The organism is Rhodococcus (subgen. Prescottella) equi (genome assembly GCF_003013675.1).
Taxonomy (GTDB): Bacteria; Actinomycetota; Actinomycetes; order Mycobacteriales; family Mycobacteriaceae; genus Prescottella; species Prescottella equi.
Genome location: NZ_CP027793.1, coordinates 3,829,649 through 3,943,155 on the forward strand (window position 1 = coordinate 3,829,649; position 113,507 = coordinate 3,943,155).

Sequence of the window (113,507 nt, forward strand, 5' to 3'; positions counted from 1 at the left end):
GACCCTGCCTCTGCGCTCGTCCCAGGAGATGAGGGCATCGCCACCGACCTCCGCATCGACGACAAGATCCACCCACCATCCGGCGCGTTCGCGGTACCGCGCGATCGCATTCCACACCTCGCGAAGCGAACCGCCGACCGCGACGGTTTCGTCCACCGTCTGGCGTTCGGGCCCCACCGGATCGCCCCCGACGGGCGCGAACGCCTCGAGACTTCTCAGGTCGTCGAGCGAAACGAGCGCCGCGGCCGGCGCACCGTGCCGGGTGATCGTGATCCGCTCGCCGCGGTATCCCACCCGGCACACCAGCTCCCGCAGCTGCGCCCGCGCTTCCCCGAACGGAACCTCCGACGTCGTCATTGCACGGATGCTAGGCGCGCGGTCCGACAGTCCGGCCGGGCGGAAGCACCGCGGTTCGAGCGCAGAAGATCGATCACCGACAAAGCCATTTGGTACAGATCACAAGGTTTTGTACAAAACTCTTCAGGCACCGATCACAGTTCCCGAGCGATGCGCCGAGTGGGCGGCCCGCAGCCGGTCTACGCCCTCGGCCAGCACCGCGCCGTCGTAGGTCGCGAAACACAACCGGGCCGCATGCGGGTGGGCGCTCGCGACGCCGAACGCCCCGCCGGGCACGAACGCGACATCGTGCCCGACGGCGGTGTCGAGCAGGCGCGTGGTGTCCGTGCCGTCGGCGAACTCGATCCAGCAGAACATCCCCCCGTGCACCGTCGCGTGCGAGATACGTTCCCCGAAAGCGGCTTCGAGGGACGAGACGAGAGCGTGCGCGCGCCCCGCGTACGCGGCACGGACGGTGGCTAGATGCCCGTCGAGCCACGCGGCGTCGCCGAGCAGTTCCGTCGCGATCTGCTGTGTGAGCGACGAACCGCACAGGTCCGCGCCCTGCTTGAGCAGTTCGACGGCCTCGCACACCCGGCGATCGCCGTGCAGCCAGCCGATCCGCAGCGCCGGGGCGAGGGTCTTCGATCCGCTCGACAGCCGGATCACCCGATCGGAGTGCGCCGCGACCGGGGCGGGCGCGGGCGCATCGAACCACAGTTCGCCGTACGGGTCGTCCTCGATGATCCAAAATCCGTACTCGTCCGCGAGCGCCGCGAGGTGGACCCGCCGCTCCGCCGACAGCACGACGCCGCGAGGGTTGTGGAAGTTGCTCACCGTGTGGACGAGCTTGGGCCGCAACCCCTCCCGCAGAGCCTGCTCGAGTGCCGCGGTATCCATGCCGTCCGCGTCGAGCGCGACGGGCACCAGCGCGGCCTGTGCCGTGCGGAACACCTGCAGCGCACCGGTGTAGCCGGGTTCTTCGACGACGACGGTGTCACCCGGATCGAGGAGCACCTGCGCGAGCAGGCTGAGCGCCTGCTGCGAACCGTGCGTGACCACGACCTCGGCCGGGTCGATCGACCGCCCCACCTTGACGCCCTCCCGGGCCGCGACGGTCTCGCGCAGCGGCGCCCAGCCGGACGTCTCGCCGTACTGGACCGAGCGCGGATCGGCGAGGGCGCGGTGCGCGGCCTCGGCGATCCTCTCCCGCGGAACGAGTTCGGTGGCGGGCAGTCCGCCGGCCAGGCTGATCACCTCCGGACGCGCGGTGAGGGTCAGCAGATCCCGGATGGCGGAACTGCGCAGACCGGCCATCCGGGAGGACAGACGTGGGGACGAGTCGAAAGACGACGGATCGAGTGACATGGAGGCGGCTCCGTGGCGTGGGACGGCGCGCCGTCGTACGTGCGACGGCGCAGGACGAAGGCAGGTACACCCAGGTCGTCCCGGATCCACGGGGCGGAGAGCGATGCGAGGGGCCGATGGTTCTCGGCCCCTCGCATCATTTCACAGCGCAACCACTATTTGGAAACTGAATCCCGAATCGTGAGACTCGTCATCTCAGTCCAAGTCGTCGTGGCGCATCAGCTGCCGCGACGCCTCGGTGATCGAGCCGGACAGCGACGGGTACACCGAGAACGTCTGCGCCAGGTCGTTGACGGTGAGGTTGTTCTGGACCGCGATCGCGATCGGCAGGATCAGCTCCGACGCGGTGGCCGCGACGACGACACCGCCGATGACCACCCCGGTGGCCGGTCGGCAGAAGATCTTCACGAAACCGCGGCGCAGACCGGACATCTTGGCCCGCGGATTCGTGTTGAGCGGCAGCATGACGGTGCGCGCGGGCACCTCGCCGTTGTCGATCGCGGCCTGGCTGACGCCGACGTTCGCGATCTCGGGACGGGTGAAGACTGCGGAGGCCACCGTCTTGAGCTTGATCGGGCTCACGCCCTCGCCCAGCGCGTGGTACATCGCAATGCGACCCTGCATCGCGGCCACCGAGGCCAGCGGCAGCAGGCCCGTGCAGTCCCCGGCCGCGTAGATGCCGGAGACCGCGGTCCGCGAGACACGGTCGACGCGCAGGTAGCCACCCTGGCCGAGTTCGATGCCGACCTTCTCTAGGCCCAGCCCCTCGGTGTTGGGCGTCGAGCCCACCGCCATCAGCGCGTGACTGCCGTGCACGGTACGACCGTCCGACAGCTTGACGACGATCCCGCCGTCCTCGGTCCGTTCGACGGCGTCGGCGCGGGCGTGCTTGACCAGGGTCACGCCGCGCTCGGCGAGCACGTCCTCGAGGACCAGGGCGGCGTCGGCGTCCTCGTGCGGCATGACGCGGTCACGGCTCGACACGAGAGTGACCTTGACACCCATCTCGGTGTACGCGGACACGAACTCGGCGCCCGTGACACCGGAACCGACGACCACCAGGTGCGACGGCAGCTCCTCGAGGTCGTACAGGTGACGCCACGTGAGGATGCGCTCGCCGTCCGGCACCGCACCGGGCAGCACGCGGGGGCTCGCGCCGGTCGCGATGAGCACGACGTCTGCGTCGAGGATCTTCTCCTCGCCGGTGGTGAGGGTCGCGCGGACCTGGTGGGCCGCCATACCGATCTGCCGGTCGATCAGCTCGGCCTTACCGGAGAGCAGCTGCACGCCGACGCTCTGCAGGCGCGCGCGAATGTCGGAGGACTGCACCTGCGCGAGGTTTTTGACCCGGGAGTTGATCTCGGGCAGCGAGATCGTCGCGCTCGAGGGATCGAGGGAGATACCCAGGTCGGTTGCCCGCCGCATGTCGGTGCGGATACCGGTCGAGGCGATGAAGGTCTTCGACGGAACACAGTCGAACAGGACGCACGCGCCACCGATGCCGTCCGAATCGATCAAGGAGACCGCGGCGCCGTGCTGTGCTGCCACCAGCGCCGCCTCGTATCCGGCAGGTCCGCCGCCGATGATCACGATTCGGGTCATTCGTCCTCCAAGCTTGCCTCGACGGCCGGGATCTCCAGCCTGGCCCGGGTACAACGCTATTCCAGTGACCGGGAACACGCAGGCAACGGGCCCCTCCCGAGCGCCGAGCACGTCGGATCGTGCGCCGGACGGTTCTCCGGGTTCCCCAGTTCCGAGCCGACGGATTAGGCTTGCCGCCGTGCCGATCTATGCCGCCTACGGGTCCAACATGCACCCGGAACAAATGCTCGAGCGCTGCCCGCATTCGCCGATGGCGGGCACCGGGTGGCTCCGAGGCTGGCGATTGACCTTCAGTGGCGGCGACATCGGCTGGGAGGGCGCACTCGCGACGGTCGTCGAGGATCAGGACGATCCGGATGCTGCGGTCTTCGTCGTCCTCTACGACGTCCCCACCGAGGACGAGGAGCGCCTGGACCGCTGGGAGGGTTCCGAACTCGGCATCCATCGCAAGATCCGGTTGCGCGTCGACACCGCCGACGGGCCCGTTCTCGCCTGGCTGTACGTGCTCGACGCCTACGAGGGCGGCCTGCCCTCTGCCCGCTATCTCGGCGTGATGGCCGATGCCGCGGAGATCGCCGGCGCCCCGGCCGAGTACGTCCGGAGCCTGCGCACCCGCAACAGCCGTAACGTCGGCCCCGGCACGCCCTGACCGCCTGTCAGGACTGCAGCACCAGGTTCGTCAGGACCCGGACTCCGGTGACCAGCGCCCGCTCGTCGAGGTCGAACGTGGGCTGGTGGATGTCCAACTGAGGGCCGTGCCCGGACCACACGCCCAGCCGCGCCATCGCGCCCGGCGCCTCCTCCAGATACCAGGAGAAGTCCTCGCCGCCACCCGACTGCGGGGTGTCCGCGAGAGCGTCGGGACCGATCGCGCGCACCGCGTCCTCGAACATCCGCGCCGACACCTCGTCGTTCACCACCGGCGGCACCCCGCGCCGGTAGTTGAGCTCGTAGCGCACGCCGGTCGGCGCGAGCAGTCCGTGGACGATCTCCCTGACCGTCGGCTCGAGCAGCGCCCACGTGTCGTGGTCTCCGGTGCGGACGGTCCCGGTGAGGATGCCGCTTCGGGGGATCGCGTTGGGGGCCTGCCCGGCGCTGACCGCGCCCCACACCATCACCGTGCCGCTACGCGGATCGATGCGGCGGCTGAGCATCCCGGGCAGCCCGGTGATGACCGTGCCGATCGCGTAGACCAGGTCCGTCGTCAGGTGCGGCCGGGAGGTGTGACCGCCCGGCGAGTCGAGGACGAGTTCGATGGTGTCCGCCGCGGAAGTGATGGCACCGACCCGCACGCCCACCTTGCCCGCCTCGAGCCGCGGGTCGCAGTGCAGTGCGAAAATCCGCGAGACCCCCTGCATCCCGCCGGCGGCCACGACGTCGATGGCACCGCCCGGCATGACCTCCTCGGCCGGCTGGAAGATGAACCGCACGCCGATCGGCAACTGCGGCAACGAGTTCAATGCCAGTGCTGTCCCGAGCAGGATCGCGGTGTGGGCGTCGTGGCCGCACGCGTGCGCCACGCCGGGCACGGTCGACGAGTACGGCGCACCCGTCGCCTCCTGCAGCGGCAGCGCGTCCATGTCGCCGCGCAACCCGATCCGCATTCCGCCGGGGCCGATGTCGCAGATCACGCCCGTCCCTCCGGGCAGCAGCAGCGGTGACATCCCGGCCGACGACAACTGGCTCGCAACGAACGCGGTGGTCGCGAACTCGTGCCGCGCCAGTTCCGGATTGGCGTGGAAGTGCCGACGCCACCGCGACAGGTCCATCGTGTGTTCGGCGAGCCACTTCTCGACGTCCTCGTTCACCGACGTTCCACTCCTTCCAGCAGGCGCGCTCGCTGACCTTCGTCGAGCGCGGCTCGAATCGTCGTGCGCGCCAGAGCGATCGCACCGTCGACCACGGCCTGGTCGGCCGACTCGTTAACCGCTGCCGCCGCGAACGCCGGCTGATGCGTCACCGCGCCGCCGGAATCGAGTCCCACGACCGGGTGAATTCCGGGCAGCACGTGCGTCACGTTGCCCATGTCGGTACTGCCCAGCGGCCGAGACGATTCCAACTCGGCGGACAGCGGAGTCCGGCCGAGGTCGACGATCTCGTCGCGGTACACGTCGGACAGCCACGGGTCCGGCCGCAGTTCGCTGTACGGCGGCGAGACCGTGCGGATCCCGTGTGTGCACCCCGTCGCGAGCGCCCCGGCCGCGAAGCACGCCTCGGCGCGGGCGGTCAACTCCTCGAGCGAGTCCGCCGTCCGCGCCCGCAGGTAGTACAGCATCTCGGCGTGGGCGGGCACGATGTTCGGTGCCGCGCCGCCGTCGCTGACTATTCCGTGCAGTTGCTGCCCCGGCGACAGGTGCTGACGGAGCAGCGCGAGACCGACCTGCGCGACGGTGACGGCATCGGCTGCGTTGCGGCCGAATTCCGGTGCGGCCGACGCGTGCGCCTCCCTGCCCGCGAACGTGATCGCGAGGTCGGCGAGCGCGAGCGACGTCGCACCCACGATGTCGAAGGGTCCGGGATGCACCATCAACGCCGCCGCGACATCGTCGAAGACACCGCGCTCGAGCATCAGCACCTTGCCGCCGCCCGTCTCCTCGGCCGGTGTCCCGATGACCCGCACGGTGATTCCCAGCGCATCCGCGACCGGCGCCAGCGCGAGGGCGGCGCCGACCGCGGATGCCGCAATGACGTTGTGCCCGCACGCATGACCGATCTCCGGGAGCGCGTCGTACTCGGCGAGCAGCCCGATCACCAGATCGCCGCTGCCGACAGTCGCCTCGAACGCCGTGGGCAGATCGGCGATTCCGGTGCGCACGTCGAAGTCGTGACCGCGCAGGAAGTCGACCAGCTTGGCGGCGCTGCGGACCTCCTCGAACGCCAATTCCGGTTCGTCGTGGATGGAGTGCGACAGCGCGATCAGATCCGATCGCGCGGCCGACACCGTCTCCGATACTGCAGGGGATCCTGACCTCACAGCGTCCAGTCTCTCACTCCTGCGGGCCGGGCCCTCGTCAACCGAACTTGAAGTTGCTCTCGTCGGTCGCGGTGCCGAGGGCTTCGAGCGTTTCGCGGTGGATGCCGCGCTTGATCCCGGAGAGATTCGCCCCGCGCGTGGAGACGAGTGCCGACGCCCGCGCGACGGCAGCACCGAGCACCAGATCGCCCTCGACGGCGTCGTCGACGATGCCCGCCGCCAGCGCGTCGGCCCCGCCGTAGCGGCGTCCCGTCGTCATCGCCTCGACGGCCGTCTGCCGCGTCAACCGGGACGTGAGGAGCGACGACATCCCCACCGTGAACGGCATGTTCAGATTGACCTCGGGCAGGCAGTAGTAGCCGCGGTCGCTGCGCATGACGCGGAAATCCTGCGACACCGCGAGCATCGCGCCGGCACCGAAGGCGTGACCCTGCACGGCCGCGATCGTCGCCATCGGGAAGGTCAGCAGCCGGGAGAAGACCGTGTGCACCCGATCGAGATACCCGGGCAGCTTGTCGAGGTTGCCGAAGATCCAGTCGGTGTCGAGGCCGTTCGTGTAGAACTTTCCGGTCGCCGTGGTGACCAGCGCGGCGGGCCCCTCGTGCGCCTCGACCTCGTCCAGCAACGCGTGCGTCGCGTCGATCCAGTCGGGGTGGAACCGATTCTCGTTGTCCGTCTCACCCTCGTTGCCGAGGTACAGGACGAAGACGTCGCCTTGACGATTCAGGTATGGCATGGGCGCGATACTACCCGCGAGTAACATCGCGTGCCGCCACTACTGTGTCCCTTCATGGGCACACTCGAGCAGCAGGCCGCCGACGTCCTCGCCGAACGTACCGGGATCGCGAAGCACCGCGCCGCGGTCGTTCTCGGATCGGGATGGCGGGCCGCAGCCGACTCGCTGGGCGAGCCGGTCGCCACGGTCCCGATGGCGGACCTTCCGGGTTTCGCCACACCGTCCGCCTCGGGACACGCCGGCACGGTGCTTTCGATCCGTGTCGGTGACACGCCGGTTCTCGTACTTCTCGGTCGCGCGCACGCCTACGAAGGGCACGACCTCACGCGCGTCGTGCATCCGGTCCGCACCGCGATCGCCGCCGGCGCCGACACCGTAGTGCTCACCAACGCCGCGGGCGGGATCCGCGAGGGGATGAGCGTCGGGCAGCCCGTCCTCATCAGCGACCACCTCAACCTCACCGCAAGGTCACCGCTCGTCGGGGCCCAGTTCGTGAACCTCGTCGACTCCTACAGCCCCCGGTTGCGGACCCTCGCCCGCGAGATCGACCCGACCCTGGCCGAGGGCGTGTACGCGGGACTGCCCGGCCCGCACTACGAGACGCCCGCGGAGATCCGCATGCTCCGCATCCTGGGTGCCGACCTGGTGGGGATGTCGACCGTGCACGAGACCATCGCGGCCCGCGCGCTCGGCGCGGAGGTCCTCGGCATCTCCCTCGTGACCAACCTCGCCGCCGGCATCACCGGAGAACCTCTCGACCACGCCGAGGTCCTGGCCGCTGGGCAGGCGTCCGCCGGGCGCATGGGCGGACTGCTGCGCGACCTGCTGGCGCGGCTGTGACGCTCCGCTTCGGGACCGCCGGCCTACGCGGACCGGTCGGCGACGGACCGGACTGCATGAACGTCGGGGTCGTCGAGCGCACCACGGCGGGGCTCGCGGCCTGGCTACGCGGCCAGTGCCTCGGCGGCGGCATCGTGGTCGTCGGCCGGGACGCCCGGCACGGGTCGGAGGAGTTCGCGGCGGCCGCGGCCGAAGTGCTCGCGGCGGAGGACTTCGACGTGGTGCTGCTGCCGCGGCCACTGCCCACTCCCCTGGTGGCGTTCGCGGTACGCCGACTCGGCGCGGCAGCCGGCGTGCAGATCACCGCATCGCACAATCCGCCCGCCGACAACGGATACAAGGTGTACGTCCACGGCGGGGCACCGCTCGCGGCCCCGGCCGACCGCGAGATCGAGGACGCGATCGCGAACGTCGAACGGGTCGGCCGTGCCCCGGTCACGCCGGTGGACGACGCGCTGGTCACCGCCTATCTCGAGCGAGTCGCGTCACTGCCGTTCGGCGACAGGCGGGACATCCGGATCGCACTCACACCGCTGCACGGTGTCGGCGGCGAGATCGCGGTGGCCGCCCTGCACGCGGCGGGGTTCACCGACATCCACACCGTCGCAGGGCAATTCGCACCCGATCCAGACTTTCCCACCGTCACGTTCCCGAACCCCGAGGAACGCGGCGCCACGGACGAACTGCTCGCGCTCGCTGCGTCCGTCGACGCCGACGTCGCGATCGCACTCGACCCCGACGCCGACCGCTGCGCGGTCGGTGTGCCCGGTCCGGACGGCTGGCGGATGCTCACCGGCGACGAGACCGGCGCGCTGCTCGGCGATCGGATCCTCGCGCACGCCTCCGGGGACGCACTGGTCGCGACGACGATCGTCTCGTCGACGCTGCTCGGCCGGATCGCCGAGGCCCGCGGATTTCGTTCCGCCCGCACCCTCACCGGGTTCAAGTGGCTCGTGCGCGCCGGCGAGGGCCTGGTCTACGCGTACGAGGAGGCCGTCGGGCACTGCGTCGACCCGCAGGTCGTGCGCGACAAGGACGGCATCTCCGCGGCCGTGCTGATCGCGGACCTGGTCGCCGACCTCGCGGCGGACGGGCGCACTCTCGGCGGTGCCCTCGACGACCTTGCCGCGCGCTTCGGCGTCCACGTCACCGGCCAGGTCTCGCGCCGGTTCGACGACCTCGACGAGATCGGCCGGGCGATGGCCCGACTGCGCGAGTACCCGCCGGCGGAGCTCGCCGGAATCGGCGTCACGGCAAGGGACCTCGCCGCGGCGCGCGGTCCGCTCCGCACCGACGCGGTGACCCTGACCGGCCCGGGGCTCCACGTCACGGTCCGGCCGTCGGGCACCGAGCCGAAACTCAAGGCCTACTTCGAGGTCGTCGAACCCGTTACGTCCACCACGCACCTAGCCGCCGCCCGGGTCGCCGCACAGGCGCGGGCCGAGGCGGTGCGGGCGCACCTTGCGGCGGGAGATCGACCCGGCACATCCTGAAGCGCGAGTACCTCCCACCCGAAGGTGACAACGGAACGGAGAAGACGATGCTCCGACAGAACGGTTCCACGTCGAGGACGCGCACGGCGACCCTCGCGATCACGGGGGCCGCGCTCGTCGCTCTCGCCGGTTGCGGCGGGAACGACGACGGCTGGCAGGATCCCACCTCGACCACCGGCACGACCACCGGCACGACGACCGGCGCGGGCACCGGCACGCCCGACGCCGCCCCGGGCACACAAGCCCTCGCTCGGGCCGGAGCGACCGCCGTGGCGGCGGTACCCGAGGGTGTCCTCGTCTCGATCGAAGCCGAGCACGACCGGACGTGGGAGGCGCAGGTCGTCACTCCCGACGGGATCGAACACCACGTCGATGTGTCCGCCGACGGCGCGACGGTCCTCGGGACGCCCCGGATCGAGGAAGAGGACGAAGCCGACCGCGCGAAACACCGCGACCGCGTGCAGGGAGCGACTCTCGACTACAACGCGGCCACTGCCGTCCTGCTCACCGAAGTACCCGGCGGCGCGGTCACCGAACTCGACCTCGACTCCGCCAACGGCACCACGGTGTGGGAGGCCGACGTGATCGACGAGTCCGGCACCAAGCACGAGGTCACCGTCGACGCCGCGACCGGCACGGTCCTGGCGAACACGACCGGACGCTGAACTCGGCGAACCTCCCGCTCGGGCAGATCAATCTCTGGTACAACGTTCCGGTACCGATGGTTGGCGATTTGAGAGGTTTGGCCGATATGAGAGTTTTCCAGGGCGCTGCCGCAGGCCGGGTCCGAACGGCTGCCGTCGTCGGCGCAGCACTCGTCGCCTTGGTCGGTTGCGGCAACGACGACGGCGGCGCGGCAACCACCACGAGCGCCGCTGCCGCGACGAGCACCTCCGCGAAGGCCTCGACGACGTCGGCTTCGGGGGCTTCGGAGGCTTCCGAGGCTTCGGGGGCTTCGGGGGCTTCGGGGGCTTCGGGGAACACGGCGACATCCCCCACATCGGCATCGGGCGCGACTGGCGCCCCGACGCTCGCGCCCGGCTGGAACGCCAAGGTCTTCGAACATGCCGGCCGCACCGCGCTCGCGGCAGTTCCCGGTAGCTCGCTGGTGTCCATCGAGGAGAACAGCGACGGCAGCTGGGTCGTCGACCTGATCAACGCCGACGGCGTCGCGGTCGAGGTCGGCATCTCCCCCGACGGTGACCGCGTCATCGCCGGCCCCTCGGTGACCGGGGAACCCACTCCGGGCACCGACGTAGCCGAGCTCGACTACACGGCCGCCACGGGCGTCGTGCTGACCGAGGTCCCGGGCGGCCGGATCACCGACCTGCAACTCGTGGTGGAGAAGGGCGGCACGTACGTGTGGGAGGCCGACGTCGTCGACGCGTCCGGAGCGCGGCGCGCCGTGGACGTCGACGCGGTGAGCGGACGCGTCCTGCAGAGCGCCCCGCGCTAGCTAGCGGGGGCCGAACTGGCGGTCGCCCGCATCGCCGAGTCCCGGCACGATGAAGGCGTTCTCGTCGAGGCCCTCGTCGACGGTGGCCGTGACCAGGCGGACCGGGTGGCCGGAGTTCGCGAGGGCGTCGACGCCCTCCGGTGCGGCGACCACACACACCGCGGTGACGTCGGTGGCGCCACGCGCGACGAGCAGATCGATCGTGTGCACCATCGAACCGCCGGTCGCGAGCATCGGATCGAGCACGTACACCGGGATGCCGGAAAGGTCGGCCGGCAGCGACTCGAGGTACGGCACCGGCTGGTGCGTCTCCTCGTCCCGGGCCATCCCGACGAAACCGACCCGCGACTGCGGGATGGCCAGGCTGGCCTGGTCGACCATGCCCAGGCCCGCTCGCAGGACCGGGACCAGCAGGGGCGGCGCCGCCAGTCGGTAGCCCGTCGTCACCGCCACCGGCGTCTTGACGTCGAACTTCTCGACCGGGGCGTCGCGGATGGCTTCGTAGATCAACATCTGGGTCAGTTCGCGCAATGCGGACCGGAACGTGGGGCTGTCGCTGCGCTCGTCCCGCATCGTCGTCAGAAGAGCAGCTGCCAGCGGATGATCGACCACGCACGTTTCCATGAGTTCACAGGATAGTGGGGACCTCCGCCGCCGAATTCGATGGGAACCGAACCGCGCCTCACCGCGTCCAACTCTTCGACGGACATCTTCTCGACGGGGGGACTGCATGGGTGAGTTCTCGGCACGGACGGCAGGTATCGCGACGTTCGGCGCGACGGCCGCTGCTCTGGCCGCACAGACCGAGGCCGCGGGCGCAGCCGCGGGCGCGGCGGGTCCGGCACTGCTCGGACCGGTCTTCGGAGTCGTCGGGGGCGACTTCGTGGCCGCGTTCACGGCCGCTCAGGATGCTCACGTTGCCCAGGTGCGGCGACTGTCGTCGGCCTGGTCGGCCATGAGTGCAGCGGCCGCGAGCACCGCCGCGGCGTACGACGCGACCGATGCCGCGGGCGCAGGCGCCCTCATCGACACGGGCGCAGGCGCCCTCGTCGCGACGGACGCCGGGCTCTCATGATCGACGTCCTCGCGCGCCCTGTCGTCGACCTTCTCGCCGCGTTCGGTTCCGGTGACCTTCCGGCCGGCTCCCCCGCCGCATCGCTGCGGGCGGCCTCGGAAGCGATCGACGCCGCCCATGCGGTGGGGCGGACCGGGATCAGCGAACTCGGGGGCACCTGGACCGGTGTCGCCGCCGACGCGGCGGTCACGAAAGCGGAGGCCACACAGTCCGCATCCGTGCAGCTGTCGGATCGCGGCCGGGAGATCGCGACCGTCGTCGAGGCTGCGTCCGAGAGCGTCCGGGCAGGCAACGCCGAGCTCGCGGCGATCCTGCAGTCCTTCCTCTCACTCGCGTCCTCGGCGCTTCCCGCGCTGGCGACACCGGCCGGGCAGATGATGTTGATCGGTGCCGCGACAGAACACCTCGGTCGTGCGCTGACCGTCGTCGAGCGAGTGCGCGGAGAGTTGGCCGCGCACACCGCGAAGATCGTGGACCTCACCGCCCCCGACCCGGTGCCGAACGACGCCCGCACGGTCGCCGCGTCCGCGACCCTTCCCGCGGCACCCGTGGCACCGCAGGCCGATGTGGCCGGGCGGGTGCTGTCGGCGTTCGCGGGTCCCTCCTCGGGGCCCGTCGGATCCTTCGGCTCGTCGGCCGGCGACGTGGCACCCGTCGCCTACGGCTCCGGCTCGTACGGTTCCGGTTCGGCCGTGGCATCCACCGAGAGCGGCAGTGCCGGCGGCTCGACTTCGTACGATCCCCGCTTCGGCGGGAGCGGTGTCGAGATCGTGCTCCCCGACGGCACCACCGCCGTGGCCCCCAACGAGGAGGCCGCCGACGCGGTGCGCAATGCCCTCACCCAGCAGGGTGTGCCGTACCAATGGGGCGGCACGACGCCCGGACAGGGTCTGGACTGCAGCGGCCTCACCCAATGGGCTTACCGCGAGGCCGGAGTGGAATTGCCGCGGCTGGCCCAGGAACAGAGCGTCGGCGTTCCGGTCGCCCAGGAAAACGTCATGCCCGGCGACCTCGCGGTGTGGGACGGCCACGTCGCGATGGTGATCGGCAACGGCCAGATGGTCGAGGCCGGCGATCCGGTGTCGGTCAGCGCGATCCGAACCAGCAACAGCGGCATGGGCTTTCACGGGTTCTACCGGCCCACCGAATGAGCATCCCGTCCCACGATCGGAGTGACATGACTGAACCGTTTCCGCCCCCACCGGCGTCGCCGGCGTCCTCGGCGACCGCTGTCAACCGCGCGCGTACCGTTGCGGTCCGGGCCACCGAGACGGGGCTTCCGCTCGACATCCGCATCGACAGGGGCGAACTGCGCTACGGCGGCGAACGCCTGGCCGCCGAGATCCTGCGGCTGTGCCGCGAGGCGGGCCGGGAGGCCGGGGCCCGGCGACGCGAACAGTTGACCCGCGACGGCGTGCCCGCCGACGTGCTCGATCGGCTCGGGCTGCCCACCCGCGACCAGGTCGCGGCGAGTCAGCGCGCCGAGGACGAGAACCAGGCCGCACCGGCGAGTTGGATGCGACCGGCATGAGCGGGCGCGAGATGGATGCGGTCGTCGAACGGGCGAGCGCTCAGCTGGACCTTCTCGACGGCGCGTTGTCCGCACTCCAGGCCGTTCGGGCGGAAGCCGCGAGCGAAGACGGACGCGTGCGCGTGGAGGTCGACGGCAACGGCAGCCCGACCGGGTTGTGGCTCAGCGATTCCCTGCAGGACCTCGACGCGGCGGTCCTCGCGCGGACCATTGCGCACACCGCGCACCTCGCCGCCGCGGCTGCAACCGAGGAGCGCAATCGCATCACGTCGGAACTGTTCGACACGTTCGACGCGCGTTGACGGCGTCCAGCTATATCTTTGCCGCGCGGCTGGCTAGGCTTCCGGCCATGGCTGGAGACATCGTCCCGATCGAACTCGGTCTCACCCGAGGCGACCTCGTCACCCTGTGGGCCCCGAGCTGGCGCGAGGGCGACGACGAGTGGGAGGCATTCCTCGGCCACGAGGAAGATCTGTACGGGTTTCCCACGGTCGCGGAGCTCGCCGCGTTCATCCGGACAAACAGCGACAACGATCTCGTCGATCACCCGTCGTGGGCGACCGTCTCGCAGCTCGCGGCTCCCGAACTCGAGCCGGACGACGACCACGGCTACGACCTCGTCGGGGTCCCGGAACTCGCGGCCGGTGATCCCGAACCGCTGACCGTCGCCGAACTCCGCAGCACCCTCGACATGGTGCGCAACCTCGGTGAGGTCTGCGAGCTCGAGCCGGTCCTGAAGTTCTTCGCCAACCACTCCGAGCTGAACTACCTGCGTGGCGGCCAGGACGTGTTCGCCGGCCGCGAGGGCGAGGAGCTGTGGGACCGCATCGGCACCGCGATCGCCCGGGGCTGGGACGCGGTGATCGATGCGGTGGACTCGATCGTCTCGACCCCGGCGGTCGACGCGCAGGCCCTGGCGATCGCCGAGGCCGAGATCCTCGCGGCGGAGGAGAACGTGGTCGACGCCGACGACGACGCCGAGGCCGACGAGGACCTGGAGGAGTACGACGCCGATTCCGAGGACGAGGAGGAGACGTTCTGGACCGAGGTCGGTATCGACCCGATCCAGATCATCACGTCCGAGACCACCTACTACTCACTGCGCTGCTACCTCGACGAGCACGCGGTGTTCCTGGGCCGCGGCGGAAAGATCTCGGTGTTCGGGTCGGAGCGCGCGCTGGCCCGCTACCTGGCCGACAACCACGACCACGCGCTGGCCCAGGTGAGCACGTACGAGCAGGTGCAGACCGCCGCGGTCGACGGCTCCCTCGACATCGAGGTCACCGATCAGAACGTCTACGTCCTTCCCGGGCTGGCGGACGACTTGGCCGAGGGCCCGGACGCCGTCGACGCCGACCAGTTGGAGTTGGCCGTCGAGTTGTTCACCGACGCCGCCGACTTCGCGAAGGACGACGCCACCGATGCCGCGCTCGCCGCGTCGACCCCGCTCGGCTGGTACGTGTCGTACATTCTCGAGCCCGATCCCGGTCGCATGACCCCGAGCCCGCCGTTCCAGGCCGAGGCCGAGGCGTGGCGCGCCCTGGAGAACGAGTTCGAGACGCGTCTGCGCCCCGAATAGGCCGGGCGGGCAGGTCAGCCGATCAGCACCGCGTAACCCGGCTTGATCACCCCGTCGATCAGCGCCAGCCGTTGGTCGAAGGGGATGAACGCCGACTTCATCGCGTTGATGGTGAACCGTTCGAGATCGCTCCAGCCGTAGCCGAACGTGTCGACCAGCGCCAGCATCTCGCGGCTCATCGTGGTGTCGCTCATCAGCCGGTTGTCGGTGTTGACGGTGACCCGGAACCGCAGGCGCGCGAGCAGATCGAACGGATGCTCCTCGAGGTTGGCGACCGCACCGGTCTGCACGTTCGAGCTCGGGCACAGCTCGAGCGGGATCCGCTTGTCGCGCACGTAGTTCGCGAGCAGGCCCAGGGTGATCTCGCCGTCGGGTCCGACCACGATGTCGTCGGTGATGCGCACCCCGTGCCCCAACCGATCGGTTCCGCAGAACGCGATCGCCTCGTGGATCGACGGCAGCCCGAACGCCTCGCCGGCGTGGATCGTGAAATGCGCGTTGGACGCGCGCATGTACTCGAAGGCGTCGAGATGTCGGCTCGGCGGGTATCCGGCCTCGGCACCGGCGATGTCGAAGCCGACCACGCCGCGGTCGCGGAAACGGACCGCGAGTTCTGCGATCTCGCGCGAGCGCGCAGCATGCCGCATCGCAGTGAGCAGGCAGCCGACCCGGATCTCGCGCCCGTCGGCCCGGGCGTTCTCCTCGCCCTCCCGGAACCCTTCGAGGACGTGCTCGACGACGTCGTCGAGGCTCAGTCCGCCCTCGAGATGCTGTTCGGGCGCGAACCGCACCTCCGCGTAGACCACGCCGTCGTCGGCCAGGTCCTCCGCGCACTCGCGCGCGACCCGGCGCAGACCGACCGGGGTCTGCATCACCGCGACGGTGTGCGCGAAGGTCTCGAGGTAGAGCTCGAGCGAACCGCTGTCGGCGGCGTTCCGGAACCACGCGGCGAGTCCGTCCGGCGCCTCGGCGGGTAGCCCCGTGTAGCCGCATTCGTCGGCGAGTTCCGCGACGGTGCCCGGCCGGAGGCCGCCGTCGAGGTGATCGTGCAGCAGCACCTTGGGCGCGCTGCGGAGGTAGTCCAGATCCAACGGCGCTGTCATGGCTAGACGGTAGCCGCGGGACCTGTCGATCGGGTGGCATCGGAATGCCGAGTGTCGGAACGCGTGATGGCCGGCAGCCGGTGTTTCGAGTTGATGCCGACCACTCCCGTCACACGAGACGACGGCTGTAACCACGAGGAATGAGGTTACCGGCGAGTAGATTCAGGAAGGCGCACCACAGACCGTGTGAGACATTTTGCACATTGCATCCGCAGGACGCAGACCCATCGATTCAGGGCCAGATCCCGGGTAGCGCGTGGACCCACCACGCACGCGGCCGACCACGCAACACCGACCACTATTGTCGCGCAACAGTTTCCGCCGAAACAGGGCACTAAGTCCCCACCTGGGACCAACCACTGAATGCATGCAGACAATCGACACCCGGCATCGACCCCGCTATGGGAAGGCAAACCTAACAAGCAATTTCGTGGCCGTACGAACCACAGAGGGAATTAGTTCCCGGATTCGGTTGGGTTTAGAGTTCACAGAAGTCGGTTTAGGTTCTCGTCGAGCCCGAGCTGCTGGACACCCGAAAAGCTGTGCAGGCTCGACGCGCCCACCAAAGACGTTGGAGGCACAGCACTCGATGAGCAGCACGACTGAAGCCGCTCCGGCCAAGGAGCGCACCCGGTCGCTTTACCGGGGAGACCCCGGCATGTGGTCTTGGGTTCTACACCGGATCACTGGCGTAGCGACATTCTTCTTCCTTTTCGTCCATGTCCTGGACACCGCACTCGTGCGCGTCAACCCGGACACCTACGACCGAGTCATCGAGACCTACAAGAACCCCCTTGTCGGCCTCATGGAGCTCGCGCTCGTCGCCATGGTGCTGTACCACGCACTCAACGGCCTGCGCGTGATGCTCGTCGACTTCTGGTCGAAGGGACCCCAGTACCAGCGCGTCATGCTCTGGGTGATCATCGCGATCTGGTTCGTGGTCATGATCCCGGGTGCCGGACGCATCTTCTACAACATGTTTGCGGGGCACTGACATGACGACAGAAGCCAAGTCTCTCGGCAAGGCGTACGACCGCCCCGCCAGCCTGGACAACCCCCGCTCGCCGCGCAAGCCGGCGAAGAACAACTTCGAGCTCTACGCGTGGCTGTTCATGCGTTTCTCGGGCCTGGCGCTCATCATCCTGGTCCTGGGTCACCTGTTCATCATGCTGATGCTCGACGACGGCGTGCACCGCATCAACTTCGCGTTCGTCGCGGGTCGCTGGTCCAGCCCGTTCTGGCAGTTCTGGGACCTCACCATGCTCTGGCTCGCCCAGCTGCACGGCGGTAACGGCCTGCGCACGGTCATCGCGGACTACTCGCGTAAGGACTCCACCCGGTTCTGGCTCAACACGATCCTGGTCGTGTCGATGATCCTGATCATGGGCCTGGGCACCTACGTCATCTTCACCTTCGACCCCAACATCTCGGCGAGCTAGGGGAGCAGAGACTTCATGCAGGAACATCGTTATGACGTCGTCATCGTCGGCGCCGGTGGCGCTGGCATGCGCGCAGCCATCGAGGCCGGGCCCCGCGCTCGCACCGCGGTCCTGACCAAGCTGTACCCCACTCGCAGCCACACCGGTGCCGCCCAGGGTGGCATGTGCGCCGCCCTGGCGAACGTCGAGGAAGACAACTGGGAGTGGCACACCTTCGACACCGTCAAGGGTGGCGACTACCTCGCCGACCAGGACGCGGTCGAGATCATGGCCAAGGAAGCCATCGACGCGGTGCTGGACCTGGAGAAGATGGGTCTCCCGTTCAACCGCACGCCCGAGGGCAAGATCGACCAGCGTCGTTTCGGTGGTCACACCCGCGATCACGGTAAGGCCCCGGTTCGCCGCGCATGCTACGCCGCCGACCGCACCGGCCACATGATCCTGCAGACGCTCTACCAGAACTGCGTCAAGCACGACGTCGAGTTCTTCAACGAGTTCTACGCGCTCGACATCGCGCTGACCGAGACCCCCGAGGGTCCCGTCGCCACCGGCGTCATCGCCTACGAGCTCGCCACCGGCGAGATCCACGTCTTCCATGCGAAGTCGATCGTCTTCGCCACGGGTGGCTCGGGTCGCATGTACAAGACGACGTCCAACGCGCACACCCTCACCGGTGACGGCATGGGCATCATCTTCCGCAAGGGCCTGCCGCTCGAGGACATGGAGTTCCACCAGTTCCATCCGACGGGACTGGCCGGCCTGGGCATCCTCATCTCCGAGGCCGTCCGCGGCGAGGGCGGCATCCTCCGCAACGTCGACGGCGAGCGCTTCATGGAGCGCTACGCCCCCACCATCAAGGACCTCGCGCCGCGCGACATCGTCGCCCGCTCGATGGTGCTCGAGGTGCTCGAGGGTCGCGGTGCCGGTCCGAACAAGGACTACGTCTACATCGACGTCACGCACCTCGGCGAGGACGTGCTCGAGGAGAAGCTCCCCGACATCACCGAGTTCGCGCGCACCTACCTCGGCGTCGACCCGGTCACCGAGCTCGTGCCCGTCTACCCGACCTGCCACTACGTGATGGGCGGCATCCCCACCAAGATCAACGGTGAGGTGCTGCGCAACAACGAGGACCACGTTCCCGGCCTGTACGCCGCCGGCGAGTGCGCGTGTGTCTCGGTGCACGGTGCGAACCGTCTCGGCACCAACTCGCTGCTCGACATCAACGTCTTCGGTCGCCGCGCCGGCATCGCCGCCGCGGAGCACGCCGAGAAGTCCGACTTCGTCGAGCTGCCCGAGAACCCGGCCGCGAACGTCGAGAAGTGGCTCGAGGTCATCCTGTCCGACCACGGCCACGAGCGCGTCGCGGACATCCGCACCGAGCTGCAGCAGTCGATGGACAACAACGCGTCGGTGTTCCGTACCGAGGAGACCCTGACGCAGGCGCTCAAGGACATCCACGCCCTCAAGGAGCGCTACAACCACATCACGGTCCAGGACAAGGGCAAGCGCTACAACAGCGACCTGCTCGAGGCCGTCGAGCTCGGCTTCCTGCTCGAGATGGCCGAGGTGACGGTCGTCGGTGCCCTCAACCGCAAGGAATCGCGTGGCGGCCACGCCCGCGAGGACTACCCGGATCGCAACGATGCCGAGTACATGCAGCACACGATGGCGTACAAGGAAGGATCGGAGCTCATCTCCCCGATCCGTCTGGACTACAAGCCGGTTGTCCAGACCCGCTACGAGCCGATGGAGCGTAAGTACTGATGTCCGCACCTGTCATGGACAAGGACGCAACCGCGCTGCCGCCCGTCCCCGAGGGCGCGGTCATGGTCACCCTCAAGATCGCCCGGTTCAACCCGGAGGACGGCGAGGGCCAGCGCTGGGAGAGCTTCCAGGTCCCCACCCTGCCGACCGACCGTCTGCTGAACCTGCTGCTGTACGTGAAGGGCTACCTGGACGGCACGCTGACGTTCCGTCGCTCCTGCGCGCACGGCGTCTGCGGTTCGGACGCGATGCGCATCAACGGTGTCAACCGTCTGGCCTGCAAGGTCCTGATGCGCGACATGCTGCCCAAGGACGGCAAGCCGATCACGATCACCGTCGAGCCCATCAAGGGTCTGCCGGTCGAGAAGGATCTGCTGGTCGACATGGAGCCCTTCTTCGACGCGTTCCGCGCCGTGAAGCCGTTCCTCATCACGACCGGCAACGAGCCGACCCGCGAGCGCATCCAGTCGCAGGCGGACCGCGCCCGGTTCGACGACACCACCAAGTGCATCCTGTGCGCGTGCTGCACCACGTCGTGCCCGGTGTACTGGAGCGACGGCAGCTACTTCGGCCCGGCCGCGATCGTGAACGCACACCGCTTCATCTTCGACAGCCGTGACGAGGGCGCCGCCGAACGCCTCGACATCCTGAACGACAAGGACGGCGTGTGGCGCTGCCGCACGACCTTCAACTGCACCGACGCGTGCCCCCGCGGCATCCAGGTGACGAAGGCGATCCAGGAAGTCAAGCGCGCGCTGCTGTTCGCCCGCAAGTGACGCGTTCGTAGGAATCAGCACCACCGTTTTGCGCACTCGGCGCTGCTCCCGACCTGGTCGGGGCGGCGCCGAGTGCGCAGAATGCGTTTCAGGGCCTACCCTGGAATTTCGTTATGGCTGCTCACCCGAAGTCCGCGCGACGGCGAATCCTCCTGACCGCCACTGCCTCCGCACTCGTCCTCGGTGCCGGGGGCGCTCCCGCCGCGGCCGTGCCACTCGCCGGGCAGTCGCCCCTGGCTGCGGATCAGGCCGTCGCGCCCACCACCACTCCCCCGTTCAGCACACCGAACACCGATGCGTGCCCGCACCGACTGTCGCCGCCGCCCGCGATCGACCTGTCGGAGGTACCGCGCCCCGGTGAGACCGCACCGGCCCCCGTCCCGGTGCCGAACGAGCCGGTCGGCGGTGCGGCACTCGGCAACTGCGGTGTGGTCACCGCCCCCGGCACCCCGCCACTGCCCGCCGAGATCTCGGCGACGGGCTGGGTTCTGTCCGACCTCGACACCGGTCAGGTGCTCGCCGCGAAGGACCCACACGGGCGTTACCGGCCCGCCAGCACCATCAAGGTGCTGCTAGCGCTGGTGGCGCTCGACGAACTCGATCTCGACACCACGATCGTGGCGAACCCCGAGGCCGCGTCCATGGAGGGCAGTTCGGTCGGCCTGGGCGCCGGCGGCACGTACAGCAACCTGCAGCTGATGCAGGGGCTCGTGATGCGGTCGGGCAACGACGCCGCCCAGGCGCTCGCACAGCAGCTCGGCGGCGAGCAGGCCACCGTCGCCAAGATGAACGCCAAAGCGGCGTCCCTGGGCGCGTCGGACACCCGGACGGCGTCCGTCTCCGGTCTCGACGGACCGGGCATGTCGACGTCGCCGTACGACCTGGCGCTGTTCTTCCGCGCGGCGATGCAGAACCCGACGTTCGCCGGGCTGATCACGACGGACACCGTGATGTTCCCCGGTCATCCCGCCGACCCCACCAAGCCCGACGACAAGCCGGTCGATCCGTACCCGATCTTCAACGACAACCAGTTGCTCGCCAACTACCCGGGCGCCCTCGGCGGCAAGACCGGCTACACCGACGACGCCAGGCAGACGTTCGTCGGCGGCGCCGAGCGGGACGGCCGCCGCCTCGCCGTCACACTGATGGCCGCCGACGTGCTGCCGATCCGGCCGTGGGAGCAGGTCGGTCGGCTGCTCGACTACGGCTGGGCGCTCGACCCCGCCGTCTCCGTGGGCGTCCTGGTGGATCCGAAGGGCGCGGACGAGCCGGCCGTCCAGGTCGCCGGGCCCGAAACACACGGTCCGGGGGGCATGGATCTGGCGTCGGGTTCGGACCTGCCGAACAAGGAGGTCGCCGGACGCGTCGCGATCGGCATCGTCGGGTCGGGCATCGTCCTGGGTCTGCTGGGCTGGGCTCGGGCACTCACCCGCCGCCGCCGGCGCTGACGAGGCTCAGTCGCCCCGTCGCCGCCACAGGCCCGCCAACCCGATCGCCGCGAGTGCACCGGCGCCGGTGAGAGCGAGCGCTTCCTTCGCCGACGCCCCTTCCCGTACCTCGACGCGAGGCCGGATGACGGCGGAGTCAGGCGGCGGGACGTACGCATTCGCGAGATTCTCCCGGGCGGTGGCGGCCCACGCGGTGGCGAACAGGATGAGGCGCGCGCTGAGGTTCGCGAATACGAGGAGACCGATGATCGGCCCGAAGGCCGCACCCGCGGGCCCCTGGCTCACTGCCTCGAGATAGATGGCCCCGACCTGACGGAAGACCTCGAAGACGATCGCCGCTGCGAACGCAGCGCGTCCGGCGCTGCGCAGGGTCACCGCTTCGCGCGGCATCCGCGCGATCACCCAAGACAGCAGCGCCCAGGTGGCGAGCACGCTGATCGCCAGCGACGTGATCCGGAGCAGGACGCCCACGCCGGTCACGTGCTCCACGCCGAGCCACTCGACCACCTGACGAGCGACCGGGCCGTTGCTGAGCGCCGACAGTCCGAACGTCACGAGCATCGCCCCACCGAGGCCGAGGAGCGCCCCGAAGTCCTTGAGTTTCGTGATCACGAAGTTGCCGGCCTCGTGGGTGTGCTCCCACATCGCCGTCAGCGCGTCCCGCAGGTTGGTGATCCAGCCGATGCCGGCGTACGCGGCGCCGAGGAGACCGAACACCCCCACGCTGGTGCGCGCGGAGATCGCCGAATCGATCAGCCCGTTGACGGTCTCGCCCAGACCACCAGGCATGTTGTTGCTGACCTGGTCCTGGATCTCGTCGACCCACTCCGGGTTGCCCGCGAGCGCGAAACCGGCGACGGCGAACGCGACCATGAGGATCGGAACGATCGCGAGGATCGTGAAGTACGTGATCCCGGCGGCGTAGTAGTCGCCCTTCTGCTGCTGGTAGCGACCGCCCGCTCGGACCAGGTGATCGAGCCACGGCCGCGCCGCACGCTGCCTGTCGAGAAAGCTGGGCGCGGCATCGGCCATGTACGGATTACCTCCTGGTCGTCAGGAATCCCACCTTCTCATAGACCTGGCCGAGTGTCCGGGCAGCGACCTCGCGGGCCCGATCGGCCCCGGAGGCGAGGATGCGGTCCAGTTCGGCGCGGTCGGAGAGGTAGCCGTCGACCTTCGCGCGCAGCGGCGTGACGAACTCGCCGAGCACCTCGGCGGTGTCCGCCTTGAGGTCGCCGTACCCTTTGCCCTCGTAGCCGGCGACGAGGTCGTCGATGCTCTTGCCGGACAGTGCCGACTGGATGGTGAGCAGGTTGCTCACGCCGGGCTTGTTCTGCGGATCGAACCGAATCTCGCGCTCGTTGTCGGTGACGGCGGACTTGATCTTCTTGGCCGAGACCTTGGGGTCGTCGAGCAGGTTGACGAGGCCGGCCGGAGTGGGGCCGGACTTGCTCATCTTCGACGTCGGGTCCTGCAGGTCGTAGATCTTCGCGGTGCCCTTGATGATCTGCGGCTCGGGGATCACGAACGTCTTGCCGAAGCGGGTGTTGAACCGGCCGGCGAGGTCACGCGCGAGTTCGAGGTGCTGGCGCTGGTCCTCACCCACCGGCACGCGCTGCGGGCGGTAGAGCAGGATGTCGGCGGCCATCAGCACGGGGTAGGTGAACAGCCCGACGCTGGCATGATCGCTGCCCTGCCTGGCCGACTTGTCCTTGAACTGCGTCATGCGGCTGGCCTCGCCGAAACCGGTGATGCAGTTGAGGACCCAGGCCAGCTCGGCGTGCTCGGGAACCTGGCTCTGCACGAACAGCGTCGACCGCTCGGGATCGATGCCGAGCGCGAGCAGCTGAGCGACGGCCCGAAGGGTGCGCTGACGCAGTTCCTTCGGGTCCTGCGGCACGGTGATCGCGTGCAGGTCGGGGATGAAGTAGAAGGCGTCGAAGTCGTCCTGCAGAGGCACCCACTGCTGCAGCGCACCGAGGAAATTGCCGAGGTGGAACGAGTCGGCGGTGGGCTGGATACCGGACAGGACGCGGGGCTTCGCGGTCGGTGCGGTCGTGGGATTCTCTGCGGTGCTCGACATAATCCCCGATACTTTCACGCGCCGGGATCGGCGATGCGAGGGAGGTGCACGCCGACCGCGGCGAACCGATCGACGACGGCGTCGGCGCCTCCGGGCCGCACCTGCAACACGAGCGACGCGTCGGTTGCACCGACCGCCTGCGCGAACCACGGCAGTTCGGTCGGTTGTTCGTTCAGCAAGCTGTCGGCGTCGAGCACCAGCACCACCGCGTCGGCGCCGACGGTGTCGGCGAGTTCGCCGAGACACTCGTCGAACGCGTCCTTGTTGCGGCCGAAGTAGTACGGGAACTGCAGGGCCGCGGCGAACTCGTCGAACAGCGCCGCGACCGTCGGCATCCGCCTGCCCCGCACGTGCCGGACCGGCCGGAGCGCGCGCAGGTCCTCCTCGATGCCCGCGGTGCGGCGTGCATCGGCGACGAGCAGCGACAGTCCGCGCGGAAACGTCGGAGTGGGGGCCATCACCGCATCCTTGCGAAGGTCTCGTAGTGATCGTCGGTGTACCACGCGGACCCGTCGCTGCCGGTCACGATGCGCTCCGCGTCGCGGCCCCGGCCGTCCACCTTCCGGTTGACGTCCCATTCCTGGTAGCGGATCTTCCCGCCCCCGTCTGTCGCGGGCAGCCGGCCCTCGTGGTTACCGAAAGTCCGGCCGCCCTGGGTGCCCGGGGCATCGTCCGGTGGCCAGCGTCCGGCGTCGACGGCCGCGAGCGTGGCCCACGCGGCCTGGGGCACACCGCTCGCCTCCCGGACAGTCGAGGTGGTCGTGCTGGACGTCGTGGCCGGCGCCTTCGGAGCCGCGAGGGCAGTGCTCGTGGCCGACACGGGCACCGACGACGCGACCGGAGATTTGTCGTCGCCGCCGTTCTGGGTGCCGACGAACACCGCGGCCGCGAGTCCGACGAGGGCGACGAGCAGCGCGACGATCGGACTCCTGCGCTGCGGAGCCATCAGCGGAACTGCACGGTGACGGGCGCATGGTCGGACCAGCGCTCGGCGTAGGTCGCGGCCCGCTCGACGCGCGCTTCCTTCGCCCGCGCGGCCAGGCCGGGGGTGGTCAGGTGGTAGTCGATACGCCAACCGGCGTCGGTGTCGAACGCCTTGCCGCGGTACGACCACCACGAGTACGGGCCGTCGACGTCCGGGTGCAGTTCGCGCACGACGTCCACCCACGCGCCGCCGGCGAGCAGGGCGCCCACCCAGTCGCGCTCACCGGGCAGGAAGCCCGACTTCTTGACGTTGCCCTTCCAGTTCTTGATGTCCCGTTCGGTGTGGGCGATGTTCCAGTCGCCGCACACCAGGACGTCGCGTCCGGCCGCCACTGCCGCCTCGGCGCTCGCCGACAGGTGCGCCGCGAACGACGCCATGAAGCGTTCCTTCTGCTCCTGCTTGGGCGTCTCCGCCTCCCCGGTCGGCAGGTACAGGCTGCCGACGGTGAGCGCGTCGAAGTCGGCTTCGATGTAGCGTCCGGCATCCGCGAACTCGTCGTCCCCGAAACCGATGCGGACGGCGTCGGCAGGACGCCGCGACAGCACCGCCACACCGTTGCGGCCCTTCGCCGACGGTTCCGCAGACGCGACGTGCCAGCCCTGGTCGAGGGCCGGCGCCAGCGTCTCGTGCAGTTGTTTGTCGGAGGCGCGCGTCTCCTGCAGGCAGACGACGTCGGCCTGGGATCCGGCGAGCCAGTCGATCAGGCCCTTACGGGCGGCGGCGCGGACGCCGTTGACGTTGACGGTGGTGATGATGTGCGGCACGCGGAGAACCGTATCGGACGTCACCGACGCGCCGTCACCACCGCGACGGCCAGGACTGCCAGACCGGCGAGCGCGAGCGCCGACCCGACCAGAGCGGGAGCGGTGTAGCCGAGGCCCGCCGCGATGACGACCCCACCGATCCATGCGCCGAACGCGTTCGCGACGTTGAGCGCGGAGTGGTTGAGGGCGGCCGCGAGGGTCTGCGCATCGGCGGCCACGTCCATCAGCCGGGTCTGCAGGCCGGGCACGAGCGCCGAACCGGCGGAGGCGACGAGGAACAGCACGAGCATCGCGGTGAAGGGATTGTGCGCCGCGACCGCGAAGAGCGCCAGGAGCCCCACCAGGGCAGCGAGCATCGCGAAGAGTCCGGGGGTGAGCGCCCGGTCGGCGAGGCGGCCGCCGAGGGTGTTGCCGGCCACCATGCCGAGCCCGTAGACCATGAGCGCGACGGGCACCAGCGTCACCGGGAGTCCGGCGACGTCGGTCATGGTCCAGCCGACGTACGTGTACACCGCGAACATGCCGCCGAAGCCCACGGTGGCGACGACGAGGGTGAGCCACACCTGTCCGCGCCGGAGGGCGGACAGTTCGGTCCGCGGGTCGGTGGTGCGCACGTCGTGCAGGGGCGGTACCCGGAGCGCGATCGCCGCGACGGTGAGCGCGCCGATCAGGGCGACGACGGCGAACGCGCTGCGCCAGCCGAGCCCCTGCCCGATCCAGGTCGCCGCCGGCACCCCGGCGACGTTGGCAACCGCGAGGCCGCTCATGACCATCGCGACAGCCTTCGCACGGTGCCCCGGTCCGGCGAGGTACGCGGCGACCAGCGACGCGACGCCGAAGTAGGCGCCGTGCGGGAGTCCCGCGACGAAGCGCGCCACCAGCAGTCCGCCGTAGCTGGGCGCGACGATCGTGGCGGCGTTGCCGACGGTGAACGCGATCATCAGCGCGATCAGCAGGGTCTTGCGCGGAACCCTCGCAGTCAGTGCGGCGATGACCGGCGCGCCCACGACGACGCCGAGCGCGTACGCGGTGATGACGTGTCCGGCAGTGGACTCGGAGATTTTCAGGCCGCCGGCGATCTGCGGCAACAGGCCCATCGCGGCGAACTCGGTGGTGCCGATGCCGAATCCGCCCATCGCGAGGGCGAACATCGCGCGGCGGCGTCGGGCAGCCGGGACGGGGCTGCCGGACGGCGCGGGAACGGTGGCCGAGACGGTCAAGAGAGATACCTTCCGGGCACGGTGGAACAAGACGTCCGACGGTAGTGAGGAAATGGAAACGGGACGTTCCCACGAGGGGAACGTCCCGTTTCGGCGAGGGTTACGCGATTACGCGCGCGCCTTCTGCAGGTTCTCGTCGAGGGTCGCGAGGAACTCCTCGGTGGTCTGCCAGGCCTGGTCCGGGCCGACCAGTAGTGCGAGGTCCTTGGTCATCTGACCGTTCTCGACGGTCTTGATGACGACGTCCTCGAGCTGCTGTGCGAACTCGATCAGCTCCGGGGTGTTGTCCAGCTTGCCGCGGTGCTCGAGGCCCCGGGTCCACGCGAAGATCGACGCGATCGGGTTGGTCGACGTCGGCTTGCCCTGCTGGTGCTGACGGTAGTGGCGCGTGACGGTGCCGTGTGCGGCCTCCGCCTCGACGGTACGGCCGTCCGGGGTCATCAGCACGGAGGTCATCAGACCCAGCGAGCCGTAGCCCTGCGCAACGGTGTCGGACTGGACGTCACCGTCGTAGTTCTTGCAGGCCCAGACGTAGCCACCCTCCCACTTGAGGGACGAGGCGACCATGTCGTCGATGAGGCGGTGCTCGTAGTGCAGGCCGGCGGCGTCGAACTCGGCCTTGAACTCGTCCTCGTAGATCCGCTGGAACTCGTCCTTGAACATGCCGTCGTAGGCCTTGAGGATCGTGTTCTTGGTGGAGAGGTACACCGGGTAGTTCTGCTGCAGGCCGTAGGACAGCGAGGCCCGCGCGAAGTCCTGGATGGACTTCTTGTAGTTGTACATACCCATGACCACGCCGCCGTCCTCGGGCAGGCGGCACACCTCGTGCTGGATCGGCTCGGAGCCGTCGTCCGGGGTGTAGGTGATGGTGACGGTGCCGGCGCCGGGTGCCTTGAAGTCGGTGGCGCGGTACTGGTCACCGAAGGCGTGACGGCCGACGATCACCGGCTTGGTCCAACCGGGGACCAGACGCGGGACGTTCGAGATCAGGATGGGGGCGCGGAAGATCGTGCCGCCCAGGATGTTACGGATGGTGCCGTTCGGGGAACGCCACATCTTCTTCAGGCCGAATTCCTCGACCCGCGCCTCGTCCGGGGTGATCGTGGCGCACTTGACGCCGACGCCGTGCTTCTTGATCGCTTCGGCGGCGTCGATGGTGACCTGGTCGTCGGTGGCATCGCGATGCTCGATCCCCAGGTCGTAGTACTCGAGATCGACATCCAGGTAGGGATGGATCAGCTTGTCTTTGATGAACTGCCAGATGATGCGCGTCATCTCGTCGCCGTCGAGTTCGACGACCTTGCCTTCGACCTTGATCTTGGACATGGGGGCTTCGCGTCCTCCTAGGAAGTGTCCCTGGTTCCGTTCCCTGGGTACTGGGGGTGCACGGGCCACTTTGTGAGTGGACCCGCCAACGGTTCAATTATCAAACGTAGACGGTTCGGATCTCCCTCGGCAGGGACGACCCAAACATGACGAGCGTACTGCTATTGCTTCCGAGCGCAACCATGCCCCCTGGCTCACTACCCCTACCTACCGGTAACTTTGCCGGTTCTCCACACCTGGGGTCGAAAGATCAGCCCCCTCCTTCCCGTGTGCCCGTTTCTGCCGTTAAGATCACGGCCAGGTCATGAGTGTCAGCGTCAAGCCCCGGCTCGCTGGCCGGCAACCCTCCAACCGCGGTGGGGTGCCCCGGGTGATGACCTGGTCTTCCGACTCGAGCCGGAAGACAAGCGCGGGTCCGCTGGGACGGACCCACTGACCGGGCCATGCCCCACCGGAGGTTCTTCATGTGTAGTTGTCACGAGTAGCCGGTCCACAGGCGCGCAGTCGATGCTGCGCCAACCCCATCTGCAGACTTCACACCCTGGAGTAGAACGACTCATGACCGAAATCACGGACGCCGCTGTCGACCCGACCGCGAACTGGAGCTTCGAGACCAAGCAGGTCCACGCGGGACAGACGCCCGACGGCGCCACCAACGCCCGCGCGTTGCCGATCTACCAGACCACGTCGTACACGTTCGACAGCACCGACCATGCCGCAGCGCTGTTCGGCCTGGCCGAGCCCGGCAACATCTACACCCGCATCATGAACCCGACGCAGGACGCCGTCGAGCAGCGCATCGCCGCGCTCGAGGGTGGCGTCGCCGCTCTGCTGCTGGCCTCCGGGCAGGCCGCCGAGACGTTCGCGATCCTCAACCTCGCCGAGGCCGGCGACCACATCGTGTCGAGCCCGCGTCTGTACGGCGGCACGTACAACCTGTTCCACTACTCGCTGCGCAAGTTGGGCATCGAGGTCTCGTTCGTCGAGGATCCCGACGACATCGAGCAGTGGCGTGCCGCGATCCGCCCGAACACCAAGGCGTTCTACGGCGAGTCGATCTCGAACCCTCGCAACGACATCCTCGACATCCCGGGGATCTCGAAGGTGGCGCACGAGAACGGCATCCCGCTGATCGTCGACAACACCGTCGCGAGCCCGTACCTGATCCGTCCGCTCGAGCACGGCGCCGACATCGTCGTCCACTCGGCCACGAAGTACCTCGGCGGCCACGGCACCGCGGTCGCCGGTGTGATCGTCGACGGTGGAAAGTTCGACTGGACACAGGGCCGCCACACCAACTTCACGACTGCCGACCCGAGCTACCACGGTGTCGTCTTCGCAGATCTCGGCGCGCCGGCGTTCGCTCTCAAGGCCCGCGTGCAGCTGCTGCGCGACCTGGGTTCCGCGGTCTCGCCCTTCAACGCGTTCCTGATCTCGCAGGGCATCGAGACGCTCAGCCTGCGGATGGAGCGCCACGTCGCCAACGCCAAGGCCGTCGCCGAGTACCTCGAAGCCCGACCGGAGGTCACGTCGGTCTCGTACGCCGGGCTGCCGTCGTCGCCGTGGCACGAGCGGGCGAAGACGATCGCCCCGCGCGGCACCGGCGCGATCGTCGCGTTCGAGCTGGCCGGTGGGGTCGAGGCCGGCAAGAAGTTCGTCAACGCGCTCACCCTGCACAGCCACGTCGCCAACATCGGTGACGTGCGCTCGCTGGTGATCCACCCGGCGTCGACCACCCACTCGCAGCTCACCCCGGAGGAGCAGCTCGCGTCGGGTGTCACCCCCGGCCTGGTCCGGCTCGCCGTCGGCATCGAGGGCATCGACGACATCCTCGCCGACCTCGACGCCGGTTTCGCGGCGGCGGCATCTTGACCGTCAGCTCCGTTCGCAACGCCCGTCCGGCGGGGTTCCCCCCGCCGGACGGGCGCTTGTGCTTTGTCCACGTCGGCTCGATCGAACTCGAGAGCGGTGTGGTTCTTCCCGATGTCGAGCTCGCCGTCCAGCGGTGGGGCGAGCTCGCGACCGACCGGGACAATGTGGTCCTCGTCGAGCATGCCCTGACCGGCGACTCGCACGTGACGGGCCCCGCGGACGACGAGCACCCCTCCCCCGGCTGGTGGGACGGCATGATCGGCCCGGGCGCCCCGATCGACACGAACGAGTGGTGCGTGATCGCCACCAACGTGCTCGGCGGCTGCCGCGGTACGACGGGACCCGGTTCGATTGCCGCGGACGGCACGGTGTGGGGGTCGCGCTTCCCGGAGATCTCCATCCGCGATCAGGTGGCTGCCGAGGTCGCCCTCGCCGACGTGCTCGGCATCGAACGTTTCTCGTCCGTCATCGGCGGGTCGATGGGCGGCATGCGGACGCTCGAGTGGATCGTCGGGCATCCCGATCGGGTCGACTCGGCTCTGGTCCTCGCGGTCGGTGCTCGCGCCACCGCCGACCAGATCGGCACCCAGACCACCCAGATCGCCGCCGTGACGAGCGATCCCGACTGGCAGGGCGGCGACTACCACGGCACCGGGCGAATTCCCCGCACCGGTCTGGGACTCGCCCGCCGGATCGCGCACCTGACGTACCGCACCGAGGCCGAACTCGACTCCCGTTTCGCCAACGACGCCCAGGCCGACGAGAATCCCTGGGACGGTGGCCGGTACGCGGTCCAGAGCTATCTCGACCACCAGGCCGACAAGCTGGTTGCCCGCTTCGATCCCGCCACCTACGTGTTGCTGACCGAAGCGATGAACCGGCACGACATCGGTCGCGGACGCGGCGGTGTCGCGGCGGCGCTCGCGTCCACGAACGTGCCCGTGATCGTCGGCGGCGTCGACTCCGACCGGCTGTATCCGCTACGCCTGCAACAGGAACTCGCGGACGGGCTGCCGGGCAGCGACGGGCTGCGGGTCCTGGAATCGAAGGACGGCCACGACGGCTTCCTCACCGAAGCGGACGCCGTGGCGGAACTGTTGAAGGAGACGATGGAACTGGCGCGCGCCGCCCGCCGGGGCTGAGCGCGAACTCCCGCAGATCCGAGCGGCGCGTCAGTCGGTCCCGAGGGGGTCGATCGACGCCGCCAGCGCGATGATCGTGGCCCCGACGACCGCCATCGCCGCCACATCGAATCCCTTGCCGCGCACGGCGAGCAGCCCCACCCGGTCGGGCGACAGTGCCGCGCGCAGGAGAGCCGCGAGCACCGTGGCGCCCCCGAGAACGAGGGCGCCACGGCGCCAGCGGTCGGCAAGGACCAGCACGAAGGCCGCCGCCACCACGAGGACGACGGCGAGCAACGGCCAATTCCTGCGCGCGAACTGCGTCACGGACCGGTCCTAGTCGGACTGTCCGGCGAGCTGCTCGGCCCGCTCCACGACATTGGTGAGCAGGAAGGCACGCGTGAGCGGTCCGACACCACCGGGGTTCGGCGACACGAAGCCGGCGACCTCGCGGACGTCGTCGGCGACGTCACCGCGCAGTCCGTCGGCGGTGCGGCTGACGCCCACGTCGAGCACGGCGGCACCCGGCTTGACCATGTCCGCGGTGATCAGACCGGGCACGCCGGCGGCAGCGATCACGATGTCCGCCTGGCGCACCTGCGCGGCCAGGTCACGGGTTCCGGTGTGGCACAGCGTGACCGTCGCGTTCTCGGTGCGGCGGGTGAGCAGCAGGCCGATCGGGCGACCGACGGTGACGCCACGACCGACGACGGCGACGTGGGCACCGGCGATCGGAACCTCGTAGCGACGCAGCAGGTGCACGATTCCGCGCGGGGTGCACGGCAGCGGCGCCTCCTTGCCCAGGACCAGGCGCCCCAGGTTCACCGGGTGCAGGCCGTCGGCGTCCTTGTCGGGGTCGACGCGCTCGAGCGCGGCGTTCTCGTCGAGGTGCTTCGGTAGCGGGAGCTGCACGATGTAGCCGGTGCACTCGGGATTGGCGTTGAGCTCGTCGATCGTGGCCTCGAGCTCTTCCTGCGTGATGTCGGCCGGCAGGTCGCGACGGATCGAGGTGATGCCCACCTTCGCGCAGTCGTTGTGCTTGCCGCGCACGTAGGCGGCCGAACCGGGGTCGTCGCCGACGAGGATGGTGCCCAGTCCGGGCGTGATGCCCTTCTCCTTCAGGGCTGCCACCCTGGCCTCGAGGTCCTCGAAAATCTCGTCGCGGGTTGCTTTGCCATCCAGGATCGTTGCAGTCACGGCGACCATTGTTCCAGGCTAGGGTCGCTGCATGTCACCGGCTCCGGATCTTCGTGGTCCACGTGTCCTGTTGACCCCCGTCCAGCCGTCCCACCACGCACGGCTGCGCGAGATCCATCGGCTTCCCGAGGTGAGCCGATGGTGGAAGGAACCCGCCGACGACTGGCCGGCCGATGACCCCGACACCGTCGGATACGCGGTCGTCGTGGACGACCGTGTCGTGGGATTCGCGCAGTGGTACCAGGAGTCCGATCCGGAGTTCCGGCACGCCGGACTGGATCTGTTCCTCGACGGCGCCGTGCACGGGCAGGGCCTGGGAAGCGAAGTGGTGCGGAGGCTGTGCAGCCACCTCGTCGACGATCGCGGCTTCCACCGGATCGTCATCGACCCCGAGTCCGCGAATGCGGCGGCGATCGCGTGCTACCGCAAGGTGGGGTTCCGTGAGGTCGGCATCATGCGTGAGTACTGCCTGGGCGCAGACGGGGTGTGGCGCGACGGGCTCCTGATGGATCTGCTGGCACGCGAACTGGTGCGCTGACCGACAGCGCCGTCACGGTTCGACGGTCAGGCCGTGCGCGACCGCGTACGCGACCGCCTGCGTCAGTTCGACCCGGGTCTTGTCGAGTTTCGCGGCGGTCCACAGCCCGGGGTCGACGTGAGCGCCGCGCAGGTCGGCGCCCTCGAGCCGGATCGCCTCGACCCGCGCGCCCGACAGGTTCACCGACCGCAGCACGGCGCCGCGCAGATCTGCCTGCACCAGGTTGGCCTCGCGGAATCGACAGTCGGTGAAGTCCAACCCCCGCAGGTCCGCGCCGCCCATCGACGCCAGCGTGAAGTCGACCTCCTCGACCACCAGCGGCCGCATCTGACACTCGACGAAGATCGAACCGAGCATGCTGCAACTTCGGAAGCTGCTGTGCCACATGGTGGTCCGCGCAAACATGCACGACCGGAACGCGCTGCCGTGGTGGTGCGAATCGGTGAGGTCGGCACCGGTGAAGTCACACTCGGTGAAGACCACGAACTCGGTGTCGAGTTCCGAGAGATCCGCGTCGCGGAACGAGCACGCGGTGTAGTGCTGCCGGACCCACTTCTCCCCGGTCGCGCGGGCATCGGAGAAGTCCTCCCCCACGATCTCGACGATTTCACCGGTCATGAAATCCATGCTGCCCCCGCCCACCGACAATTTCGACCGGCGCGATCCGCTCGGCGGACGGCGACCCGTACCTGGCAAGCTGAACGCCGTGTTCCGAGTGATGTTCCACGAGCCCCGCATCCCACCCAACACGGGAAACGCGATCCGCATGGTCGCCGGGACGGGCTGCGAACTGCACCTCGTCGGCCCGCTCGGGTTCGACCTGTCCGAGCCCAAGCTGCGGCGCGCAGGCCTCGACTACCACGACCTCGCCTCGGTGACGGTGCACGAGAACCTCGAGGCGGCGTGGGACGCGCTCCGACCCGAGCGGGTCTTCGCCTTCACCGCGCACGCGTCGACGTCGTACGCGGACCTCGCCTACCAGCCGGGGGACGTGTTGCTGTTCGGCCCCGAGCCGACCGGGCTGGCGCAGGACGTGCTCGAGGACCCGCACGTCACCGCGCAGGTGCGGATCCCGATGGTGCCGGGCCGACGGTCGCTGAACCTGTCGAACGCGGCGGCGGTCGTCACGTACGAGGCCTGGCGCCAGCACGGTTTCGCGGGGGGCGTCTAGCCGACGCCGCTGCGGCGCACCATGCGCACCAGGTCACCGGCGGGACCGGACAGCTGACGGGGGCCGCGCCACACCGCACGCAGGCTGCGTTCGAGCACCAGGCCGTCGACGTCCACCACCTTCAACTCCCCCGCGGCCACCTGATCCGCCACTGCGAGGGTGCTCATCACCGCCGGCCCGACACCCGCGATGATGCTGGTGCGGATGGCCGCGGCACTGCCGAGCTCGAGCAGCGGCGGCGTGCTCGGCAGGTCCTGCAGGGCGACGTCGAGGGTGGTGCGGGTGCCCGAGCCGGGCTCGCGGACCACGAGCGGCGTCTGCGCCAGCTCGGCGACGGTGATCGGCTTGCGCCGGCGCGTCCACGGGTGCCCCGGATGCACGACGACGACCAGCTCGTCCCGCGCGACGGTGACACTGTGCAGGCTGCGCGGCAGTGTCGGTGATTCCACGAATCCGACGTCGCAGGCGCCCGACTCGAGCCGCTCGAACACCTGGGTGGAGTTGAGCACCTGGAGATGGATGGTGACGTCGGCGTCGAGCCCCCGGAAGCGACCCAGCCACCCGGGGAGCAGATGTTCGGCGACGGTCATACTGGCGCCGATCGTCAGCTCCGCGGAACGTTCGGCTCTCAGCCCGTCGGCGACGTCGAGAAGTCGGTGCGCCTCGTCGAGCAGGCGGCGTGCCCAGTGCACGACCACGGTGCCCTGCGGGGTGAGTGTGGATCCGGTGGTACGCCGATCCAGCAGCGGCATACCGAGTTGCCGCTCGAGCTGTTTGATCGCGCGGCTCCCGTTGGGCTGCGCCATTCCCGCGTTTCTGCTTGCCGCGCTGAGACTTCCGTGGTCGTCGACGCCCACGAGCAGTTCCAGGACATCGAGGTCGGGCCAGCGGCGACGCATTCGCAGATTGTATGCGCCGAACTATTGACATATCCGATCGATATGCCGCCATACCGTTTTGCCGTCTACCGAACGACCGTTCAGTGACGGAATCTGGAAGCCATGAGCAGTAGCGTCGAGCAGCAGACCACCGCCCCCGAGGCACCCGGCCGCGCCCGGGCCGCCGCGGCCTCGCTGATGCCGGGAGTGGCGGTCGCCGCCGTGGCCACCGCCGTCGCGATGGGCGTCGGGCGCCTGCTTCCGACCGTCAGCCCGCTGCTGATCGCGATCGTGCTCGGCGCCGTCGCCGCCAACACCGTGCAGCTTCCGGCGACGATCCGGCCCGGGCTCACGTTCTCCTCGAAGAAGCTCCTGCGGGTGGGGATCGCGCTACTCGGTCTGCAGCTGATGCTCAGCGACATCGTCGGGCTCGGGTGGGGCATGATCGCGGTCGTCGTCGCGATCGTCACGCTCGGCATCACCGGAACGATGATGATGGGCAGCGTGCTCGGTCTGTCCTGGACCCAGCGGCTCCTGATCGCCTGCGGGTTCTCGATCTGCGGTGCGGCCGCAACCGCCGCGGTCGACGGGGTCGTCGACGCCAAGGAGGAGGAAGTCCTCACCGCGGTGGCGCTCGTGGTGCTCTTCGGCACCCTGATGATCCCCACGATTCCGCTGCTCTCCCGCGCGCTGGGCATGGACGAGACCACGGCCGGCATGTGGGCGGGCGGGTCGATCCACGAGGTCGCACAGGTCATCGCGGCGGGCGGCGCCATCGGAGGCGGCGCCCTCGCCGTCGCAGCCGTCGTGAAGCTCGCCCGGGTGGTGATGCTCGCTCCGGTCATGGCCGTGATCGGTCTCCAGCAGCGCCGCCGGTCCGACGGCACGACGGCCGGGACCCGGCCGCCGCTGGTACCGCTGTTCGTGGTCGCGTTCCTCGCGTGCGCCGCGCTGCGCTCGACCGGAGTGCTTCCCGACGGCGTGCTCTCCGTCGCCAAGGTCGTGCAGACCGCCCTGTTGACCGCCGCGATGTTCGCACTCGGCACCGGCGTGCACATCGCCACCATCAGGAAGGTGGGACCGCGCCCCCTCGCGCTGGCCGCGATGTCGACGGTATGGGTGGCCGCGATCGCGTTGGTCGGCGTGCTGATCGTCAACTGACTGCACGCACAGGGACATCGCCCGCGGCACGAATGTCCGATCTGCCCCATCCGGGCCGGGCGACGCGATACAGTGCCCTCGAAAACCGGATGTATCAGGGGAATTGCACGTTACGCAGCGTTTCGGGTATGTCGGGTCCACCCCCTCGGAACCATCGAAGGACCACCACCCATGCGAAACGGAGCACTTCGCCGCGCGCGAAACGTGTTCGCCGCCTCGGCGCTGTCTCTCGCAGCGCTGCTGATCACGACCCTGAGCGATGCCGCCGTCGCCGGAGCACAACCGCTGTCCCACCTCACCGGAATCGATGGCGACAGCACCGACGCACGCGTGCGCACCGCACACGTCTACTCGGAGTCGATGGACCGCGTCGTCCCCGTCCGGGTACTGCTGCCGGCCGACACGTCACGTCCGCGCCCGACGCTGTACCTGCTCAACGGCGCGGGCGGCGGTGAGACCGGCGCGACCTGGCAGGCCAACACGGACGTCACGGAGTTCTTCGCGGACAAGCACGTCAACGTCGTGACCCCGATGGGCGGCACCGCCAGCTACTACACCGACTGGGAACGCGATGATCCGGTCCTCGGCCGTAACAAGTGGCAGACGTTCCTGACCCGTGAACTGCCGCCGATCATCGACGCCGAGTTCGGCGGGAACGGCACCAATTCGATCGCCGCCATCTCCATGACGGCGACGTCCGTCCTCAACCTGGCGATCGCAGCGCCCGGCCTGTACAGGGCCGTCGGGTCCTACAGTGGGTGCGCCGAGACGAGCACCCCGATGGGATCGGCCTTCGTGGACCTGGTGGTCCGGTCGGCGGGCGGGGGCGATCCGGTGAACATGTGGGGGCCGCCGGGGAGCCCGGCACGGCTGGCCAACGACCCTGTTCGCAACGCGGAGAAGCTCCGTGGGACCGAACTGTTCGTCTCGTCCGGCTCGGGTCTACCGGGGCCGCACGACCATCTGGGTGCACCCGGTGTCGACGGGGAGCCGGTCCTGTTCGCCCGTCAGGTCGTCGTGGGCGGTGCGATCGAGGCCGCGACCAACGCCTGCACCCGCAATCTCGCCGATCGCCTTCGCGCCCTGAACATCCCGGCGACGTTCGACTTCAATCCGACCGGCACCCATTCGTGGGGGTACTGGCAGGACGACCTGCACCAGTCGTGGCCGCTGATGGCCCGCGCGATGGGCATCTGACGGCGAACGCTCGACCGGCGCTCAGCTGCGACCGCAGGCGATGTCGAGGAAATCGCGTGCCGCGCCGCGCAACCCGCGAGATCCGTCCCACACCGCGAGCAGCCGTCGCGGCATGCGCAGGCCCTGCACCGGAACCGACGCGAGCCGTCCGTCGTGGAGGTCGGCTTCGACCGCGAGCGACGAGACGACGGCCGGGGCGTTGCCCGCGACGACCGCAGCCTTGACGGCGGTGCACGACGTGAGTTCGAGCAGTGGGTCGACGCAGCCGGGGACCGCGTGTTCGAGCGTCGTCCGGGTGCCGGAGCCGGGCTCGCGCTGGATCAGCGGCGTGGCCGCGAGCTCACTGGGGTCGATCGGGGCCCGCGCGATCCACTTGTGGTCGGGCGGGACGATCACGACCAGTTCGTCGTGCGCCACCTCGACCGCGCGCAGACCGTCGGGGGCCGTCGGGCCCTCGACGAATCCGAGGTCCGCCTCGCCCGCCCGCACCTGGGCCGCCACGTCGGTGGAGTTGAGCAGGCGCACCGAGGTGACGACGTTCGGGTACTTGCGCCGCATCGCGACGGTCCAGCCCGGAACGAGGTATTCGGCGATCGTCATGCTGGCGGCGACGGTCAGGTTCGCGTCCCGTTCGCCGCGCAGGGCGGCGACGCCCGACGCCATCTCCTCGGCGGAGTCGAGGATCGCTGACGCCCATTCGAGGATCAGCGCACCCTCGGCGGTGGGCTGGACACCGCCGGCGCCGCGATCGAACACCCGCAGCCCGAGCTGACGCTCCGCGGAGCGCACGCGCGCACTGACGGCCTGCTGGCTGAGTCCGTGTTCGCGTCCGGCCGCGCCCATGCTCCCGAGCCTGCCCACCGCGACCAGCACGTCCAGCGCGGCGAGTTCGGGAACACGGTTCGAAAGCGGCATACCCCCAAGGCTAGACCCACAAACGGAGTTTGTATCCCTTCCACTCCAAGCCTTCTACCGGCAACAACGTCGGAACGGCAACCTTGGTTTCATGCTTACCGCTCCGCGTCTGGCACATCTGACACCCAACTGGTTCGCCGTGGTCATGGGCACCGGCATCATCGCCGTCGCCACGTCGTCGCTCCCGGTGAATCTGCCGGGCCGACGCGGGATCGCCCTGACGTTCTGGCTTCTCGCGGTGACCCTGCTCGCGGTGCTCGTGACCGCTTTCGCGGTGCACTGGATCCGGCACACCGAGCACGCCCGCGAGTACGCACGCAGCACCACGATGTTCCCGTTCTACGGCGCGCTGCCGATGGCCGTGCTCACCGTCGGTGCCGGCACCGCGGCAGTCGGCTCGACGGTGATCCCGGCCGGGCTCGCGTTCGGTATCGCCGGGACACTGTGGGCGCTCGGCACCATCGGCGGCCTTGCGACCAGCGCGGTGATGGCGGGACGGTTGCGGGCCGTCGCCGATCGCGGCACCGCGGTCCCTGCGTGGCTGATGCCGGTGGTGCCGCCCATGGTGTCGGCCGCGACCGGCGCCGCCCTGGTGACCCATCTGCCCGAGGGCGGGCCGCGGGTCGCGATGCTGGCAGGCTGCTATGCGCTGTTCACGCTCGCGCTGGTCTTCGCGCTGTTCATCGTCGCGCTGCTCGCGGCCGAGTTCCGCGACGGCGGCCTGCCGCCGCTCCAGGCGCTGCCGACCATGTGGATCCCGCTCGGCATCGTCGGGCAGTCGATCGCGGCCGCCAACAACCTGGGAACCGCGGCCGGACACGCCGTCGGACACGACACCGCGAATGCACTGCACCTGTTCGGCCTGGGTTACGGCCTGCTGATGGGGACGGTCATGATCGTCGTCCTCGCCGCGGTCGGCGTCCTCACGGCGCGCGCCTTCCGTTCGGGTCTCACGTTCACCATGAGCTGGTGGAGCTTCATCTTCCCGGTCGGCGCGTGTGCCGTGGGGATGGGAGCGTTCGGTGTCGCGGGCGACTTCGAGATCCCGCGACTGCTGTCGGCCGGACTGCTGTGCGCCCTGGTCCTCGCCTGGTGTGTGGTGGCCGTGCACACCGCACACCGGGTTCGAACCAGGGCGCTACCGGCTCCGGCCTGAGCCGGATCGACCGTCAGGTCAGCGCGTCGATCGCGGCCTGCAGGCGGGTCGTCGCCTCGGCGGCAACCTCCTCGAGCCCGGGCTCCTCGGTCACCGCGACCATGAGCGCCGGGTTCATCGCCTCGACGATCACGCCGTCGCCGTCGGAACGGACCACGACGTTGCACGGCAGCAGCAGACCGATCTGCCGGTCCACCCCGACCGCACGGTGGGCGAGCTGCGGATTGCACGCGCCGAGGATGACGTACCGCTCCATCTCGGCGCCGATCTTCGCCTTCAGCGTCGCCTGCATGTCGATCTCGGTGAGCACACCGAAACCCTGCTCCTGCAACGCCGCCCGCGTCCTGGCGATGGCGTCGTCGAACTCGGTGTTCAGTCGGGTCGAGATTCCCAGTTCCATCACGGACTCCTCGGGGTCGATTTCAGGAGGGTTGTCGTCAGGCCAGGGCCAGGAACAGCTTCTCGAGTTCGGCCTCGGTGAGCGGTTCGGACGCCTTGCCGTCACCGGACAGGCATTCGCGCAGCCCGGTCGCGACGATCTTGAAGCCGGCCCGGTCGAGCGCGCGGGACACCGCCGCCAACTGCGTGACGACGTCCTTGCACTCGCGGCCGTTCTCGATCATCGAAATGACTCCGGCCAGCTGTCCCTGCGCGCGGCGCAGGCGGTTGAGCACCTGGGCGATGCTCTCTTCGTCTCCGGTCATGAGACCTCCTCGTTTCCCTTCCAGATTACCCACAGGGGTATCCCGCCGGATCCGGCTGTGACCACTGTCATCAGCCGGATCCGGTGTCGGGATCACCCGTGCGAGAACTTGATGTTCGGCAGCGCCTTGCGCAGCCAGTTCGGCGACCACCAGGCCGCGTTCCCGGTCAGCCGCAGCAGCGCCGGCAGCAGGATCAGGCGGATCAGCACGGCGTCGAGCAGGACGGCGATGCCCAGCAGGATGCCCATCTCCTTCGGCGGCAGCGGCTCGGCGAGCGCGAAGCTGAAGAACACGCCCACCATGACGGCCGCGGCCGCGAAGATGACCCGTCCGGAATGCGCCATGCCCGAGATCTGGGCACCCCGCGCGCTACCGGTCTTCTCGTACTGCTCCTTGACCGTCGACAGCAGGAACACCGTGTAGTCCATCGCGATCGCGAAGATCATCGCGAAGAAGAACACCGGCCCCCAGCCGTCGAGGAAGCCCTGCGGGGTGAAGCCGAGCAGATCGGACAGGTGCCCGTCCTGGAAGATCAGCTTCGATGCACCGAACGCCGCAGCGGTCGACAGCAGGCTCACGACCGTGCCGATCAGCGAGACCAGCGGGGCCTGCAGGGCGACCAGCAGCAGCAGGAAGCCCAGCACCAGGATCACGCCGATGACGATCGGCAGGTAATCGTTCAACGCCGTCTGCAGGTCCAGGTTCTCCGCCGGCGCACCGCCGACCAGGGCGCTGTCGGGCAGTTCGCCACGCAGTGTGTCGAGCGTTCCGCCGAGCGCGGGATCCGACGGATCGACAGTCGGCAGCGCCTGCATCATCACCAGACCGGACCCGTCCGACGCCGGCATCGCGGGCGTCACCGCGGCCACACCGTCGACGGTTGCCGCGGCCTGGGCCGCAGCGGGCGCGTCGGCCTCGGGGACCACGATCTGCAGCGCGCCCGGCGCGCCGACACCCATCTGCTCCTGCACCAGTTCGTATCCCTGACGCACGGCGGCGTCCTCGGGGACCACCTGGATGGACGGCATCGCGACCTTGAGGCCCAGCACCGGGATCGCGAGTCCGATCAGGATCGCGACGGCACCGACCGCGAACGGCAGCGGGTGCCGGTCGAGCAGCTTGCCCCACTTGGTGAACAGCGGCGAGCCGTCGGTCTCGGTCTGCTGCTTCTTGGCGTACGGCAGCGAGCCGGCGTTGACCTTGCGGCCCAGCTTCGCGAGCACGGCGGGCAGCAGCGTCAGCGTCGCCGCGAGAACGAACACGACCGCGAGCATGATGCCGACCGCCATCGTCCGGACCGCGGGCGCGGGGACGAGCAGCACGGCGGACAGACTCACCAGCACCGTCAGTCCCGAGAGCAGGACAGCCTTGCCGGCGGTGTCCATCGTCTCGGCGACCGCCAGGCGCGCGTTCGCGTTCTTACGCAACGCGTCCCGGAAGCGGACGACGAGGAACAGCGCGTAGTCGATGCCGAGCGCGAGCGCGAACATCATCGCGAAGTTCATGGCCCACACGGAGATCGGAGTGATCTCGTTGAGCAGCACCAGGCCGCCGGCGGACGCGACCAGACCCGCGAGGGTCAGCAGCAGCGGCAGACCCGCGGCGACGAGCGAGCCGAACGCGAGGACCATGATGCCGAGCGTGACCGGCCACGACATCATCTCGGCCTTGATCATGGCGTCGTGGTTGGCCTTGTTGAAGTCGCTCCACAGTGCCGACGCGCCGGTCGGGTAGACGTCGATGCCGTCGCCCGAGAGCGCCTTCAGGTCGCCGCCGAGGTCGTCGACCGCGCGCACCATGTCGTCGGTGTTCGCGTTCGCGCCGGCGACGAGGATGCCGGTGTGCCCGTCGGGGCTGATCGTCATGCCGGGCTGCGGCGGGATCACCTCGCCGATGCGGGCGTCGGCCTGCAGCACCGACGTCGCCTCGCCGAGCACCTGCTGCACCGCGGGGTCGTCGAGCGGCTTCTCGTCGGAGTGGACGACGACCTGGATCGCCGACGACGCGTTGCCGCCGAAGTGTTCCTGTGCGAGCTCGCGCACCTGCACCGACTCGGAGCCGTTGGCCTGCCAGCCGGCACCGGCCAGCGAGCTGAACACCGAGGGCGCCGCGGCGCCGAGGGCGACGACCAGCACGAGCCACGCGGTGATCACCCATTTGAAGTTGTCGGCCATCGCGGCACCGAGCCGGGCGAGTGGGCCGCCGACGGACTCGGTGGATGGCGGCGGGGAGTCCTGCCGCTGTCCGGTGGTGGTCATGGGAGATGCCTTTCGGTGTTGTGGGTGTCTGGTTCCGTCCCGCGTTTTGCGCACTTAGCGCGGTTTCACGGGTGGGATTCGCGCGATAAGTGCGCAAAACGCGAGGGACGGAAATACGGGTGGGGGTATATGTGAGGGCTAAAGAGAACCCGGTCGAGAACCACTCGGTTTCGACCGGGTTCGGGTGGAGCTAGCTGCCGGACTCGACGGCGCGGCCGGACTGCAGCCATGCCATGGTGCCGCCGACGACGTTGACGGCGTCGACACCGCGGGCCTCGAGGTACTGCGCGGCCTGGGCGCTGCGGCCGCCGGCCGCGCAGATGACGTAGACAGTGCCGTCGGCCGGAACCTCGTCGACGCGCGCGACGAACTCGCTCAGCGGGATCGAGGCCGCGCCGGGCACCCGCGCCTCGGCGTACTCGTCCGCCTCACGGACGTCGACGAGCGGGGCGCCGGTGGCCAACACCGCTTCGAGTTCGTTCACGTCGATCTCGCGCATAGAAGGTTCCTTCCGAGTGTTCAGGGGTTCACGAGACGCCGGCCGGCGCCTTCGCGCGCTGCCCTGCGTCCCACGTCTTGTAGCCGCCGTCGAGGTTGGCCGCGGGTCGGCCCAACCCGGCGAGCAGGCGCACTGCGGTGTGGCCGCGCTGGCCCACCTGGCAGTGCACGATCAGGTCGCCGGCCGGCAGTTCGCCGACCCGGTCCCTGAGCTCGTCGAGCGGGACGTTGACGGCGCCCGGGACGGCGCCGGCCGCGAACTCGTCGGCGGTGCGGACGTCGACGAGCGACGCGCCACCGGCGACCAGCGTATCGAGTTCGTGCCACTGGACCGTGCGGGTGGAGTCGGTGCGCAGGTTGTCGGCGATGTAGCCGAGCATGTTCACCGGATCCTTGGCCGAACCGAACTGCGGCGCATACGCCAGTTCCAAGTCGGCCAGGTCCGACGCGGTCAGCCCACCGGCCATCGCGGTGGCGATGATGTCGATGCGCTTGTCCACGCCCTCGCCGCCCACGGCCTGGGCTCCGAGGATGGCGTCCGTCTCGGGGTCGACGAGCAGCTTGATCGCCATCTGCTGCGCACCCGGGTAGTACCCGGCGTGCGACTGCGGATGGGTGTGAATCGCCCGGTAGGCACGACCCGCCGCGCGAAGCCGCTTCTCGTTCCAGCCAGTCGCGGCGACGATCAGCCCGAACACCCCGACGACCGCGGTACCGGACGACGACGTGGCCCGCACCGGACGGCCGGCGATGACGTCGGCCACGAGACGACCCTGTCGGTTCGCCGGGTTGGCGAGCGGGATCATCGCGACCCCGCCGCCCACCGCGTCACGCTTCTCGACGGCGTCGCCGACGGCGAAGATATGCGGGACCGAGGTGCGCATCCGGTCGTCGACCACCACGCCGCCGCGCTCCCCCAGCTCCGCGCCCGCCATCTTCGCGAGCGTGTTCTCGGGCCGGACACCGATCGCCATGACGACGATGTCCGCCGGGAGCGTGCGTCCGTCCGCCAGTTCGGCGGTGGTCGCCCCGATCGAGGTCAGCTGGGTGCCGAGTTCGAGGCGCACGCCGTTCTCGCGCATCCGGTCGGCGACGGGTGCCGCCATCTCGGGGTCGAGCGGCGCCAGCACCTGGTCGGCGAGTTCGACGACGGTGACCGCGAGATCGCGGTGGCGCAGGTTCTCGGCCAGTTCGACGCCGATGAAACCGGCACCGACGATGACGGCGCTGGGCGCCCCGGACGTCTGCGCCGACTCGATCTGTTCCACCAACCGGTCGACGTCCTCGACGTCGCGCAGGATCAGCGCGCGTTCGACGCCGGGCAGCGGCGGCACGATGGGGCTCGCGCCGGTGCTCAGCACCAGTTCGTCGTAGCTCTCGACGTAGGTGTCTCCCGACGCGAGGTCGTGGACGGTGACGGTGCGGGCGTCGGGATCGATCGCGGCGACCTCACTGCGGACGCGGACGTCGAGGCGGAAACGGGCTCCGAGACTCTCGGGCGTCTGCAACAGCAGTTCGTCGCGGTCCTCGATGACGCCACCGGCGTAGTAGGGCAGACCGCAGTTCGCGAACGACACGTGCGCGCCGCGCTCGAAGACGACGATCTCCGCCGACTCGTCCAGACGACGCATGCGGGTGGCCGCGGACATTCCGCCGGCGACACCTCCGACGATGACAACCTTCACGATCTACCTCCTCAATGTTGCGACCGACTATACCCCAGGGGGTATCCGAGAGGGTGTGAAGCTGCTCTCAGCGGAAGTCCCGCGACCTACTCGCCATCCGCAGGTCCATCAGCTGCAGATGGTCCGCGACCACGGTCACCGCACCCTCCGCGTTCTGCACCTTCCCCCGCACAAGCAACGCCGGGGCGCTGGTGGCGAGTTTGCGATACCTCGCCCACAGCCCAACCGAACACACGACGTTGACCATTCCGGTCTCGTCCTCGAGGTTGACGAAGGTCACCCCGGCCGCGGTGGCGGGCCGTTGCCGATGGGTCACCGCTCCCCCGACCAGCACCCGGTCCCCGTCCGGGACGTCGAGCAGTCGCGACGCCGGCAGCACTCCCAGCGCGTCGAGTTGCGGGCGCAGGAACTCCGTCGGGTAGCTGTCGGGCGAGACGCCCGTCGCCCAGACGTCGGCGGCGGCGAGTTCGAGGTCGCTCATACCCGGCAGGGCCGGCGCACGGGTGGACGCCCCCATCCCCGGCAACCGGTCCGGGCGCTCCCCCGCCGCGGCGCCGGCCGCCCACAGCGCCTCGCGCCGGGACAGACCGAAGCAGCTCAACGCTCCGGCCGTCGCGAGGGACTCGACCTGCCCCGTGGTCAGGTCGATCCGACCGGTCAGATCCAGGATCGACCGGAACGGCCCGTCCTCCGCCCGGGCCGCGACGATACGGTCGGCGAGCGCGTCACCGATGCCGCGCACCTCTCCCAACCCCAGCCGCACCTCGGTGCCGCATGCTTCGAGGGTGGCGTGCGCGAGGCTCGCGTTGACGTCGGCCCCGTGCACTCGCACCCCGTGCCGGCGGGCGTCGGCGACGAGGGATTGCGGCGAGTAGAAGCCCATCGGCTGCGCACGCAGCAGGCCCGCGCAGAACGCCGCCGGGTGGTGCAGCTTGAACCACGACGAGTAGAAGACGAGCGACGCGAAGGACTGCGAATGACTCTCGGGGAAGCCGAAGTTCGCGAACGCGTGCAGCTTCTCGTAGATCCGGTCGGCGACGTCGCCGGTGATGCCGTGCAACTCCCGCATGCCGTCGTAGAGCCGCCCGCGCAGGCGTTCCATCTTCTCGGGCGACCGCTTGGAGCCCATCGCGCGCCGCAGCTGGTCGGCTTCGGCGGCGCTGAAACCGGCGGCGTCGACAGCCATCTGCATGAGCTGCTCCTGGAACAGCGGCACCCCCAACGTGCGCGCCAGCGCCTTCTCGAGACACGGATGGTCGTAGACGACGGGCTCGCGACCGTTGCGGCGCCGGATGTACGGATGCACCGAACCGCCCTGGATCGGCCCGGGCCGGATGAGCGCGACCTCGACGACGAGGTCGTAGAAGTTGCGAGGCTTCAGGCGCGGCAGTGTCGCCATCTGGGCTCGCGACTCCACCTGGAACACCCCCACCGAGTCGGCGCGTTGCAGCATCTCGTAGACCGCCTGCTCGGACAGGTCGAGCTGCGCCAGGTCCACCTCGATCCCCTTGTGTTCGGCGACCAGGTCGATCATGTAGTGCAGCGCCGAGAGCATGCCGAGGCCGAGCAGGTCGAACTTCACCAATCCCACTGCGGCGCAGTCGTCCTTGTCCCACTGCAGAACGCTGCGATTCTCCATGCGCGCCCATTCCACCGGGCACACGTCGGCGATGGGCCGGTCGCAGATCACCATGCCGCCGGAGTGGATGCCGAGGTGCCGGGGAAAGCCCTCGATCTGCGCGGCCAGCTCCAGCACGGCCGGCGGGATGTCGGTGTCGGTCTCCTGGCCGACGCCGGTCCACCGGCTGACCTGCTTGCTCCACGCGTCCTGCTGGCCCTGCGAGAAGCCGAGCGCCCGGGCCATGTCCCGCACCGACGACTTGCCGCGGTAGGTGATGACGTTGGCGACCTGCGCGGCGTACTCGCGGCCGTACTTGGTGTAGACGTGCTGGATGGCCTCCTCGCGTCGATCGGATTCGATGTCGACGTCGATGTCGGGCGGGCCGTCCCGCTCGGGCGAGAGGAACCGTTCGAACAACAGCTTGTTGCGCACCGGGTCGACGTTGGTGATGCCGATCGCGTAGCAGACCGCCGAGTTGGCGGCCGAACCCCTTCCCTGGCAGAGGATGTCGTTGCCCTTGCAGAACGAGACGATGTCGTGGACCACGAGGAAGTAGCCGGGAAAGGTCAGCCGTTCGATGATGTCGAGTTCGTGTTCGATCTGCGCGTATGCGGCCGGGTTCGCCGACGGTGGCCCGTACCGCCGGCGTGCCCCCTGCATGGTCAGCTCGCGCAGCCAGCTCGCTTCCGTGTGCCCGTCCGGGACGTCGAACGGCGGGAGTTTCGGCGCGATGAGCCGCAGATCGAACGCGCACTCGAGCCCCAGCGCGGCGGCGCCCGCCACCGCCTCGGGGCACTGCGCGAACAGCCGCACCATCTCGGCCCCGGACCGCAGGTGCGCACCGCCGGTGGGCGCGAGCCAGCCCGCCGCCTCGTCCAGGCTCTGCCTGGCCCGCACGGCGGCCATCGCCATCGCCAGCCGTCGTCGGTGTGGACCGGCGAAGTGCGCCGCAGTCGACGCGATCACGGGAAGCTGCTGTCGCGTGGCGATTTCCGCGAGCGCCGCGTTGATCTCGTCGTCCTCCGGCAGGCCGCGATGGGTGAGTTCGACGGTGACCCGATCGGCCCCGAACCGGTCGACGAGGTCGCGCAGCGCAGCTTCGGCGGCGTCGGGACCGCCGGCGGCGAGTGCACTGCGCACGTGCCCCTTGCGGCACCCGGTGAGGATCTGCCAGTGCCCGCCCGCCGCCTCCGTGAGCGCGTCGTAGTCGTAGCGGGGCTTGCCCTTCTCCCCACCGGCCAGGTGCGCGGCCGCAATCTGCCGCGACAGCCGCCGGTACCCTTCCTGCCCGCGAGCCAGCACCAGAAGATGCGTGCCGCCGGGGTCGGGGGTGCCGGTGCGCGGGGTGGCGTCGAGGGACAGTTCGGCCCCGAACACCGTCCGCATGCCCAGCTCCTTCGCGGCCTCGGCGAACCGGACCACGCCGTACATGCCGTCGTGGTCGGTGAGCGCGATCGCGTCCAGCCCGAGCCGCACGGCTTCCTCGACGAGTTCCTCGGGCGGGCTGGCACCGTCGAGGAAGCTGAAGGCCGAGTGGGTGTGCAGCTCGGCGTACGGAACGGTGGCACCGACCGGGCGAACCGCACCGTCGGCCAGGTAGGCGCCGCGCTTGCGGGACCACGCCGGGCTGTCGCCGCCGTCGCCCGGGAACTGCGACTCGTGCCGCGGGCGCCCCGACAGCACCCGTTCCATCTCCGCCCACGTCGGCGGACCGTGGCCCCAACCCATCCAACTGCCACCTTCCCGCAGGACACACGCCTGCGCGTACAGGAAGACGCGGAGGGGAAGACGCATCTTTCGAACTCATGTTCGAGTGTGGCACGTGTGCCCGGCAGGGTCAACGCGAGCACCCCTGCCGGACGGTGGCCCTACGGCCCCAGCGTGCGATAGGCAGCCGCTTCGAACTCGAGGTAGCCGTCGAGTGATGCGCGGTCCGCGAAGGGCAGAACCTGCGCGGCCCACATACCTGCGATGCCGTTCTGCCGATCGATCCAGTAATAGAGGTTCGCGAGCCCAGCCCAGGCGAGCGAGCCCGCCGGCCGGCCGGTCGGCGCCGGCTCGTCGTTGACCATGAACGTGTACGCCCACGATTTACGCTGCCCGGGGAAGAACTCGGCGTCGTTGGACAGCTCCGGTTCGACGCCGGGCAGCATCGTCACCTGCTGCCCGTCCAGCCCGCTCAGGACAGCCCGCTCGACTGTTGCTGCCTCGAGGACGCGGCCATGGTCACCCATACCGTCGTTCAACCACATGCGGAGGAACCTGGTGTAGTCCCCGACGGTCGAGTACAGCCCGTGACCACCCATGTGCACCTCGGGATCCTGCGGCAACACCAGGTCGAGCGGTTCGAGCACCCCGTCCGCCCGCCGCTGATGGATCGTCGCCCGCCGCTGCTCCATCGCCTCGTCGAGCCGGAAGGCCGTGTCCGACATCCCCAAGGGGGTGAAGATGCGCTCGGACATCACGTCGCCCAGTCGCTCGCCCCGCACAGCCTCGACGACCAGCCCTGCCCAGTCGATGTTCGATCCGTACTGCCAGCGCTCACCCGGATCGAACAGCAGCGGCGTCGTCAGCGCGGCCTTGGTGCCGGTGATGACGCTCGGCCAGCCGTGCTCGACCGTCAACCGGTGGTACGTCTCGTCGAAGAACGGGTAACCCAATCCGGCAGTGTGCAGCAGCAGCATGCGCGTCGTGATCGCGCGTCGGGGTGCCCGCAGCACGGGCGCCCCCTGCGCATCGAAGCCGTCGATCACTTCGAGTTTCCCGATCTCCGGCAGGTAGTTCGACGCCGGAGCGTCGAGATCGAGGAGCCCCTCCTCCACGCACTGCAGCACGGCGGTGCCGGTGATCGCTTTCGTCGTCGAGAACATGGCGAACACGGTGTCGGGTGTCATCGGCCGCGCGTCGAGTATCGACCGAACTCCGGCCGAACCCTCGTACATGGTCCCGTTCCGGTCGGTCAGCATCGCGACCACACCGGGTATCTGCCCGGCACCGGCACCCGTCACGCCGTCGAGCACGGAGTTCAGCTTCGAATCACGTTGTTCCACAGTTCATCTCCCGTCAATGACCTCGTACAGGAGAGCAACCTAGGGGGATTTCCGCGGCGCCCGCGTCCTCGATCGGCAATCACCGTCTCGAACCGGCAGATATTCGTGATCGGCGTCACTTCCTTCCGCGACGCAGGGTGTCGGACGGGTTCTCACCGAACCGTTGCCGGTAAGCCGCGGCGAAGACACCCATGTTGACGTACCCCCACGCACCCGCGGCCGCGGCGACCGTCGTCGTCGCATGGGAGGACAGCTCTCGCCGCACTCCCTCCAGCCGGTGCTCGCGCAGACAGTCCCGCGGGGTGATCCCGAGGTATTCGCGGAATCCGCCGGACAGCGCCCGGACGCTGACACCGACCTCCTGGGCTACCTCGGCCACCGTCGGAAGGTCGCGAGCGTTGTCTTCGATGTATCGCACCGCCCGCCTGACGTAGCCGGGCGCGGGCACTGCCGGGGCCGGCGCCGGGTCGACACCCGCACTCGCCGCCCATTCCTCGAGCACCTGTGCCGCGATGATTTCCTGCAGATTCGTTCCGATGCGACGGTGCGCGATCGTATCCCGGTCCGTCGCCAGGGTGCGCGAAGCGTAGTCCAACAACGCCAACCATGGGCTACCCGGGCCGCCGACGACGCACTTGTGCCGCCACAGCCGGTCGTCGGGAGCCCGCCCCCACCACCGCAGCGCGAAATCGGCCAACAACCGGTGCGGGATCGTGAGGTTGAGCTGAAGATGGTCGGCGTCGGCGGCAAACCCGTAGTCGACCCGACTGCAGTCGACGACGAACGTCTGTCCGGACCTCAGGTCGACGCTGGACTTCGTGGTCACTTCGTGCCGTGTCCGCCCATTCAAGGTGGTGAGCACCAGGACGTTGCCGGCCTCGGGCTCGAATTCGCTCAGCGCCACCGGAATCCCGTAGCTGAACCGGGTGAGCGTCATCTCGGCGATCTTCACCGAGAACATGTCGGACGCGGGGACTAGTCCGCGCCCCACCGGCCGCACCGAGTACGGCATGTACACCGCGTCCGACCACTGCTTGATCTCGTCCCAGTCTGTGACGGATCCGGCGCCCCGCTCACGTGGGGTCCGGGGATCGAAGGTCGACAGCACACCCGGAGCATAGGTAGCGCAGTCCCGTCGCGGAAGGTTACCGGCCCTCGGATCGGACCATGGTCGTCCACTCCTCCCACACGGGGCGCACCAGCGCCGCGAGCGTCCGGTATCCGCCGCTGTCCGGGTGGGCTCCGTCCCCGTCCCGCACCTGCTGCATCCAGACCGGGTCGGCGACGAGGGCGTCGAGGACCGGAACGTACTCGACACCGGCAGACCGGCAGACCGCGGCGAACCGCCGGTCGAGCGCGGCCGTGCGCGCATTCTGATCTGCGTCGTCGATCGGCGGCGGTCCCACGACCAGCGCCCGCCATCCGCGCGCCGCACACCCCGCGAGCATCGCGGCGAGATTCTCCACGGACACGTGCGGGTCGACACGCGGCGCGCCACCCTCGACGGTCGTGTCGTTGACGCCGAACGAGAACACCACGCGCCGGTCGACACCCGCAGGCAGGCGCTGCGCGCACTCGTCCCGCCAACGGCCCCGGATGTCACTCGACGTCTGCCGTCGCACCCCGAGGTTGTAGGCCGTCAGCGCCGTCGCCGGGGACCCCGCCGCGAGTCGACCCGCCCAGCCGAGGAACTCGGAATCTCCCACTCCCGCAACGAAGGAGTCACCGACGAAGCACACTCGAACGTCATCCATGCCCACGATGGTCTCAGTGGACGACGCCGGGGATCGACGGGTGGCGCCCCTGGACGGAGATGACGGGCCGGGTCGGTCGCTAGAGTCGCGGGAATGACACGCTGGGCCTCGATCGTCGTTGCACGCAAATGGTGGGTACTGGCGGTCGTTCTGATCGCCGCCGTGGTGGCGGGAATCTGGGGCACCGGCGTGTTCTCCAAACTCAGTCAGGGCGGCTACACCGATCCGGGAAGCGAATCGGCACAGGTGTCGAAGATCGTCGACGACAACTTCGGCCGCCAGGATCCCGACATCGTCGCGATCTACACGGTCCCTGCGGGGCAGACCCTCGCCGAGCTGGAGCCGGTCGTCACCGAGACCCTCGACCGGTTCGCGGCCGACGTGCCGACCCAGTCGGTGACGTCGTACTGGACCGCTGTCCCGCCGGCGAAACAGTTGCTGCTCTCGAACGACGGGACGAAGGTGGCCGCGTCGATCGTGCTCTCGCCCGACGCGGAGGTGACCGTCGCCAATTTCGGCGACCTGCTGCCGAGGCTCGAGATCGACGGGGTGGAATCCGAATTCGCGGGTGGGGCCGTGGTCGGGGTCTCGCTCAGCAACCGGTTGCAGGCCGACCTGGTCCGCGCCGAGGCCATCGCGATTCCGATCACGTTGGTGCTGTTGGTGTTCGTGTTCGGCGGGGTGGCCGCGGCCGCCGTCCCGGTGTTCGTCGGACTGCTCTCGGTCCTCAGTTCACTGGGCATCCTGCGCCTGCTCACCGGGGTGACCGAGGTCAGTTCGTTCGCGCTCAACGTCGCGTCGCTCATCGGGCTGGGGCTGGCGATCGACTACGGCCTGTTCATCGTCAGTCGCTTCCGTGAGGAGTTGGCGACAGGAGCGGCGCCCGCCGACGCGGCCCGCCGGACCGTGCTGACGGCCGGTCGCACCGTGATGTTCTCGGGTCTGCTGCTGGTGTGCGCGTTCGCGGGCATGCTGGTGTTCCCGCAGGCGGTGATCCGCTCGCTCGGTTTCGGCGCGATCGCAGCCGTGACGGGTGCGGCGGTGCTGTCGCTGACCGTCCTGCCCGCGCTGCTCGCGATCCTCGGACACCGCATCGACGCACTGTCGTGGCGTAAGGGTGCGGCGCAACGCGGCGAGGAACGCGCACAGCGCTTCTGGGGCGGTGTCGTCACGAAGGTGATGAGGCGACCGGCGGTCGTCGCGGTCGGCATCACCGCGGGCCTGCTGGTGCTCGCCGCGCCGCTGACGAAGGCGACACTCGGCGAGATCACCTACACCGCACTGCCGGCCGACGATCCGGCCCGCATCGCCACCGAGACCCTCGCGACCGAGTTCCCGTCGACCGGCGAAGGAGCGACGCTGGTCCTGCGCGGCCCCGGCGGGGCACCCGCATCCCCGGGTGATCTGTCGAGGGTCGTCGCCGAGGCCAAGCAGGTGGACGGCATCTCGCAGGCCGTCGTGCTCGCGACGAAGAACGACGTGACCGCGATCCAGGCCCTCTACGCCGAGGGTGTCGAGGGCGGCGCGGCCGGCGACGCCGTGCAGGGCCTGCGGGCGATCGAGGCCCCACCGGGCACCGAACTGCTCGTCGGCGGCGGGCAGGCATCCGTCGACGACGGCAACGCCGCGATCGTGCGCTTCTTGCCCGCGATGATCGCGATCATGGTGCTCTCGACGCTGGTGCTGATGTTCCTGGCGTTCGGATCGGTGGTGCTACCGGTCAAGGCCGTCGCGATGGCGGGTCTGAGCCTCGCCGCGACGTTCGGCGTCCTCACGTGGGTGTTCCAGGAGGGGCACGGCGCCGAACTCCTCGGTGTCACTCCGGCCCCGCTCGAGGCCACGTTCGTGGTGCTCATCCTCGCGGTGGTGTTCGGGTTGTCCACCGACTACGAGGTGTTCCTGATGTCGCGGATGGTGGAGGCCCGGGCAGCCGGCGCCACCACCGAGGAGGCCGTCCGGATCGGAGCCGAACGCACCGGCCGGGTCGTCACCGCGGCGGCGATGCTGCTCATCGTCGTCACCGGCGCCTTCACGGTGTCGGGGCTGTCGATCATGCGGTTCCTCGGCGTCGGCATGATTCTCGCGCTGATCATCGACGCGACGGTCGTGCGGATGCTGCTGGTGCCGTCGCTGGTCAAGCTGATGGGTGAGTCCAACTGGTGGGCCCCGGCCTGGATGCGGCGAGTGCACGCGCGTGTCGGACTCGGTCACTGAGATTCGCGTATCCCTGGTGACGCTCCTTACTTCAGAGTAAGTTCCGGGGTATGGCCACGTACATCGTCACGGGCGGCACGGGATTCCTCGGCAGGCACACGATCGAGCGGCTACTCGAACGGGACCCGTCGGCGCAGGTGCACGTCCTCGTCCGCCCCGGTTCGCTGTCGAAGTTCGAGCGGTCGGCCGAGCGCTGGCCCGACCGCGCCCGGGTCCACGCACTCGTCGGCGACCTCACCGCGCCGGGGCTCGGGCTGCGGACCCCGCCACCGGCCGCCGACCACGTGCTGCATCTCGGCGCGATCTACGACCTCGCCGCGGGCGAGGAGCAGGCGTCGACCAACATCGACGGCACCCGGGCGGTGATCGACCTCGCCTCGGGACTCGGTGCGACGCTGCACCACGTCTCGTCCTTCGCGGTGGCCGGCGATCACCCCGGCCGGTTCACCGAGGACGACTTCGACCTCGGCCAGCACTTCCCGACGCCGTACCACCGCACCAAGTTCGAGGCCGAGCGGCTGGTGCGCACCTCCGGCGTTCCGTGGCGGGTCTATCGTCCAGCAGCTGTGGTCGGGAGCTCGGTCACCGGCGAGATGGACAAGGTGGACGGCCCCTACTACTTCTTCCCCGCGCTCGCCGCCCTCGCGAAGCTGCCGTCCGCGCTGCCGGTGGCCGTCCCGAAACTCGGCTACACCAACGTGGTTCCGGTGGACTTCGTCGCCGCCGCGATCGTGGAGCTGATGCTGCGGCCGGGCCTCGACCACCGGACGTTCCACCTCGTCTCGCCGGACGCCCAGCCGGTTCGGCAGATCTATGCCGCACTCGCGAAGGCCGCGCATGCGCCCACCCCGGTCGCCGATCTCCCCGGGGCTCTCGCCCGGCCGTTGCTCGATCCGCCCGCGCAGGTACGTGGGGTCCGCGACGTCGCGCTGCGCCGCATGGGCGTCCCGCCGGTCATGCTCGACCACCTCACCCTGCCGGCCCGGTTCACCACGGAACGAACACGAGAGGCCCTGCAGGACAGCGGCATTGCGGTGCCTCCCTTCCCGTCGTACGCGGAGAAGCTGTGGGCGTACTGGCGCGAGCATCTCGACCCGGACCGTGCCCGACGTGACGACCCGGCCGGCCCCCTCGTGAACCGGAACGTCGTCATCACCGGGGCGTCCTCCGGCATCGGACGCGCCGCCGCGATCGCGACCGCCGCCAAGGGCGCGACCGTGTTGCTGCTGGCCCGCCGCGCCGACGAACTGGACGCCGTCGTGTCCGGGATCCGGGAGGCCGGCGGATCGGCGTACGCCTACCAGTGCGACGTCACCGACAGCGAGGCCGTCGAGCGGACGGTGAAGTCGATTCTGACCGAACACGATCACGTCGACATGCTCGTCAACAACGCCGGCCGCTCCATCCGGCGTGGCCTGTACCACTCGACCGACCGACTGCACGACTTCGAGCGCACGATGGCGGTCAACTACTTCGGCGCGGTGCGCATGGTGCTGGCGCTGCTGCCGCACATGCGTGAGCGCCGCTTCGGTCACATCGTCGACATCAGCACCGCCGGCGTCCAGGCCCGGACACCACGATTCGCGGCGTACGTCGCGAGCAAGTCCGCGCTCGACGCGTTCGCGGACGTCGCCGCCGCCGAGACGTTATCGGACGGCATCACGTTCACCACGATTCACATGCCACTGGTGCGCACCCCGATGATCGCGCCGACCGGTCAGTACAACGCCGGGCCCGCCGCCAGTCCGGAGAAGGCCGCCGCCATGGTGGTCCGCGCGTTGATCGAGAAACCCAAACGCATCGACGTCCCCGTCGGCACTCTCGCCGAATTCGGCGGCATATTCGCGCCTCGCCTCAAGGACCGCGCACTGTCGCAGATGTATCACGCATTCCCCGATTCGCCGGCGGCGCGCGGGGAGGCCGAAGCCGAGGTCGGCACCCCCGCGCCTCTCGAGCCTCACTCGTCCACTCCCGCCCCTCGACCGACCGGTCCGACCGCCGTGGCGGCGCGGTTCGGGCGCCGTCTCGCCCGGCTGATTCCGGGCGCGCACTGGTGAGGCGTTTGCACTGGTGAACGGGTGAATTTCGCCGACGCGATCGCACACAATTTCGATTCACGAGTTGGCCAAACCGTCTTTCGCTGTGCTAAGCAAGATAGGAGGGATCACCGAAAATAGGGAGAGAACTTTGACGCCAAGGATCGCGATTTTGGGAGCCGGTCCGAGTGGCCTCGCACAGTTGAGGGCATTCGAGTCTGCACGTAAATCAGGTCTTGGGTCGATGCCCGAAATTGTTTGTTACGAAAAGCAGAGCGATCTGGGCGGCATGTGGAACTACACGTGGCGCACGGGTCTCGACCAACACGGCGAACCGGTACACGGGAGCATGTATCGCTTCCTCTGGTCCAACGGGCCGAAGGAGTGCCTGGAGTTCGCCGACTATTCTTTCGAGGAACATTTCGGCCGACCCATTCCGTCGTATCCGCCGCGGGCGGTGCTGCACGACTACATCATGGGCCGGGTGGATCAGGACGACGTCCGCAAGTACATCCGCTTCGACACCGCCGTCCGGTGGGTGGAACGCGTGCCGACCGAGAACGGCCCGGACAGGTTCGCGGTGACCGTCGCCGACCACCGCAAGGACGTGCTCGAGACCGAACTGTTCGATCACGTAGTGGTGGCAACCGGACATTTCTCCACTCCGAACGTGCCCCATTTCGACGGCATCGAGGACTTCCCCGGACGGGTCCTGCACGCGCACGATTTCCGTGACGCGCGGGAATTCACAGGTAAGCGCCTCCTGCTGATCGGCAGCAGCTATTCCGCGGAGGACATCGGCACCCAGTGCTTCAAGTACGGCGCCGCCGAGGTCACCTTCAGCTACCGCACGAGCCCGATGGGGCACGACTGGCCCGAGGGTCTGTCCGAGGTGCCGCTGCTCACCGCGATCGACGGCAACACCGTGCACTTCCAGGACGGCAGCACCCGTGAGGTGGACGCCATCGTGCTCTGCACCGGATACCGCCACCACTTCCCGTTCCTGCCCGACGAGCTGACTCTGAAGACGAACAACCGTCTGTACCCGCGCGGCATCTACAAGGGTGTCGTCTCGCAGGCTGATCCGCACCTGTTCTTCCTGGGCATGCAGGACCAGTACTTCACGTTCAATATGTTCGACGCGCAGGCCTGGTATGTGCGCGACGTGATTCTCGATCGCATCGAATTGCCCGATCACGACGCCCGCGAGCGAGATATCGACGCGTGGCGCGAACGCGAGGAAAACCTGCAGAACGCAGTCGAAGAGATCGATTTCCAGGCGGCGTACATTCGCGATCTGGTCGACCGGACCGACTACCCCGAATTCCACGTCGAAAAACAGGGCGAGCTGTTCAAGAAGTGGAAGAAGGACAAGAAGAACGACATCATGGGCTACCGGAACTGCAGCTACACGTCGACGCTGACCGGAACCGTCGCCCCGCCGTTGCACGACGAGTGGATGAATATCCTCGACGATTCCGCGGAATCATTTCTCTCCAACAATTTCGGAATCCGGGAGCGCACGCACGCGCCACGCAAGGTGGTTCCGATCGGGTCGCCGCATGCCCGTCCGGCGGCGCGCGTCGCCGAATCGGGCTGACGGACAACTACATCGGACTCCCCGCCGGAACCTCGGCGGGGAGTTCGCGTACGTGGACCGCGACGACCGGGCGGACCGGTTTGGCGTCCGCGCCGCAGCTGGCCGGACGGGCCGGCAGTTCGCGCTGCTCGACCGTCACCTGCCAGCGGCGCCCGTCGCGGTGGCTCACCACCGGATGATGCGCTCTCTCGTCCACCGTCAGGTCGTCGATTCCGGCCGGCACGCCCTGACGGACCGCCACCTCCGCGACCTGGCCGCGCTGTCCCCAGACGCTGCGGCCGCGCAGGCCGGGCAGGTAGACCTCGCCGCTGCGCGCGGCCCGCACCGCGAGACCGCTCTCGGCGGGGGTGAGCCGGCCGTACGTTTGGCCGCTCGGTAGCAGGATCATCGACGGCGCGAAGCGGTGGCCGCCGGTGTGCGAGCACTCCCACACGTCGCCGGAGAACTCCGCTGCGAGCGTCGCCGCGACCGGACGCCCCAGGACCGCGCAGCACTGGTCGCGCTTGCCGTGTGCGCACACCAGCACTATCGGACCGTCGACGCGCTCCCCCAGCCCCGGCGCGGGGCCGGCGATCCGTGTCAGGTCGATGTCGAGGAGGTCGGCGACCGCTCCGATCTCGAGCCGCTCGCACCACGCGTCGTCGGGATGCGAGTTCGCCAGCAGGACCGTCCGGGTGCCGCGGTCCTCTGTGCGCCCCGGACGCCGGATGAACATGATTCGAACGCCGGCCGCATCGGCCCGATCCGTCAGGGCGGCCGCCAACTCGGGGCCCAGGGCAGTCCCGTCCAGTACGTCCCGCCCCCACGCGCCCGGATACTCCACACACACCCACCCTGCGACCTGCGCCGCGGTGCCGGGCAGCGGTTCGTCCGCGGACAACACCGAACACGTGAAGGGGCCAGCCTGGGGTACCGATTCACTCACCTCGTCATTGTGTACCGGCATCGATCACTTCGAGCACCGAGACCGATACCACGACCTGCCGCAGCAAGCCGAACGCCGTCGCCCGCGTGCATCCGTCGAGTTCGACGTCGATCCGATCTCCGCCGGAACCGTCCGGGCGCAGCAGCGCAATCGTGGCGGTGCGGGTCGCGACGAGTGAGCACGCCGAGGCCGCCGGGGCTGCGACGACACCGAGCACGACGTCGGCACTCTGCTGGACCGTCAGGCGCGAGCGCGACTCCTGGGTCGACTCGCCACCGGTCTCGCGGTATCGGCACACCTGCAGCCGACCGATGCCGTCGATCGGGAAGGCGAGCGCGGATTTGTCGGAGATTCGGGCACGCCGCTCCTCCTCGGAATCGGGCCGCACGTCCGCATCGGTCGTCGTGGAGAACGCCGAGCCGAACTTGGTGTCGCAGACGCCGGGATCGTCCGCCCGCAGCGCAGTGACATGCCGTTGCCGGTCCACCTCGCGCAGTTTCGCGAGGGCAGCGATGGGGCCGTCCTTGGGTCCGCATCCCGTGGATGGCCACGCCGGTCGTACTGCGCGCTCCTCGTCGTCGACGAACCACACTGCGACCGAGGGTGTCTGACGTATACAGCTCGCCATGGCGCCCTCGGGGAACCGCTCGGATTCTTCCCGGAAGGCGTCCCACGCTGCCCCGATGTCACCCTCGAGCCGCACACTGTCGATCGTCAGTGCACCCGACGAGTTCTCGCCGCGCTCGCAGCGGACGACGGAGACCGGCATGAAGTCTGCGGGCGGGTAGCCGACGCCCTGGGCGGGCGGACCGGTGTCGATACCGTCGTCCACGAGTGCAGTCAGCCGTCGCTCGATGTCGGGGGCCTGGCAATCGGCACGGTCGAACGTCGCGGCGACGGGAGGTCGATAAGAGACGTCGCCGCCGTCACACGCAGCGAGGAGTGCGCACGTGAGTACACCGGTTACCAGCGCGAATGTGCGCCTCACCCGTAGAACTTCCGGCCCTCGGCGAACTGCTCGACGAACGAGGCGATCCGCCGGGCCCGGGTGTCGGGACGCTTGGCGTCCTGGATGCGATACAGCGCCGCGAACCGGTTGCGGCTGTCGAGGGTCGCGAAGAACGCCTCCGCTGCCGGGTTCGCGGCCAACGCGGCGGCGAAGTCGGGCGGCACCTGGGCGTCCTTGGGCCCGTCGTAGGCGCGCTCCCACCGCCCGTCGGACTTGGCTGCCTCGACTGCAGCGAGGCCGGACGGCTCCATCAACCCGCGCGCGAGTAGCGCCTCCACCGCCTCGCGGTTGCGCTTCGACCACGGACTGCGGGCGCGGCGGGGCGTGAACCGTTGCAGGCGGAAGTCGTCGTCGAGCCGACGAGCCTGGCTGTCGATCCAACCGAAACACAGCGCCACCTCCACCGCCTCCGCGTAGGTGACGGTCGTGTGCTCCGAACCCTTCTTCGCGAGCTTCAGCCACACTCCGGGCGATGTGGACGTGTTGGCGCGCAACCACTCCCGAAACGCATCCGGGTCCGAGAACTGCTCGACAGGCAGGTCGTCCGCCATGTCAGCGCCCGCGCCACACCCGGGCGAAGCCGCGGGTCAGGTAGGCCAGCGACCCCAGCGCGAGCACCCACTTGGTGGTGCTCACCGCGGTCGTGGCGCGGATGGTGCGGTCGGTGATCCGGTACCGGTGATCGAGCAGGTACAGCCCGGCGACGTTCTCGATGTAGTCGCCCGCGGCCGCGACGACGGGCGCGGCGAGAAGCACCCGCCTTGCCGTCGGCGACAGGGGCGCCAGTTCGTCGAGGCGCCGTGCCCCGCCTCGCAACGCCGCCGCGTAGACGATCGGGTGCACGAAGTCCGGATAGAAGTGGCTGCGGTAGCGCTCGGTCTCCGCAGGGTCCATCCCGTCGAGGACCGTTCGGTACGCGTGCGCCGACCAAGCCGTCTGCGTCTTCAACAGCTTCGGCCCGACCGGGCCGAGCAGACGCGCGATGTTCGCCTGCGACACCACGAAGGCGACCGACCAGGCAATCAGTTTGCCGTTTCCACCACGCATCCCATCCCGGAAACCCATGTCCCGCATACTGCCACGCGGGGCCGGGTTTCAGGGCCGCATCAGGTTCAGGGCGCCATCAGAAAGGGCAGCACCGCGTTCTCGAAGTCGCGGAACCGATCCCGATGGATACTGTGCCCACACGCGAACGAGACCACCTCGCAGTCCCGGATCGCGGAGACCGCGGCGTCGAGCAGTACCGGGTCGACCATGCCGGTGGGTCCGCCGCGCAGGATCAGGGTCCGCGCCTCGATGTCCGTGAGGCGTTGCCACCACAGCGGATTGGGCTCGTGGAACTGTGTGAGGGCCGACGCCGTCATCGACCGGTCGAACGCCCACACCGCACGCGGGCTGCGCAGCATGCTGGTGGTTGCGTGCCACAACTCGACGAGCGACGGCAGCCTGCCGGCGAAGTTCGGAACAGGATCACCCGGCCGCAGCGGCAGCGGCGCCTCCTCGAGGACCAGACGACGCACCAGTTCGGGTTGTTGCTGCGCGACCAGCGACACCGCGTGCCCACCGAGCGAATGCCCCACGAGATCGACCCGGTCGAAGTCGAGGTCCTCGCACAGCCCCAGGATGTCGTCGCCGAACTCGCCAAACAGGTAGGACGCGGCCCGGGCACTGCGTCCGTGTCCGCGCAGGTCCACCGCGAGGACCCGGCGCCCCCTCGCCGTCATCGACCGCGCGAACCGGTCCCATGTGCGGTTGTCCCCGCCCATGCCGTGCACCAGGATCACCGGAACCTGATGCGTCCCAGAGGAGGTGCTGCCACTGTCACGGTAGGAAATCGTGTGACCACTGCGGGTGACCGTCGTCTCGGTGAGCTGCACGGTCATCGAGCGTAGTCGTGCTCTCGTTCGGGAACCGCCCGGGTCGCCCGCTGCGGCGTGAGGTTCAACCGGCGCAGCAACTGGGCGTTGGCCGCCACCACGACCGTCGACGCCGACATGAGGATCGCACCGATCTCCATCGGCAGCACGAACCCGATCGGGGCGAGGACACCGGCCGCGAGGGGCACCGAGATCACGTTGTATCCAGCCGCCCACGCCAGGTTCTGCACCATCTTCCGGTACGTCGCGTGCGACAACTCGATCACCGAGACCACGGCACGCGGATCGTCGCTCACCAGCACCACACCCGCCGATGCGATCGCGACGTCGGTGCCGGCGCCGATGGCGATGCCGACGTCGGCCTGTGCGAGCGCGGGTGCATCGTTGACGCCGTCGCCTACCATCGCGACCCGGCGTCCGGCGGCCTGCAGTTCCTTGATCTTCGCCCCCTTGTCCTGCGGCAGCACCCCGGCGATCACGTCGTCGATGCCGAGATCGTCGCCGACCGCACGGGCGACGGGGTACGCGTCACCGGTCAGCATCACCACGCGCACGCCGCGGGCGTGCAGCGCCTCGATCGCGTCGCGGGACTCCGGGCGGATCTCGTCGGCGAGCCCCAGCGCGCCGACGACGCGGCCGTCGCGAAGTACGTGCAGGACGGTGGAGCCCTGCGCCGCCCACTCCTCCGACACCGGAAGCGCCGAGGCCCCGTGACTGTCGAGCATGCCGGGCCCGCCGACGCTCACCTCGGCGCCGTCGATGGTTGCGGTGACGCCGACCCCGTTGCGGGCCTGGAACGCGATGGCCTGCGGGATCCGCAATTCGCGGTGCTCGGCCGCGGCGACGATCGCCCGCCCCAGCGGGTGCTCGCTGTCACGTTCCACAGCTGCGGCGAGTGCGACGAGGGTGTCCTCGTCGACACCGGGTACCGCGCCGGTGGCGACGAGTGCCGGCTCACCCTTGGTGAGGGTGCCGGTCTTGTCGAACAGGACGGTGTCGACGGTGCGCATCGCCTCGAGCGCCCGCCGGTCGGTGATCAGCACGCCGGCGCGGGCGGCCCGTTCGGTGGCAATCGACACCACGAGCGGGATCGCCAGGCCCAGCGCGTGCGGGCACGCGATGACGAGGACCGTGATGGTGCGGGTGATCGCCTCGTCGGGCGTGCCGAAGATGGACCACACCAGCAGCGTGATCACCGCCGCACCCAACGCGAACCAGAACAGCAGCGCAGCGGCTCGATCGGCGAGTACCTGCGCCCGCGACGACGAGTTCTGTGCCTCCGCGACCAGACGCTGGATGCCGGCCAGCGCCGTGTCCTCGCCGACCGCGGTGATCTCGACCCGCAGTGCCGAATCGGTCGACACGGTACCGGCCACGACGGGATCCCCGAGTTCGCGGCGTACGGTGCGCGACTCTCCGGTGATCATCGATTCGTCGAGGTCCCCGGCCCCCTCCACGATCCGCCCGTCGGCCGGGATGCGCCCGCCCGGACGCACCATGACGACGTCACCGGTCGCCAGATCGGCAGTCGAGACGGTGGTGACCGTCCCGTCGGCGTCGATGCGTTCGGCCTCGTCGGGGAGCAGCGCGGCGAGGGAATCGAGCGCGCTCGACGCCTGCCCGAGCGAACGCATCTCGATCCAGTGACCGAGCAACATGATCACGATCAGGAGCGCGAGCTCCCACCAGAAGTCGAGGTCGTGCCCGAGCAGGCCCAGGCTCGAACCCCACGACGACACGAACGCGACGGTGATCGCGAGTGCGATGAGCAGCATCATCCCGGGCTGACGCGCGCGGATCTCGCTCACCGCACCGGTGAGGAAGGGTCGCCCGCCCCACACGAACATGACCGTGCCGAGCAGTGGCGAAATCCATTCCACCGCCGGGTTGTCCGGCAACGTGTAGCCGACGAGGTCGGCGAACATCATGTTGGCGCCGACAACCGGGATCGCGAGAACCAGCATGATCCAGAAGAGTCTGCGGAACTGGGCGACGTGATCGCCGTGCCCAGCGTGACCTGAGTGACCCGAGTGGCCCGCGTGATCGGTATGTCCGGCGTGTGCGGCGTGACCCTGGTGAACTTCTTCTCCGTGTGGGTTCATACTCACAGAACCTATACCCCCTATGGGTACTGTGCACAGCATTACTCGTAGATGCCTTCCACCCCCCACCTTCCTCTCTCGTAGATCAGAAGCAAGGCCCGCGAATCGGCGAGCAGAACCTGCACCCGGGACGCCGCCCGCGCCGCCGACGCGTCCCACCATCGCTCGTCGACCGACCACGGCCCCGCCCAGCCCTGCACACCCCAGTCCCGACTCCCCCAGCGCAGCAGTGTGGGCGCCGCACCCAACTCGCCCCGCTCGGTCACGTGCACCGGAGCTCCCGAGCGGTCCTCGAGCGACACCACGGGGACGTTCGGCAGCACCGTCGACGGCGCCGGCTCGGGCATCCGGCCCGGCCACGGCGCCGACGGATCGGTCTCGGAAACCAGCTCGTCCCCCAACGGCACCAATGTAATTCGGTCCATCGGCCCCCTTCCGCCACTGAGCACTCCCACCTGAACCGCCTCGCCACCGAGCAGGCCCTGTACCCGGACCAGCGCCCGCCGCGCCCGCTCGTCCTCCTCACCGACCCCGCCCCACAGCCCCAGTTGCAGGGCGCCCGCCGCGACCACCTCGACGGGCTCGAGGCTCAGCACCGTGATCCCGGCGGTGGGTCGCGAGTCGCTGCGCCCGGTGAGCCAGCCGTCCAGTTGCCAGCGCACCCGGTCCGCGGTGCCCTCCGGAGTCAACGGTTCGGCACAGCGCCACGTCCGGCTCAGATGCTCGCCGTTGCCGGTGCTCGCCGACACCTGCAACCGGGTACACGCGACCGACGCGGCCGAGAGTTTGGCGTGCAACCGTTCCGCCAGCGCCCGCCCCGCGAAGGCCGCCGCGTCGACCCTCTCGATCGGCGGGTCGCACTGCTGTTCCACCTCGAGATCCGGGGGCAGCGTCCGCGCCGACGGCGGCCGCTCCGGCTCACCGCGCGCGGCCCGGTGCGCACGGACGGCGTCGGTCCCGAACCGCGACGCCACATCCACCGCGGACAGCGCCGCGAACGCCCCGACGGTGCGCAACCCGAGCCGGCGCAACAGATCGACCAGGTCGGTGCGGTCGGGCGCCGAGAGGCTGGGTTCGGCTGCGATCTCCGCGATCGGCAACGGAGCGAGGAATCGGGCGCCGCCCCCGGCCGGCACCAGCGCAGCGCGGCGTGCGGCGATCACCGCGGTGGACAGCTCGTCGGCGATCCCGATCTGACATTCGGCGCCCGCCGCCGCGACCGCGTCCACGATCCGCTCGGCGGCGGCCTCCTCGGATCCGAAGTACCGGACAGCGCCGCGCGCCGCCAGCACCAGCAGCCCGGGCCGCAGCACCTCGACCCCCGGCGCGGCCTCGTCGACAGCTGCTGCGACGGACTCGAAGAGCCGCGCGTCACGCTCCGGATCCGACTGCGCCACATGCAGTTCCGGACACCTGGCCTGAGCTTCCCGACGACGGAGCCCGCGTCGCACCCCTTCCGCCCGGGCCTGCGCCGAGCACGCGATCACCCGGTTGGCCAGGAACACCGCGACCGGCCGGGTGGCCGGGAGGTCCGCTGCGGCCGCCGCGGCCACGGCGGGCCAGTCCGGACACCACACCGCGAGTACCCGCGCACTCATCGAGCGACCGTCTCCGGCGCGAAAGCGACCGCCTCCGGCACCCACTCGACCCGTCCCCGCGTGGACCGCACGTCGAGGCACGCGGTCCGCGATTGGAACGAGCGACCCTGGGCCCGCACCGCCAACCGGACCGAACGCAATCTGCCGCGCCCCGCCTCGGGTCCGCACCCGACCCCGTCGTACCCGCGCACCCGCGCCTCCAACCGGACCTCGGCCCCACCCCACTCCCCGCCGGTCACGATCAACGTGGACTGCTTGCTGCGCGCCCGGGCCACCACGGCCCGCGCCCGCGACGGCGGCACCGAGACACCACCCAACCCGAGCACCACCAGGTCCATGCCGTCGAGCAGCACCGCCGCGACCTCCACCGGGTCCGGACCGGGGTTCGGCACGAACGCCAACCGGCGCAACTCGGCACCCATCTCGGCGGCCGCGAGCAGACCCAGGCGCGGGAAGCCGATCACCGCCGCATGCCCACCGTCCGACGTCACCGAGGCCAGCAGTCCCAGCAACAGCGAGGTCGCGCCGGAGAGAGCGACCACCGATCCGCGCGTGAGACCACCTCGCGGCAGGAGCGCGGCCAGCGGCCCGGGAACCGGGAGAACCCGTTCGCCGCCCGCGCCCTCACGACCGTCCGCCGCTTCCCCGCGGGCCGGCACCGCCGCCATCCGGCGGCGCAGGTACTCCAGGCGTTGCTGCCGCGTCAGCCCCGCCAACGGGGCCGACTCGTCGATCCGGGGCCGGGCCGGCGATACGGACAGTCGGGCGGGTTCGGTCATGGGCTGCTCCCCGGGTACACAACGCTGGTTCTTCAGGTTCTCGGCACCACGCGGGGAAGACGCGAGCACTCGAAATCTCGATTCGAACATGCTTTCGAACTGGTACCAGTAAAGCGCCCCCACGCCGGGACGTCAAGGGAACCTCCGCGTATCCACTAACCTCGGGTACGTGACTCAGCAGGAACGCTCCGGACAGCCCCGACGAAGCCGGGCCGTCGTCGGACCGGACTACCTGATGGCAGGTAGGTACCGGCTGCGTTCCAAGCTCGGCGGCGGCGGCATGGGTGCGGTGTGGCTCGCTCACGACACCCTGCTCGACCGCGAGGTGGCCGTGAAACAGGTCACCACGACCGCGGGAATGGACGACGCCGCGGCCCGCGAGGTCCGGCAGCGCGCGCTGCGCGAGGGCCGCAACGCCGCCCAACTGTCCCACGAGCACGCCATCGCCATGTACGACGTCGCGGTCGAGTCCGACGAGCCCTGGCTCGTCATGGAGTACCTACCCTCGCGCAGCCTCGCCGAGGCCATGAGCTACGTCGACACCCTGCCGCCGCTCCAGGTCGCGCAGATCGGCGCGCAGATCGCCGCGGCACTCACCGACGCGCACGCGGCCGGCATCCTGCACCGCGACATCAAGCCCGGAAACATCCTCGTCGCCGACCGCGGCGACGCACTCGGCATCGTGAAGATCAGCGACTTCGGTATCGCCCGCGCGAAGGGCGACGCCCCGAGTAGCAAGGCCGGCGTCATCACCGGAACGCCCGCGTACTTCGCCCCGGAGGTGGCCCGCGGCGACGACCCCACCGAGGCCAGCGACGTCTTCTCACTCGGCGCCACGCTGTACACCGTCGTCGAGGGGCAACCGCCGTTCGGTCTCGACACCGATCCGATCGCGCTGTTGCACCGGGTGGCAAAGGCCGAGATCTATCGGCCGAGCCTCAGCGGCCCGCTCACCGACACGCTCCTGCACATGCTCGAACCCGACCCGGCCCGCCGTCCCACGATGGCGCAGGCGCGGGACGCCCTCGCGGCCGTGGCGCTCGGTTCCGACGCGGTCGGCCGGACCGGCGCCCTGATCGGCGAACCCGTGAAGACCTCCGACGGCGCCATCCCGAACTGGGCGTACCGCTCGGCCCCGGCGGCGATTCCCCGACGCCGGTTGACTCCCACGACCGCCACGGATCTTCCTGCGGTGCAGTCGAACACACCGCTGGGTTCCGTCCCCCGCCCGGCCGGACGCGCCTGGCTGCGTCAGCTCACCGACGGGCTGACCGGACCGCAGGCCCCCACGGATCTACGCGGCCGACTGGTCGCGGCTGCGCCGCTCGCGATGGCCGTCATGGTCGGCATCATCGTGCTGGCACTCGTCATCGTGCTGATCGTCGCGTTACTGGCCTGACGCGGCCGGCGCTCAGTCGATGCGTCGGCGGTGCGCCCAGCGCGTGAGCGCATTCCGGTTGGACTGCTGCGTCTTCCGCAGCACGTTCGACGCGTGCGTCTCGACGGTCTTCACCGAGATCACCAATTCCTCCGCGATCTCCCGGTACGTGTAGCCGCGGGCCAGCAGGCGCAGCACCTCGAGCTCTCGCGGGGTGAGCGAATCCAGTTCCGGATCCAGCGGCGGCTCGGGCGCGTTCGACCGTCCGGTGAACGAATCCAGCACGAACCCGGCCAGGCGTGGGCTGAACACGGCGTCACCGCCGGCGACGCGACGCACCCCGTCGGCCAGTTCCGCACCCGAGATCGTCTTCGTGACGTAGCCGCGGGCGCCGGCCCGGATCACCGCGATGACGTCCTCGGCGGCGTCGGACACGCTGAGCGCCAGGCACACCGGGCCCGAGTCGATCCCGTTCAGCACCGCGACCCCGCCACCGTCGGGCATGTGCACGTCGAGCAGGACCACCTGCGGACGCAGCGCGTTGATCCCGGCGATCGCCTCGGCGACGCCACCGGCCTCGCCCACCACCTCCATGTCCGCCTCACGTCCGAGTTCGGCACGCACCCCCGCCCGGAACACTGCGTGATCGTCGACGAGGAACACCCGGAACTTGTCGGGACCGGTCTGTGGCGAGGCCGTGAAAGTCACGGCCCCACCCTAGGACATCGGTTCGACCTCGTTCACGACGTCCTCCGCGTCGTCGTCGTCGGACACCGGTCGCGGCATGTGGATTCGCACCTCGGTGCCCTTGCCCACCGTGGACCGGACCTCCACGCGACCGCCGCGGCGTTCGATCCGGGCCCGGATCGATTTGGCCAGACCCTGCCGGTCCTCGGGGACGGTGTCCGGATCGAAGCCGACGCCGCGGTCGCGCACGAACACGCTCACCTGGTCTCGTTCGGTCTCGGCGTACAGGTCGATGCTCGACACCCCGGAATGCTTGGCCGCGTTGACGAGCGACTCGCGGGTCGCGCCGAGCAGCGCGGTGAAACACTCCCGCGACAGCCCGGACCCCTCGCTGCCCTCGGCCGCGAGTTCCACGTCGCCCACCGTGACCGGCCGCACCGTGACGCCGTGCTGGTCCTCGACCTCACCGGCGATGGTCTGCAGCGCCTCCGACAGGCTCGTGTGGGCCGTTTCCCCGCCCCCGAACAGCCACCGGCGCAGTTCCCGTTCCTGACCGCGCGCGAGACGGGTCACCTCCTGCGGCGAATCGGCCTGCTTCTGGATGAGCGCGAGCGTCTGCAGGACCGAATCGTGCAGGTGCGACGCGATCTCCTCGCGTTCCTCGTTGCGGATGCGGGCGGCCCGTTCCTCACCGAGCGCCCGCCACAGCCGCAGCCACAGCGGCACGGTCAACAGGCCCGCGCCGACGAGCGTCACGACGACGGCCAGCAGCGACGAACGCAGCGCGTCGAGATCGATCTGGGCGAGGACGACGACACCGAGACCGGTGACGATCAGAGTCACTCCCCCGAGGATCCGGGCCCAGGTGAGCACCGTCGGACGCCGCGGCAGTCCCAGGACCGACCGCGACCCGTCCACGTCGAACTCGCGCCACACCAGCGCGGCACCGACCGCGACGACGATGAACGGCGTGACGACCGACGCCGCGGTACCGCTGACCAGCCAGCTCAGGCTCGCCGCGCACGCGAGGCCGATGACGGCCAGGCCGATCGCTCGACGCCGTTCCGACGCATTCGGCCGTTCGGTGTCCGTGCCCTGCGGGGTGAAGATCCACAGCAACCCGTACGCCATGATGCCCGCGCCCGCGAGGGAGGCCAGCAGCGCGAACGCCACCCGCACCTTGAACACGTCGACGTCGAGGTGATCGGCGATCCCGCCGGCCACACCACCCACGATGCGTCCGCCCGCCCGACGCTCGAGCTTCGGATAGAGCGCTTCGTCGAGGGCAGGCACCGCAGGCACGGCGGGAACGGCGGAGTTCGCCGCCTCGTTCGGATCGACCATGGGTTGCACAGTGTCGATCCTGGCACGATCCCGGAGCCCCGACATCAGGGCCCGACCCTGAGATCGACGACGTCCGGGCCGGCGAGTCGGGGAAAGATCAGGGTAGTTCCCGATGGTGCGGACCACGGCCGGACCGCAACGATGAATGCATGACCACAGGGAGCTTCTCGGACCAGCTTCACGACCTCTGGCGCACCCGCCCACTGCGGCTGCCGCAGCAGGGACACGTCGCGGGTGTCGCGGCCGGCATCGGCCAGCGCTACCGCGTCGACCCCGTCCTGGTGCGCGTCGCGTTCGTCGTCTCGACGATCTTCGGTGGCGCCGGCATCATCCTGTACATCGCGAGCTGGCTGCTGCTGAGCAAGCCGGGCGATCAGGTCTCCCCCGCGGAATCACTGATCGGCCGGGGTCGCAGCTCGCAGTCCGGCACCAAGACCGTGGTGCTGGTCGTCGCGCTCGCGATCGCCCTGAGCACGATCGGGCCGATCGGGTTCGGCATGGGCGGTTCGGTGGTGCTCAGCTTCGCGCTCATGCTCGGCGGTCTGTGGCTGCTGTACCAACGGCAGCCCGTTCCACCCGAGTTGCCGGCGAGTGTCGCGCAGGCCGCCCCCGGCTACCCGGTCACGACGTTCCAGACCGCGCAGGCGAACGCCTACCCGCCGCCCGCGTACAGCCCGTACACGCGTCTGCCCGACCACTACGAGCCCGAGTCCGCTCCCGCCGGAAGGTCGACCGACGCCGCGACCGACGCGGGCACGACGTCCCCGACCCCACCCGCGTGGGACCCGCTCGGCGTCGCCCCGTTCGCGTGGGATCTCCCCGAACCCGCCCGCACGGCCGAACCGCCGGCCGAGCTTCCGAGCAAACCACGCAGCCGCTACACCTCGGTCGTCCTGGGCCTCGCGGTCCTCGCCGCAGCCGCCGCCACCGCGATGTGGGCCGTGACCGGTGCAGAATGGTTGTCCCCCGCCAGGATCGGCGCGATCTCCCTCGCCGTGATCGGCGTCGGGTTGCTGCTCGGCGCGTTCCTGCGTCGCGGCTACGGTCTGCTCGTCGTCGGCTTCCCGCTCGCCGGGTTCGTGGTTCTCGCCTCCATCGTGGGACCACTGAACTGGGACGAGTCGAGGGTCGGGGAACGCACGTGGACGCCCCGGTCGATGGCCGAACTCGCGCCCGTGTACGAGGGCACGGCCGGCGACTTCACCCTCGACCTGCGTCAACTACCGCTCACCGAGAGCCGGGACGTGCGCGTCGACGGCAAGCTGGGCAACTACACCGTGATCGTGCCGCAGAACATGGACGTTCGCACCGACTGCTCCGTCGTGCTCGGCTCGACCGACTGCATCGGAGACGCCGCCGTCGACGGAGGCGCCGACGGCGTCGGCGGGCCGGTTCTGAACCTGAAGGTCGACAACAAGGCCGGAGAAGTGAGGGTCTACCGTGGCTGAATTCGCTGACAACTCGGACATCCCCACCACGGGCATCGCCGACGACACCGACGAGCACACCGCTCCGAAGCCGTCCCGCCGCCCCTCGATCGGCCTGTTCCTCGCCGGCGTCGCCGCGATCCTGGTCAGCGTGTGGGCGCTGGTCGGGCCGTTCTCCCTCGAACCGCTCGCGAACGTCGAGTTCCGCTGGCTCTTCGTGGTCGCGGCCGTCGTCATCGGCGCGGTACTGGTGTTCTCACCCGGACGGCGGCGCTAGCCGCACGAAACGACAGTGCCCCGGCCTGTGTGGTGGCCGGGGCACTGTCGTGTGCAGTCAGGTGGGAATCACTCCCACTCGATCGTTCCCGGCGGCTTGCTGGTCACGTCGAGCACGACGCGGTTGACGTCCGCGACCTCGTTGGTGATGCGGGTGGAGATGCGCTCGAGCACCTCGTACGGCAGACGCGTCCAGTCCGCCGTCATCGCGTCCTCACTGGAGACGGGGCGCAGCACGATCGGATGACCGTACGTGCGGCCGTCACCCTGGACGCCGACGCTGCGGACGTCCGCGAGCAGCACGACGGGGCACTGCCAGATCTGACCGTCGAGGCCGGCGGCGGTGAGCTCCTCACGCGCGATCGAATCCGCGTGGCGCAGGATGTCGAGACGCTCCTGCGTGACCTCGCCGATGATGCGGATGCCGAGGCCCGGTCCGGGGAACGGCTGGCGTCCGACGATCTCCTCCGGCAGACCGAGCTCGCGGCCGACGGCGCGCACCTCGTCCTTGAACAGCAGACGCAGCGGCTCGACCAGCTTGAACTGCAGGTCCTCGGGCAGACCGCCAACGTTGTGGTGGCTCTTGATGTTCGCGGTGCCGGTGCCGCCGCCCGACTCGACGACGTCCGGGTACAGCGTGCCCTGGACGAGGAAGTCGACGGTCTCGCCGTGCGCGGCGCTCTCACCGAGCACCTCGGACACGGCGCCCTCGAAGGAGCGGATGAACTCGCGGCCGATGATCTTGCGCTTGGTCTCCGGATCGGAGACGCCGGCCAGCTCGCGCAGGAACGTCTCGGATGCGTCGACCGTGATCAGGCGGGCACCGGTCGCGGCGACGAAGTCCTTTTCGACCTGCTGACGCTCACCGGCACGCATCAGGCCGTGGTCGACGAACACGCACGTGAGGCGGTCGCCGATCGCGCGCTGCACCAGTGCGGCCGCGACCGCGGAGTCGACGCCACCGGACAGGCCGCAGATGGCCTTGCCGTCGCCGACCTGCTCACGGACCTGCTCGATGAGCGAGTCGGCGATGTTCGCGGCCGTCCACGCGCCCGGGATCTCGGCGATCTCGTGCAGGAAGCGGCTGAGCACCTGCTGGCCGTGCGGCGAGTGCAGGACCTCGGGGTGGTACTGGACACCGGCGAGCTTGCGGGCACGATCCTCGAACGCGGCGACGGGCGCGCCGGCGCTGGACGCGGTGACCTCGAAGCCCTCCGGCGCGGCCGTGACGCCGTCACCGTGGCTCATCCACACCGGCTGAGTCGCGGGCAGACCGTCGTGCAGGACGCCACCCGAGACGGTCATCTCGGTGCGGCCGTACTCCCGACCGCCGGTGTGCGCGACGGTACCGCCGAGGGCGTTCGCCATGGCCTGGAACCCGTAGCAGATGCCGAAGACCGGGACACCCAGGTCGAACAGGGCGGCGTCGAGCTGCGGCGCACCCTCCTCGTACACGCTCGAGGGCCCACCCGACAGGACGACCGCGAGCGGCTTCTTGGCCGCGATCTCCTCGACGGTCGTGGTGTGCGGCACCACTTCCGAATACACCTTCGCCTCACGTACGCGTCGCGCGATCAGCTGCGCGTACTGGGCTCCGAAGTCGACTACGAGAACCGGCCTGTCCTGCTGGGTTTCTGACACCTGCACAGTCTAATAGGCGCAGCTCCGACGCCTTCCGCGGCCTAGGCGACCCCGCTGCCCGCCTCGCTCTCCTCCTTCTGACCTCCGCGGATCTCGACGATCGGCAGGGTCAGCGCGGCCGGGGCTCCGGCGGGGACCACCGGCGAGTTCGGCGCGACGGCGGGAATCCGCTGGTAAGGAGCACCCTGTGCGGGTCGATTGTCCTGCTCGCCCTTGTTCGGCCACAGCGATGCCGCCCGCTCGGCCTGCGCGCTGATGGTCAGCGACGGGTTGACGCCCAGGTTGGCCGAGACCGCGGCGCCGTCGACGACACTGAGCGTCGGGTATCCGTACACGCGGTGGTACGGGTCGATGACGCCGTGGTCGGCATCGGCGCCGATCGTGCACCCGCCGAGGAAGTGCGCCGTGAGCGGGATGTTGAACACCTCGCCCCACGTGCCGCCGGCGACGCCGTCGATCTTGTCGGCGATCCGCCGGGTGGCCTCGTTGCCGACCGGGATCCACGTCGGGTTGGGCTCACCGTGGCCCTGCCTGCTGGTGACCTTGCGGCGGCCGAGGACACCCCGCTTGGTGTAGGTCGTGATCGAGTTGTCGAGATTCTGCATGACGAGTGCGATGATCGTGCGCTCGCTCCAGTTCCGCACCGACAGCATCCGCAACATCTGCGCCGGGTTCTTCGCGATGATGCCGAGCAGCTTCACCCACCGCGGGGTGGGTCCGTCACCGTCGGTCATGAGCGTCTGCAGCAGCCCCATCGCGTTGGAGCCCTTGCCGTAGCGGACGGGCTCGATATGGGTGTCGGACGTCGGATGGAACGACGACGTGATCGCGACACCCTTCGTGAGCTCCATCGCGGGATCGACCTTGTACTTACCGGCTCCGACGATCGACTCCGAGTTGGTGCGGGTGAGCTCGCCCAACCGGTCCGACAGCTTGGGCAGCGTGCCGGTGTCCTTCATCTTGTGCAGCAGGTGCTGGGTGCCCCACGTCCCGGCCGCGACGACGACGTACTTCGCGGTGTAGGTCTTGTGGTTCTTGCGGACCTTGGCGCCGGTACGCCGAGTCACGACGTCCCACGTACCGTCCGACGCCTCGTGCAGCGACTCGACAGTGGTCATCGGCACGATCGTCGCGCCGGCCTTCTCGGCGAGGCCGAGGTAGTTCTTGATCAGCGTGTTCTTGGCGCCGTGCCGGCAGCCGGTCATGCACTCGCCGCACTCGATGCAGCCGGTGCGGGCGGGGCCGGCGCCGCCGAAGTACGGATCCTCCACGGTCTTGCCGGGCTCACCGAAGAACACGCCGACCGGCGTCTGGATGAACGTGTCGCCCACGCCCATGTCCTCGGCGACCGACTTGATGACCTCGTCGGCGGGCGTCATGTGTGGGTTCTGCACGACGCCGAGCATCTTGCGGGCCTGCTCGTAGTGCGGCGTGAGTTCGGAATCCCAGTCGGTGATGTCGCGCCACTGCGGATCCTGGAAGAACGACGCAGGCGGCTTGTAGAGGGTGTTGGCGTAGTTGAGCGACCCGCCGCCGACGCCCGCGCCCGCGAGGATCAGGACGTCGCGCAGCAGGTGGACGCGCTGGATGCCGTAGCAGCCGAGGGCCGGCGCCCACAGGAACCGCTTGAGATCCCACGAGGTCTTGGCGAAGTCGGCGTCCGCATAGCGACGGCCTGCCTCGAGCACCCCGACCTTGTAGCCCTTCTCGACCAGCCGGAGCGCAGTGACGCTGCCACCGAATCCGGAGCCGACGACGAGCACGTCGTAGTCGGTTGCACGCTGCTTGCCCATTTGCACACCTCCACCGAAGAAAACCGGGTTTGCTACTCGCCAGTATGCACCGCATTCCTGTGACCCGAGCCACAAGGGTGCCCTAACTGTAACCAGAGGTTCCACACACGGTGGTCGATACCCCCGAACGACTGTGGCCGAATGTCACACCGGTTCAGTCGACTGAACGGGTGTGACATTCGGCCACAGTGGAAGAGACGGATCAGGCGCGGACGCTCAGGCCGACCTTCTGGAACTCCTTGAGGTCGGAGTAGCCCGACTTCGCCATCGACCGACGCAGGCCGCCGACGAAGTTGAGCGAACCGTACGGGTCGTCCGACGGTCCGTTGAGCACCTGGTCGAGTGCGGGACGCTCGCCGTACGACACCGGCAGCAGCGAGCCGCGCGGCATCGACGGGTGTGCCGCCGCGGACGGCCAGAACCAGCCGCCGCCGGGAGCCTCCTGCGCGACCGCGAGGGGCGCACCGATGACGGCCGCGTCGGCGCCGCACGCGATGGCCTTCGCGAAGTCACCGGAGGTGGTGATGTCGCCGTCGGCGATGACGTGCACGTAGCGGCCACCGGTCTCGTCGAGGTAGTCGCGCCGCGCCGCCGCGGCGTCGGCGATCGCCGTCGCCATCGGCACGCCGATGCCGAGCACCTCACGGGTGGTGGTGGCGCCCTCGGTGGAGCCGTAGCCCACGATGACGCCGGCCGCACCGGTGCGCATCAGGTGCAGCGCGGTGCGGTGATCGCTCACGCCGCCGGCGATGACCGGGACGTCGAGCTCGGAGATGAACGTCTTGAGGTTCAACGGCTCGCTGTCCCCGTGGGCGACGTGCTCGGCCGAGATGATCGTGCCGTGGATGACCAGCAGGTCGATTCCGGCCTTGATCAGCTCCGGGGTGAGCGCGCGGGCGTTCTGCGGGCTGACCCGGACGGCCGTCGTGATCCCCGCATCGCGCACCTGCGCGACGGCGGCGGCCAGCAGGCCGGGCTGGATCGGCGCGGCGTGCAGTTCCTGCAGGCGTGCGACCGCGGCGTCCGGATCGACTTCCTTCTCCGCCATCTCCGCCAGCTCGACGAGCTTCTGCTCGACGTCGGCGTGCCGACCCCACAGGCCCTCACCGTTGATGACACCGAGACCACCGGCCTTGCCGAGCTCGATCGCGAACGACGGCGACACCAGCGCGTCGGTCGGATGAGCCAGCACCGGGATGTCGAAGCGGTACGCATCGATCTGCCAGGCCGTCGACACCTCCTTGGAGGAACGGGTCCGGCGAGAGGGAACGATGTTGATGTCGTCCAACTCGTAGGTGCGTCGGGCAGTTCTGCCCATGCCGATTTCGACGAGGTCGCGCACGCGCGCCCCTTTCTCGATTGTGTTGTGTGCTTAGCGGGCAGCGTAGTTGGGCGCTTCGACCGTCATGGTGATGTCGTGCGGATGGCTCTCCTTGAGGCCGGCCGCGGTGATCTGGACGAACTGCGCTTCCTGCAGCTGCTCGATCGAGGCGGAACCGGTGTACCCCATTGCCGCGCGGAGGCCACCGACGAGCTGGTGGATGACCTGGCCGAGCGGACCGCGGAACGGCACGCGCCCTTCGATGCCCTCGGGGACCAGCTTGTCCTCGGCGAGGACATCGTCCTGGAAGTAGCGGTCCTTGGAGTAGGACTTGCCCTGGCCCCGGCTCTGCATCGCGCCGAGCGACCCCATGCCGCGGTAGCTCTTGAACTGCTTGCCGCCGACCAGGATCAGCTCGCCCGGGGACTCGGCCGTGCCGGCCAGCAGGGAGCCCAGCATGGCGGTGGACGCGCCGGCCGCGAGGGCCTTTGCGACGTCACCGGAGAACTGCAGGCCGCCGTCCGCGATGACCGGGACACCGAGCGCCTTGCACGCCGCGGTGGCTTCCAGGATCGCCGTGATCTGGGGGGCGCCGACACCGGCGACGACACGGGTGGTGCAGATCGAGCCGGGACCGACACCGACCTTGACGGCGTCCGCGCCGGCCTCGACCAGCGCGAGGGCGCCTGCCCGGGTGGCGACGTTGCCGCCGATGAGCTGGACGCGGTCACCGATCTCGCCCTTGAGCTTGGTGATCATCTCGAGCACACCGCGGGAGTGTCCGTGCGCGCTGTCGACGACGAGCACGTCGACACCGGCGTCGGTGAGCGTCATCGCGCGGGTCCACGCGTCGTCGCCGACACCGACCGCGGCGCCGACCAGCAGGCGACCGTCGCGGTCCTTGGTGGCGTTCGGGTACTGCTCGGTCTTGACGAAGTCCTTGACCGTGATGAGGCCGGTGAGCTTGCCCTGGCCGTCGACTATCGGCAGCTTCTCGACCTTGTGGCGGCGCAGCAGGCCGAGCGCGACCTCGGCGGTGACACCCTCGCGCGCGGTGATCAGCGGAGCCTTGGTCATCACCTCGGCGACCTGCCGGTTCTGGTCGACCTCGAACTGCATGTCGCGGTTGGTGATGATGCCGACGAGCTCGCCCGCATCGTTGGCGACCGGGAGACCGGAGATGCGGAAGCGGGCGCACATCGCCTCGACGTCGGCGATGGTGTCGGTCGGCTTGCAGGTGACCGGATCGGTGACCATGCCGGCCTCGGAACGCTTGACGGTCTCGACCCATCCGGACTGCGCTTCGACGGACGAGTTGCGGTGCAGCACACCCATGCCGCCGGCACGCGCCATCGAGATCGCCATGCGGGCCTCGGTGACGGTGTCCATCGCGGAACTCACCAGCGGCACGCCCAGCCGAATCTCGCGCGTCAGCTGGGTCGAGGTGTCGACCTGGTTCGGGACGACGTCCGATGCCGCGGGCAGCAGCAGCACGTCGTCGAAGGTGAGACCCAGCATCGCAACCTTGTTCGGGTCGTCTCCCCCGGTGTGCACGTGCCCTGCGGAACTACTCATGCGGCTCGGGTCCCTCCATCAAGCGTCGATCGGTAAAGGAAGAAGGTGTGGACGCCGGAAACTATTCCTTCGCCCGCCGTCCATGGTATCGGCTCGCGGATATCGGCTCGCTCCGGGCGGCGCACGGCCGCTCCGCGACGCACCGGGCGTGATCAGCTAGCGCAGACCGGGCTGACCTGCGTACCGTGGTGTTGTGCGCGATCAACTGCCTCCCGGCCTTCCCCCGGACCCCTTCGCTGGTGACCCCGCCGACCCGTCCGCTGCGCTCGACGCGATCGAGCCGGGTCAGCCGCTCGATCCCCACGAGCGTCTCGCAGTGGAGGAAGATCTCGCGGATCTCGCGGTGTACGAAGCACTCCTGAGCCACCGCGGCATCCGCGGACTCGTGGTGTGCTGCGACGATTGCCAGCAGGACCACTACCACGACTGGGACATGCTGCGCGCAAATCTCCTCCAGCTGCTCGTGGACGGCACGGTTCGCCCGCACGAGCCGGCCTACGACCCGTCCCCCGACGCGTACGTGACGTGGGACTACTGCCGCGGCTACGCGGACGCGTCGATGAACGACGCACTGCACGGCGACGGCTTCGATATCTGAGGCTCGATTCTCCGAGGCCGATCCCCGGCCCCACGAACGACGACTACGGCCCGGCGAGGAAACTCGCCGGGCCGTAGTCGTGCTGCCGTATGCCCCCGGTCAGGGAGACGGGGTGGCCGGTGACGGCCCGCCCAGGGAACCGCTCGATGCCTTCGTGGTCGACGTCGACGACGGTGCCGTAGTGGTCGTCGTCGGTGTCGGTGTCCCCGACGACGGGGTCGCGGGGTTGGTGGTGGGTGTCGAGGACGCCGCGGCCGACGACGAGGGCGCGGTCGACGTGCCGGGCAGGATGCCGAGCGAACGCGGGTCGACAGGGAAGCCCGGTAGTCCCGGGTTCGACGGCGACAGTTCCGCACCGGGGTCGATCGTCGACGAGTCGACGGCGGTGGACGTGGAGGGGTCGGGCGCCGGCGGCACTATCGGCGCAGGCGCCGTGGTGGCCCTCTGCAACTCGGTCAGCAACCGCTCGCGCCAGACGTTCAGTTCGTCCCGCGTTCCGGCCTCGTTGACCGCGTTCGCGCGGGCACCTGCGGAGTCCAGCTTCGCCTTGGCCCCGGCGGCATCGCCGGACGCGATGAGCCGCTCGGCTTCCTCGAGGCTGGACGTGGTGTCGATCTTCGCGACGGTGGACGCGGCCCGTTCGGTGAAGACGACCTGCTTGACGCCCCACAGCGGATCGCCGGGTTCGGCGTTGTAGGAGAAGATCGTCATGCCGCCCATCGCAATCGCGACGACGGCGGCCGCCGCGGCGATCGGACGAAGCAGTCGCAGGTGGCTGCGGCCCGATCGGGTGCGGGTGACGAGAGCATCCCTGGCACCGAGTTCGGCCTGGACCCGCGCGACGATGTCGTCGAGGTCCGGTTCGGCCGGCATCGGCTGCGCGAGGATCTCGGCACGCCAGTTCGAGAGCAGAGCCGCGACCTGGTACTCCTCCGGGCTGTCCGTCGCAACGGGCCCTTCGGCGGAGATCGCGTCGATCAGGGCGTCGTCACGGCGGACCGCGGCGACATCGATCGGCATGCCGTTTCCGGCGAGATCGGCGTGGGGGTCGCCCGGCTCGCCACTGTTGCCCCTAGCCATGTCTCTCACCTGCTTTCGTCACTTCCTTCTTCAACTTCGCGAGGGCCCGGTGTTGAGCCACGCGCACAGCTCCGGCAGTACTACCGACTGCCGCCGCCGTCTCCTCGGCCGACAACCCGACGACGAGCCGGAGGACGAGGATCTCGCGATGCTTCTCGGGAAGCGTCTGCAGCAGAGCGTTCACCTGTCGGCTCGTCTCCGAGTTGAGAGCCCGTTCCTCCGGGCTGTCGTCCGCGGATACGACATCTGGTACTTCAGCAACAGGATCGGATTTGTTACGCGCCGCGTTTCGGTGTGCATCCGCCACCTTGTGCGCGGCGATTCCGTACACGAAAGCCATGAACGGGCGACCCTGGTCCTGGTACCTGGGAAGCGCCGTCATCACCGCGAGGCACACCTCTTGCGCCACGTCGTCCGCAGACAGCTGGCCTCGTTCGGCAGCACCGACCCGGGCCCTGCAATACCGCACGACCAAAGGGCGGATACTGGCGAGAACCTGGGACAGAGCGTTCCGGTCACCTTGCGCGGCAGCGGCGACTGCGGAGTTCAACTCCTCACCCGTGTTTGACATCGTCAGAGCGGATCCTGGCGTTACAGTGGCACGTCCCCCCAGCCGGGTGTGCTTCCACCTCGCAGCGGAACATCTGTCACTCTAACTACAGAGCCCGACGCGCCATCGCATCGTCCGAATATCCGACGCTCATTTCGCGAACCGCCCACCCCGGTGAGCGATCTCCGCGGCACACTCGTCGCGCACCGTCCGCACGGCCGGATCCGGACTCACTCCGTCCAGCAGCATCGCCGCCGCCCACCGCAGTGGCAGCAGCCCGTGCGTCCCGCTGTCGGCGAGCACCGCGCGGGCCGTCTCGATCGCACGGTCCGGGGTGGGAAGCCCCGTCGCCGCGGCTGCCGACAGCAGGGCCGACTTGACGCGGTGGCGTACCGACGGATGTTCGGCCGATCGCGCGACGGCACTGTCGGTACGGGTCGTGGCGGTGGCGAAGTCGCCGGATGCCAGGGCGATCTCGGCTGTGACCCAGTCGAGGCGCACGTGCTGACGCCACAGTGCGTCCTCGTCGCCGACGCCCGCGAGGTGCGCGGCACACCGCTCGAGCAATCGCCGGCCGAGCGCGAGCCGGCCGCATCCGAGTGCGTCCGCGGCGAGTCCGGTGAGCGCATCGCAGCGGGCCTCGTGCCAGCGCCGGTCGTCCGGACCGCTGCTTCCGAGCAGAGCGAGCGCCGCGCCGTCGTACTCGGACGCCTTCGCATGGCCACCCAGCTGGCGCAGCAGCGAGGCGCGCGTGCTCGACGCCAGCGAGGCCAACGCGGGGTCGAGCCCCGGCCGGCGCTCGAGGTCGTCGAGTGCCGCCCGGGCCTGCGCATATCGGCCCTGCCCGCCCAGCGCGACAGCGCGCAACCAGCGGTCGGCCCGATCGGCGGAGTCGGCGGGATCCGGCAACGGGCTCCTGCCGGGGGTGGAGCCGAACGCGACGTCGAGCAGCATCGGGTGATCATCGCACCGCCCGTCCGCTCCCCCGCGGCGCGGGCGACCGGCGCGAATTCGGGATAGTTGACAATTCTCCAACTGGACGACCGTCAAACTATATCCCGCGTCGACAATGGGCGCGCCACAGCAACGGTCTCCTTCAATTTTGAAGAATGTGTGGCGGTGCGGTTAACGGCAATGCTCGAAGAATACTCGGGAGTAACCCACAGAGCGAGAACATTCAGGACGACCGTTCAACAGACACGCGCGACCACGTGCAGGAACGTGTTCACGGCCCTTACCGGCACGCAATCACACCCCGCCTCGGATGTAAATGTCCAGGGCGTTAATTCTCCGCGTCGGAGATATGCAAATCGCCACTGGCTGAAAGTGTTGACGCGATTTCGTATACACCTTTACGGTTGCGGGGCATGACCGATTCATTGGTCTCGTCCACCCGGGGGGTGGCGGGCCGCTCGCAGTACCACCGCGAGCCTGCTGACAGAGGAGTACTGATGCCTGTTCCGAACCACCTACCCGGCCCCAACGCCGACATCTGGGATTGGCAGATGCGGGGGCTGTGTCGTGGCGTCGAGTCCTCGGTGTTCTTTCATCCGGACGGAGAACGAGGACGTGCACGAGCACAGCGGGAGAGCCGCGCGAAGGAGATGTGCCGGAGTTGCCCGGTGCTGGCGCAGTGCCGGAACCATGCGCTGACCGTCTGTGAGCCGTACGGCATCTGGGGAGGAATGTCGGAGTCCGAGCGCGAAACCCTGACCCGACAGTCACGGCGCCGCATCGCCTGACCACTCGCCGAAGCCCGGGACACCACCACCACGCACAGGTGTCCCGGGCTTCGTCGTGTGCGCCGCCGCCCAGGAGTCGAAAACTCGGACCCGTCCGCCCGACGCACCGCTCCGAAGCACTTACCGACAGTGCACGGAACATCCGTCAGGAAGGCAGTCCCATGATCACGAAGACCCGCACCCTCGCCGTCGCCGCCACCGTTTCGATCGCATTGCTCGGCGCGAGCGCGTGCTCCTCGGACGACTCCAGCGATTCGGCCACGGCGACCAGCACCACGACGATGATGCAGAGCCCGACGACGTCGGCGATGTCGGGCACCGCCGCCCCTGCCGCCGATCTGGTGGGCCCGGGCTGCGCCGAGTACGCGGCCACGGTTCCGGACGGCCCGGGCTCGGTCGCGGGCATGGCGCAGGATCCGGTGGCGGTCGCCGCGTCGAACAACCCGATGCTCAAGACGCTGACCGCCGCGGTGTCCGGCCAGCTCAACCCGGACGTGAACCTCGTCGACACCCTCAACGGCGGCCAGTTCACGGTGTTCGCGCCCACCGATGCGGCGTTCGCGAAGCTCGATCCCGCCACGGTCGAGCAGCTCGAGACCGACGACGCCCTGCTCACCAAGATCCTGACCTACCACGTGGTGCCCGGTCAGCTGGCGCCGAGCGATGTCGACGGCACCCACGCGACCGTCGAGGGCGGCGACGTCACCGTCACCGGATCGGGTGACGATCTGAAGGTGAACGAGGCCGGCGTGGTGTGCGGTGGCGTGCAGACCTCGAATGCCACCGTCTACCTGATCGATTCGGTCCTGATGCCGCAGTAGATCCGGGGTAGAACGCACCACGGTCACCACCCTGCGAGAGGATCCGGCCGATGCACGCTACGGTTGTCCACTATGCACCCGAGCGAGCAAATGTGAGTTCGGCCGGATCCTCCGGCGGGGACGACTCCTGCCCCGCGGACAATGTGCAACTCGTAGCTGTCCGCCGTGCCGAGTCCGACGAACTGCGAATCCTTCTGACCCGGATCGCGAGTGGCGACGAGGCCGCCTTCGCGTCCTTCTACGACCGCACCGGTCCGCGCGTGTACGGACTGGTTCTGCGGGTGCTCCGTGATCCGGGCTTCTCCGAGGAGACCACACAGGAGATCTACCTGCAGGTCTGGAAGTCCGCGGCGACCTTCGACCCCGGGCGCGGGTCGCCGCTGTCGTGGCTGATGACGCTCGCGCATCGCCGGGCCGTGGACCGGGTCCGCTCGGAACAGTCGCACACCGATCGCGAGATCGTGTACGAGACCGCCAACCGGACCGACGAGTTCGACGAGGTCACGGAGGAGGTCACGCGCCGCGCCGAACGTCAGGCGGTGGTCGACTGTATGCAGACCCTCACCGACATCCAACGCCAGTCGGTGACGCTCGCCTACTACGGCGGCCGGACCTACCGCGAAGTGGCAAGCGAACTGGGCGTCGCCGTACCGACGGTGAAGACCCGCATCAGAGATGGATTGGCAAGGCTCAGAGGATGTCTGGGGGTGATGTGACGTGGACGACGATCTGATCGAGTGGGCGCACCTGTACGCCCTCCACGCCCTCGACGACGAGAACCTGCGTGCGCTGGATGCTCGCCTGGCCGACGCCGACGAGACGACCCGGGCGGAGTTCGACACCGCCGTGCGATTGGCTCGCGAGACGATGGCGGCCGCAAGTTCGCTCGTCGCCGTCACCCCGCCCGCGGCACTGCGCCGCGACCTGCTGCGTCAGGTGTCGGGTGACGACCTCGCGAAGCGGCGAAACAGCAAGCGCCGGTGGCAGATCACGATGGCGTCCGTGGCAGCGGCCGTCGTCCTGCTCGTCGGCGGAGTCGTGATCGGTCGCCAACTGACCGAGACACCGCCCGCGACGCCGGTGACCGCCCAGATCCTCGCGGCGTCGGACATGCACTCGGTGACGGCGGAGATTCCCGGCGGCGGCACGGCGACCACGATGTACTCGAAGGAAGCCAACGCGGCGATGCTGGTGATGAACGGTGTCACGCCGCCGAAGCCCGACACCGTCTATCAGATGTGGCTCGTCCGTGGGGACGAACCGGTGCCCGCCGGCACGATGGGGCCGGACCAGGTGTCTCCCACCACCACGGCGGTGCTCGAGGGTATCGACGGCGCGACGCAGCTCGGTTTCACGGTGGAACCCCCCGGCGGGTCCTCGTACCCGACAGGAACGATGTTCGCGTCCATTCCGCTCACCTGAGGCGCATCTCGCGACAGCAGAAGACCCCCGGACGATTCGTCCGGGGGTCTTTCGCGTCAGCGCTTGCCGAGCAGATCAGTGGGCGTGGCCGTGGCCGTGGTCCGCTGCTTCCTCGGTGGGCTTCTCGACGACGGCCGACTCGGTGGTCAGCACCATGCGAGCGACCGACGCGGCATTGACGACCGCGGAGCGGGTCACCTTGACCGGGTCCACGACACCGTCGGCGAGCAGGTCGCCGTAGGTGAGGGTCGCGGCGTTGAAACCGTGGCCCTTGGGCGCCTCGGAGACCTTGCTGACCACGACTGCCCCGTCGAGACCGGCGTTGGTGGCGATCCAGTACAGCGGAGCCTCGAGCGCGGTCCGCACGACCTCGACACCGGTGGCCTCGTCGCCGGAGAGCGACGCGGCGAGGTCGGTGAGGGCCAGACCGGCCTGCACGATGGCGGAACCGCCACCGGGAACGATGCCCTCCTCGACCGCGGCCTTGGCCGCGTTGACCGCGTCCTCGACACGGAACTTGCGCTCCTTGAGGTCGGTCTCGGTGGCCGCGCCGACCTTGATGACGGCGACGCCACCGGCGAGCTTCGCGAGACGCTCCTCGAGCTTCTCACGGTCCCAGTCGGAGTCGGTGTTCTCGATCTCGCGCTTGAGCTGTCCGACGCGGGTCTCGATGTCGGCCTCGGTGCCCGCGCCGTCGACGATCGTGGTCTCGTCCTTGGTGACGACGACACGACGGGCGCTGCCCAGCAGGTCCAGGCCGGCGTCCTTGAGCGTGACGCCCATGTCGGCGGTGATCACGGTGCCGGCGGTGACGACGGCGAGATCCTCGAGGAACGCCTTGCGACGGTCACCGAAGAACGGTGCCTTCACTGCGACGGCCTTGATGGTCTTGCGGATCGAGTTCACGACGAGGGTGGAGAGCGACTCGCCCTCGATGTCCTCGGCGATGATCAGGACCGGCTTGCCGGACTCGGCGATCTTCTCGAGCAGCGGCAGGAACTCGGGCAGGGAGCTGATCTTCTCGCGGTAGAGAAGGACCAGGGCATCCTCGAGGACCGCCTGCTGTGCCTCGATGTCGGTGATGAAGTACGGCGACAGGAAGCCCTTGTCGAACTGGACGCCCTCGGTGACGACGAGTTCGGTGTGCAGCGTCGAGGACTCCTCGACGGTGACGACGCCGTCGACACCGACGCGGGTCATGGCCTCGCCGACCATTTCGCCGATCTCCTCGTCACGCGAGGAGACGGTGGCGACCTGCGCGATGGCGTTCTTGCCCTCGACCGGGGTGGCGGCGGCGAGCAGAGCCTCCGAGACCACGTCTGCGGCCTTGGAGATGCCGACGCCGAGAGCGATCGGGTTCGCGCCTGCCGCAACGTTCTTGAGACCGGCCTTGACCAGAGCCTGGGCCAGGACGGTGGCGGTGGTGGTGCCGTCGCCCGCGACGTCGTTGGTCTTGGTGGCGACGCTCTTGACGAGCTGCGCACCGAGGTTCTCGAACGGGTCCTCGAGCTCGATCTCGCGCGCGATGCTCACGCCGTCGTTGGTGACGGTCGGGCCGCCGAATGCCTTGGCGAGCACCACGTGCCGACCGCGGGGGCCGATGGTGACCTTGACGGCGTCGGCGAGCTGGTCGACGCCGCGCTCGAGCGCGCGCCGGGCCTTCTCGTTGAACTCAATTTGCTTGGACATTGATTCAGCTACTCCTGAGATTCAGGGTTTCGTCCCGAAACGGATTTCAGGGTTACCGCCGGAAACGCACTCCGCCCCGGGTCCGATGAGGAACTCCGGGGCGGGAGGCGTGAGGCTTACTTCGCGACGACAGCCAGAACGTCGCGAGCCGACAGGATCAGGTACTCCTGGCCGGCGTACTTGATCTCGGTTCCGCCGTACTTGCTGTAGATGACGGTGTCACCCTCCTGGACGTCCAGGGGGATGCGCTTCTCGCCATCCTCGTCCCAGCGGCCGGGGCCGACGGCGACGACGGTGCCCTCCTGGGGCTTCTCCTTCGCCGTGTCGGGGATGACCAGGCCGGAGGCAGTCGTCGTCTCGGCCTCGTTGGCCTGGACGAGGATCTTGTCCTCGAGCGGCTTGATGTTCACGCTCGCCACGATGAGCCCTCCACTTTCAGGGGTTCGTTGGGCCCGAGGCTGTTCCTCGGACCACGATCAGTTCAGTCACCACGTGACCCCTCACGTGCCCCGTCGTCGCGGGTGCCGGGACTCGCTCAGTGTCGACTAGCACTCTATACATGCGAGTGCCAGCACTCAAGGCAAACCGAGAGCCGACACCCCGAATCCGCTGCCGTCAGTACTGCGACGGCATGTCGAGCACCGCCATGGTGCAGCGGGAGACGCACACGAGCTTGCCCTCGTCGTTGACGATCTTGATCTCCCACACGTGTGTCTTGCGACCGATCGCGAGCGGCGTCGCTGCGCCGTGGACCCATCCCGAGCTCACCGGACGCACGTGGTTGGCGTTGATCTCCATGCCGACGCAGTGGAACCTGCTGCGATCCACCGCGAAGATCGACGCCCAGCTCGCGAGGGTCTCGGCGAACGCGACCGACGCCCCGCCGTGCAGGACTCCGGCGGGCTGCTTGGTCCGTTCGTCGACCGGCATGCGGCCTTCGAGCGAATTGTCGGTGAACCGGGTCAGCTCGATGCCGAGATTCCGGTTGAGGGTGTCGGCGCCCTTGCGGTTGACCAGCTCGACGCTGGGCTCCCCGAACCAGATGCTCACGAAACCTTCACCACGACCTTGCCGTTGACGTCACCGTCGATCATCGCCTGGAAGCCCGCGTGGATGTCCTGCAGCGGGATGACGCGATCGATCTTCGGCCGCAGACCGGTGGCCTCCATCATCCGCAGCATCGACACCAGTTCGGCGCGCGTGCATCCGGTCGAGCCGAGGATGCGCTGCTGCAGGTAGAAGATCCGGGTGAGGTCGGCGGGCGGGTTGGAGCCGGACGTCGCGCCCGCGATGACGATCGTGCCGCCCGGTCGCAGCGAACGCATCGAGTGCGCCCACGTGGCCTCGCCGACCGTCTCGATGACGACGTCGACCTTCTCCGGCAGGCGGGCGCCGGCCTCGACAGCAGCGTGTGCCCCCAGTTCGATTGCGGTGGCACGCTTGTCGGCACTGCGGCTCGCGGCGTACACCTTGGCACCGGCAGCCGCGGCCAGGCTGATCGCGGCCGTGGCGACGCCACCCCCGGCGCCCTGCACCAGCACGCGGTCGCCGGCCTTGATCTGCGCCTGGGTGAACAGCATCCGGTACGCGGTGGTCCAGGCGACGGGCAGGCACGCGGCCTCGTCGAACGACAACCAGTCCGGCTTGGGGATCAGGTTGCGGCGGGGCACCACGAGGTACTCGGCGAACGCGCCGTCGTGCTGCTCGGACAGCAGGGCGCGGTTCGGGTCGAGCGTCTCGTCGCCCATGCCGCCGTCGGCGTCGGCGATCACCGGGTAGACGATCACCTCGTTGCCGTTCTCGTCGACGCCGGCCGCATCGCAGCCGAGGATCATCGGGATCCGGTCGGCGGGATGCCCGACGCCACGAAGCGTCCACACGTCGTGCATGTTGAGGGCGGACGAACGCACCGCGACCTTGGCCCAGCCGTCCGGGACGACCGGATCGGGGACCTCGCGGAGTTCGAGTCCTCCCAGCGGGTCGTCCGCGTTCTGGGCGACGGCGACGGCTGCGAGCATGGAATCTCCTGTGCTGTCGGACACAGCGACCGGGTGCGGCGCTGCGAAACATCTGTTCGGGTACCCATGTTCGACGGGGCCCCGTCTCCCGCGCGAGCGCGCGTTCCGCACCTCGGCACGACCGCTGGCATCGAAAGCCGTCGCGGCTGTCTCCTGTTGTCATACCCGGCCGGGTTCGCATCCGGCCGGTCGATGTCACGTCATCGTCAGCATCGCCGAAGTGCAAGGGAGACGACTCATGTGTACCTCCGATGGAGGCAGCCCGACCTCGGGCTCGATCCAGCGGCCGGCCGCCCTGACCAAGTTCGTCGACGTGTCGACGATGGTCGACACCGACAACGGCTTCGTCGATCGCGCGGTCTTCACCGACCAGTCGATCTACCAGCAGGAGCTGCGCCGCATCTTCGCCCCGAGCTGGCTGTTCCTGGGCCACACGTCGCAGATCTCCAAGCCCGGCGAGTTCCTCACCACCTACATGGGCGAGGACCCCGTCATCGTCTCGATGGGCAAGGACCGCAAGATCCGGGCATTCCTCAACTCGTGCCGTCATCGCGGCGCCCGGGTGTGCCGCGCCGACTTCGGCGCCACCAAGAACTTCACGTGCACCTACCACGGCTGGAGCTTCGACACCGCCGGCAAGCTGGTGAGCGTCCCGAACGAGGCCGGCTACCCGGAGTCCTTCGACAAGAAGGACTGGGGCCTGGTCGAGGTCGCCCAGCTCGACACCTATCACGGTCTGATCTTCGCGACGTGGAACCCGGCGGCCCCGCCGCTGAAGGAAGCGCTCGGCGGCATGACCTACTACATGGACGCGATGCTCGATCGCGATCCGGAGGGCACGGTCGCCGTCGGCGGGATCCACAAGTGGGTGCTCGACGGCAACTGGAAACTGGCGGCCGAGCAGTTCGCCACCGACTGGTACCACGTCAACATGTCGCACGCGTCGGCGCTGATGGTGCTCTCCCCCACCGGCCGCGGACCGAAGTCGGAGATCGTCAACACCCCGGGCCGTCAGTTCAGCGATCCACTGGGGCACGGTGCCGGCTTCCCGACGCACCCGCGCAGCCGGTTCGACGCGCAGCCGGTGCACGAGTACTACGACTACGTCGCGCTGCGTGAGCGCCTGGGCGACGAGCGCGTCGAGGGTCCGATGACGACCGGTCACGCCACCGTCTTCCCCAACTTCTCGTACCTACCCGTCAACGGCAGCATCCGCGTCTGGCACCCGAAGGGTCCGGACAAGATGGAGGTCTGGGCGTGGACCATCGTCGACAAGTCGATGCCCGAGGACGTGCGTGAGGCGCAGCGTCTCTACAACCTGCGCACCTTCGGTCCCAGCGGCATCTTCGAGCAGGACGACGGAGAGAACTGGAGCGAGTGCCAGTCCATCGCAGGCGGTTTCATGACCAACAGTGTGCCGCTGAACTACCAGATGGGCCTGGGCTCCGAGCGCGAGGACGGCGTCTACCCCGGTAAGACGAGCGAGCTGTACAGCGACGCTGCCGGACGTGGCTTCTACCGACGCTGGGCAGAACTGATGAACACACCGGCATGGCACGAAAAGGGCGCGAAGTGAGCGAGACCATCAGCAAGATCAAGGTCGGCGCGGTCGGCGACATCGAGGACGGCGAGGCGCTGGTCGTCGACGCCGAGCAGACCGGAACGGGTGAGCCGATCGCCGTCTTCCACGACGAGGGCGAGTACTTCGCACTCAACGATCGCTGCAGCCACGGCGAGGCGTCCCTCGCGGACGGCTGGATCGAGGGCGGCCAGGTCGAGTGCCCGCTGCACTCGGGCAAGTTCTGCCTGCGCACCGGGTCCGTGCTGTCCATGCCCGCCACCGAGGACGTCGCGGCCCACAAGGTCGAGGTCGAGGGCGACGAGATCTGGCTGTACCCCGGCCAGGCCGCTGCGGAGTGACCGATCCCATGAGCATTCCCGAGCGCATCGTCGTCGTGGGTGGCGGACTCGCCGGTGTCAGTGCCGCCGGCGAGCTCCGTGCCCGCGGCTTCGAGGGTGAGATCACGCTGGTCGACGGCGGACCCACCCCGTACGACCGTCCGCCGCTGTCCAAGGCGTTCATGTTCGGCACCGCCGACGAGTCCGACCTCGCGCTGGCCAAACCGGATTGGTATGCCGTGCAGCGGATCACGCTGCGCACCGGGTCACCGGTCACGGCGCTGAAGCCGGACGAGGGCGTCGTCGAACTCGCCGACGGCACCCGCCTGGACGCAGACGTGACCATCCTGACCACGGGCGCCGGTGCCCGTCCGCTGCCGGTACCCGGCGGCGACCTGCCGCAGGTGCATCTGCTGCGCACCATCGACGACGCCCGCGCGCTCAAGGCGCGGCTCGTCCCGGGCGCACGCCTCGTCGTGATCGGCGCCGGCCTGATCGGCGCCGAAACCGCCTCGGCGGCACTGCAGCTCGGGGCCCAGGTGACGCTGGTCGACCCGATCGACCCGCCGATCGTTCCCGCGGTGGGCCCGGAACTGGCGCGCTACCTGCACGACCAGCACGCCGAGCACGGCATCGCGGTGCACACCGCGGGCGTCTCGGAGATCCGGGAGACCGGCGACACCGTGACCGTCGTGCTCACCACCGGCGAGGAACTGCCGGCCGACGCGGTACTCGTGGGCATCGGGTCGATCCCGTCGACCGAACTCGCGGAGGCCGCGGGACTCGAGGTGGACGGCGGAGTGCTCGTGGACGAGCACTTCCGCACGAGCCACCCGGCGGTGTTCGCAGCCGGTGACGTCGCGCGCCGACGCGACAGCGACGGCACCCTGCACCGACGCGAAGAGCACTGGGAAGCAGCACAACTGAACGGACGCGCGGTCGCCGCCCGCATCCTGGGGCAGGAACCCGACCCCGAGTGCGCGGGCTGGTTCTGGTCCGACCGGCACGGGATCCACGTGCAGGGGGTCGGATCGATGACCGCCGAGGGCGAGACCGTGATCCGGCTGCACCCCGACGACGCAACCCGCCCGCAGATGGTGTTCCGAGTCCGGGGCAACACCCTGGTCGGAGCCGCGTTCATCGACGGCGGTCCCGCAGTGCGGGCCGCGCGCATCATCATCGACCGCGCTCTTCCGGTGGATCCGGCCGCTCTGGCCGATCCGTCCGTGAATCTGCGCAAGCTCGCCAAAGGATGACTTGACCATGGCAACCGACACCACCTCGGCGGCGGTCCCCGCCCAACGGCAGATCGCCGACGCCGCCACGCATTTCCGTGTGCAGCAGCTGTACTTCCACGAAGCCGAACTGATCGACGACGGCCGTTTCACCGACTGGCTCGACCTGCTCGCGGAGGACCTGCACTACTGGGCACCCACCCGCAGCAACCGCCTGCGCCGTCAGCAGTCTCTCGCGGTCGCGGCCCGCGGGGAGGCTGCGTTCTTCGACGAGACCCGCGCGAGCCTCGCCTGGCGCATCCGGCGCTTCGATTCCGGCATGGCCTGGGCCGAGGATCCGCCGTCGCGCACCCGCCATCTGGTGAGCAACGTCGTCGTCCGCCACGCGGACACGGACGAACAGGAGATCGGGCAGTGGTACGCGCGCTCGAACTTCATCGTCTACCGCAACCGGCTCGAGCGTGAGGTCGACATCTACTCGGGCGGTCGCGAGGACATCCTCCGCGAGACCGGCAGCGGCGATCTGGTGGTCGCCCGCCGCACGATCCTTCTCGACCAGAACGTGTTGCTGGCCAAGAACATCAGCACCTTCTTCTGATCCCCTCATTCCTGCTCGGAACACCCAGGCGACGATCCTCCCCAGACACAAGGAGCGCGTGACACAGTGACAACGAATGCAGCGGCAGAGACGGCCGTGACCACCCGCGAGGTCGAGACCTCGCTCGGCACCATCAAGGTGAGCGAGGCCGGCACCGGCCCCGTCCTGGTGATGCTGCACGGCGGTGGGCCGGGCGCGTCGGCGATCGCCAACTACAGCCAGAACCTGCCGGCTCTGACGCCGCACTTCAAGGTCGTGCTGCCGGACCAGCCGGGCTTCGGTGGCAGCTACCGCCCCACGGAGGAAGACCTCCAGGAGCGGAGCATCACGCAGATCACGGTGGACGCGCTGATCCAGACGCTCGACGCGATGGGGATCGAGGAGTTCCACCTGATGGGCAACAGCCTCGGTGGGGCCGCGGCGATCGCCCTGGCACTGGCGATCCCGCACCGCGTCACCCGGCTGGTACTCATGGCTCCGGGCGGCGGCTGGCTCCCGTTCGGCCCGACGCCCACCGAGGGCCAGAAGGCGATGTTCCGCTACTACAACGGCGGCGGCCCCTCGGTGAAGAAGATGAAGGACTTCGTCCGCACCATGGTCGCCGACCCCAAGCAGTTCGACGACGCCAACATCGAGGCCCGCTACGAGGCGTCGCTGGACGAGAGCCACATCGAGTTCTACCACCGCTACAACGCCGCGTTCGCGCGTCGTCACGGCATGGATCCGCTGTGGCGCGACGCCCACGAGATCAAGGCGCCGACGCTGCTGCTGTGGGGCACCGAGGACCGGACCATCACTTTCGAGGGCTCGCAGCTGATGCTCAAGCAGATTCCGAACGTGCAGTTGCACGCCTTCAGCAAGTGCGGGCACTGGGTCCAGGTCGAGCGACAGAAGGAGTTCGAGCGGCTCGTGGTGGACTTCCTGGAGGACCAGTGACCGGGTGGCTCGAGGGCAACGTCGCCCTCATCACCGGTGGTGGCTCCGGTCTGGGGCGGGCCGTTGCCGAGCGGTTCCTCGACGAGGGCGCTTCGGTCGTCGTCGCGGACCGTGATCCCGTCAAGCTCGGCGAACTGGTGGAGGCGGCCGGTGATCGCGGCGACCGCGTCCACACGGTGGAGGCCGACGTCCGCTCCACCGCCGACCAGCATCGCGCGGTCTCGGAGGCCGTCGCACGCTTCGGTAAACTGGACACCCTGGTGCCCAATGCGGGTATCTGGGACTACCAGCGCTCGATCACTCGGCTCGACGGCGAATCGTTGTCGGCGGCGTTCGACGAACTGTTCGCCGTCAACGTCAAGGGCTACCTGCTGGCCGTCGAGGCGTCGTGGCGGGAGCTGGTCAAGACCCGCGGCAGCGTCGTGATGACGTTGTCGAACTCGGCCTTCTATCCGAACGGAGGCGGTCCGCTGTACACCGCGAGCAAGCATGCGTGCCGCGGACTGGTGCTCGAACTCGCGTACGAGCTGGCCCCCAAGGTCCGGGTCAACGGCGTCGCCGCCGGCGGCATGCGCACCGACCTGCGCGGCCCGGAGTCGATGGGCATGGCCGAGCGTTCCATCGAGGCGTCGTTCGCCCGCAGCGCCACGACGGGCGACAACCCGCTGCTGCCGCTGCACGACGCGAGCGTCGATCCCGCCGATTTCACGGCGCCCTACGTGCTGCTGGCCTCGTCGGCCAACAGCTCCAACATCACCGGTGCGATCATTCCCGTCGACGGCGGCATCGCCGCCCGTGGGTTCCGCACCGCGGCAGGCGGAGACGATCTGTGAGCACCGAGAAGCATCCTGTCGACATCAGCCCCGCGCGTGCGCTGCAGAACCTGGGCCGACTGCACGGTGACCGCACCGCACTGATCTACGAGAACCACACGGTCGGCTACCGCGAACTGACGGCGCGCGTGCACGCGATGGCACTGACCCTCCACGCGTCCGGCATCCGCAAGGGCGACCGGGTGGCCTACCTGGGGCTCAACAGTCCGACGTTCCTCGTGACCTACCTCGCCTCGGCGTGGGTGGGCGGCGTGTTCGTGCCGATCAACTTCCGCCTGGCCGCAGCCGAGATCGCCTACCAGCTGGGCGATTTCGGACCGCGCGTCCTGATCGTCGAGCCCGGCCACATGCCCGTCGTCGACGAGATCGACCCGGCGGTCCTGCCGCCGCGCCTGATCGCGGTCGACAACGACGACGCGGTGCCGCTGACGGACGAGCCGGCCGAGCGCTGGGAGCGGCTGACGGCGGCCCTCGCGCGCGGCGCCGATCTGGACATCGCCCTGTCGCCGCTGCCCCGGTACGCGGACGACCTGGCGGCGCTCATGTACACGTCGGGCACCACCGGGCGCCCCAAGGGCGTCATGCTCACCCACGGCAACATCTGGTGGAACTCGTTCAACGTGGACTCGGTTGTCGAGACCAGCCGCAGCGACGTCAACCTCGCGGTGGCGCCGTTGTTCCACATCGGCTGCCTCAACTCGTTCACGCTGCGCAGCCTCGCCCGCGGTGGCGCGACGCTGGTGCGACGCAGCTTCGACCCGGCGCAGACCCTCGCGGACCTCGTCGAGTACAAGGTCAACACCATCTTCGCGGTGCCCGCGATGTTCTCCGCCGTCGCCCAGCTGCCGCAGTTCGCCGACGCGGACCTGTCGCAGCTGCGGTCGGCGATCGTCGCGGGGGCGCCCGTGCCGCCGAGCCTGGTCAAGGAGTACGGCCACCACGGTGTCGCGCTGCAGCAGGCGTGGGGGCTGACCGAGACCGCGCCGTTCGCGACGTCGCTGCCACCCGAGCGGACCCTGGAGCGGGCGTCGTCGGCCGGTCTGCCGATGCCGTTCTGCGAGATCAAGATCGTCGACCCGGTCACGGGTGCAACGCTCACCGAGCCCAACGCGGCCGGCGAGATCTGCGTTCGGGGACCGAACGTGACCCCGGGCTACTGGGCCAACCAGCAGGCCACGGACGCCGCGTTCGACGCCGAGAACTGGTTCCACTCCGGCGACCTGGGGTGTCTCGACGAGGACGGCTTCCTGTACATCGTCGACCGGATCAAGGACATGATCATCACGGGCGGCGAGAACGTGTACCCGGCCGAGGTCGAGCGGGTGCTCGTCGAGTACCCCGGCGTCACGGATGCTGCGGTCGTCGGCGCCCCCGACGCCAAGTGGGGCGAGATCGTCGTCGCCGTCCTCGTGGTGTCCACCGACACCGACCCGACGCTCGAGGAGATCCGCGACTTCACGAGCGAGCGCCTCGCCAGGTACAAGCTGCCGAAGGAGATCCTCGTGCTGGACTCGCTGCCGCGCAACGGATCCGGAAAGCTCGACAAGGTGTCGCTGCGCAAGCTGGCGGCCGACGGACACGGTTCGCTGGGCCGATGAGCATCCCGGGTTGGCCGCTGACGTACACCGTCGACGACGGTGGCACGCCGCACGAGGTCCGCGCACGGTTCGCCGTGCGCGGGCCCCTCGGGAACGCGTACCCCGCCGGCATCGCCGACCTCGAACTCGATCTGCGCGGCCTCGGGGACCCCGACGCCCTCCGCGGCGTCGGGGAACAGATCCTGCGGGAGAACCCCGCATGTCGACGCGTCGTGCTGCCGGTACCGGCCGGCGACCTCGACGCAATCGGCTTCGCCGAGGACGCCGGATTCCGCTACGTCGTCGACGTCGACGTAGCGGGAGAACGCGGTGAGATCACCGAACTGTCCCTCCTGGTCCTCGAACCGGGTTGGGTTGCCGACGCACCGACCGCCGTCGACGACCTACCCCTCTGAGTACGCCAGCCCCGAAGGGCGGCCGGATTCGTCCGAATTCGGCCGCCCTTCAGCTGTTTTGGAGCCTTCGTGCGGCGTGCTTCCCGGCAATTGCCCTCCGGTTCCGGTACTTGGTTGAGGTGAATACACCTGTCACGCCGAGTCCTTCGGCCCTCATGTCCGCTGCCGCCCGAGCCGCCCACGCGGTCGTGGACCCTCCCCCGCATCTGATCGTCGACGACACCGCGCGCCTGCTCTGCGAGGCCGCCGGCAGCCCGTCCCCGCTCGACTTCCATCTCGCCCACCCCTCCGAACCGGTGCTGGCAGCCGCTCGGGTGTCGGCCGCCGCCCGCAGCGCTTACGCCGAACAGTTGCTTCGTGCGTCCGGCATCCGGCAGTACGTGGTGCTGGGCGCGGGTCTCGACACGTCGGTGTGGCGTGTGCCGCCGTCGTGCACCGTGTGGCACGTCGACCTGCCCGGCGTACTCGCGTGGCGTGGGACGCTCCTCGACGGCGCAGGCACCTCGGACCTCGGCGTGCCGGTGCCGGTCGACCTCGCCGTCGATGACCCGGTTTCCGTGCTCGCACACGCCGGTCTGCGAGTCGACGAGCCCGTGTTCGTGTCGTGGCTCGGGGTGTCGATGTATCTCGACGCCGACGCCGTCCGGAGGACCTTCACATCCCTCGGCGCCCTCGCGCCGGGATCCGAGTTGGTGTTCGACCACATCGTTCCCGCTGCCCACCGCGATCAGGCGGGCAGCGACTACGCCGAGGCCGTCGCGGCGGCGGCCGGCGCGCAGGGCGAGCCGTGGCGCTCCACACCCACCGCCGTCGAGCTCGACGTGTGGCTGGACGAGCCGGGATGGTCCACCGCCCAGTCGATCGGTGAGGCCGACTCGACCCCTCCGGGGTTCTGGGATCGGACGGACGCACTGCAGCCCATGGAGCTGGTCCGATTCACGCACGCCCGGCTGCCGGGCCAGGGCGCGTCCGGGCGAAACGGATAAACTGCGGCGTCTCGATCGACGACGGAGGGGGATCCGATGAGGGGATCGATCGCACTGCGCGGGGCGGCGGCGGTGGTAGGCGTCGCCGGCGTCGTTTCCGGGTTGGCCGCGCTGGTCGCTTTCCGATCCGGCGCGTCCACCAACGTCGTGATCGTGACGGCGTCGTTCGCGCCGTTCCTGCTGGCGGTGACGATCGTGGGGGCGATCGTCACCGCCGCTGCACGGCAGTGGATCCTGCTCGGCATCGCGGCGCTGGTTCTCGCGCTGGGCGGGTGGGCGTTCGGTCCGCTGTGGGTGGGCGGCGCGTCGGGCAGCGTCGGGGCGCCGACCGGGCCGACGATTCGTGTGATGCAGTCGAACATCATGGTGGGCTCGGCGGATCCCACTGCCCTCGTGCAGGCGGTCCGAGATCAGGGTGTCGACGTGCTCACGCTGCAGGAGCTGACCGAACCGGCCGTCGCGGCACTGCGCGATTCCGGTCTGGAAGATGTTCTGCCACACACGTTCCTGGAACCACGCGTCGGCGGGAACGGCGGCGGCATCTACAGCCGGCTTCCGCTTTCCAACGGCCGGACGGTGGAGGGTATGGCCCTGACGAACCTCGTCGTCGACGTCGATGCCGGATTGGGTGAGCCGGTGGTGCTGTTCGACGTGCATCCCGTGCCCGCCTACATCGCGCCGGCCGAACATTGGACCGAGGACTTCGATCGCCTGCGGGATGCGATGGATGCGGCCGCCGTTTACGACAACGTGATCGTGAGCGGCGACTTCAATGCCACCTACTCGCACCGCAAGTTCCGGGACCTGCGCCACGGCGGCTACGTCGACGCCGCGGACCAGCTGGGCGCGGGAATCCTGCCGACGTATCCCACCGACAAGCGTTATCCCGCGATCGTGGGAATCGACCACGTCCTCACCAAGGGTGCGCAGGCCACGTCCCTCGAGCGCGTCGAGGTGGCCGGGTCGGACCACTACGGTCTGATCGCCGAGCTGCGCTTGAGCGGCGATCAGAACGGCGGCGATTCCCCGTCGGAGTAGGTCGCCGGGCTGTCGTGGCGGGATCGCCTGCACGGTAGCCGCGGCACCAGAGTGGGGGCGCTGTCCTGGACAAACATTCCGCCGGGCAGCGTCACCGTCGTGGTGCCGTAGCGGCTCGTCCACACCACGACACCGGCACCGAGCATCGAGGCGTCGACTCGCCCCATCGTCTTCAGGTTGTGGTGGAACTGGCACAGGCACTGCAGGTTCGACACGATCGTCCATCCACCTGCCCTCGGGTTGCGGTGCGAGAACGGCACCACGTGATCGAGTTGGCAGCGTGCCGCCGGCACCGAGCAGCCGGGAAAGCGGCAGCGACTGTCCCGCGTGCGCACCATCGCCGTGGTGGCGGCGTCGGGGCGGTAGACTAGCGCTCCAGCCTGTGGCTCGCTCAGCCCGCCATGGCCGTCCGGATGGCGACCACGCCGCATCGTCGGATCAGCCTCGAGCGCAGACTCGATCCCGCAGACGGTGGTCCCGGTTCCTGAAGGTGGAGGCCCCGCTCTCTCCCCCGACCGATTCGCATCCCGGTGTGGAACCCGTCCGCCGCGATGCCGCGTCCCCCGGGCCCGGAACACGTGGAGGCCCCGTCGCCGCTGCATCGGTTCCGTCGGCGGGCCGGTGGGCCGGAGATCGTCGGCAGCGCCAGCGTCGGCGTCGGCGCTCGCCATTCCGTCGGCCACGAGCCCGAGTTCGGTTGCCAGATCGACCATTTCGGTGAGCATCGCCCGCCACGTCGCGTCTTCGGCCAGCATCTGCGCGAGGGCCGGATCGATCGGTCCGTGTCCGTCGAGGTACGCGGGCGACGCGGTGAGCCCGAGCAGTGTGGCGACATCGACGGTGATCTGCACCAGCGGCTTCCGCCGCGACGGCATCGAGGCCGCGGCCACCGTGGGACAGTCGGACTTCTCGCACGTGCAGGGCAGCGCGGATTCACCGTGCAGCAGTGCCACGAAGGCGTCGACGAGAAGGATCTGCCGACCGCGGCGGTCCTGCCTGCACACGGTGTCGGCCATCTCGCACACCAGTTGCCATGCCGCCTGCCCCTGCTCTGCAGTCAGTACCGCGGTGAACTCCGACAGCGGTCCCACCGGGCGGACCCTGACTCGGCACTCCGCCTCGGCGACCTCGCGATCCGATGCCGCCTCGTCGGGGCTGGCGCGCACGATCAGCTCCCGAATCTCGCGTCCGAGTGCGGCCGGCGCCAATCGCAGGGCCGATCGGACGATCTCGCCCTCCAGAAGGGCCAGCGTTTCGGGGCTGAGGCCCGCCGTCTCACGATGAATTCGCCAGGCTCGGGCGTAGTCGAGATCGCCGGCCAGGAACGCGGCACACGTGAGCGGGAGGCGAAGTCGCAGATCGACGCCGAGGTCACAGAAATGCGAGGCCATCGTGTGCGAACAGCCCAGCCTGGTCGACACCTCCGCGATCGCCTCGTTGCCGCAATCGCGAATGTCGCCGCCCCGCAATGCAACGTCACGCTCTAGTGCCGACAACGCCAGCTCCCCCGCCAGCAGCACCTTGCGGGCGGCATGTGCATTCTCGATGCGCGCCAGCCCCGACAACTCGACGAACCGCAGCGCGTCCCGCGCGACGTCGGCCGCCGCCAGCTCCTCGACCCCACCCCCGGATTCGAACATAGTTTCGATCATACGGACACCTACCGACAACCCCGCGCGTGTCATCCGAACTGCCTCCGAACGTCCGGGAGGCTGCCCCTATGACTTCCGATTCCGAACCGGACCCGTCGACACGCCGCCGACGAGCGATCGCCGACTCACTGCGTCAGTACCTGTCGGACGCCACCTCCATGCCGCCCGCACCGACGTCGGAGCCGGATGATTCGATCGGATGGTTCGCCCCGGCCCCCAGCGGACACAAGCTGTACGGGCGAGAACCCTGGACCCGCATGCGCGACGTCGAGGTCGGCGTCGCCGGGCATGCCGTCGCCGTCTCGTTCACGTGGCTGCCCGACGACCACCCGACGCGGTCGTACGTCGTCGTGCTGCACATACCGGACTGGGACGAGATCACCGGTTCCGACTCCCTAGTCACGACCCTCGACCTGTTGCTCGATCGTCCGGACTGGCAGACGCGCCTGCACCCGGCCGGAGGGGACGTCTTCGTCGTGCTCCCACACTTCTAGCCTCGAACGCCCTACCGGAATCCGAACCCACCCGGACTTCACACGGCTCCGGATAGCGGCGTCAGGCGGCACCATCCCACCCCAGGGCCCTCGCGAGATGCGCGCGCACCGCTCCCGCCACGACATCCGGGTCCTCGAGCATCGGGATGTGCCCGACGCCCGGAAGCACGATCTCGTCGACCTCGCCGGGAAGTTCGTCGACGAAACGCTGCATGCAGGTGTCCCGCGCCAGGAAGGTGTCGTGTTCCCCCAGGATCAGCGACGTGGGCGCGGCGATCCGATCGAGTTCACGAATTGGTCCGTCACGCAGGAATGCGAGCAGGATCGGCAGGTACACCGGGCAGTGCGACACGGCCCGAATGACATTCGTGGCGTCGTCCGGATCTACCCGGCTGACGTCGTGGCTGCAGTTCGCGATGACGGGTCGCTGGAAGAACGCACTCGCGGCGGCACGGTCACCGAGCACCCGTGCGAGCGCCATGAGCGGGAACTGTGCCACGAAGCCGAAGCCGACGCGGAACTCGATGCGGGAGAATCGCTTCCACCCGCCGCCCGGGTTGATCCCGGCGACCGAGCGGGCACGCCCTCGACGAGCCAGTTCGAACGCGACCTGACCGCCCAGCGAGTTGCCGACGACATGGCACGTGTCCCAGCCCATCTCGTCGAGGTGCCGTTCGATGCCGTCGGCGATGCCGGTGATCCCCAGATCGCGCCACCGCAGCCGCGGACCGCCCCAGTGCCCGGGCATCGTGAGCGCGAGAACGTCGTAGTCGGAGGCAAGATCGTCGGCCACCCGATGCCACACATGGTGCGACAGCGTGAAACCGTGCAGCAACAGCACCGGCTCACCGGATCCCCCGCGGTACGCCGACGTCACCATGTCGTCTCCTCCCCCGAGGCGTCCTTCATGGGTAGCACCCGGATAGGGATACGACAAGGGCCGGGCGTCCTCCGTAGACGCCCGGCCCGATGCCGAAGAGAGAGAAACTACTTCGCAGTGGTCACCGCGAAACCGGCCACCCACTCGGGGATGGCGCGGTAGTAGCGCGACTGCAGCTCGTACGAACCCGAGGCCGCGAGCGCCGCGTAGGCCGCGATCCAGGTGCGGACCTCGTGCGACGAGCCGCCGCCCTGCTCCTCGAAGAACTCGTTGGTCCAGCCGTCGAACTGTTCGATGTCGCCGGACGCGACGATGTCGAGAACCTCGTTGTCCCACTCGGGGTTGAGCGGCTTGCGTGTCGACGTACCGGCGGCCAGATCGATGCCGGACTGCACGACGCGCTGCTCGCCGCGGGCGCGCTGCTCCGGGGTGGGCGGATTGCCGAGGATGAGCGCCTCGGCGACACGCGGCGGTGCACCTTCGAGGATCGGCACCGGCGGATCGTGCGAGAGGCCACCGGAGGCCAGGAACAGCACCCTCTTGTCGAGCCGCGCGGCCGCCTCGCCGAGCGCCTTGCCGAACTGCCGGATCCGGCGCACCGGGCCGAGCGGCGCGGCCACGCCGTTGACGAAGACCGGCACGGTGGGCACCGACTGGATGCCGCCGAACAGCATCTCGAGCGGCTGCACGAAGCCGTGGTCGACGACCATGCGTGCCGAGATCGTCAGGTCGATGTCACGCTCGAGGACGCCCTTGGCGATCGTGTTCGCCGCCTCGTTGTCGACCAGGATCTCCCCCTCGGCGGATCCGAAGTCTCCGACCGCAAGCGCACCCGTCGCGATCGCGAAGGGCGGCATCTTGCCGTAGAAGAACCCGTTGTAGTGGTCGGGCGCGAACAGTACGACGAGCTCGGGGTCGTACTCCTGGACGAACTTCCGCGCGCCGGCGATGGCGTGATCGACCTCGTCGAGCACCTCCTGCGCAGGGTCGTTGAGCCCGATCAGTGGGGAGTGGGACAGCGCAACCAGCGCAACTGGCATGAGACGGCTCCTTCGGCCTGAATCAGAGTCCGGGAGAGGTTCGCTCCCGGGAGCTGTAGTGGAGGGCTACGACGCGAGCGCGATCTGGGAGGCGCTCAGTGCGCGCGACGCCGCCATACAGACCCGCCGCAGCGCGGGTTCCGCGCTCGCGGGGGTGTAGCGGGAAGCCTGACCGGACACGGAGAACGCCGCGACCGGACGCGATCCCGCTCCCGTCACGACCCCACCGACACAGACGAGTCCGTCACGACTCTCCTCGTGATCGAAGGCCACGCCGGTCCGACGAATCTGCGACAGCTCGACCCGCAGACGGCCGATATCGGTGATGGTCTTCGAGGTCCGCGCGGCCAGGTTCGAACCGAGAAGCTCCTCGGAGTCCTGGCCTGCATACGCGAGCAGCGCCTTGCCCACCGCCGTGCAGTGGGCCGGCACCCGGCCACCGACGCGGGAGGGCGACGCGACGGTCCGGTGGCCGTACAGCTTGTTGATGTAGAGGACGTCAGGTCCGTGCAGGACGGCGAGGTGCACGGTCTGCCGGGTGGCCTCGTACAGGTCGGCGAGGAACGGGGTGAGGACGTCGCGGACCGTCGAGTGCTGCGGGGCGTACACGCGACCGCCGAGGTTGTGCAGTTCGGAACCGAGCCGGTAGTCGCTGCCGACCCGCTCGACGGCGTGATTGCGCTCCAGCATGCCGAGGATGCGGAAGGCCGTCGACTTGCTCAGCCCGGAGCGCCGCGCGAGTTCACTCACGCCGACGCCCGTGTACGCCTCCTGGCCGAAACTGGTGAGCAGGCTCATCGCCTTGTCGACGGCGGCGCGGCCGTCGCGACCCGAACCCGAACGAGACAGATCGGTTAGTTCCTGCACGCCCATCGATCCCACCACTTCACTCTGCGAATCGGACATCTCCGGCGCGACCAGGCGCCTCGTCAGAGTGTGCCCACCAGGCGTTTGCATGTCAAGATTGACGATAGTGATATTAAAAGTGACACCCCGCCCGTCTCGGCTTTAATCGTCTGGAGCATTGAGCTCATTCGAGAGCACCGGACGGCGCCGAGCACTTCGACCGAGAGGAGGCCCGTGGACAGCAATGGGCTGATCGCACGCAATGTCCAGCGGTTCCGCAACGAACGCCAGATGAGCATGGGCGACCTCGCCAAGCGCGCCGACCTGTCGAAGCAGACGCTCTCGAAGATCGAGCAGGGTGTAGGCAACCCCACAGTCGAGACCATCGACGCGATCGCCACGGCGCTCGACGTTCCCCTGCGCCGCCTCGTCACCGAATGGGGCACCCGGGTGTTCGTGGTGCGCGCCGGCGAGGGCGTCTGGAACGACAAGAACGACGCGGGGACGACGAAGGTCCTCGACCAGATCTACGGCTCCGGTTACGTTCGCACGAGCATCATGCGCCTGCGGGCGTCGGCTACCGCGGCCCCCGACGACCTCGTCCGAGCCGCAGATTCCGCCGGAACTCTCATCCACGCCTACGTGATCAGCGGGAAGGTGCGCGTGGGTCCCGCGAACGAGCTGGCCGACCTGGGCCCCGGCGACTTCGTGCAGTTTCCGAGCGACATCCCGTGGGTGCTGGCCGCGTCCTCCGCCGAGGCCACCGTGCACGTCGTGACGACGATGCCGCAGGTGCCGCAGTTCGGTCCACTGAGCGACGAGAACGCCTGACAGCCGACACTCCGCCGATTCCGCGGCAAACGGGCGTTCGGTAACGATTCGTCGCCTACAGTGTGCGCGTGGGTGAACAGCAGATGAACGGAATGAATCGGCGCACCTTCCTGGGAGCAGCCGGTGTCGGCGCACTCGGGATCTCGGCACTGCCGCTGGTCGGCAACCGATCGTGGAATCCGCTCGCAGCGCAGGCCCGTGCGGCCGCACCGCTGCCGGCGTCGATCGCGGGCACCACGCTCGAATCCGTCGCGGTCCCTCTGGGTTCGAGCGGATATCGCCGGCTGACCGCAGGTCCGGGCTGGCCGCTGGTCGTCCGGAACGATCTCGCGGAGGCCCGGTCCGGACGTGAGGACCGCCGTTCCGACCTGGCCTCGATCGTCCAGCTCACCGACGTCCACGTGCTCGACGCCCAGTCTCCCGTGCGGTTCGAGTACGTCCACCCGTTCCAGGGCGCCGCGTTCCGACCGCAGGAGACCATGACCGCCCAGGGTCTGATCTCGCTGATCGATCGCGTCAACTCCCTGCGCAAGGGACCGCACACCCAGCGCGACTTCGACGCCGTCGTCACCACCGGCGACAACACCGACAACAAAGAATTCGTCGAACTGGGCTGGTTCCTCACCGCCCTCAACGGCGGCGTCATCACCCCCAACACGGGTGATCCGACGCGATACGAGGGCGTGCAGAACTCGGGCGCCGACCTCTACTGGAATCCCGAGTCCTCGATCCAGGACATCTACAAGCAGACGGGCTTCCCCGAGGTCCCCGGGCTGCTGTCCGCGGCGCTGCAGCCCGTGACCAGCCCCGGACTGGACACCAAGTGGTACTGCGTGTTCGGCAACCACGACGACTCCGTCGAGGGCACCCTCCCGAGCGGCATCCCGTTCCTCGAGCAGATGTACACGGGCAACAAGAAATTCGATGTGCCCGACTCCTCGGATCAGGCGGCCCGCATCTCGAGCGCGCTGAGCTCCGATCCGACGGCGCTGCTGAACCTGCTCTCCGCCATCACGACTCCGCCGCGCACCGTGACACCCGACGCGCGCCGACAGCCGTTCACGCCGCGCGAGTTCATCGCCGCCCACCTCGATCCCGCCAACACCGGTCCCGGACCGGTCGGCCACGGCTTCGCGCCCGACGCCGACGAAACGGGCATCGGCTACTACACGTTCGAGATCTCGCCGGGCGTCATCGGCATCAGCATGGACTCGACCAACCGCGCCGGGTTCGTCGACGGCTCGCTCGGCGAGGCACAGTTCAAGTGGATCGAGCAGACCCTGCTCGCCGGCAGCAGCAAGTACTACGACACCAACGGTGCCCTCGTCACGCAGAGCCGCACCGACACCTACTTCGTGCTGTTCAGCCATCACACCAGCACGACGATGGCGAACACCCTGCCGGATCCCGAACGTCCCCTCGAGCCGCGTATCAAGGGCGCACAGCTGGTGGACCTGCTGCACCGCTTCCCGAACGTCCTCGCTTGGGTCAACGGACACACCCACGAGAACCGGATCACCCCGCAGGTGGGCCGGACCCCCGAACAGGGATTCTGGGAGATCAACACCGCCTCGCACATCGACTTCCCACAGCAGGGACGCATCATCGAGGTCGTCGACAACCACGACGGGACCGTCTCGCTGCTCACCACGCTGATCGAGGCGGACAGCCCCTACCAGGTCGATTACGACGACTTCTCCCCCGCGGGCCTGGCGTCGATGTATCGGGAGTTCTCGTTCAACGACATCCACGCGGATGCGAAGCTGCTGGGCGGCTCGCCGGACCACAACGTGGAACTCGTCCTCGCCACACTGCGCTAGGAAGAACTGTCACCGGAGGCCGGTGGGGGCATCTCGCCCCCACCGGCCTCCCGCGTATCCTGAAGCGCCCGACCCCATTTGACGGCCTGGGTCAGTAGCTTCACACCCACCGCGAGCATCACCAGATTGCCGACGATCATCACCGTCACGACGGCTCGCGCCGGCTGGGTGACCGCGGCGATGTCGCCGAACCCGACCGTCGCGAACACCGTCAGCGTGAAGTAGAGCGCGTCGATCCGCGTCAGGGTTTCGTTGAACGCCGCCGGATCCATCTGTGAGAGCAGAAAGATCGCTGTGGCCGAGCCGAGAAGATAGACGGGCAACGTCACGGCCAGCGCTTCCGCCGAGCGCACCTCGGGTGTCGGCGAGTGAATGATCTGCCGGACCTGCCAGGCGCACAACGCGACGACCATCGACGCCCCGCCCGTGAGTACCAGGATCGCGCCCGCATCCGAGACATGGTCCATCGGCAACGCGAAGTAGGCGGTCAGCAGAATCACGACGGTGGCGGCCGAACGCAACAGCGCCCTTCTGAGCATCCGGCGGCGGTCGTGGCGATCGAGGCTCACCAAGTGGATCGCGTCGGACATGAATCCTCGCTTCCGAAGTCACCCGTTGCACGGGCCGACGGAACGATCGCCGTCCGTTCCACCGCGAATGTCCGACCCGACCTGCACGGACGCACACCCGCCGAGCGCCGCCACCCGACATTGGGTAACGTTCGGATAACGACGCCCGTGGCCGGCATCGAATTATCTCAGTTTCCGGCCCGGGACGGCCCGAAACACGGGCGAACCGACACGAGCGAACTCGAACACCGAAAGCAGGAGGTGGACAATGCGAAATTCACTCGGCATCTCCACCGGAGCAGCCGGGGTGTGCAGCGCACTCGTCTCCTCCGACGACACCGGCGTACAGGACGTCGAATACCGCACGATCTCCGCCGACCTCGGAACACAGACCGATCCGGGCGATCTGGCACTGTCTGCAATCGGGCTGATGACCACGCAGGTTCCCGACCGCCGCATCGAGCCGGACGCCATCGCGGTCGCCTACCGCACCGAATCGCAGGCCGCCGCGGTACGTTCCGCGGCGAAGTCCCAGAAGCGGGCGATCCGGCTGGTCCCCGAGACCGCCGCCACCCTCACCTACCTGCGCAGCACCGGACTCGTCGCGCAGTACGGCATCATCGCCCTCGTCGATCTCGGTGCGTCCGGTCTCACCGTGACCATCGTCGACCAGGCCGACGGCACCGTCTTCTTCCGCGACCGCACTGCGGCGGTCAGCGCCGACGCGGCCGCCCACGAGACGGCCGACGAAGCAGGTTCGCGCGCCGCCGAATTCGTGGCCGAGGCCTTCGCCCAGGCCCTGCAGCGGCCCGAGGCACTCGTGCTGGTCGGCGGCGGCGGGCGGATCCCGGGAATCGCCTCCGCGCTGGAATCCACGTTCGACGCCGCGACGATCGCCGTCCCCGAACCCGAGGCCGCCACGGCGAAGGGCGCCGCGCTGCTCGCCGGGTCCCCCGAACGCCAGAAGTTTCCCCTGGTCACCGGGTCCGGTGGACGGGTCTCCGGTGCACTCGTGGCCGCCGTCGTGGTGGGAGGCCTGATGCTCGGCTACGGCGTCAAGGAGATGGTGCCGCAGAGCGAGGAGAACTTCTCCCCGACCGGCAGCCAGGTGATCGAGACCCCCACCACCGGCCCCTACCAGCCTCCTCCCCCTCCTGAGGAGACGTGGCTTCCGACGAAGAATCCCTACCCGACGACCACGTCCGTTCCCGTGCCGCAACCGCCGGTCCCGACATACGACTACAGCACGCCGGAACCGAGCACCAGCTACCCGACGTTCGACGAGACTCCGCCGACGACGTCGGACGTCTCGCCCGAGCCCACCACGACGGCACCCACAACACCGCCGACGACAACGACGACCACCCCGCCACCGGCGACGACCACGAATCCGGACGATCTGCCGTGGATCCCACCGAAATGGCCTGAACTACCCACGTGGCTGCCGGAGATCCCCAGCATCGCGCCACCGGGCACGCAGACCCCGTCGCCGTCCGAGCCCCCGGAGGCGTCCGGTCCGGCCGAGACACCCGAGCAGACTCCGGAATCGGCTCCCGAGACGGCTGCACCGTCGACCGCGGCACCGGCGCCGGAAGCACCGATCGCGGCCGTCCCCCAGGTCAGTCCCGAATCTGGCTCACCGACACCGGAAGTCCCGGATTCGTCGCCGAGGTGAGCGCCGACGGCTGTGCACCGCCCGCAATGAGGTGCGCGCCGAGCGCAGCGATCATCACACCGTTGTCGGTGCACAACCGAGGACGCGGCACTCGCAGCGTGAGACCCGCCGCGGCGCAACGCTCTTCGGCGAGCGCGCGGATCCGCGAGTTCGCCGTCGCACCGCCGCCGAGAACGAGGGTGTCGACCCCGACGTCCTGCGCGGCGCGCACGGCCTTCATCGTCAGCACGTCGGCGACCGACTCCTGGAAGCCCGCCGCGACATCCGCGACCGGAACCTCTTCGCCCGCACGTTGCTTCGCCTCGACGAACCGCGCAACCGCGGTCTTGAGGCCCGAGAACGAGAAGTCGTGACGCGCGTCGCGGGAGCCGGTCATGCCGCGCGGGAACACGATCGCATTCCGGTCGCCCTGCTGCGCGAGACGATCCAGCGCCGGGCCGCCCGGGAAGCCGAGACCGAGTAGGCGCGCAACCTTGTCGAACGCCTCACCGGCGGCATCGTCCACGGTCGTGCCGAGTTCCACGATCGGCTTGCGCCCCAACTCCTCCACGTGCAGCAGGTGCGTGTGCCCACCGGAGACGAGGAGCGCCACGCACGGCGGCATCGGCCCGTGCTCGATGGTGTCGACAGCGACGTGCCCACCGAGGTGGTTGATGGCGTAGAACGGCACACCCCACGCCGCGGCGTACGCCTTGGCCGCAGCCACCCCGACCAGCAGCGCGCCGGCCAGCCCGGGGCCGATCGTCACGCAGATCGCGTCGGGCTTGTCGATTTCCGCGGCCGCGAGGGCGCGCTTCATGGTCGGCACCATCGCCTCGAGGTGCGCGCGCGACGCCACCTCCGGCACCACACCGCCGTATCGGGCGTGCTGGTCGACGCTCGACGCCACCTCGTCGGCGAGGAGTTCGCAGCTACCGTCGGAGTTCCACCGAACGATGCCGACACCGGTCTCGTCGCACGAACTCTCGATCCCCATCACGATCATGGCCGTCACTCCTTGCCCTGCCGCTGCGCGGCGTCGGCGTCGGTCGGTGCCGGGCGGCGCATCGTGAATGCGTCCGCGCCGCTCGGCTGGTAGTACCGCTTCCTGGTGCCGACGATCTCGAAGCCCTCGCGCCGGTACAGCGCGATCGCCGGCTCGTTGTCGGTGCGGACCTCGAGGAACACCGGCCCGCCCCACTTGTCCGCCACCCGCAGCAGCTCGCCGAGCAACGCCCCGCCGACCCCGCCGCGCTGCACCGTCGGATCGACACCGATGGTGTGCACCTCGGCCTCCGGTGTGATGCTCGTCCCGAGCAGCGACACCCCGGCGTAACCGATCAGAGCGTCGCTGCTGTCGCGCGCCGCGAAGTAGTGGTTGTGACCGCCCGCGAGCTCCGAGCGGAACGCGTCCGCGCTCCACGGGTCGTCGCCCGGGAACAGCACCTGCTCGAGTTCCGCGCACCGGTCGGCGTCGGTGTCGGCGAGCGGGACGATACGAAAACTCATTTGCGCCGGTCCGCCAACTCCACCGCGTCCGGTCGGCGCAGGTACAGCGGGACCAGCGGCTCCGGTTCCACCCCGACTCGCAGTGCCTGCGCCGCGACCGCGACCAGCCCGGCGGGCGACGGCGTCTCCACCGGCAGCACCGGCAGATCGAACAGATCCACGTGCGAGGCCGACCCGGCGATCACCTGCGACGGCTCGCCGTCCAGGTCGGACGGCTTGATCACCTCGGGCCCCTCGACGCGCTTCCCCTGCGAGTATCGCGCCCAGTACACCTCGCGCCGACGGGCGTCGGTGACCACCAACAGGTCCCGGCCGTCCGCGGCATCCGCGGCGATCGCGTCGAGGCTGCACACGCCGTGGACCGGGATGCCGAGCGCGTCGCCGAACGCGGCACCCGTCGCCATCCCCACCCGCAGTCCGGTGAACGGCCCGGGACCGACGCCGACGACGACGGCGTCGAGATCGGCCGGGGCGTAGCCCGACTCGGCCAGGCACTCGAGGATCTGCGGCGTCAGGACCTCCGCGTGTGCGCGGGCGTCGACAGTGGCCCGGGTCGCGAGCGACCGCGGGGCGTCGGCGGACTCTGAGTCGAAGCGCACGACTCCCGCAGTGACCGCAGGGGTGGAGGTGTCGATGGCAAGCACAAGCACGATGTACCAGGCTACTCGCACTCCACGGGGCTCCCCCGAGCCGGCCGACCAGCGGGCTTTCGATCGCCGTTCCGGCGCGTCGTCTTGGTGCAAATGTGATATTTCGGGAATATCTCGACCAATGCCCCACCGGGCAGCCGGGGGACCAGGAAAGGTGGCGAAATGAGTGGGGCAGTCGAAGATCTCGAACAGCAGACATCGTCCGCCCGTCAGGACGACGGGCTCTTCGGACCGGACAGCGTCACCTGGCGCTTGTTCGCCGATCCGGCGTCCTCCCTGGGCGCCGTCTGCGGCATTCTGTTGCAGACCCTCAACCCCGACATGATGACGCTGTTCAGCAAGGTCTCCGCCAACTACGGCGACGCTGCCGGCCGCGCCGCGCGCACCGTCAAATACCTCGACACCACGGTCTTCGGGGACACCGCGCACGCTTTCGCCGCCGGTGAAGCCGTGCGGCGCATGCACCGTCACGCCAAGTGGACCGACGAGCGCACCGGCCGGGTCCTCGTCGCCGACGAGCCGGACTGGCTCGTGTGGACCCACAACACGCTGGTGTGGGGCATCCTGCGAAGCTCCGAGATGTACGGGCCGAGCCTCACGGCGGCCGAACGCGACCGCTTCGTCGTCGAGCAGCACAAGGCGGCCGAACTCGTCGGCATCGACCCGTCCACGCTGGCCTCGACACATGCCGAACTCGACGACTACATCCACGGTCAAGTGGACTGGCTGGCGGTCACGCTGCCGGCGGCCGAGGCCACCGTCGCGCTACGCAAGCCGACGCTGAAGGGCAACCCGATCAAGGTCGCGTCGTCGGTGGTGATCCAGGACGGCATCATCGCGCTGCTGCCCGAGTGGGCGCGCACGATGTTCGGTGTCGCCGGCCGCCCGATGAGCCTCGGCGGCGCCGCCCGCGCGACTCGCCTGCTCATGGCCGCCGCCCGGCGCAACAAGCCCTACGAGAAGCTGATCGCCGACATGTTGTCGGAGGTCGACGCGCATCCGTACCGCAAGGTGCGCGGTATCGACGGGGTGCGCCGCTGACGGATCAGCGAACGGCGGGACCGGATACCCACTCCCACACGGCAGTACGGACATCCGACTCCGGTTCCCGCCGCAGCCGCACCCGCAGGTGCCGATCGGCGAGATGCTCGACCACACCCTCGCCCCACTCGACGACGACGACGGCCGACGCCAGATCGGTGTCGAGGTCGAGCGCGTCGAGCTGGTCGTGCATGTCCACGGCGGCATCGGAGGCCACCGCCTCGTTCAACCGGTAGGCGTCGACGTGGACCAGCGCGACCGGGGTGCCGCCGTCCGGGCGTGGGCCGGCCCGGTGCTCTCGCGCGATGATGAACGTCGGGGACGTCACGCGTCCCTCGACCCCGAGACCGGCGGCGATGCCTCGGGTCAACGCGGTCTTGCCGGCGCCGAGCGGACCGTCGAGCACGACCAGGTCGCCCGCCCCCAGGTCGGCCGCCAGCGCGCGTCCGAGCGCCTCGGTGTCCGCGGTCGTCGGCAGGGTCGCCTCGCCACGTCCGGTTCGCGTGTCAGCCGACATCTGTTCGCTCCAGTCCACCCACCAGCGCCGCATTCTCGCGATCCTCGCGTCTCGACACGGCGCGCCGGACCAGCCGATCGATCGCATCGGAGGTTACCTGCGGGAACTCGAGCTCCACGAGATGGCCCGCGTCCCGCACCCGCACCAGCTCGGCGCGGGACAGTCCCGCGGCGAGCGCTTTCGAGCTGGAGAACGGGATGATCATGTCAGCGTCGCCGCACAGGACCAGCGCCGGAACGTCGCCCAGCACCGGCAGGGCCTCGGATTCGTCGTGCAACTCGAGGGATTCGAGGAAGTTGACCACCGTCACGACCGAGACGTCACTGAGCATGCCGTCGGAGAACTCGACCAGCCGCGGGCTCACCTCCGTGCCGTACGACGCCGCCCGCAGGATCGGCGAGATGATCGCGCGGGCCGCGCCGCGCGCCTGCTGCACGACGCCGGGCGCGGTCCGCACCGCGAGACGGAAGGCGTCGATCACCGGGTTGTTCAGGTTGCGGCCGAGTCCCGACTTGTTCAGACCGGCCGCCGTGGTGGCGAGCAGTCCGACACCGATCACCCTGTCGTCGAACAGCTCCGGGAACTGACGGGCCATCGCCAGGATCGTCATGCCGCCCATCGAATGACCGACCAGGACGACCGGGCCCGACGGGGCCGTCGCCTCGACGACGGCCGCCAGGTCGCGGCCCAACTGCGCGATGGTGCAGCTCTCGACCGCCGGCGTCCCGGATTCGCCGTGTCCCCGCTGGTCGTAGAACACCATCCGAGCCGAGTCCCCCCACCGGTGCGCAAGCTGAGTCCGCTGGAAATGCCACGACTCCATCCGCAGGCAGTACCCGTGCACGAAGATCACCGTGAGCGGTGCGTCGGCGGGCCCCACCTCGCGGACCAGGAGCGGTACGTCGTCCTCCGTGGTGACGACGCGACTGCGGTCACGGGAGAACACCGTGAAGTCCTCGGACGCGTAGATCTCCGGGCCGCGGCGGGTCGTCGCCGCCTTCACCGCATTGAGCCCCGCGAGCGTCCCGATCGCCGCGACGCCCGCCACCCCACCGAACAGCCCGAGCCTGTTCAGGATGTTCATGACCGGCCACCCGGGCCTCCGACATAGGTCCGGATCGTCCGGCCCCGCACCGACGTCACCACCTCGTAGTGGATGGTGTCGAGCGCGTCCGCCCAGTCCTGCGCGTGGGGCACGCCGCGGTCACCGTCACCGTCGCCGAAGAACACGGCGGTATCGCCCTCCCGGACTCCCGCGCCGTCCGGTCCGAGGTCGACGACCACCTGGTCCATGCAGACCCGGCCGATTCCGGGACGCCGATCGTCGCCGAGCCACACCTCGAAACGACCGCCCAGCGCGCGCGGGATCCCGTCCGCGTAGCCGACCGGAAGCAACGCCACCGTCGTGTCGTGCGGCGCCACCCACGTGTGCCCGTAGGAGACGCCCTCTCCTGCCGCCACCTTCTTCACCAGTGCCACCCTCGATCGGAACGTCATGACCGGCCGCAGGCCGAACGTCCCCAGGTCCGGAACCGGGGACAGTCCGTATATCGCGATTCCGGGCCGAACAATGTCGAACCGCAGGTCGGGACGGGTGAGGGTGGCCGCCGAGTTCGACAGGTGCGCCGCCTCAGGGACCAGACCGATGCGCTCGGCGTCCTCGAGGGCACTCGTGAAACGCTCGCGCTGGTCGTCGATGACCGGGTGGTGCGGCTCGTCCGCGTGCGCGAGGTGGGAGAACACGCCCTTGAAGCGGACCGCGCCCTCTGCCTCGACGCGCGCGAGATCCTTCAGGAAGTCGGTCCACTCCTCGCGGGACACTCCGTTGCGGTTGAGGCCGGTGTCGACCTTGACCGTCACGGTCGCGGCGGTGCCGACCTGACGGGCCGCCGCGGCGACGGCAGCCAGGTGCCGCGGCGACGACAGCCCCAGTTCCACCCCGGCAGCGACCGCGGGGGCGAAGTCCGAGTCCGCGGTGTGCAGCCACGACAGCACGGGTGCGGTGATGCCGGCGTTCTTGAGTTCGAGTCCCTCGGCAAGCGTCGTGACACCGAGTTCTCCGGCACCGGCTGCCAACGCAGCCCGCGCGACCGGTACGGCGCCGTGGTTGTAGGCGTCGGCCTTGACGACCGCCATGACCGTGGCGCCGCCCGCGTGCTCACGCAGGATGCCGATGTTGTGGGCCACCGCGTCGAGGTCGATCACCGCTTCCGCCTGAGGCGCCGCCGCAGATGGAGGCGTATTCGCCGCCACGGGGGCGCTCGTCTGGGTCGGGGCGGTGTCGGGCTCCTGCGCGGTAGTGGTCACGAACTTCGATCCTGCCACTCGTCAGGAGGAAACTCCTGCACGGGTAGAACCCGACCAGTCACGATCGAGACACACGTGAGCTCGGGAACACTCGCAGGATCCGGATCGCCGATCGCAGATGCGCGAGCAACGTCGACGCCGAGATGGGCGCGAGCCCCGCGTCCCCCGTCTCGTCGGATCCCTCCCGAGCTCCCAGATTGGCCGCGAGCGAATGCGCCCGTGCACCCGCGGCGGCGGCCTGGGACGGTTCGAGTCCGGTGGCCAGCAGCGCACCGACGATGCCGGACAGGACGTCCCCCGAACCCGCCGTCGCGGCCCACGAACTGCCCGCGTCGTTGACGAGCGCCCGGCCCGACGGCTCCGCGATCACCGTTGCTCGCCCCTTGAGCAGGACCGTCACGCCCCATTCCGCGGCCAGAGCACGCGCCGCCGCGACCCGGTCGGGTGTCGGTGCGACGCTCGTGAGCCGCTCGAATTCGCCGGCGTGCGGAGTCAACAGGGTCGGCGCGGCGCGGTGCCGGACGAGATCGGGGTGCTTCGCGAGCAGATTCAGACCGTCGGCGTCGACCAGCACCGGAACGTCGGAGTCGAGCACGGTCCGCAACTCCTCGAACGCGGCGTCGTCGGTGCCGATCCCGGGGCCGACCACCCACGCCTGCACCCGCCCGGCCTCCGCCGGTGACGGCGCCGCCACCACCTCGGGCCAGTGCCCGACGACCTCGTCCGCCGCCCGGCCGGCGTAGCGCACCATTCCCGCCGTCGCCGTGACCGCCGCGCCGGCCGACAGCACCGCCGCGCCCGGATACCGCCGGCTCCCCGCGACGACCCCGACGACGCCCTGCGTGTACTTGTCGTCCGCCGCATGCGGCACCGGCCACAACCGGCCGACCTCCCACGGATCGACTGCCTGCAGGTCTGCTTCGGGGAGTGTGAGGCCGATGGGCACCAGTTCGACGCGTCCACAGCGCGCGGCGGCGAGCGCGTGCACGGGCTTGAGCGCCCCGAACGCGACGGTGACCGCCGCCGTCACCGCGGGGCCGTCCACCGCCCCGGTGTCCGGGTCGACGCCACTCGGCAGGTCCACCGCCACGATCGGGGCGTCGAGCTGCGCGACGATCGCGGCCGCGGCGGGACGGAGCGGTCCGCTCCCGGAGATGCCGACGATGCCGTCGAGCACCAGATCGGGATCGCCCGGGTCGGGCGAGACCCGCCCACCCGCGGCCTGCAGCGCCGCCAGGCCCGCCGGGTGCGCGCGGTCCGGATTCAACAGGACCGCGGTGACCGCGACGCCGCGCCGGCGCAACAGCGCGCCCGCCCACAGCGCGTCGCCGCCGTTGTCGCCGGAGCCTACGAGCAGCGTGACGCGGCGGCCCACCACGCCGCCGGTCCGCGCCCGCAACTCACCCGCCGCCACCCGCGCCAACCCGTGGGCTGCGCGGCCCATCAACGTGCCGTCGGGCAGGCTCGCCAACAGCGGCGCCTCCGCGGCCTTGACCTGCTGCGCCGTGTAATAGTTCCGCATCTCCGTCAGGCCGCCACCGGGCCGGAGATCATGAACCGGGCACCGTTCGGATCGGCCACCTGCGCCATCCGGCCGTACTCGGTGTCCCACGGCTGGGTGAGGACCTCACCGCCGAGGTCGACGACCCGCGCGATCGCGGCATCGGTGTCGTCGACCTGCACGAACATCTGCCAGTGCGACGGCACCTCGGGCGGCAGCGCCTTGCTCGCATCGAAGATCCCCGCCAGGTCCTCACCGTCGAATCGGCCTGTCGAGTAGCGGAATTCGTCGCTGTCGCTCAGGGTGGCCAGATCCCATCCGAACACGTCCCGATAGAAGGGCAGCGCGGCGTCGTAGTCCTTGCTGACCAACTCGAACCACGCGGGCGTGTTGGACTCGCCGATCATCCCGAAACCCTTGTGTTCGCCCGGCTGCCACACGCCCACGACGCCACCCGACGCGTCCTGGAACATCGCCATCCGCCCCTGCCGCGGAACCG

111 protein-coding genes and 1 riboswitch (2 of these 112 running past the window's edge) are annotated in these 113,507 nt (G+C 69.3%); of the genes, 48 read left to right on the forward strand and 63 right to left on the reverse strand.

What is annotated here, in order from left to right:
* The 3 genes from C7H75_RS17870 to C7H75_RS17880 all read right to left on the reverse strand — a co-directional run.
* Positions 1-357, reverse strand: the 5' portion of a protein-coding gene (locus tag C7H75_RS17870) for a type II toxin-antitoxin system prevent-host-death family antitoxin (protein WP_022597205.1). 222 nt of this gene lie to the left of the window's left edge; the window shows 357 of its 579 coding nt (coding positions 1-357); the start codon lies at positions 355-357; its stop codon lies beyond the left edge, outside the window.
* Between the two features lie 123 nt (positions 358-480).
* Positions 481-1,704 (reverse strand): aminotransferase-like domain-containing protein, encoded by a 1,224-nt coding sequence (locus tag C7H75_RS17875; protein WP_005518597.1) that lies wholly within the window; start codon positions 1,702-1,704, stop codon positions 481-483.
* Positions 1,705-1,899: 195 nt separating this feature from the next.
* Complete coding sequence (locus C7H75_RS17880; protein ID WP_005518596.1) at positions 1,900-3,306, reverse strand: NAD(P)H-quinone dehydrogenase; 1,407 nt, start codon at positions 3,304-3,306, stop codon at positions 1,900-1,902.
* Positions 3,307-3,484: 178 nt separating this feature from the next.
* Between C7H75_RS17880 and C7H75_RS17885 the strand changes: the two genes are divergently transcribed.
* Positions 3,485-3,955 (forward strand): gamma-glutamylcyclotransferase family protein, encoded by a 471-nt coding sequence (locus tag C7H75_RS17885; RefSeq protein ID WP_005518595.1) that lies wholly within the window; start codon positions 3,485-3,487, stop codon positions 3,953-3,955.
* 7 nt (positions 3,956-3,962) lie between these two features.
* Here the strand turns inward: C7H75_RS17885 and C7H75_RS17890 are convergent, their stop codons facing one another.
* The 3 genes from C7H75_RS17890 to C7H75_RS17900 form a co-directional block, all read right to left on the reverse strand.
* Positions 3,963-5,114, reverse strand: a complete 1,152-nt coding sequence (locus C7H75_RS17890) for a M20 family metallopeptidase (protein WP_005518594.1) — start codon at positions 5,112-5,114, stop codon at positions 3,963-3,965.
* Positions 5,111-6,247: a M20 family metallopeptidase gene (locus C7H75_RS17895; protein ID WP_005518592.1), complete on the reverse strand. Its 1,137-nt coding sequence runs from the start codon at positions 6,245-6,247 to the stop codon at positions 5,111-5,113. The genes C7H75_RS17890 and C7H75_RS17895 overlap by 4 nt, the downstream gene beginning before the upstream one ends.
* A 70-nt stretch (positions 6,248-6,317) precedes the next feature.
* Complete coding sequence (locus tag C7H75_RS17900) at positions 6,318-7,016, reverse strand: enoyl-CoA hydratase/isomerase family protein (RefSeq protein WP_022597206.1); 699 nt, start codon at positions 7,014-7,016, stop codon at positions 6,318-6,320.
* A 54-nt stretch (positions 7,017-7,070) separates the two neighbouring features.
* Between C7H75_RS17900 and C7H75_RS17905 the strand changes: the two genes are divergently transcribed.
* The 4 genes from C7H75_RS17905 (at position 7,071) to C7H75_RS17920 (ending at position 10,805) form a co-directional block, all read left to right on the forward strand.
* Positions 7,071-7,856, forward strand: a complete 786-nt coding sequence (locus C7H75_RS17905; RefSeq protein ID WP_022597207.1) for a purine-nucleoside phosphorylase — start codon at positions 7,071-7,073, stop codon at positions 7,854-7,856.
* Positions 7,853-9,349, forward strand: coding sequence for a phospho-sugar mutase (locus C7H75_RS17910; RefSeq protein ID WP_022597208.1), 1,497 nt, complete (start codon positions 7,853-7,855; stop codon positions 9,347-9,349). Before C7H75_RS17905 ends, C7H75_RS17910 begins: the two co-directional genes overlap by 4 nt.
* Before the next feature lie 47 nt (positions 9,350-9,396).
* Positions 9,397-10,014 (forward strand): PepSY domain-containing protein, encoded by a 618-nt coding sequence (locus C7H75_RS17915; RefSeq protein ID WP_005518587.1) that lies wholly within the window; start codon positions 9,397-9,399, stop codon positions 10,012-10,014.
* 86 nt (positions 10,015-10,100) lie between these two features.
* Positions 10,101-10,805, forward strand: coding sequence for a PepSY domain-containing protein (locus C7H75_RS17920; RefSeq protein ID WP_022597209.1), 705 nt, complete (start codon positions 10,101-10,103; stop codon positions 10,803-10,805).
* Here C7H75_RS17920 and upp read toward each other — a convergent pair whose 3' ends face one another.
* Positions 10,806-11,429 carry a uracil phosphoribosyltransferase gene (gene upp, locus C7H75_RS17925; RefSeq protein WP_013416800.1) on the reverse strand — a complete coding sequence of 208 codons (624 nt, stop codon included), beginning with the start codon at positions 11,427-11,429 and terminating at the stop codon, positions 10,806-10,808. It lies immediately after the preceding gene.
* Between the two features lie 106 nt (positions 11,430-11,535).
* Here upp and C7H75_RS17930 point away from each other — a divergent pair, with 106 nt between their 5' ends.
* The 5 genes from C7H75_RS17930 to C7H75_RS17950 are packed head-to-tail and all read left to right on the forward strand — an operon-like array spanning position 11,536 to position 14,990.
* Positions 11,536-11,880 (forward strand): type VII secretion target, encoded by a 345-nt coding sequence (locus C7H75_RS17930; RefSeq protein ID WP_022597210.1) that lies wholly within the window; start codon positions 11,536-11,538, stop codon positions 11,878-11,880.
* Positions 11,877-13,031, forward strand: a complete 1,155-nt coding sequence (locus C7H75_RS17935) for a bifunctional WXG100 family type VII secretion target/C40 family peptidase (RefSeq protein WP_106851659.1) — start codon at positions 11,877-11,879, stop codon at positions 13,029-13,031. Before C7H75_RS17930 ends, C7H75_RS17935 begins: the two co-directional genes overlap by 4 nt.
* 26 nt (positions 13,032-13,057) lie before the next feature.
* Entirely contained in the window at positions 13,058-13,411 is a 354-nt protein-coding gene (locus C7H75_RS17940; protein WP_013416803.1) for a hypothetical protein, read from the forward strand.
* A complete protein-coding gene (locus C7H75_RS17945) occupies positions 13,408-13,713 on the forward strand; it encodes a YbaB/EbfC family nucleoid-associated protein (protein WP_005518575.1) in 306 nt (101 codons plus the stop codon). Before C7H75_RS17940 ends, C7H75_RS17945 begins: the two co-directional genes overlap by 4 nt.
* A gap of 47 nt (positions 13,714-13,760) precedes the next feature.
* Positions 13,761-14,990, forward strand: coding sequence for a SatS C-terminal domain-containing protein (locus C7H75_RS17950; RefSeq protein ID WP_106851660.1), 1,230 nt, complete (start codon positions 13,761-13,763; stop codon positions 14,988-14,990).
* Between the two features lie 14 nt (positions 14,991-15,004).
* Here the strand turns inward: C7H75_RS17950 and C7H75_RS17955 are convergent, their stop codons facing one another.
* On the reverse strand, positions 15,005-16,093 hold the full coding sequence (locus tag C7H75_RS17955) for an adenosine deaminase (RefSeq protein ID WP_084847476.1): 1,089 nt from the start codon (positions 16,091-16,093) through the stop codon (positions 15,005-15,007).
* A gap of 589 nt (positions 16,094-16,682) precedes the next feature.
* On the opposite strand from C7H75_RS17955, the gene sdhC reads away from it, so the two are divergent.
* The 5 genes from sdhC (at position 16,683) to C7H75_RS17980 (ending at position 21,523) form a co-directional block, all read left to right on the forward strand.
* Positions 16,683-17,087 (forward strand): succinate dehydrogenase, cytochrome b556 subunit, encoded by a 405-nt coding sequence (gene sdhC / locus C7H75_RS17960; protein ID WP_005518569.1) that lies wholly within the window; start codon positions 16,683-16,685, stop codon positions 17,085-17,087.
* Between the two features lies 1 nt (position 17,088).
* Entirely contained in the window at positions 17,089-17,532 is a 444-nt protein-coding gene (locus C7H75_RS17965; RefSeq protein WP_005518567.1) for a succinate dehydrogenase hydrophobic membrane anchor subunit, read from the forward strand.
* 15 nt (positions 17,533-17,547) lie between these two features.
* Positions 17,548-19,299 carry a succinate dehydrogenase flavoprotein subunit gene (sdhA, locus tag C7H75_RS17970; protein ID WP_005518565.1) on the forward strand — a complete coding sequence of 584 codons (1,752 nt, stop codon included), beginning with the start codon at positions 17,548-17,550 and terminating at the stop codon, positions 19,297-19,299.
* The gene (locus C7H75_RS17975) at positions 19,299-20,075 is read left to right on the forward strand and encodes a succinate dehydrogenase iron-sulfur subunit (RefSeq protein ID WP_005518563.1); all 777 of its coding nucleotides are present in this window, start codon (positions 19,299-19,301) and stop codon (positions 20,073-20,075) included. Before sdhA ends, C7H75_RS17975 begins: the two co-directional genes overlap by 1 nt.
* A gap of 113 nt (positions 20,076-20,188) precedes the next feature.
* The gene (locus C7H75_RS17980; RefSeq protein WP_069856650.1) at positions 20,189-21,523 is read left to right on the forward strand and encodes a D-alanyl-D-alanine carboxypeptidase family protein; all 1,335 of its coding nucleotides are present in this window, start codon (positions 20,189-20,191) and stop codon (positions 21,521-21,523) included.
* A gap of 6 nt (positions 21,524-21,529) precedes the next feature.
* Here C7H75_RS17980 and yhjD read toward each other — a convergent pair whose 3' ends face one another.
* From yhjD to C7H75_RS18015, 7 genes are all read right to left on the reverse strand, one after another.
* Entirely contained in the window at positions 21,530-22,555 is a 1,026-nt protein-coding gene (gene yhjD / locus C7H75_RS17985; protein ID WP_005518561.1) for an inner membrane protein YhjD, read from the reverse strand.
* Between the two features lie 7 nt (positions 22,556-22,562).
* Positions 22,563-23,606 (reverse strand): tryptophan--tRNA ligase, encoded by a 1,044-nt coding sequence (gene trpS / locus C7H75_RS17990; protein ID WP_005518560.1) that lies wholly within the window; start codon positions 23,604-23,606, stop codon positions 22,563-22,565.
* Between the two features lie 14 nt (positions 23,607-23,620).
* The gene (locus tag C7H75_RS17995) at positions 23,621-24,064 is read right to left on the reverse strand and encodes a barstar family protein (protein ID WP_064057774.1); all 444 of its coding nucleotides are present in this window, start codon (positions 24,062-24,064) and stop codon (positions 23,621-23,623) included.
* A complete protein-coding gene (locus C7H75_RS18000; RefSeq protein WP_081120657.1) occupies positions 24,064-24,552 on the reverse strand; it encodes a guanyl-specific ribonuclease in 489 nt (162 codons plus the stop codon). Before C7H75_RS18000 ends, C7H75_RS17995 begins: the two co-directional genes overlap by 1 nt.
* Entirely contained in the window at positions 24,552-25,355 is an 804-nt protein-coding gene (locus C7H75_RS18005; RefSeq protein ID WP_172504539.1) for an exodeoxyribonuclease III, read from the reverse strand. Before C7H75_RS18005 ends, C7H75_RS18000 begins: the two co-directional genes overlap by 1 nt.
* Positions 25,356-25,375: 20 nt before the next feature.
* Positions 25,376-26,575, reverse strand: coding sequence for an MFS transporter (locus tag C7H75_RS18010; RefSeq protein ID WP_005518556.1), 1,200 nt, complete (start codon positions 26,573-26,575; stop codon positions 25,376-25,378).
* Between the two features lie 108 nt (positions 26,576-26,683).
* Complete coding sequence (locus C7H75_RS18015) at positions 26,684-27,901, reverse strand: NADP-dependent isocitrate dehydrogenase (RefSeq protein WP_005518554.1); 1,218 nt, start codon at positions 27,899-27,901, stop codon at positions 26,684-26,686.
* Between the two features lie 300 nt (positions 27,902-28,201).
* Positions 28,202-28,317, forward strand: a riboswitch (SAM riboswitch).
* A 142-nt stretch (positions 28,318-28,459) separates the two neighbouring features.
* Between C7H75_RS18015 and C7H75_RS18020 the strand changes: the two genes are divergently transcribed.
* On the forward strand, positions 28,460-29,773 hold the full coding sequence (locus C7H75_RS18020) for a bifunctional o-acetylhomoserine/o-acetylserine sulfhydrylase (protein ID WP_005518552.1): 1,314 nt from the start codon (positions 28,460-28,462) through the stop codon (positions 29,771-29,773).
* Positions 29,770-30,915, forward strand: coding sequence for a homoserine O-acetyltransferase MetX (gene metX / locus C7H75_RS18025; RefSeq protein ID WP_041674382.1), 1,146 nt, complete (start codon positions 29,770-29,772; stop codon positions 30,913-30,915). Before C7H75_RS18020 ends, metX begins: the two co-directional genes overlap by 4 nt.
* Positions 30,916-30,945: 30 nt before the next feature.
* Here metX and C7H75_RS18030 read toward each other — a convergent pair whose 3' ends face one another.
* Positions 30,946-31,221 carry a DUF3017 domain-containing protein gene (locus C7H75_RS18030; RefSeq protein WP_106851661.1) on the reverse strand — a complete coding sequence of 92 codons (276 nt, stop codon included), beginning with the start codon at positions 31,219-31,221 and terminating at the stop codon, positions 30,946-30,948.
* Positions 31,222-31,230: 9 nt separating this feature from the next.
* Complete coding sequence (locus tag C7H75_RS18035; RefSeq protein ID WP_022597230.1) at positions 31,231-32,091, reverse strand: bifunctional methylenetetrahydrofolate dehydrogenase/methenyltetrahydrofolate cyclohydrolase; 861 nt, start codon at positions 32,089-32,091, stop codon at positions 31,231-31,233.
* A 31-nt stretch (positions 32,092-32,122) separates the two neighbouring features.
* Here C7H75_RS18035 and C7H75_RS18040 point away from each other — a divergent pair, with 31 nt between their 5' ends.
* Positions 32,123-32,629, forward strand: a complete 507-nt coding sequence (locus C7H75_RS18040) for a GNAT family N-acetyltransferase (protein ID WP_069856654.1) — start codon at positions 32,123-32,125, stop codon at positions 32,627-32,629.
* 12 nt (positions 32,630-32,641) lie between these two features.
* Here C7H75_RS18040 and C7H75_RS18045 read toward each other — a convergent pair whose 3' ends face one another.
* A complete protein-coding gene (locus C7H75_RS18045) occupies positions 32,642-33,256 on the reverse strand; it encodes a pentapeptide repeat-containing protein (protein ID WP_005518545.1) in 615 nt (204 codons plus the stop codon).
* A gap of 79 nt (positions 33,257-33,335) precedes the next feature.
* Between C7H75_RS18045 and C7H75_RS18050 the strand changes: the two genes are divergently transcribed.
* Entirely contained in the window at positions 33,336-33,800 is a 465-nt protein-coding gene (locus C7H75_RS18050; protein ID WP_022597236.1) for a tRNA (cytidine(34)-2'-O)-methyltransferase, read from the forward strand.
* On the opposite strand, the gene C7H75_RS18055 is transcribed toward C7H75_RS18050, so the two are convergent.
* Positions 33,797-34,699 carry a LysR family transcriptional regulator gene (locus tag C7H75_RS18055; protein WP_084847477.1) on the reverse strand — a complete coding sequence of 301 codons (903 nt, stop codon included), beginning with the start codon at positions 34,697-34,699 and terminating at the stop codon, positions 33,797-33,799. The genes C7H75_RS18050 and C7H75_RS18055 overlap by 4 nt on opposite strands.
* Before the next feature lie 102 nt (positions 34,700-34,801).
* Here C7H75_RS18055 and C7H75_RS18060 point away from each other — a divergent pair, with 102 nt between their 5' ends.
* Both C7H75_RS18060 and C7H75_RS18065 read left to right on the forward strand, forming a co-directional pair.
* Entirely contained in the window at positions 34,802-35,839 is a 1,038-nt protein-coding gene (locus C7H75_RS18060; protein WP_081120660.1) for a YeiH family protein, read from the forward strand.
* A 171-nt stretch (positions 35,840-36,010) separates the two neighbouring features.
* The gene (locus C7H75_RS18065) at positions 36,011-37,036 is read left to right on the forward strand and encodes an alpha/beta hydrolase (RefSeq protein ID WP_084847478.1); all 1,026 of its coding nucleotides are present in this window, start codon (positions 36,011-36,013) and stop codon (positions 37,034-37,036) included.
* Between the two features lie 21 nt (positions 37,037-37,057).
* Here C7H75_RS18065 and C7H75_RS18070 read toward each other — a convergent pair whose 3' ends face one another.
* Positions 37,058-37,951, reverse strand: a complete 894-nt coding sequence (locus C7H75_RS18070; protein WP_005518540.1) for a LysR family transcriptional regulator — start codon at positions 37,949-37,951, stop codon at positions 37,058-37,060.
* 91 nt (positions 37,952-38,042) lie between these two features.
* Here C7H75_RS18070 and C7H75_RS18075 point away from each other — a divergent pair, with 91 nt between their 5' ends.
* Positions 38,043-39,107, forward strand: coding sequence for a TDT family transporter (locus C7H75_RS18075; RefSeq protein ID WP_022597245.1), 1,065 nt, complete (start codon positions 38,043-38,045; stop codon positions 39,105-39,107).
* Positions 39,108-39,120: 13 nt separating this feature from the next.
* Here C7H75_RS18075 and C7H75_RS18080 read toward each other — a convergent pair whose 3' ends face one another.
* The 9 genes from C7H75_RS18080 to C7H75_RS18120 all read right to left on the reverse strand — a co-directional run bounded on the left by C7H75_RS18080 (position 39,121) and on the right by C7H75_RS18120 (position 50,677).
* Positions 39,121-39,507, reverse strand: a complete 387-nt coding sequence (locus tag C7H75_RS18080; protein WP_041674389.1) for a DUF302 domain-containing protein — start codon at positions 39,505-39,507, stop codon at positions 39,121-39,123.
* A gap of 37 nt (positions 39,508-39,544) precedes the next feature.
* The gene (locus C7H75_RS18085; RefSeq protein WP_005518536.1) at positions 39,545-39,811 is read right to left on the reverse strand and encodes a metal-sensitive transcriptional regulator; all 267 of its coding nucleotides are present in this window, start codon (positions 39,809-39,811) and stop codon (positions 39,545-39,547) included.
* Between the two features lie 92 nt (positions 39,812-39,903).
* On the reverse strand, positions 39,904-42,069 hold the full coding sequence (locus C7H75_RS18090; protein ID WP_005518534.1) for an MMPL family transporter: 2,166 nt from the start codon (positions 42,067-42,069) through the stop codon (positions 39,904-39,906).
* A 190-nt stretch (positions 42,070-42,259) separates the two neighbouring features.
* Positions 42,260-42,568 carry a rhodanese-like domain-containing protein gene (locus C7H75_RS18095; protein ID WP_005518531.1) on the reverse strand — a complete coding sequence of 103 codons (309 nt, stop codon included), beginning with the start codon at positions 42,566-42,568 and terminating at the stop codon, positions 42,260-42,262.
* A 28-nt stretch (positions 42,569-42,596) separates the two neighbouring features.
* Positions 42,597-44,255 (reverse strand): FAD-dependent oxidoreductase, encoded by a 1,659-nt coding sequence (locus tag C7H75_RS18100; protein WP_198285461.1) that lies wholly within the window; start codon positions 44,253-44,255, stop codon positions 42,597-42,599.
* A gap of 64 nt (positions 44,256-44,319) precedes the next feature.
* Positions 44,320-47,601, reverse strand: coding sequence for an error-prone DNA polymerase (locus C7H75_RS18105; RefSeq protein WP_037086104.1), 3,282 nt, complete (start codon positions 47,599-47,601; stop codon positions 44,320-44,322).
* 140 nt (positions 47,602-47,741) lie between these two features.
* Positions 47,742-48,923 (reverse strand): methyl acetate hydrolase AcmB, encoded by a 1,182-nt coding sequence (acmB, locus tag C7H75_RS18110; protein WP_005518528.1) that lies wholly within the window; start codon positions 48,921-48,923, stop codon positions 47,742-47,744.
* A gap of 115 nt (positions 48,924-49,038) precedes the next feature.
* Entirely contained in the window at positions 49,039-50,031 is a 993-nt protein-coding gene (locus C7H75_RS18115) for an AraC family transcriptional regulator (RefSeq protein ID WP_005518527.1), read from the reverse strand.
* Positions 50,032-50,068: 37 nt separating this feature from the next.
* Positions 50,069-50,677 (reverse strand): DUF459 domain-containing protein, encoded by a 609-nt coding sequence (locus tag C7H75_RS18120; RefSeq protein WP_233281791.1) that lies wholly within the window; start codon positions 50,675-50,677, stop codon positions 50,069-50,071.
* 93 nt (positions 50,678-50,770) lie between these two features.
* Between C7H75_RS18120 and C7H75_RS18125 the strand changes: the two genes are divergently transcribed.
* From C7H75_RS18125 to C7H75_RS18135, 3 genes are all read left to right on the forward strand, one after another.
* Positions 50,771-52,891, forward strand: coding sequence for an MMPL family transporter (locus tag C7H75_RS18125; RefSeq protein WP_064079755.1), 2,121 nt, complete (start codon positions 50,771-50,773; stop codon positions 52,889-52,891).
* 50 nt (positions 52,892-52,941) lie between these two features.
* Positions 52,942-54,948 carry an SDR family oxidoreductase gene (locus tag C7H75_RS18130; RefSeq protein ID WP_106851663.1) on the forward strand — a complete coding sequence of 669 codons (2,007 nt, stop codon included), beginning with the start codon at positions 52,942-52,944 and terminating at the stop codon, positions 54,946-54,948.
* Positions 54,949-55,078: 130 nt separating this feature from the next.
* Positions 55,079-56,527, forward strand: coding sequence for a trimethylamine monooxygenase (locus tag C7H75_RS18135; RefSeq protein WP_013416833.1), 1,449 nt, complete (start codon positions 55,079-55,081; stop codon positions 56,525-56,527).
* A 7-nt stretch (positions 56,528-56,534) separates the two neighbouring features.
* Here the strand turns inward: C7H75_RS18135 and C7H75_RS18140 are convergent, their stop codons facing one another.
* From C7H75_RS18140 to imuA', 8 genes are all read right to left on the reverse strand, one after another.
* Complete coding sequence (locus C7H75_RS18140) at positions 56,535-57,473, reverse strand: ferredoxin family protein (RefSeq protein ID WP_081186887.1); 939 nt, start codon at positions 57,471-57,473, stop codon at positions 56,535-56,537.
* On the reverse strand, positions 57,457-58,284 hold the full coding sequence (locus C7H75_RS18145) for a hypothetical protein (protein ID WP_159025987.1): 828 nt from the start codon (positions 58,282-58,284) through the stop codon (positions 57,457-57,459). Before C7H75_RS18145 ends, C7H75_RS18140 begins: the two co-directional genes overlap by 17 nt.
* A 152-nt stretch (positions 58,285-58,436) precedes the next feature.
* Positions 58,437-59,012: a YdeI/OmpD-associated family protein gene (locus tag C7H75_RS18150; RefSeq protein ID WP_064076633.1), complete on the reverse strand. Its 576-nt coding sequence runs from the start codon at positions 59,010-59,012 to the stop codon at positions 58,437-58,439.
* Position 59,013: 1 nt separating this feature from the next.
* Positions 59,014-59,535, reverse strand: a complete 522-nt coding sequence (locus tag C7H75_RS18155) for a hypothetical protein (RefSeq protein ID WP_106851665.1) — start codon at positions 59,533-59,535, stop codon at positions 59,014-59,016.
* A gap of 38 nt (positions 59,536-59,573) precedes the next feature.
* A complete protein-coding gene (locus C7H75_RS18160) occupies positions 59,574-60,344 on the reverse strand; it encodes an alpha/beta fold hydrolase (RefSeq protein ID WP_013416837.1) in 771 nt (256 codons plus the stop codon).
* Entirely contained in the window at positions 60,341-62,440 is a 2,100-nt protein-coding gene (locus C7H75_RS18165; RefSeq protein WP_106851666.1) for a heavy metal translocating P-type ATPase, read from the reverse strand. Before C7H75_RS18165 ends, C7H75_RS18160 begins: the two co-directional genes overlap by 4 nt.
* 41 nt (positions 62,441-62,481) lie before the next feature.
* Positions 62,482-64,038: a DNA polymerase Y family protein gene (locus tag C7H75_RS18170; protein ID WP_106852038.1), complete on the reverse strand. Its 1,557-nt coding sequence runs from the start codon at positions 64,036-64,038 to the stop codon at positions 62,482-62,484.
* The gene (gene imuA', locus C7H75_RS18175) at positions 64,035-64,817 is read right to left on the reverse strand and encodes a DnaE2-dependent mutagenesis accessory factor ImuA' (protein WP_226347369.1); all 783 of its coding nucleotides are present in this window, start codon (positions 64,815-64,817) and stop codon (positions 64,035-64,037) included. Before imuA' ends, C7H75_RS18170 begins: the two co-directional genes overlap by 4 nt.
* A 169-nt stretch (positions 64,818-64,986) precedes the next feature.
* Between imuA' and C7H75_RS18180 the strand changes: the two genes are divergently transcribed.
* Entirely contained in the window at positions 64,987-66,216 is a 1,230-nt protein-coding gene (locus C7H75_RS18180; RefSeq protein ID WP_005518506.1) for a serine/threonine-protein kinase, read from the forward strand.
* Between the two features lie 12 nt (positions 66,217-66,228).
* Here C7H75_RS18180 and C7H75_RS18185 read toward each other — a convergent pair whose 3' ends face one another.
* Positions 66,229-66,903 carry a response regulator gene (locus C7H75_RS18185; protein ID WP_005518505.1) on the reverse strand — a complete coding sequence of 225 codons (675 nt, stop codon included), beginning with the start codon at positions 66,901-66,903 and terminating at the stop codon, positions 66,229-66,231.
* 9 nt (positions 66,904-66,912) lie between these two features.
* Entirely contained in the window at positions 66,913-68,226 is a 1,314-nt protein-coding gene (locus C7H75_RS18190) for an ATP-binding protein (protein WP_175278999.1), read from the reverse strand.
* A 149-nt stretch (positions 68,227-68,375) separates the two neighbouring features.
* Between C7H75_RS18190 and C7H75_RS18195 the strand changes: the two genes are divergently transcribed.
* Both C7H75_RS18195 and C7H75_RS18200 read left to right on the forward strand, forming a co-directional pair.
* Positions 68,376-69,674: a PspC domain-containing protein gene (locus tag C7H75_RS18195; RefSeq protein ID WP_084843801.1), complete on the forward strand. Its 1,299-nt coding sequence runs from the start codon at positions 68,376-68,378 to the stop codon at positions 69,672-69,674.
* On the forward strand, positions 69,667-69,930 hold the full coding sequence (locus C7H75_RS18200; protein WP_084843800.1) for a hypothetical protein: 264 nt from the start codon (positions 69,667-69,669) through the stop codon (positions 69,928-69,930). Before C7H75_RS18195 ends, C7H75_RS18200 begins: the two co-directional genes overlap by 8 nt.
* Positions 69,931-69,998: 68 nt before the next feature.
* Here the strand turns inward: C7H75_RS18200 and guaA are convergent, their stop codons facing one another.
* The 4 genes from guaA to guaB form a co-directional block, all read right to left on the reverse strand.
* Positions 69,999-71,570: a glutamine-hydrolyzing GMP synthase gene (guaA, locus tag C7H75_RS18205; RefSeq protein WP_022597282.1), complete on the reverse strand. Its 1,572-nt coding sequence runs from the start codon at positions 71,568-71,570 to the stop codon at positions 69,999-70,001.
* A 41-nt stretch (positions 71,571-71,611) separates the two neighbouring features.
* The gene (locus tag C7H75_RS18210) at positions 71,612-73,363 is read right to left on the reverse strand and encodes a GMC family oxidoreductase N-terminal domain-containing protein (protein WP_013416845.1); all 1,752 of its coding nucleotides are present in this window, start codon (positions 73,361-73,363) and stop codon (positions 71,612-71,614) included.
* Between the two features lie 202 nt (positions 73,364-73,565).
* Entirely contained in the window at positions 73,566-74,705 is a 1,140-nt protein-coding gene (locus C7H75_RS18215; RefSeq protein ID WP_005518496.1) for a GuaB3 family IMP dehydrogenase-related protein, read from the reverse strand.
* Between the two features lie 30 nt (positions 74,706-74,735).
* On the reverse strand, positions 74,736-76,259 hold the full coding sequence (gene guaB / locus C7H75_RS18220) for an IMP dehydrogenase (RefSeq protein ID WP_037084990.1): 1,524 nt from the start codon (positions 76,257-76,259) through the stop codon (positions 74,736-74,738).
* Between the two features lie 193 nt (positions 76,260-76,452).
* On the opposite strand from guaB, the gene C7H75_RS18225 reads away from it, so the two are divergent.
* Entirely contained in the window at positions 76,453-76,857 is a 405-nt protein-coding gene (locus C7H75_RS18225) for a DUF5319 domain-containing protein (RefSeq protein ID WP_005518494.1), read from the forward strand.
* A gap of 99 nt (positions 76,858-76,956) precedes the next feature.
* On the opposite strand, the gene C7H75_RS18230 is transcribed toward C7H75_RS18225, so the two are convergent.
* The 3 genes from C7H75_RS18230 to C7H75_RS18240 form a co-directional block, all read right to left on the reverse strand.
* The gene (locus tag C7H75_RS18230) at positions 76,957-77,937 is read right to left on the reverse strand and encodes an anti-sigma-D factor RsdA (protein ID WP_081120675.1); all 981 of its coding nucleotides are present in this window, start codon (positions 77,935-77,937) and stop codon (positions 76,957-76,959) included.
* Positions 77,930-78,508, reverse strand: coding sequence for a sigma-70 family RNA polymerase sigma factor (locus tag C7H75_RS18235; protein WP_005518491.1), 579 nt, complete (start codon positions 78,506-78,508; stop codon positions 77,930-77,932). The genes C7H75_RS18230 and C7H75_RS18235 overlap by 8 nt, the downstream gene beginning before the upstream one ends.
* A gap of 129 nt (positions 78,509-78,637) precedes the next feature.
* A complete protein-coding gene (locus C7H75_RS18240; RefSeq protein ID WP_022597284.1) occupies positions 78,638-79,441 on the reverse strand; it encodes a hypothetical protein in 804 nt (267 codons plus the stop codon).
* Positions 79,442-79,938: 497 nt separating this feature from the next.
* Here C7H75_RS18240 and C7H75_RS18245 point away from each other — a divergent pair, with 497 nt between their 5' ends.
* From C7H75_RS18245 to C7H75_RS18260, 4 genes are all read left to right on the forward strand, one after another.
* Positions 79,939-80,229 (forward strand): WhiB family transcriptional regulator, encoded by a 291-nt coding sequence (locus C7H75_RS18245; RefSeq protein ID WP_005518489.1) that lies wholly within the window; start codon positions 79,939-79,941, stop codon positions 80,227-80,229.
* A gap of 161 nt (positions 80,230-80,390) precedes the next feature.
* Complete coding sequence (locus tag C7H75_RS18250) at positions 80,391-81,050, forward strand: fasciclin domain-containing protein (protein ID WP_064076638.1); 660 nt, start codon at positions 80,391-80,393, stop codon at positions 81,048-81,050.
* Positions 81,051-81,100: 50 nt separating this feature from the next.
* A complete protein-coding gene (locus C7H75_RS18255; protein ID WP_013416851.1) occupies positions 81,101-81,766 on the forward strand; it encodes a sigma-70 family RNA polymerase sigma factor in 666 nt (221 codons plus the stop codon).
* Position 81,767: 1 nt separating this feature from the next.
* A complete protein-coding gene (locus C7H75_RS18260; protein ID WP_106851667.1) occupies positions 81,768-82,472 on the forward strand; it encodes an anti-sigma factor in 705 nt (234 codons plus the stop codon).
* 75 nt (positions 82,473-82,547) lie between these two features.
* Here C7H75_RS18260 and groL read toward each other — a convergent pair whose 3' ends face one another.
* From groL to C7H75_RS18280, 4 genes are all read right to left on the reverse strand, one after another.
* The gene (gene groL, locus C7H75_RS18265; protein ID WP_084847483.1) at positions 82,548-84,161 is read right to left on the reverse strand and encodes a chaperonin GroEL; all 1,614 of its coding nucleotides are present in this window, start codon (positions 84,159-84,161) and stop codon (positions 82,548-82,550) included.
* 116 nt (positions 84,162-84,277) lie between these two features.
* Positions 84,278-84,580, reverse strand: a complete 303-nt coding sequence (gene groES / locus C7H75_RS18270; RefSeq protein ID WP_005518479.1) for a co-chaperone GroES — start codon at positions 84,578-84,580, stop codon at positions 84,278-84,280.
* Positions 84,581-84,776: 196 nt separating this feature from the next.
* On the reverse strand, positions 84,777-85,211 hold the full coding sequence (locus tag C7H75_RS18275) for a hotdog fold thioesterase (protein ID WP_005518477.1): 435 nt from the start codon (positions 85,209-85,211) through the stop codon (positions 84,777-84,779).
* Positions 85,208-86,179 carry a zinc-binding dehydrogenase gene (locus tag C7H75_RS18280; protein WP_084847484.1) on the reverse strand — a complete coding sequence of 324 codons (972 nt, stop codon included), beginning with the start codon at positions 86,177-86,179 and terminating at the stop codon, positions 85,208-85,210. The genes C7H75_RS18275 and C7H75_RS18280 overlap by 4 nt, the downstream gene beginning before the upstream one ends.
* A gap of 238 nt (positions 86,180-86,417) precedes the next feature.
* On the opposite strand from C7H75_RS18280, the gene C7H75_RS18285 reads away from it, so the two are divergent.
* From C7H75_RS18285 to C7H75_RS18330, 10 genes are all read left to right on the forward strand, one after another.
* Positions 86,418-87,755, forward strand: coding sequence for an aromatic ring-hydroxylating dioxygenase subunit alpha (locus C7H75_RS18285; protein ID WP_084847485.1), 1,338 nt, complete (start codon positions 86,418-86,420; stop codon positions 87,753-87,755).
* On the forward strand, positions 87,752-88,099 hold the full coding sequence (locus C7H75_RS18290) for a bifunctional 3-phenylpropionate/cinnamic acid dioxygenase ferredoxin subunit (RefSeq protein WP_005518472.1): 348 nt from the start codon (positions 87,752-87,754) through the stop codon (positions 88,097-88,099). Before C7H75_RS18285 ends, C7H75_RS18290 begins: the two co-directional genes overlap by 4 nt.
* Before the next feature lie 8 nt (positions 88,100-88,107).
* Positions 88,108-89,334 carry an NAD(P)/FAD-dependent oxidoreductase gene (locus tag C7H75_RS18295; RefSeq protein WP_106851668.1) on the forward strand — a complete coding sequence of 409 codons (1,227 nt, stop codon included), beginning with the start codon at positions 88,108-88,110 and terminating at the stop codon, positions 89,332-89,334.
* Positions 89,335-89,341: 7 nt separating this feature from the next.
* Complete coding sequence (locus tag C7H75_RS18300; protein ID WP_005518469.1) at positions 89,342-89,911, forward strand: aromatic-ring-hydroxylating dioxygenase subunit beta; 570 nt, start codon at positions 89,342-89,344, stop codon at positions 89,909-89,911.
* Between the two features lie 66 nt (positions 89,912-89,977).
* Complete coding sequence (locus C7H75_RS18305) at positions 89,978-90,847, forward strand: alpha/beta fold hydrolase (protein WP_005518467.1); 870 nt, start codon at positions 89,978-89,980, stop codon at positions 90,845-90,847.
* On the forward strand, positions 90,844-91,680 hold the full coding sequence (gene hcaB, locus C7H75_RS18310; RefSeq protein ID WP_005518465.1) for a 3-(cis-5,6-dihydroxycyclohexa-1,3-dien-1-yl)propanoate dehydrogenase: 837 nt from the start codon (positions 90,844-90,846) through the stop codon (positions 91,678-91,680). The genes C7H75_RS18305 and hcaB overlap by 4 nt, the downstream gene beginning before the upstream one ends.
* The gene (locus tag C7H75_RS18315; protein WP_013416856.1) at positions 91,677-93,278 is read left to right on the forward strand and encodes an acyl-CoA synthetase; all 1,602 of its coding nucleotides are present in this window, start codon (positions 91,677-91,679) and stop codon (positions 93,276-93,278) included. Before hcaB ends, C7H75_RS18315 begins: the two co-directional genes overlap by 4 nt.
* Positions 93,275-93,673 carry a hypothetical protein gene (locus tag C7H75_RS18320; RefSeq protein ID WP_081120678.1) on the forward strand — a complete coding sequence of 133 codons (399 nt, stop codon included), beginning with the start codon at positions 93,275-93,277 and terminating at the stop codon, positions 93,671-93,673. The genes C7H75_RS18315 and C7H75_RS18320 overlap by 4 nt, the downstream gene beginning before the upstream one ends.
* Before the next feature lie 155 nt (positions 93,674-93,828).
* Positions 93,829-94,659 carry a class I SAM-dependent methyltransferase gene (locus C7H75_RS18325; RefSeq protein WP_084962240.1) on the forward strand — a complete coding sequence of 277 codons (831 nt, stop codon included), beginning with the start codon at positions 93,829-93,831 and terminating at the stop codon, positions 94,657-94,659.
* 36 nt (positions 94,660-94,695) lie between these two features.
* Positions 94,696-95,697 carry an endonuclease/exonuclease/phosphatase family protein gene (locus tag C7H75_RS18330; protein WP_084962242.1) on the forward strand — a complete coding sequence of 334 codons (1,002 nt, stop codon included), beginning with the start codon at positions 94,696-94,698 and terminating at the stop codon, positions 95,695-95,697.
* On the opposite strand, the gene C7H75_RS18335 is transcribed toward C7H75_RS18330, so the two are convergent.
* A complete protein-coding gene (locus C7H75_RS18335; RefSeq protein ID WP_159025988.1) occupies positions 95,667-97,337 on the reverse strand; it encodes an HNH endonuclease signature motif containing protein in 1,671 nt (556 codons plus the stop codon). The two genes, C7H75_RS18330 and C7H75_RS18335, sit on opposite strands and share 31 nt — an antisense overlap.
* 80 nt (positions 97,338-97,417) lie before the next feature.
* Here C7H75_RS18335 and C7H75_RS18340 point away from each other — a divergent pair, with 80 nt between their 5' ends.
* Entirely contained in the window at positions 97,418-97,843 is a 426-nt protein-coding gene (locus C7H75_RS18340) for a hypothetical protein (RefSeq protein WP_106851670.1), read from the forward strand.
* Positions 97,844-97,904: 61 nt separating this feature from the next.
* On the opposite strand, the gene ephH is transcribed toward C7H75_RS18340, so the two are convergent.
* From ephH to C7H75_RS18355, 3 genes are all read right to left on the reverse strand, one after another.
* Positions 97,905-98,723: an epoxide hydrolase EphH gene (gene ephH / locus C7H75_RS18345; protein WP_106851671.1), complete on the reverse strand. Its 819-nt coding sequence runs from the start codon at positions 98,721-98,723 to the stop codon at positions 97,905-97,907.
* Positions 98,724-98,830: 107 nt separating this feature from the next.
* Complete coding sequence (locus C7H75_RS18350) at positions 98,831-99,763, reverse strand: 3-carboxyethylcatechol 2,3-dioxygenase (RefSeq protein ID WP_005518450.1); 933 nt, start codon at positions 99,761-99,763, stop codon at positions 98,831-98,833.
* Positions 99,764-99,829: 66 nt separating this feature from the next.
* Positions 99,830-100,720, reverse strand: a complete 891-nt coding sequence (locus tag C7H75_RS18355) for an IclR family transcriptional regulator (RefSeq protein WP_087587195.1) — start codon at positions 100,718-100,720, stop codon at positions 99,830-99,832.
* Between the two features lie 123 nt (positions 100,721-100,843).
* Between C7H75_RS18355 and C7H75_RS18360 the strand changes: the two genes are divergently transcribed.
* Positions 100,844-101,440 carry a helix-turn-helix domain-containing protein gene (locus C7H75_RS18360; RefSeq protein WP_037084981.1) on the forward strand — a complete coding sequence of 199 codons (597 nt, stop codon included), beginning with the start codon at positions 100,844-100,846 and terminating at the stop codon, positions 101,438-101,440.
* Positions 101,441-101,523: 83 nt separating this feature from the next.
* The gene (locus tag C7H75_RS18365; RefSeq protein ID WP_106852039.1) at positions 101,524-103,260 is read left to right on the forward strand and encodes a TIGR03767 family metallophosphoesterase; all 1,737 of its coding nucleotides are present in this window, start codon (positions 101,524-101,526) and stop codon (positions 103,258-103,260) included.
* Here the strand turns inward: C7H75_RS18365 and C7H75_RS18370 are convergent.
* A complete protein-coding gene (locus C7H75_RS18370; RefSeq protein WP_106851672.1) occupies positions 103,257-103,850 on the reverse strand; it encodes a potassium channel family protein in 594 nt (197 codons plus the stop codon). The genes C7H75_RS18365 and C7H75_RS18370 overlap by 4 nt on opposite strands.
* A gap of 247 nt (positions 103,851-104,097) precedes the next feature.
* Here C7H75_RS18370 and C7H75_RS18375 point away from each other — a divergent pair, with 247 nt between their 5' ends.
* Entirely contained in the window at positions 104,098-105,504 is a 1,407-nt protein-coding gene (locus C7H75_RS18375) for a DUF7159 family protein (protein ID WP_106851673.1), read from the forward strand.
* Here the strand turns inward: C7H75_RS18375 and tsaD are convergent.
* The 3 genes from tsaD to tsaB are packed head-to-tail and all read right to left on the reverse strand — an operon-like array spanning position 105,449 to position 107,642.
* On the reverse strand, positions 105,449-106,489 hold the full coding sequence (tsaD, locus tag C7H75_RS18380) for a tRNA (adenosine(37)-N6)-threonylcarbamoyltransferase complex transferase subunit TsaD (RefSeq protein WP_005518444.1): 1,041 nt from the start codon (positions 106,487-106,489) through the stop codon (positions 105,449-105,451). The genes C7H75_RS18375 and tsaD overlap by 56 nt on opposite strands.
* 5 nt (positions 106,490-106,494) lie before the next feature.
* Positions 106,495-106,992, reverse strand: coding sequence for a ribosomal protein S18-alanine N-acetyltransferase (rimI, locus tag C7H75_RS18385; protein ID WP_005518443.1), 498 nt, complete (start codon positions 106,990-106,992; stop codon positions 106,495-106,497).
* A complete protein-coding gene (gene tsaB, locus C7H75_RS18390; protein ID WP_081120848.1) occupies positions 106,989-107,642 on the reverse strand; it encodes a tRNA (adenosine(37)-N6)-threonylcarbamoyltransferase complex dimerization subunit type 1 TsaB in 654 nt (217 codons plus the stop codon). The genes rimI and tsaB overlap by 4 nt, the downstream gene beginning before the upstream one ends.
* A 162-nt stretch (positions 107,643-107,804) precedes the next feature.
* Between tsaB and C7H75_RS18395 the strand changes: the two genes are divergently transcribed.
* Entirely contained in the window at positions 107,805-108,683 is an 879-nt protein-coding gene (locus tag C7H75_RS18395; RefSeq protein WP_022597311.1) for an oxygenase MpaB family protein, read from the forward strand.
* 4 nt (positions 108,684-108,687) lie between these two features.
* On the opposite strand, the gene tsaE is transcribed toward C7H75_RS18395, so the two are convergent.
* The 5 genes from tsaE to C7H75_RS18420 all read right to left on the reverse strand — a co-directional run.
* Positions 108,688-109,200: a tRNA (adenosine(37)-N6)-threonylcarbamoyltransferase complex ATPase subunit type 1 TsaE gene (gene tsaE / locus C7H75_RS18400; protein ID WP_064079388.1), complete on the reverse strand. Its 513-nt coding sequence runs from the start codon at positions 109,198-109,200 to the stop codon at positions 108,688-108,690.
* Entirely contained in the window at positions 109,190-110,284 is a 1,095-nt protein-coding gene (locus C7H75_RS18405) for an alpha/beta fold hydrolase (RefSeq protein WP_081182754.1), read from the reverse strand. Before C7H75_RS18405 ends, tsaE begins: the two co-directional genes overlap by 11 nt.
* Positions 110,281-111,453 (reverse strand): alanine racemase, encoded by a 1,173-nt coding sequence (alr, locus tag C7H75_RS18410; RefSeq protein ID WP_233281928.1) that lies wholly within the window; start codon positions 111,451-111,453, stop codon positions 110,281-110,283. The genes C7H75_RS18405 and alr overlap by 4 nt, the downstream gene beginning before the upstream one ends.
* Positions 111,454-111,565: 112 nt before the next feature.
* Positions 111,566-113,029, reverse strand: coding sequence for an NAD(P)H-hydrate dehydratase (locus tag C7H75_RS18415; protein ID WP_106851675.1), 1,464 nt, complete (start codon positions 113,027-113,029; stop codon positions 111,566-111,568).
* 5 nt (positions 113,030-113,034) lie between these two features.
* Positions 113,035-113,507, reverse strand: the 3' portion of a protein-coding gene (locus tag C7H75_RS18420) for a VOC family protein (protein ID WP_013416873.1). The gene runs 304 nt beyond the window's last position; the window shows 473 of its 777 coding nt (coding positions 305-777); its start codon lies beyond the right edge, outside the window; the stop codon is at positions 113,035-113,037.

Coding starts and splice junctions, on each gene's coding strand:
- C7H75_RS18375 (WP_106851673.1), top strand. CDS start 104,098: ATGCGAAATTCACTCGGCATCTCCACCGGAGCAGCCGGGGTGTGCAGC.
- C7H75_RS17900 (WP_022597206.1), bottom strand. CDS start 7,016: ATGCCATACCTGAATCGTCAAGGCGACGTCTTCGTCCTGTACCTCGGC.
- imuA' (WP_226347369.1), bottom strand. CDS start 64,817: ATGACCGAACCCGCCCGACTGTCCGTATCGCCGGCCCGGCCCCGGATC.
- C7H75_RS18340 (WP_106851670.1), top strand. CDS start 97,418: ATGACTTCCGATTCCGAACCGGACCCGTCGACACGCCGCCGACGAGCG.
- C7H75_RS18130 (WP_106851663.1), top strand. CDS start 52,942: ATGGCCACGTACATCGTCACGGGCGGCACGGGATTCCTCGGCAGGCAC.
- C7H75_RS18245 (WP_005518489.1), top strand. CDS start 79,939: ATGCCTGTTCCGAACCACCTACCCGGCCCCAACGCCGACATCTGGGAT.
- C7H75_RS18320 (WP_081120678.1), top strand. CDS start 93,275: ATGAGCATCCCGGGTTGGCCGCTGACGTACACCGTCGACGACGGTGGC.
- C7H75_RS18210 (WP_013416845.1), bottom strand. CDS start 73,363: ATGGGCAAGCAGCGTGCAACCGACTACGACGTGCTCGTCGTCGGCTCC.
- C7H75_RS18190 (WP_175278999.1), bottom strand. CDS start 68,226: ATGGTCGATCCGAACGAGGCGGCGAACTCCGCCGTTCCCGCCGTGCCT.
- C7H75_RS17980 (WP_069856650.1), top strand. CDS start 20,189: ATGGCTGCTCACCCGAAGTCCGCGCGACGGCGAATCCTCCTGACCGCC.
- C7H75_RS18370 (WP_106851672.1), bottom strand. CDS start 103,850: ATGTCCGACGCGATCCACTTGGTGAGCCTCGATCGCCACGACCGCCGC.
- C7H75_RS18230 (WP_081120675.1), bottom strand. CDS start 77,937: ATGGCTAGGGGCAACAGTGGCGAGCCGGGCGACCCCCACGCCGATCTC.
- C7H75_RS18150 (WP_064076633.1), bottom strand. CDS start 59,012: ATGGCGGACGACCTGCCTGTCGAGCAGTTCTCGGACCCGGATGCGTTT.
- C7H75_RS17930 (WP_022597210.1), top strand. CDS start 11,536: ATGGGTGAGTTCTCGGCACGGACGGCAGGTATCGCGACGTTCGGCGCG.
- C7H75_RS18070 (WP_005518540.1), bottom strand. CDS start 37,951: ATGCCGCTTTCGAACCGTGTTCCCGAACTCGCCGCGCTGGACGTGCTG.
- C7H75_RS18295 (WP_106851668.1), top strand. CDS start 88,108: ATGAGCATTCCCGAGCGCATCGTCGTCGTGGGTGGCGGACTCGCCGGT.
- C7H75_RS18105 (WP_037086104.1), bottom strand. CDS start 47,601: ATGGGTTGGGGCCACGGTCCGCCGACGTGGGCGGAGATGGAACGGGTG.
- sdhA (WP_005518565.1), top strand. CDS start 17,548: ATGCAGGAACATCGTTATGACGTCGTCATCGTCGGCGCCGGTGGCGCT.
- upp (WP_013416800.1), bottom strand. CDS start 11,429: ATGGAAACGTGCGTGGTCGATCATCCGCTGGCAGCTGCTCTTCTGACG.
- C7H75_RS18090 (WP_005518534.1), bottom strand. CDS start 42,069: ATGACCACCACCGGACAGCGGCAGGACTCCCCGCCGCCATCCACCGAG.
- tsaE (WP_064079388.1), bottom strand. CDS start 109,200: ATGTCGGCTGACACGCGAACCGGACGTGGCGAGGCGACCCTGCCGACG.
- C7H75_RS18405 (WP_081182754.1), bottom strand. CDS start 110,284: ATGAACATCCTGAACAGGCTCGGGCTGTTCGGTGGGGTGGCGGGCGTC.
- C7H75_RS18395 (WP_022597311.1), top strand. CDS start 107,805: ATGAGTGGGGCAGTCGAAGATCTCGAACAGCAGACATCGTCCGCCCGT.
- C7H75_RS17935 (WP_106851659.1), top strand. CDS start 11,877: ATGATCGACGTCCTCGCGCGCCCTGTCGTCGACCTTCTCGCCGCGTTC.
- C7H75_RS18255 (WP_013416851.1), top strand. CDS start 81,101: ATGCACGCTACGGTTGTCCACTATGCACCCGAGCGAGCAAATGTGAGT.
- C7H75_RS18415 (WP_106851675.1), bottom strand. CDS start 113,029: ATGCGGAACTATTACACGGCGCAGCAGGTCAAGGCCGCGGAGGCGCCG.
- C7H75_RS18195 (WP_084843801.1), top strand. CDS start 68,376: ATGACCACAGGGAGCTTCTCGGACCAGCTTCACGACCTCTGGCGCACC.
- C7H75_RS18330 (WP_084962242.1), top strand. CDS start 94,696: ATGAGGGGATCGATCGCACTGCGCGGGGCGGCGGCGGTGGTAGGCGTC.
- C7H75_RS18095 (WP_005518531.1), bottom strand. CDS start 42,568: ATGCGCGAGATCGACGTGAACGAACTCGAAGCGGTGTTGGCCACCGGC.
- C7H75_RS17920 (WP_022597209.1), top strand. CDS start 10,101: ATGAGAGTTTTCCAGGGCGCTGCCGCAGGCCGGGTCCGAACGGCTGCC.
- trpS (WP_005518560.1), bottom strand. CDS start 23,606: ATGTCGAGCACCGCAGAGAATCCCACGACCGCACCGACCGCGAAGCCC.
- C7H75_RS17875 (WP_005518597.1), bottom strand. CDS start 1,704: ATGTCACTCGATCCGTCGTCTTTCGACTCGTCCCCACGTCTGTCCTCC.
- C7H75_RS17915 (WP_005518587.1), top strand. CDS start 9,397: ATGCTCCGACAGAACGGTTCCACGTCGAGGACGCGCACGGCGACCCTC.
- C7H75_RS17950 (WP_106851660.1), top strand. CDS start 13,761: ATGGCTGGAGACATCGTCCCGATCGAACTCGGTCTCACCCGAGGCGAC.
- C7H75_RS18125 (WP_064079755.1), top strand. CDS start 50,771: ATGACACGCTGGGCCTCGATCGTCGTTGCACGCAAATGGTGGGTACTG.
- C7H75_RS17945 (WP_005518575.1), top strand. CDS start 13,408: ATGAGCGGGCGCGAGATGGATGCGGTCGTCGAACGGGCGAGCGCTCAG.
- C7H75_RS18235 (WP_005518491.1), bottom strand. CDS start 78,508: ATGTCAAACACGGGTGAGGAGTTGAACTCCGCAGTCGCCGCTGCCGCG.
- C7H75_RS18165 (WP_106851666.1), bottom strand. CDS start 62,440: ATGAACCCACACGGAGAAGAAGTTCACCAGGGTCACGCCGCACACGCC.
- C7H75_RS17880 (WP_005518596.1), bottom strand. CDS start 3,306: ATGACCCGAATCGTGATCATCGGCGGCGGACCTGCCGGATACGAGGCG.
- C7H75_RS18335 (WP_159025988.1), bottom strand. CDS start 97,337: ATGTTCGAATCCGGGGGTGGGGTCGAGGAGCTGGCGGCGGCCGACGTC.
- C7H75_RS17975 (WP_005518563.1), top strand. CDS start 19,299: ATGTCCGCACCTGTCATGGACAAGGACGCAACCGCGCTGCCGCCCGTC.
- C7H75_RS18120 (WP_233281791.1), bottom strand. CDS start 50,677: ATGGATGACGTTCGAGTGTGCTTCGTCGGTGACTCCTTCGTTGCGGGA.
- C7H75_RS18055 (WP_084847477.1), bottom strand. CDS start 34,699: ATGCGTCGCCGCTGGCCCGACCTCGATGTCCTGGAACTGCTCGTGGGC.
- C7H75_RS17940 (WP_013416803.1), top strand. CDS start 13,058: ATGACTGAACCGTTTCCGCCCCCACCGGCGTCGCCGGCGTCCTCGGCG.
- C7H75_RS18080 (WP_041674389.1), bottom strand. CDS start 39,507: ATGGAACTGGGAATCTCGACCCGACTGAACACCGAGTTCGACGACGCC.
- tsaD (WP_005518444.1), bottom strand. CDS start 106,489: ATGATCGTGATGGGGATCGAGAGTTCGTGCGACGAGACCGGTGTCGGC.
- C7H75_RS18015 (WP_005518554.1), bottom strand. CDS start 27,901: ATGTCCAAGATCAAGGTCGAAGGCAAGGTCGTCGAACTCGACGGCGAC.
- C7H75_RS17965 (WP_005518567.1), top strand. CDS start 17,089: ATGACGACAGAAGCCAAGTCTCTCGGCAAGGCGTACGACCGCCCCGCC.
- C7H75_RS18075 (WP_022597245.1), top strand. CDS start 38,043: ATGCTTACCGCTCCGCGTCTGGCACATCTGACACCCAACTGGTTCGCC.
- C7H75_RS17905 (WP_022597207.1), top strand. CDS start 7,071: ATGGGCACACTCGAGCAGCAGGCCGCCGACGTCCTCGCCGAACGTACC.
- rimI (WP_005518443.1), bottom strand. CDS start 106,992: ATGAGTTTTCGTATCGTCCCGCTCGCCGACACCGACGCCGACCGGTGC.
- C7H75_RS18065 (WP_084847478.1), top strand. CDS start 36,011: ATGCGAAACGGAGCACTTCGCCGCGCGCGAAACGTGTTCGCCGCCTCG.
- C7H75_RS18140 (WP_081186887.1), bottom strand. CDS start 57,473: ATGCCGGTACACAATGACGAGGTGAGTGAATCGGTACCCCAGGCTGGC.
- C7H75_RS18285 (WP_084847485.1), top strand. CDS start 86,418: ATGTGTACCTCCGATGGAGGCAGCCCGACCTCGGGCTCGATCCAGCGG.
- guaB (WP_037084990.1), bottom strand. CDS start 76,259: ATGAGTAGTTCCGCAGGGCACGTGCACACCGGGGGAGACGACCCGAAC.
- ephH (WP_106851671.1), bottom strand. CDS start 98,723: ATGGTGACGTCGGCGTACCGCGGGGGATCCGGTGAGCCGGTGCTGTTG.
- C7H75_RS18060 (WP_081120660.1), top strand. CDS start 34,802: ATGAGCAGTAGCGTCGAGCAGCAGACCACCGCCCCCGAGGCACCCGGC.
- C7H75_RS18355 (WP_087587195.1), bottom strand. CDS start 100,720: ATGCAAACGCCTGGTGGGCACACTCTGACGAGGCGCCTGGTCGCGCCG.
- C7H75_RS18085 (WP_005518536.1), bottom strand. CDS start 39,811: ATGACCGGAGACGAAGAGAGCATCGCCCAGGTGCTCAACCGCCTGCGC.
- yhjD (WP_005518561.1), bottom strand. CDS start 22,555: ATGGCCGATGCCGCGCCCAGCTTTCTCGACAGGCAGCGTGCGGCGCGG.
- C7H75_RS18240 (WP_022597284.1), bottom strand. CDS start 79,441: ATGCTGCTCGACGTCGCGTTCGGCTCCACCCCCGGCAGGAGCCCGTTG.
- C7H75_RS18365 (WP_106852039.1), top strand. CDS start 101,524: ATGAACGGAATGAATCGGCGCACCTTCCTGGGAGCAGCCGGTGTCGGC.
- C7H75_RS18160 (WP_013416837.1), bottom strand. CDS start 60,344: ATGACCGTGCAGCTCACCGAGACGACGGTCACCCGCAGTGGTCACACG.
- C7H75_RS18020 (WP_005518552.1), top strand. CDS start 28,460: ATGACCGAAATCACGGACGCCGCTGTCGACCCGACCGCGAACTGGAGC.
- C7H75_RS18045 (WP_005518545.1), bottom strand. CDS start 33,256: ATGGATTTCATGACCGGTGAAATCGTCGAGATCGTGGGGGAGGACTTC.
- C7H75_RS18300 (WP_005518469.1), top strand. CDS start 89,342: ATGGCAACCGACACCACCTCGGCGGCGGTCCCCGCCCAACGGCAGATC.
- groL (WP_084847483.1), bottom strand. CDS start 84,161: ATGTCCAAGCAAATTGAGTTCAACGAGAAGGCCCGGCGCGCGCTCGAG.
- C7H75_RS17995 (WP_064057774.1), bottom strand. CDS start 24,064: ATGGCCCCCACTCCGACGTTTCCGCGCGGACTGTCGCTGCTCGTCGCC.
- C7H75_RS18325 (WP_084962240.1), top strand. CDS start 93,829: ATGTCCGCTGCCGCCCGAGCCGCCCACGCGGTCGTGGACCCTCCCCCG.
- C7H75_RS18170 (WP_106852038.1), bottom strand. CDS start 64,038: ATGAGTGCGCGGGTACTCGCGGTGTGGTGTCCGGACTGGCCCGCCGTG.
- C7H75_RS18250 (WP_064076638.1), top strand. CDS start 80,391: ATGATCACGAAGACCCGCACCCTCGCCGTCGCCGCCACCGTTTCGATC.
- C7H75_RS18280 (WP_084847484.1), bottom strand. CDS start 86,179: ATGCTCGCAGCCGTCGCCGTCGCCCAGAACGCGGACGACCCGCTGGGA.
- C7H75_RS18350 (WP_005518450.1), bottom strand. CDS start 99,763: ATGCCAGTTGCGCTGGTTGCGCTGTCCCACTCCCCACTGATCGGGCTC.
- C7H75_RS18040 (WP_069856654.1), top strand. CDS start 32,123: ATGTCACCGGCTCCGGATCTTCGTGGTCCACGTGTCCTGTTGACCCCC.
- sdhC (WP_005518569.1), top strand. CDS start 16,683: ATGAGCAGCACGACTGAAGCCGCTCCGGCCAAGGAGCGCACCCGGTCG.
- C7H75_RS17955 (WP_084847476.1), bottom strand. CDS start 16,093: ATGACAGCGCCGTTGGATCTGGACTACCTCCGCAGCGCGCCCAAGGTG.
- C7H75_RS18000 (WP_081120657.1), bottom strand. CDS start 24,552: ATGGCTCCGCAGCGCAGGAGTCCGATCGTCGCGCTGCTCGTCGCCCTC.
- C7H75_RS18155 (WP_106851665.1), bottom strand. CDS start 59,535: ATGCGGGACATGGGTTTCCGGGATGGGATGCGTGGTGGAAACGGCAAA.